Annotated in this window: 107 protein-coding genes, 2 pseudogenes and 1 riboswitch (2 of these 110 cut by a window edge); of the genes and pseudogenes, 30 read left to right on the top strand and 79 right to left on the bottom strand. The window is 71.8% G+C overall.

Going from position 1 to position 112968, the window contains the following annotated elements:
* Positions 1-571 carry the end of an ATP-dependent Clp protease ATP-binding subunit gene (locus ABH940_RS20305; RefSeq protein WP_370105900.1) on the top strand. Its footprint begins 1982 nt before the window's first position, so only the last 571 of its 2553 coding nucleotides appear in the window; its start codon lies beyond the left edge, outside the window; its stop codon occupies positions 569-571.
* 10 nt (positions 572-581) lie between these two features.
* The gene (locus tag ABH940_RS20300) at positions 582-863 is read left to right on the top strand and encodes a hypothetical protein (RefSeq protein WP_370069692.1); all 282 of its coding nucleotides are present in this window, start codon (positions 582-584) and stop codon (positions 861-863) included.
* A gap of 78 nt (positions 864-941) precedes the next feature.
* Here ABH940_RS20300 and ABH940_RS20295 read toward each other — a convergent pair whose 3' ends face one another.
* Positions 942-1739, bottom strand: a complete 798-nt coding sequence (locus tag ABH940_RS20295) for a family 1 encapsulin nanocompartment shell protein (RefSeq protein WP_370069694.1) — start codon at positions 1737-1739, stop codon at positions 942-944.
* 41 nt (positions 1740-1780) lie between these two features.
* Positions 1781-2758, bottom strand: a complete 978-nt coding sequence (locus tag ABH940_RS20290; protein ID WP_370069696.1) for a Dyp-type peroxidase — start codon at positions 2756-2758, stop codon at positions 1781-1783.
* Between the two features lie 135 nt (positions 2759-2893).
* On the opposite strand from ABH940_RS20290, the gene ABH940_RS20285 reads away from it, so the two are divergent.
* Entirely contained in the window at positions 2894-3115 is a 222-nt protein-coding gene (locus ABH940_RS20285) for a DUF1918 domain-containing protein (protein WP_370069698.1), read from the top strand.
* A 9-nt stretch (positions 3116-3124) separates the two neighbouring features.
* Here ABH940_RS20285 and ABH940_RS20280 read toward each other — a convergent pair whose 3' ends face one another.
* On the bottom strand, positions 3125-3349 hold the full coding sequence (locus tag ABH940_RS20280; protein WP_370069700.1) for an Hsp20/alpha crystallin family protein: 225 nt from the start codon (positions 3347-3349) through the stop codon (positions 3125-3127).
* Positions 3350-3473: 124 nt separating this feature from the next.
* Between ABH940_RS20280 and ABH940_RS20275 the strand changes: the two genes are divergently transcribed.
* On the top strand, positions 3474-4394 hold the full coding sequence (locus tag ABH940_RS20275; RefSeq protein ID WP_370069702.1) for an NADP-dependent oxidoreductase: 921 nt from the start codon (positions 3474-3476) through the stop codon (positions 4392-4394).
* 33 nt (positions 4395-4427) lie between these two features.
* On the opposite strand, the gene ABH940_RS20270 is transcribed toward ABH940_RS20275, so the two are convergent.
* Positions 4428-4592 carry a hypothetical protein gene (locus ABH940_RS20270; RefSeq protein WP_370069704.1) on the bottom strand — a complete coding sequence of 55 codons (165 nt, stop codon included), beginning with the start codon at positions 4590-4592 and terminating at the stop codon, positions 4428-4430.
* Between the two features lie 78 nt (positions 4593-4670).
* On the bottom strand, positions 4671-6140 hold the full coding sequence (locus tag ABH940_RS20265; RefSeq protein WP_370069706.1) for a glucose-6-phosphate dehydrogenase: 1470 nt from the start codon (positions 6138-6140) through the stop codon (positions 4671-4673).
* A 65-nt stretch (positions 6141-6205) separates the two neighbouring features.
* On the opposite strand from ABH940_RS20265, the pseudogene ABH940_RS20260 reads away from it, so the two are divergent.
* Positions 6206-6706 (top strand): annotated as a pseudogene (locus ABH940_RS20260) (YceI family protein); the annotation flags it as partial.
* Positions 6707-6845: 139 nt separating this feature from the next.
* Here the strand turns inward: ABH940_RS20260 and ABH940_RS20255 are convergent.
* Complete coding sequence (locus ABH940_RS20255; protein ID WP_370069708.1) at positions 6846-7049, bottom strand: DUF1918 domain-containing protein; 204 nt, start codon at positions 7047-7049, stop codon at positions 6846-6848.
* 818 nt (positions 7050-7867) lie between these two features.
* Between ABH940_RS20255 and ABH940_RS20250 the strand changes: the two genes are divergently transcribed.
* The gene (locus ABH940_RS20250; protein ID WP_370105905.1) at positions 7868-8395 is read left to right on the top strand and encodes a hypothetical protein; all 528 of its coding nucleotides are present in this window, start codon (positions 7868-7870) and stop codon (positions 8393-8395) included.
* 22 nt (positions 8396-8417) lie between these two features.
* Here the strand turns inward: ABH940_RS20250 and hypE are convergent, their stop codons facing one another.
* From hypE to ABH940_RS20175, 15 genes are all read right to left on the bottom strand, one after another.
* Positions 8418-9407 carry a hydrogenase expression/formation protein HypE gene (hypE, locus tag ABH940_RS20245; protein ID WP_370069908.1) on the bottom strand — a complete coding sequence of 330 codons (990 nt, stop codon included), beginning with the start codon at positions 9405-9407 and terminating at the stop codon, positions 8418-8420.
* A gap of 76 nt (positions 9408-9483) precedes the next feature.
* Positions 9484-10623: a hydrogenase formation protein HypD gene (gene hypD, locus ABH940_RS20240; protein WP_370105899.1), complete on the bottom strand. Its 1140-nt coding sequence runs from the start codon at positions 10621-10623 to the stop codon at positions 9484-9486.
* A gap of 2 nt (positions 10624-10625) precedes the next feature.
* On the bottom strand, positions 10626-10985 hold the full coding sequence (locus tag ABH940_RS20235) for a HypC/HybG/HupF family hydrogenase formation chaperone (protein WP_370069714.1): 360 nt from the start codon (positions 10983-10985) through the stop codon (positions 10626-10628).
* 38 nt (positions 10986-11023) lie between these two features.
* Positions 11024-13462, bottom strand: a complete 2439-nt coding sequence (hypF, locus tag ABH940_RS20230) for a carbamoyltransferase HypF (RefSeq protein WP_370105898.1) — start codon at positions 13460-13462, stop codon at positions 11024-11026.
* A gap of 12 nt (positions 13463-13474) precedes the next feature.
* Entirely contained in the window at positions 13475-14245 is a 771-nt protein-coding gene (gene hypB / locus ABH940_RS20225) for a hydrogenase nickel incorporation protein HypB (RefSeq protein WP_370069718.1), read from the bottom strand.
* Positions 14246-14250: 5 nt separating this feature from the next.
* Complete coding sequence (locus tag ABH940_RS20220) at positions 14251-14700, bottom strand: hydrogenase maturation nickel metallochaperone HypA (RefSeq protein WP_370069720.1); 450 nt, start codon at positions 14698-14700, stop codon at positions 14251-14253.
* A 271-nt stretch (positions 14701-14971) separates the two neighbouring features.
* Positions 14972-15514 (bottom strand): hydrogenase maturation protease, encoded by a 543-nt coding sequence (locus tag ABH940_RS20215; protein WP_370105897.1) that lies wholly within the window; start codon positions 15512-15514, stop codon positions 14972-14974.
* Complete coding sequence (locus ABH940_RS20210) at positions 15511-17001, bottom strand: hypothetical protein (protein ID WP_370069724.1); 1491 nt, start codon at positions 16999-17001, stop codon at positions 15511-15513. The genes ABH940_RS20215 and ABH940_RS20210 overlap by 4 nt, the downstream gene beginning before the upstream one ends.
* Entirely contained in the window at positions 16998-17729 is a 732-nt protein-coding gene (locus tag ABH940_RS20205) for a DUF6084 family protein (RefSeq protein WP_370069726.1), read from the bottom strand. Before ABH940_RS20205 ends, ABH940_RS20210 begins: the two co-directional genes overlap by 4 nt.
* Entirely contained in the window at positions 17726-18397 is a 672-nt protein-coding gene (locus tag ABH940_RS20200; protein WP_370069728.1) for a DUF5947 family protein, read from the bottom strand. Before ABH940_RS20200 ends, ABH940_RS20205 begins: the two co-directional genes overlap by 4 nt.
* The gene (locus ABH940_RS20195) at positions 18394-18957 is read right to left on the bottom strand and encodes a hypothetical protein (protein WP_370105896.1); all 564 of its coding nucleotides are present in this window, start codon (positions 18955-18957) and stop codon (positions 18394-18396) included. Before ABH940_RS20195 ends, ABH940_RS20200 begins: the two co-directional genes overlap by 4 nt.
* Complete coding sequence (locus ABH940_RS20190) at positions 18954-20723, bottom strand: nickel-dependent hydrogenase large subunit (protein WP_370069732.1); 1770 nt, start codon at positions 20721-20723, stop codon at positions 18954-18956. The genes ABH940_RS20195 and ABH940_RS20190 overlap by 4 nt, the downstream gene beginning before the upstream one ends.
* Positions 20724-20802: 79 nt before the next feature.
* Positions 20803-21867: a hydrogenase expression protein HypE gene (locus ABH940_RS20185; protein WP_370105904.1), complete on the bottom strand. Its 1065-nt coding sequence runs from the start codon at positions 21865-21867 to the stop codon at positions 20803-20805.
* A gap of 138 nt (positions 21868-22005) precedes the next feature.
* Positions 22006-23847, bottom strand: a complete 1842-nt coding sequence (locus ABH940_RS20180) for a hydrogenase maturation protein (RefSeq protein WP_370105895.1) — start codon at positions 23845-23847, stop codon at positions 22006-22008.
* Between the two features lie 168 nt (positions 23848-24015).
* The gene (locus ABH940_RS20175) at positions 24016-24555 is read right to left on the bottom strand and encodes an SRPBCC domain-containing protein (protein ID WP_370069736.1); all 540 of its coding nucleotides are present in this window, start codon (positions 24553-24555) and stop codon (positions 24016-24018) included.
* 104 nt (positions 24556-24659) lie between these two features.
* Here ABH940_RS20175 and ABH940_RS20170 point away from each other — a divergent pair, with 104 nt between their 5' ends.
* Positions 24660-25247 carry a hypothetical protein gene (locus tag ABH940_RS20170; protein ID WP_370069738.1) on the top strand — a complete coding sequence of 196 codons (588 nt, stop codon included), beginning with the start codon at positions 24660-24662 and terminating at the stop codon, positions 25245-25247.
* Here ABH940_RS20170 and ABH940_RS20165 read toward each other — a convergent pair.
* The 4 genes from ABH940_RS20165 to ABH940_RS20150 all read right to left on the bottom strand — a co-directional run bounded on the left by ABH940_RS20165 (position 25136) and on the right by ABH940_RS20150 (position 27052).
* Positions 25136-25477: a DUF1801 domain-containing protein gene (locus ABH940_RS20165; RefSeq protein ID WP_370069912.1), complete on the bottom strand. Its 342-nt coding sequence runs from the start codon at positions 25475-25477 to the stop codon at positions 25136-25138. The genes ABH940_RS20170 and ABH940_RS20165 overlap by 112 nt on opposite strands.
* 24 nt (positions 25478-25501) lie before the next feature.
* Entirely contained in the window at positions 25502-25711 is a 210-nt protein-coding gene (locus ABH940_RS20160; protein WP_370069740.1) for a hypothetical protein, read from the bottom strand.
* Between the two features lie 44 nt (positions 25712-25755).
* Positions 25756-26373 (bottom strand): DUF998 domain-containing protein, encoded by a 618-nt coding sequence (locus ABH940_RS20155; protein ID WP_370069742.1) that lies wholly within the window; start codon positions 26371-26373, stop codon positions 25756-25758.
* Between the two features lie 118 nt (positions 26374-26491).
* Positions 26492-27052 carry a hypothetical protein gene (locus ABH940_RS20150; protein ID WP_370105894.1) on the bottom strand — a complete coding sequence of 187 codons (561 nt, stop codon included), beginning with the start codon at positions 27050-27052 and terminating at the stop codon, positions 26492-26494.
* Between the two features lie 141 nt (positions 27053-27193).
* Between ABH940_RS20150 and ABH940_RS20145 the strand changes: the two genes are divergently transcribed.
* The gene (locus tag ABH940_RS20145; protein WP_370069746.1) at positions 27194-28156 is read left to right on the top strand and encodes an ArsR/SmtB family transcription factor; all 963 of its coding nucleotides are present in this window, start codon (positions 27194-27196) and stop codon (positions 28154-28156) included.
* 20 nt (positions 28157-28176) lie between these two features.
* Here the strand turns inward: ABH940_RS20145 and ABH940_RS20140 are convergent, their stop codons facing one another.
* Positions 28177-28941, bottom strand: coding sequence for a trans-aconitate 2-methyltransferase (locus ABH940_RS20140; RefSeq protein WP_370105893.1), 765 nt, complete (start codon positions 28939-28941; stop codon positions 28177-28179).
* Positions 28942-29039: 98 nt separating this feature from the next.
* Here ABH940_RS20140 and ABH940_RS20135 point away from each other — a divergent pair, with 98 nt between their 5' ends.
* Complete coding sequence (locus tag ABH940_RS20135) at positions 29040-29879, top strand: TIGR03560 family F420-dependent LLM class oxidoreductase (RefSeq protein WP_370069750.1); 840 nt, start codon at positions 29040-29042, stop codon at positions 29877-29879.
* Between the two features lie 19 nt (positions 29880-29898).
* On the opposite strand, the gene ABH940_RS20130 is transcribed toward ABH940_RS20135, so the two are convergent.
* The 4 genes from ABH940_RS20130 to ABH940_RS20115 all read right to left on the bottom strand — a co-directional run bounded on the left by ABH940_RS20130 (position 29899) and on the right by ABH940_RS20115 (position 33217).
* Positions 29899-30678 (bottom strand): DUF1684 domain-containing protein, encoded by a 780-nt coding sequence (locus tag ABH940_RS20130; protein ID WP_370069752.1) that lies wholly within the window; start codon positions 30676-30678, stop codon positions 29899-29901.
* A gap of 256 nt (positions 30679-30934) precedes the next feature.
* Positions 30935-31708 (bottom strand): TVP38/TMEM64 family protein, encoded by a 774-nt coding sequence (locus tag ABH940_RS20125; protein ID WP_370069754.1) that lies wholly within the window; start codon positions 31706-31708, stop codon positions 30935-30937.
* Complete coding sequence (gene tenA, locus ABH940_RS20120; protein WP_370105892.1) at positions 31696-32358, bottom strand: thiaminase II; 663 nt, start codon at positions 32356-32358, stop codon at positions 31696-31698. Before tenA ends, ABH940_RS20125 begins: the two co-directional genes overlap by 13 nt.
* A 67-nt stretch (positions 32359-32425) precedes the next feature.
* Positions 32426-33217: a DUF4389 domain-containing protein gene (locus ABH940_RS20115; RefSeq protein ID WP_370105891.1), complete on the bottom strand. Its 792-nt coding sequence runs from the start codon at positions 33215-33217 to the stop codon at positions 32426-32428.
* Between the two features lie 536 nt (positions 33218-33753).
* Between ABH940_RS20115 and ABH940_RS20110 the strand changes: the two genes are divergently transcribed.
* The 8 genes from ABH940_RS20110 to ABH940_RS20075 all read left to right on the top strand — a co-directional run bounded on the left by ABH940_RS20110 (position 33754) and on the right by ABH940_RS20075 (position 43391).
* A complete protein-coding gene (locus ABH940_RS20110) occupies positions 33754-35106 on the top strand; it encodes a hypothetical protein (protein WP_370105890.1) in 1353 nt (450 codons plus the stop codon).
* A 172-nt stretch (positions 35107-35278) separates the two neighbouring features.
* The gene (locus ABH940_RS20105) at positions 35279-36700 is read left to right on the top strand and encodes a family 2B encapsulin nanocompartment shell protein (protein ID WP_370069762.1); all 1422 of its coding nucleotides are present in this window, start codon (positions 35279-35281) and stop codon (positions 36698-36700) included.
* Between the two features lie 30 nt (positions 36701-36730).
* Positions 36731-37930 (top strand): family 2 encapsulin nanocompartment cargo protein terpene cyclase, encoded by a 1200-nt coding sequence (locus ABH940_RS20100; protein ID WP_370105889.1) that lies wholly within the window; start codon positions 36731-36733, stop codon positions 37928-37930.
* A 177-nt stretch (positions 37931-38107) separates the two neighbouring features.
* On the top strand, positions 38108-38959 hold the full coding sequence (locus ABH940_RS20095) for a geranyl diphosphate 2-C-methyltransferase (protein ID WP_370069914.1): 852 nt from the start codon (positions 38108-38110) through the stop codon (positions 38957-38959).
* Positions 38960-39120: 161 nt separating this feature from the next.
* Entirely contained in the window at positions 39121-40884 is a 1764-nt protein-coding gene (locus ABH940_RS20090) for a SpoIIE family protein phosphatase (protein WP_370069766.1), read from the top strand.
* A gap of 157 nt (positions 40885-41041) precedes the next feature.
* Positions 41042-42109, top strand: coding sequence for a DUF2332 domain-containing protein (locus ABH940_RS20085; RefSeq protein WP_370105888.1), 1068 nt, complete (start codon positions 41042-41044; stop codon positions 42107-42109).
* A 44-nt stretch (positions 42110-42153) separates the two neighbouring features.
* The gene (locus ABH940_RS20080) at positions 42154-42591 is read left to right on the top strand and encodes a GNAT family N-acetyltransferase (RefSeq protein ID WP_370105887.1); all 438 of its coding nucleotides are present in this window, start codon (positions 42154-42156) and stop codon (positions 42589-42591) included.
* 362 nt (positions 42592-42953) lie between these two features.
* Entirely contained in the window at positions 42954-43391 is a 438-nt protein-coding gene (locus ABH940_RS20075; protein ID WP_370069771.1) for a molybdopterin-binding protein, read from the top strand.
* A 32-nt stretch (positions 43392-43423) separates the two neighbouring features.
* Here the strand turns inward: ABH940_RS20075 and ABH940_RS20070 are convergent, their stop codons facing one another.
* The gene (locus ABH940_RS20070) at positions 43424-44074 is read right to left on the bottom strand and encodes a VOC family protein (RefSeq protein ID WP_370105886.1); all 651 of its coding nucleotides are present in this window, start codon (positions 44072-44074) and stop codon (positions 43424-43426) included.
* 111 nt (positions 44075-44185) lie between these two features.
* On the opposite strand from ABH940_RS20070, the gene ABH940_RS20065 reads away from it, so the two are divergent.
* Positions 44186-45106 (top strand): patatin-like phospholipase family protein, encoded by a 921-nt coding sequence (locus tag ABH940_RS20065; RefSeq protein ID WP_370105885.1) that lies wholly within the window; start codon positions 44186-44188, stop codon positions 45104-45106.
* A gap of 69 nt (positions 45107-45175) precedes the next feature.
* On the opposite strand, the gene ABH940_RS20060 is transcribed toward ABH940_RS20065, so the two are convergent.
* Together ABH940_RS20060 and ABH940_RS20055 are read right to left on the bottom strand one after the other, a co-directional pair.
* The gene (locus tag ABH940_RS20060) at positions 45176-45892 is read right to left on the bottom strand and encodes a peptidoglycan-binding protein (RefSeq protein WP_370069777.1); all 717 of its coding nucleotides are present in this window, start codon (positions 45890-45892) and stop codon (positions 45176-45178) included.
* 131 nt (positions 45893-46023) lie between these two features.
* Entirely contained in the window at positions 46024-48558 is a 2535-nt protein-coding gene (locus ABH940_RS20055) for a lysylphosphatidylglycerol synthase domain-containing protein (protein ID WP_370069779.1), read from the bottom strand.
* Between the two features lie 233 nt (positions 48559-48791).
* Here ABH940_RS20055 and ABH940_RS20050 point away from each other — a divergent pair, with 233 nt between their 5' ends.
* The gene (locus tag ABH940_RS20050; RefSeq protein WP_370105884.1) at positions 48792-49541 is read left to right on the top strand and encodes a class F sortase; all 750 of its coding nucleotides are present in this window, start codon (positions 48792-48794) and stop codon (positions 49539-49541) included.
* A 51-nt stretch (positions 49542-49592) separates the two neighbouring features.
* On the opposite strand, the gene ABH940_RS20045 is transcribed toward ABH940_RS20050, so the two are convergent.
* The 3 genes from ABH940_RS20045 to ABH940_RS20035 all read right to left on the bottom strand — a co-directional run bounded on the left by ABH940_RS20045 (position 49593) and on the right by ABH940_RS20035 (position 52697).
* Positions 49593-51353, bottom strand: coding sequence for a cholesterol oxidase substrate-binding domain-containing protein (locus ABH940_RS20045; protein ID WP_370105883.1), 1761 nt, complete (start codon positions 51351-51353; stop codon positions 49593-49595).
* A gap of 101 nt (positions 51354-51454) precedes the next feature.
* Positions 51455-52006: a GNAT family N-acetyltransferase gene (locus ABH940_RS20040; protein ID WP_370105882.1), complete on the bottom strand. Its 552-nt coding sequence runs from the start codon at positions 52004-52006 to the stop codon at positions 51455-51457.
* Positions 52007-52091: 85 nt separating this feature from the next.
* Complete coding sequence (locus tag ABH940_RS20035) at positions 52092-52697, bottom strand: pyridoxamine 5'-phosphate oxidase family protein (RefSeq protein ID WP_370069787.1); 606 nt, start codon at positions 52695-52697, stop codon at positions 52092-52094.
* An 81-nt stretch (positions 52698-52778) separates the two neighbouring features.
* Between ABH940_RS20035 and ABH940_RS20030 the strand changes: the two genes are divergently transcribed.
* Entirely contained in the window at positions 52779-53675 is an 897-nt protein-coding gene (locus ABH940_RS20030; protein ID WP_370105881.1) for an MOSC domain-containing protein, read from the top strand.
* 11 nt (positions 53676-53686) lie between these two features.
* On the opposite strand, the gene ABH940_RS20025 is transcribed toward ABH940_RS20030, so the two are convergent.
* The 3 genes from ABH940_RS20025 to ABH940_RS20015 form a co-directional block, all read right to left on the bottom strand.
* A complete protein-coding gene (locus tag ABH940_RS20025) occupies positions 53687-54232 on the bottom strand; it encodes a DUF6817 domain-containing protein (RefSeq protein ID WP_370105880.1) in 546 nt (181 codons plus the stop codon).
* A gap of 31 nt (positions 54233-54263) precedes the next feature.
* Positions 54264-55076 carry a DUF4037 domain-containing protein gene (locus tag ABH940_RS20020; RefSeq protein WP_370105903.1) on the bottom strand — a complete coding sequence of 271 codons (813 nt, stop codon included), beginning with the start codon at positions 55074-55076 and terminating at the stop codon, positions 54264-54266.
* An 85-nt stretch (positions 55077-55161) separates the two neighbouring features.
* A complete protein-coding gene (locus ABH940_RS20015; protein ID WP_370105879.1) occupies positions 55162-56046 on the bottom strand; it encodes a helix-turn-helix transcriptional regulator in 885 nt (294 codons plus the stop codon).
* Positions 56047-56199: 153 nt separating this feature from the next.
* Here ABH940_RS20015 and ABH940_RS20010 point away from each other — a divergent pair, with 153 nt between their 5' ends.
* Positions 56200-57054: an NAD-dependent epimerase/dehydratase family protein gene (locus ABH940_RS20010; RefSeq protein WP_370069795.1), complete on the top strand. Its 855-nt coding sequence runs from the start codon at positions 56200-56202 to the stop codon at positions 57052-57054.
* Positions 57055-57070: 16 nt separating this feature from the next.
* Here the strand turns inward: ABH940_RS20010 and ABH940_RS20005 are convergent, their stop codons facing one another.
* Entirely contained in the window at positions 57071-57859 is a 789-nt protein-coding gene (locus ABH940_RS20005) for a metallophosphoesterase (RefSeq protein ID WP_370105878.1), read from the bottom strand.
* 84 nt (positions 57860-57943) lie between these two features.
* Here ABH940_RS20005 and ABH940_RS20000 point away from each other — a divergent pair, with 84 nt between their 5' ends.
* Positions 57944-58690, top strand: a complete 747-nt coding sequence (locus ABH940_RS20000; RefSeq protein WP_370105877.1) for a DUF5995 family protein — start codon at positions 57944-57946, stop codon at positions 58688-58690.
* A 15-nt stretch (positions 58691-58705) separates the two neighbouring features.
* Here the strand turns inward: ABH940_RS20000 and ABH940_RS19995 are convergent, their stop codons facing one another.
* The 3 genes from ABH940_RS19995 to ABH940_RS19985 all read right to left on the bottom strand — a co-directional run bounded on the left by ABH940_RS19995 (position 58706) and on the right by ABH940_RS19985 (position 62543).
* Positions 58706-60166 carry a GuaB1 family IMP dehydrogenase-related protein gene (locus ABH940_RS19995; protein WP_370069801.1) on the bottom strand — a complete coding sequence of 487 codons (1461 nt, stop codon included), beginning with the start codon at positions 60164-60166 and terminating at the stop codon, positions 58706-58708.
* Positions 60167-60291: 125 nt separating this feature from the next.
* Positions 60292-60975, bottom strand: coding sequence for a ribulose-phosphate 3-epimerase (rpe, locus tag ABH940_RS19990; protein WP_370069803.1), 684 nt, complete (start codon positions 60973-60975; stop codon positions 60292-60294).
* A 119-nt stretch (positions 60976-61094) separates the two neighbouring features.
* Positions 61095-62543, bottom strand: coding sequence for an RsmB/NOP family class I SAM-dependent RNA methyltransferase (locus ABH940_RS19985; RefSeq protein ID WP_370069805.1), 1449 nt, complete (start codon positions 62541-62543; stop codon positions 61095-61097).
* Between the two features lie 366 nt (positions 62544-62909).
* Between ABH940_RS19985 and ABH940_RS19980 the strand changes: the two genes are divergently transcribed.
* Positions 62910-64391 (top strand): PstS family phosphate ABC transporter substrate-binding protein, encoded by a 1482-nt coding sequence (locus ABH940_RS19980; protein WP_370105876.1) that lies wholly within the window; start codon positions 62910-62912, stop codon positions 64389-64391.
* Between the two features lie 68 nt (positions 64392-64459).
* On the opposite strand, the gene fmt is transcribed toward ABH940_RS19980, so the two are convergent.
* Together fmt and def are read right to left on the bottom strand one after the other, a co-directional pair.
* Positions 64460-65386, bottom strand: a complete 927-nt coding sequence (gene fmt / locus ABH940_RS19975) for a methionyl-tRNA formyltransferase (RefSeq protein ID WP_370069809.1) — start codon at positions 65384-65386, stop codon at positions 64460-64462.
* Between the two features lie 102 nt (positions 65387-65488).
* Positions 65489-66034, bottom strand: a complete 546-nt coding sequence (gene def, locus ABH940_RS19970; protein ID WP_370069811.1) for a peptide deformylase — start codon at positions 66032-66034, stop codon at positions 65489-65491.
* Between the two features lie 285 nt (positions 66035-66319).
* On the opposite strand from def, the gene ABH940_RS19965 reads away from it, so the two are divergent.
* Positions 66320-66892: a hypothetical protein gene (locus ABH940_RS19965; RefSeq protein WP_370105875.1), complete on the top strand. Its 573-nt coding sequence runs from the start codon at positions 66320-66322 to the stop codon at positions 66890-66892.
* 362 nt (positions 66893-67254) lie between these two features.
* Here ABH940_RS19965 and ABH940_RS19960 read toward each other — a convergent pair whose 3' ends face one another.
* Together ABH940_RS19960 and ABH940_RS19955 are read right to left on the bottom strand one after the other, a co-directional pair.
* Positions 67255-69375, bottom strand: a complete 2121-nt coding sequence (locus tag ABH940_RS19960) for a primosomal protein N' (protein ID WP_370105874.1) — start codon at positions 69373-69375, stop codon at positions 67255-67257.
* Between the two features lie 70 nt (positions 69376-69445).
* The gene (locus ABH940_RS19955) at positions 69446-70108 is read right to left on the bottom strand and encodes an NAD(P)H-binding protein (protein WP_370069817.1); all 663 of its coding nucleotides are present in this window, start codon (positions 70106-70108) and stop codon (positions 69446-69448) included.
* A 209-nt stretch (positions 70109-70317) separates the two neighbouring features.
* On the opposite strand from ABH940_RS19955, the gene ABH940_RS19950 reads away from it, so the two are divergent.
* Positions 70318-71379, top strand: coding sequence for a protein kinase family protein (locus ABH940_RS19950; RefSeq protein ID WP_370105873.1), 1062 nt, complete (start codon positions 70318-70320; stop codon positions 71377-71379).
* A 32-nt stretch (positions 71380-71411) separates the two neighbouring features.
* Here ABH940_RS19950 and ABH940_RS19945 read toward each other — a convergent pair whose 3' ends face one another.
* The 4 genes from ABH940_RS19945 to ABH940_RS19930 all read right to left on the bottom strand — a co-directional run bounded on the left by ABH940_RS19945 (position 71412) and on the right by ABH940_RS19930 (position 75615).
* Positions 71412-72230, bottom strand: a complete 819-nt coding sequence (locus ABH940_RS19945) for a nitrilase-related carbon-nitrogen hydrolase (protein ID WP_370105872.1) — start codon at positions 72228-72230, stop codon at positions 71412-71414.
* An 86-nt stretch (positions 72231-72316) separates the two neighbouring features.
* The gene (gene speB / locus ABH940_RS19940) at positions 72317-73291 is read right to left on the bottom strand and encodes an agmatinase (protein ID WP_370069823.1); all 975 of its coding nucleotides are present in this window, start codon (positions 73289-73291) and stop codon (positions 72317-72319) included.
* 192 nt (positions 73292-73483) lie between these two features.
* Positions 73484-73903 (bottom strand): DUF5959 family protein, encoded by a 420-nt coding sequence (locus ABH940_RS19935; protein ID WP_370105871.1) that lies wholly within the window; start codon positions 73901-73903, stop codon positions 73484-73486.
* Positions 73904-74046: 143 nt separating this feature from the next.
* Positions 74047-75615 (bottom strand): PucR family transcriptional regulator, encoded by a 1569-nt coding sequence (locus ABH940_RS19930; RefSeq protein ID WP_370105870.1) that lies wholly within the window; start codon positions 75613-75615, stop codon positions 74047-74049.
* Between the two features lie 175 nt (positions 75616-75790).
* Between ABH940_RS19930 and ABH940_RS19925 the strand changes: the two genes are divergently transcribed.
* On the top strand, positions 75791-77254 hold the full coding sequence (locus ABH940_RS19925; protein WP_370105869.1) for a cytosine permease: 1464 nt from the start codon (positions 75791-75793) through the stop codon (positions 77252-77254).
* Positions 77255-77308: 54 nt separating this feature from the next.
* Here ABH940_RS19925 and ABH940_RS19920 read toward each other — a convergent pair whose 3' ends face one another.
* From ABH940_RS19920 to ABH940_RS19890, 7 genes and pseudogenes are all read right to left on the bottom strand, one after another.
* A complete protein-coding gene (locus tag ABH940_RS19920; protein WP_370069831.1) occupies positions 77309-77446 on the bottom strand; it encodes a hypothetical protein in 138 nt (45 codons plus the stop codon).
* Between the two features lie 96 nt (positions 77447-77542).
* A complete protein-coding gene (locus ABH940_RS19915) occupies positions 77543-78562 on the bottom strand; it encodes an NlpC/P60 family protein (protein ID WP_370069833.1) in 1020 nt (339 codons plus the stop codon).
* Between the two features lie 12 nt (positions 78563-78574).
* Positions 78575-78732, bottom strand: a riboswitch (cyclic di-AMP (ydaO/yuaA leader).
* 163 nt (positions 78733-78895) lie between these two features.
* Positions 78896-79957, bottom strand: coding sequence for a DUF4232 domain-containing protein (locus ABH940_RS19910; protein ID WP_370069835.1), 1062 nt, complete (start codon positions 79955-79957; stop codon positions 78896-78898).
* Positions 79941-80435 carry an RNA polymerase sigma factor gene (locus ABH940_RS19905; RefSeq protein ID WP_196194138.1) on the bottom strand — a complete coding sequence of 165 codons (495 nt, stop codon included), beginning with the start codon at positions 80433-80435 and terminating at the stop codon, positions 79941-79943. Before ABH940_RS19905 ends, ABH940_RS19910 begins: the two co-directional genes overlap by 17 nt.
* Positions 80436-80474: 39 nt before the next feature.
* A complete protein-coding gene (locus tag ABH940_RS19900) occupies positions 80475-81113 on the bottom strand; it encodes a class F sortase (protein WP_370105868.1) in 639 nt (212 codons plus the stop codon).
* On the bottom strand, positions 81113-81919 hold the full coding sequence (locus ABH940_RS19895; protein ID WP_370069839.1) for a DUF4232 domain-containing protein: 807 nt from the start codon (positions 81917-81919) through the stop codon (positions 81113-81115). The genes ABH940_RS19900 and ABH940_RS19895 overlap by 1 nt, the downstream gene beginning before the upstream one ends.
* A 152-nt stretch (positions 81920-82071) precedes the next feature.
* A pseudogene (locus ABH940_RS19890) lies at positions 82072-83684 on the bottom strand (APC family permease).
* 166 nt (positions 83685-83850) lie between these two features.
* On the opposite strand from ABH940_RS19890, the gene ABH940_RS19885 reads away from it, so the two are divergent.
* Together ABH940_RS19885 and ABH940_RS19880 are read left to right on the top strand one after the other, a co-directional pair.
* Positions 83851-86046, top strand: coding sequence for a PQQ-binding-like beta-propeller repeat protein (locus ABH940_RS19885; RefSeq protein ID WP_370105867.1), 2196 nt, complete (start codon positions 83851-83853; stop codon positions 86044-86046).
* 103 nt (positions 86047-86149) lie between these two features.
* Entirely contained in the window at positions 86150-86521 is a 372-nt protein-coding gene (locus tag ABH940_RS19880) for a YbjQ family protein (protein WP_370069843.1), read from the top strand.
* A gap of 19 nt (positions 86522-86540) precedes the next feature.
* Here the strand turns inward: ABH940_RS19880 and ABH940_RS19875 are convergent, their stop codons facing one another.
* From ABH940_RS19875 to ABH940_RS19840, 8 genes are all read right to left on the bottom strand, one after another.
* Positions 86541-90563, bottom strand: coding sequence for a SpoIIE family protein phosphatase (locus ABH940_RS19875; RefSeq protein WP_370105866.1), 4023 nt, complete (start codon positions 90561-90563; stop codon positions 86541-86543).
* Between the two features lie 434 nt (positions 90564-90997).
* On the bottom strand, positions 90998-91300 hold the full coding sequence (locus ABH940_RS19870) for a hypothetical protein (protein ID WP_370069847.1): 303 nt from the start codon (positions 91298-91300) through the stop codon (positions 90998-91000).
* Positions 91301-91368: 68 nt separating this feature from the next.
* Positions 91369-91944: a hypothetical protein gene (locus tag ABH940_RS19865; protein ID WP_370105865.1), complete on the bottom strand. Its 576-nt coding sequence runs from the start codon at positions 91942-91944 to the stop codon at positions 91369-91371.
* A 166-nt stretch (positions 91945-92110) separates the two neighbouring features.
* Positions 92111-93064 carry a phytoene/squalene synthase family protein gene (locus ABH940_RS19860; RefSeq protein WP_370069851.1) on the bottom strand — a complete coding sequence of 318 codons (954 nt, stop codon included), beginning with the start codon at positions 93062-93064 and terminating at the stop codon, positions 92111-92113.
* A 14-nt stretch (positions 93065-93078) separates the two neighbouring features.
* A complete protein-coding gene (locus tag ABH940_RS19855; RefSeq protein ID WP_370105864.1) occupies positions 93079-93711 on the bottom strand; it encodes a DinB family protein in 633 nt (210 codons plus the stop codon).
* 37 nt (positions 93712-93748) lie between these two features.
* Positions 93749-95425: an acyl-CoA dehydrogenase family protein gene (locus ABH940_RS19850; RefSeq protein ID WP_370105863.1), complete on the bottom strand. Its 1677-nt coding sequence runs from the start codon at positions 95423-95425 to the stop codon at positions 93749-93751.
* Entirely contained in the window at positions 95422-96084 is a 663-nt protein-coding gene (locus tag ABH940_RS19845) for a TetR family transcriptional regulator (protein ID WP_370069857.1), read from the bottom strand. Before ABH940_RS19845 ends, ABH940_RS19850 begins: the two co-directional genes overlap by 4 nt.
* Before the next feature lie 110 nt (positions 96085-96194).
* Positions 96195-96734 carry a GNAT family N-acetyltransferase gene (locus ABH940_RS19840; protein ID WP_370105862.1) on the bottom strand — a complete coding sequence of 180 codons (540 nt, stop codon included), beginning with the start codon at positions 96732-96734 and terminating at the stop codon, positions 96195-96197.
* Positions 96735-96810: 76 nt separating this feature from the next.
* Here ABH940_RS19840 and ABH940_RS19835 point away from each other — a divergent pair, with 76 nt between their 5' ends.
* Positions 96811-97239, top strand: coding sequence for a CBS domain-containing protein (locus ABH940_RS19835; protein WP_370069861.1), 429 nt, complete (start codon positions 96811-96813; stop codon positions 97237-97239).
* Between the two features lie 32 nt (positions 97240-97271).
* Here the strand turns inward: ABH940_RS19835 and ABH940_RS19830 are convergent, their stop codons facing one another.
* Together ABH940_RS19830 and ABH940_RS19825 are read right to left on the bottom strand one after the other, a co-directional pair.
* Positions 97272-97670 carry a transglycosylase SLT domain-containing protein gene (locus ABH940_RS19830; RefSeq protein ID WP_196193879.1) on the bottom strand — a complete coding sequence of 133 codons (399 nt, stop codon included), beginning with the start codon at positions 97668-97670 and terminating at the stop codon, positions 97272-97274.
* A gap of 322 nt (positions 97671-97992) precedes the next feature.
* Entirely contained in the window at positions 97993-98670 is a 678-nt protein-coding gene (locus ABH940_RS19825) for a TetR/AcrR family transcriptional regulator (RefSeq protein WP_370069864.1), read from the bottom strand.
* Positions 98671-98814: 144 nt separating this feature from the next.
* Here ABH940_RS19825 and ABH940_RS19820 point away from each other — a divergent pair, with 144 nt between their 5' ends.
* Positions 98815-100182 (top strand): serine hydrolase domain-containing protein, encoded by a 1368-nt coding sequence (locus tag ABH940_RS19820; protein ID WP_370069866.1) that lies wholly within the window; start codon positions 98815-98817, stop codon positions 100180-100182.
* 60 nt (positions 100183-100242) lie between these two features.
* Here ABH940_RS19820 and metK read toward each other — a convergent pair whose 3' ends face one another.
* The 11 genes from metK to carA form a co-directional block, all read right to left on the bottom strand.
* Positions 100243-101451 carry a methionine adenosyltransferase gene (gene metK / locus ABH940_RS19815; RefSeq protein ID WP_370069868.1) on the bottom strand — a complete coding sequence of 403 codons (1209 nt, stop codon included), beginning with the start codon at positions 101449-101451 and terminating at the stop codon, positions 100243-100245.
* A gap of 222 nt (positions 101452-101673) precedes the next feature.
* Positions 101674-102882, bottom strand: coding sequence for a bifunctional phosphopantothenoylcysteine decarboxylase/phosphopantothenate--cysteine ligase CoaBC (gene coaBC, locus ABH940_RS19810; RefSeq protein WP_370069870.1), 1209 nt, complete (start codon positions 102880-102882; stop codon positions 101674-101676).
* Between the two features lie 118 nt (positions 102883-103000).
* Positions 103001-103270 carry a DNA-directed RNA polymerase subunit omega gene (gene rpoZ, locus ABH940_RS19805; RefSeq protein ID WP_042382490.1) on the bottom strand — a complete coding sequence of 90 codons (270 nt, stop codon included), beginning with the start codon at positions 103268-103270 and terminating at the stop codon, positions 103001-103003.
* Positions 103271-103313: 43 nt separating this feature from the next.
* Positions 103314-103871 carry a guanylate kinase gene (gene gmk / locus ABH940_RS19800; protein ID WP_370069873.1) on the bottom strand — a complete coding sequence of 186 codons (558 nt, stop codon included), beginning with the start codon at positions 103869-103871 and terminating at the stop codon, positions 103314-103316.
* Between the two features lie 83 nt (positions 103872-103954).
* On the bottom strand, positions 103955-104278 hold the full coding sequence (mihF, locus tag ABH940_RS19795; protein ID WP_196193873.1) for an integration host factor, actinobacterial type: 324 nt from the start codon (positions 104276-104278) through the stop codon (positions 103955-103957).
* Between the two features lie 476 nt (positions 104279-104754).
* Entirely contained in the window at positions 104755-105588 is an 834-nt protein-coding gene (gene pyrF, locus ABH940_RS19790) for an orotidine-5'-phosphate decarboxylase (protein WP_370069875.1), read from the bottom strand.
* Between the two features lie 49 nt (positions 105589-105637).
* On the bottom strand, positions 105638-106618 hold the full coding sequence (locus tag ABH940_RS19785) for a dihydroorotate dehydrogenase (protein ID WP_370069877.1): 981 nt from the start codon (positions 106616-106618) through the stop codon (positions 105638-105640).
* A 1-nt stretch (position 106619) separates the two neighbouring features.
* Positions 106620-107501: a dihydroorotate dehydrogenase electron transfer subunit gene (locus ABH940_RS19780; RefSeq protein ID WP_370105861.1), complete on the bottom strand. Its 882-nt coding sequence runs from the start codon at positions 107499-107501 to the stop codon at positions 106620-106622.
* Positions 107502-107532: 31 nt separating this feature from the next.
* Positions 107533-108630, bottom strand: coding sequence for a quinone-dependent dihydroorotate dehydrogenase (locus tag ABH940_RS19775; RefSeq protein ID WP_370105860.1), 1098 nt, complete (start codon positions 108628-108630; stop codon positions 107533-107535).
* Between the two features lie 108 nt (positions 108631-108738).
* Positions 108739-112053 carry a carbamoyl-phosphate synthase large subunit gene (gene carB / locus ABH940_RS19770; protein ID WP_370105859.1) on the bottom strand — a complete coding sequence of 1105 codons (3315 nt, stop codon included), beginning with the start codon at positions 112051-112053 and terminating at the stop codon, positions 108739-108741.
* Positions 112046-112968 carry the 3' portion of a glutamine-hydrolyzing carbamoyl-phosphate synthase small subunit gene (carA, locus tag ABH940_RS19765; RefSeq protein WP_370069885.1) on the bottom strand. The gene runs 235 nt beyond the window's last position, so the window shows 923 of its 1158 coding nt (coding positions 236-1158); its start codon lies beyond the right edge, outside the window; the stop codon is at positions 112046-112048. The genes carB and carA overlap by 8 nt, the downstream gene beginning before the upstream one ends.

Here is a 112968-nt window from a genome sequence, read left to right as displayed (position 1 = left end):
CGACGACGGCCGCCTGACCGACGCCCAGGGCCGAACCGTCAACTTCCGGCACTGCGTGGTCATCATGACCTCCAACATCGGCGCCCACCGCATCATCGAGCACGAGGGCGACGTCTCCGAGATCAAGGACGAGCTGATGGAGGACCTACGGCGGCGGTTCCTGCCGGAGTTCCTCAACCGGATCGACGACATCATCATCTTCCACTCCCTCTCCGAGAAGGACCTCTCGCGGATCCTCGACCACCTGCTGGACGAGAGCCAACGCCGGGTCGCGGCCCAGGGCATGACGCTGGAGGTCACCGACGCCGCCAAGAAGCTGCTGCTCGCCCACGGCTACCAGCCCGAGTTCGGCGCCCGCCCGCTGCGCCGCACGATCCAGTCCGAACTCGACAACCGGATCGCGTCGCTGCTGCTCGGCGGGGTCGCGGGTCCGGGCGACACGATCGTCGCCGACGTCGTGAAGGACTCGCTGCACTGCACCATCCGCGAGGGCGAGAAGGAAGGCGACAAGGACAGCACGGCGGACGAGGCGAAGGCCGGCGCGGGCACCGCCGAGGCCGCCGGCGCGTAAGGAGGAAGACATGGCGCACCACCACAAGTCCAACAAGACCGTCGAGGGCAATCCCGACACGGGTCACGGTGGCGGCCTTCCACGCCGCCCCGACGAGGACGAACTCGAGGAGCGCACCGAGGAGGACCGCGAGGAGGTGGGCCTGGACCCCGAGGCCGAACCCAGCTCCAAGGAGCAGTACCGCGGCGAGGAGTCCGAGGTCGACCGCGAGGTCGCGGAGGGCGAACTCAACCCCGACAAGGGCGTCCACCGCAAGGACCGCGAGGACTTCCCGCCGAGCAGCTACACGTGAGCAACCAGCGGTGACAGGACCGGGCCCCTCGGGAGATGACTCCCGAGGGGCCCGGTCCTGTCACCGCAGTTCGTGGGCTCAGGGGCGCAGCACCACGACGGCCTCGTCCGTGTAGGTGAGGTAGGTCAGCGTCTCCTGGAAGTACAGCTCGATGTTCTCCCGGTCGTGCGAGCTGTAGCCGATCGACAGGTCCTGACCGAGCCGGAGTTCGAAGTCGCCCCCGCGCGTGGTCATCACGTACGCGCCGGTGAGCGCGGGTGCCCAGACCACGTCGCCGTCGATCATGTTGGCGACGTGCTTGGCGATCGGATAGCCGTGGTCGGAGGTCTCGCTGACCGCGCGGTACTCGTCCGCGCCGAGCAGCACCGAGTACGGCCCGCCGACGCCCGCCAGCCGCAGCGCGGTGAGCGCACTGCTGATCGCGTCCGGGTAGCCGTCCGGGTCGGCGGGCAGCGTCAGCACCGGGTTGGAGCTGCGGGCGCGCAGGCCCTCGATGCCGGCCGCCTGGTAGCCGTCGAAGACAGCGCGGTCCTCGGTGAACGCCATGACCCGCGCCGCGTCCTTGACGGGTTGCCAGTCGGAGTCCTGGGAGCCGCGTTCGACGTCGTCGACGGCTGCGCGGCTGACGGTGAACGGCACCCGCAGCTCGACCAACCGCCGAGCGTCACGGAGCCGGGCGCGGACGTCGGCGTCCGGCGGCTCGATGTTCGTGAGGTGACCCGTGCCGACGGCCGCCAACTCCGGCCCCTGCGGCCCCGTCACGTCCACGACGCGGCGGCCCGCAAGATGGCGCTTGAACGACCTGCGGGCCTCCTCCTCGATCTGGGACCACGCGGACGGTGTGATCGGGGCCAACTCCCGGTGCAGATTGCTCATACCGGACATCGTCCAGCTCCTTCACGCTGCTTGAGGCTGAGTCAGGCGTCCTTTAGGCTGCCGACTCCCAGGGACCCGCCGCCGTCGTCGCCACCTACGGAGACGGCGTCCAGGAAATCCGCAGTCGGCACGAAGAACAGGCAGCCGGTGACCGCCGTCGAGAAGTCGAGAATGCGGTCGGTGTTTCCCGGCGGATCCCCCAGGAACATCTTGTCCAGCATGCGCTCGGTCACCGCCGGGGTGCGCGCGTAACCGATGAAGTAGGTCCCGAACTCGCCGCTCCCGACAGCGCCGAACGGCATGTTGTCGCGCACGATCTGGCGTTGCCTGCCGTCCTCACCCACGACCTGGTTGACGGCGATGTGCGCATTCGGCGCCTTGGCGTCGTCAGGGAACTCGACGTTGCTGAACTTGTGGCGACCGATCGCCTTCTCCTGCTCCGGCGTGGGGAGTTCCAGCCAGGAGGCCAGATCGTGCAGGTACTTCTGCACGATCACGTAACTGCCGCCCCGGAACAGCGGATCCTCGTCGCCGATGTAGACGGTGGCGTCGGCGGTCGGCCCGGTCGGGTTCTCACTTCCGTCGACGAAGCCGAGCAGGTCGCGCTCGTCGAAGTACTTGAATCCGTGCACCTCGTCCACCACGGTGGCGGCGTCGCCGAGGTGCTCGGTCACCTGGCGGGCCAGCTCGAAGCAGAGGTCCATCCGCCGGGACCGGATGTGGAACAGCAGGTCGCCCGGGGTGGCCGGGGCGTGGTGCACAGGCCCGTCCAGTTGCCGGAACGGGTGCAGTTCACGCGGCCGCGGGCTGCCGGGGAACAGCCGCCCCCAGGCCTCGGAGCCGATGCCGGCGACACACACGAGACCGTCCTCCGGGGCGCGGAACGCCACCGTACGGATCACACTGGCCAGATTCTGGAGCAGGTCGCGGACGGTCCGCTCGCCGCCGTCGGCAATCGTGGCGACGAGGAAGACGGCCGCGGGGCTGGGGGGTGCGACAACGGTCTGCGGAATGGCCATGAGGCTCCCTTGGCGCCGGGATTCTTTTGCGATGCTACGTGCTGGACCACACCCTCGCCCGGCAGCGACGCGGACGGGCCGGGCCTAAACTGGTGGGGATTCACGTCCGCCCGCGCCACCTGGGAGGCGATCCCGATGCAGGCTGCCAAAGGCGACTGGCTGCTGATGCACGGCCCGGCCGGATCCAACGACCGGATCGCCAAGGTCAAGGAAGTCCTGAGCGGCGGAGCTGCCCCGCTCTACCGGGTCGAGTACGAGGACGGGCACGAAGCCGTCGTCGTCGCCAGCCCGGCCACGTACATCCGGGTCCGGAAGCCGCGCGTGGTCACGGTGGCTCCCAAGTCCTGTTATCTGTAGGCACTCGAACTACTCGCCCGCTACCTCGATCTCGATGCTGCGGCGGGCGGGCTGACCGGACTTGGGCAGAGTGACCGTCAACACGCCGTCGGCGAGCCGGGCTTGGATGCCCGCGCCGTCGACGTCGCCGGGAACACGGATGCCGTAGGCGAAGGAGCCCGGCGGGCGACGCAGCGCGGCGACGGACGCGGGCTCCGAACTGCCGGTGCGGCGGGTGGGTTCGGGACGACTCATGTCTTGATGCTGGCACGCACCGGACGGCCGGGCACGGCTCGCTGCTGCAACCGGGTTTCCTTGGCAGGTATCGGCGCGCGAGGCGTGGTCGGGGAGCAGAGGATGGCAGCAAGGAGGTCTGCTCATGCGCGCAGTGACATACGAAGCCTTTGCCGTGGACAACTCCCGGCTCCGCTTCGGCGAGGTGCCCGATCCCAAGCTCGGGCCCGGTCAGGTGCTGATCCAGGTCCGGGCGGCGGGGGTGAACCCCGTGGACTGGAAGGTCATGACGGGCGGCCTCGATCCGATGATGGACACCGTCTTCCCGGTGATCCCGGGCTGGGACGTGGCCGGGGCGGTCGTGGCCGTGGGCCCGGACACGCCCGAGTTCGCACCGGGCGACCCGGTGATGGCCTACGCCCGCAAGGACGCGATCCACGCGGGCACGTTCGCCGAACTCGTGTCGGTCTCAGCCCAGCACGTCGCCCGCAAGCCGGACGGGTTGGACTGGGCGCAGGCGGGCGGCCTGCCGCTCGCGGGCCTGACCGCGCTGCGCACCCTGGACCGGATGGGCGTCGGCCCGGACGACGTGCTGCTGGTCTACGGCGCGGCCGGCGGGGTGGGGAGCATTGCCGTGCAGCTGGGCGTCGACCGTGGGGCCAAGGTGATCGGCACCGCCTCGGAGCGGAACCACGGTTACGTGCGCAAGCTCGGCGCCGAGCCTGTGGCCTACGGCGACGGCGTGGCCGAGCGGATCCGCGCCCTGGCTCCGGACGGGGTCACCGCCGTCGCGGACTTCGTCGGCGGACAGGTGGACGTGACCCTGGCCGTGCTCGCGCCCGGCGGGCGGAACGCCTCCGTCGCCGACCCGACCGTCGAGCAGCACGGCGGCATGTGGATCTGGGTCCGCCCGGACGGGGTGAAGCTGGCCGAGCTGGCGACCGTCGTCGACCGGGGCGCACTGACCGTGGAGGTCGCGCAGACCTTCCCGCTCGACCAGGTCGCCGCCGCCTTCGACGCCAGCCGGACCGGACACACCCGGGGCAAGCTGGTGATCGTGCCCTGAGTTCCGCAGAGCGGGCTCCGGCGAGCGGTCGCGTCACTCCTCGCGGTCGTAGTCGGCCTCCGCCTGCTCCTTGTCCAGCTCGCGCTGCGCCGCGTAGAACAGGTCATGCACGAAGCGTCGGGCCCGCTCGGGCGAGAGGCCGGGCGCCTGCACGCGCAGGCGTTCCGTCCACGCGGTGATGATGTCGTCGTCGCTCATACCTCAAGCGCACGCCCATCCCGCACTGGCCGCCACTCCGGCCACTCCGGTCGCCGCCCCGGTCGTCACTGCGGCCGGTCACGTGCCCGGCAGCGCCCAGAGCGGCTGGTGCCAGCCGTCGCCCGGCACGAGTCGCCGCGCGGCCTCCGGCCCCCAGCTGCCCGGCTCGTACGGAAGCGGCCGGCTGCCGGTGTCGATCACGTCCCCGACGATCCGCCAGGCCTCCTCGATGCACGGGAACGCGGCGAAGGGGACCGGGTCGCCGACGATCGCCGCGTGCAGCACGGTCTCGTAGGGCAGCGGCTCACGACCGAGCACCGTCTCGAAGTCGACGCCGGCCGCGCCGGTCACCCGCTCGTGCGGCGGTTCCGGGCGCTCCAGGGTGACGGCGAACGTCAGACCGGGGTCCGGCTTGATCCGGAACCGGATCAGGTCGGGCGGCATGGCGTGGCTCCCACTCCCGGGCCGGTCCGGGAAGAGCGAGGGTGCGCGCAGTTGGACGACGACCTCGGTGGCCGTTGCGGCCAGGCACTTCCCGCTGCGGATGCAGAAGGGCACCCCGGCCCAGCGCTCGTTGTCGATGGACAGACGCAGCGCCACGTACGTCTCGGTGGTCGAGTCGGGGTGGACCCCGCGCACCTGCCGGTAGCCCTGGAACTGGCCCAGCACGGCGTCCTCGGGCCTGAGCGTGCGCACCGCCTGCAACAGGCGCAACGCCTCGTGCGCCCGGGCCTCTGCCTTTGCCTGCGCGTCGGGCTGCCCCCGGGTCCGCAGGGCCTCGGTGCCGATCGGCTCCATGGCCAGGTAGGCGAGGAGTTGCAGCAGGTGGTTCTGCACCACGTCACGGATGCAGCCGACCGCATCGTAGAAGGAGCCGCGGTCCGCGACGCCGAAGTCCTCGGCCAGGGTGATCTGCACGTTGTCGATCCAGTCCCGGCTCCAGACCGGGGTCAGCAGCGTGTTGGCGGTGCGCAGGCCGGGCAGGCCGCGCACGGTCTCCTCCCCGAGGAAGTGGTCGACGTGCAGCAGGTGGTCGTCGTCGAAGTACCGTGCCAGGTCGGTCTGCAACTCGCGGCAGGAGGCGAGGTCGTGGCCGAACGGCTTCTCCACGACCAGCCTCGCGCCGCGGTTGAGCCCCGCCTCGGCCAGTGCCTTGGCCAAGGGAAGGAACAGCGAGGGCGGGACAGCCAGGTAGAAGGCGGCGAATCCGTGGATCGCGTCGGCGAGGGGCCTCATGGTGTTCGGGTCGGCCTGGACCCCGCCGACGATGGACAACTGCGCGGCGAAGCGCTGGAACACGTCCTCGTCGAAGTCCTCGATGGCCGCCGTCACCGCCTCGCGGGCGTGGGCGCGCACCATTCCGTCGTCCCAGGCCCGGGTGGTGACTCCCACGACGGGGACGGTCAGCAGACCGTTCTCGGAGAGCCGGTAGAGGGCGGGCAGGATCATCTTCCTGGCCAGGTCGCCGGTGATGCCGAAGAGCACCAGCACGTCGGCGCCCTCCAGCGCGGCGGAATCGGCACCCTCCAGGGCGGCGGAAGCGGTCACCTGGGAACCCTGGGAAGCAGCTGCAGCGCACATGCGCGCAGCCGTACCCGTCCCTTGCGCAGAAGGTGCCCGGCGGCCGGAAATCCATTGCTTCGGGGACGGGGTTGGGCCGTTCGGAGGTCGGCCGGAGGTCGGGATCGCGCGACGGGAAGCGGCCCTGTGCGCGGCTGCCTAACGTGGAGCCCGCCCGAGCAGCCCGCCCGCCCCTGCCGCGTCCCTCTGGAGCCCGTGATGACGACCACCCCCACGCCGACCTGACCGGGGTCTACGCGCTGGACCCGGCGCGCAGCGAGATCGGCTTCGTCGCCCGGCACGCGATGGTCACCAAGGTCCGCGGGTTCTTCAAGGAGTTCGACGGCACCGCGCAGGTCGACGGAGCCGACCCGAGCAAGTCCTCGGTCCGCATCACGATCAAGACCGACAGCCTCGACACCCGCAACGAGCAGCGCGACGGCCACCTGCGCAGCAACGACTTCCTCGACCTGCCGAACCACCCGGAGATCACTTTCGTCTCCACGGCGGTCGAACCGGTCGACGCCACGCACTTCAACGTGGTGGGCGACCTGTCGGTCAAGGGCAGCTGGTCAGCGACAAGATCCGGCTGGAGTTCGAGATCTCGGCGATCCGGCAGCCCTGAACCGCGCAATCACCCGAATGGCGTAGCCCCGCGCAGACGCGCGGGGCTAAGCCCTTGCTCTCTGCGGTCTATGCGGCGCTGTGACGGGCACCCGCGTGTTCGAGTTCGCAGTCGGTCCCGGGGAAGACCTCAGCCCGGTGCCCGTCGTCGAACTCGACCAGGTACGGCGGATCGCCTTCCTTGCCCATCACCTCGACCACCCGACCGAAGTGGTCGGGCGCGCCCACCTGGTGCCCCAGGAAGCGCAGCCGGTCACCTACTTTCGCCTTCATCCCGTCGTCACCCGCTTCCCCACGCTGCTCTGCCGGTTCTCGGCTCCCCTCAAGCTCACCACCGCCCCGCACCACCGGCAACCGGCGTGGCCACGGCCCGGGAGATCCGACCGAGACCGACTCGGTGCCCGGCCGCCGTTCCAGGCGGATACTCCTGCTGTCGGGCGCACACGGGGAAACGGGGGGCGCGCCATGGACAGGGTGCAACGGAATGTCATGTCCGTTCTGCGGTACCGCTGCAGAGCGTTCTGGATGCGTCGGCGCAGGTATGTGCTGACCGGCGTCCCGGCGCTGGCCGGGGCTGTCTGTGTCGCCGTCGGCTTGCGGCAGGGCGCCACCACCGCGCGGGAGGTGTGGATCGAGTCGGCGCTGCCGTGCCTGCTCACGGCGTTCAGCTGGCGGGTCTGGACGGCCCCCGAGGAGGGGCTGGCGGACGCACTGCGGCTACGGCGGCTGAGTCGGCGGATCGCACTACGGGTGAGCACGGTGCTCGCCATGGCAGCGGCAGTCGGCCTGCTCCTCCGGTTCGGCACGGCGTCGGTCTGGGCCGCGCTGTTGGTACCTGTCCCGCTGCTGGTGGAGGCGGTGCTCTGGCAGTTCACCCCGCGCGCACTGCGGCGGGACGTGCGCGCCGGGCGGGTCCTGGAGGAGGCGCAGACTCTGACTGCGCGGGCGGGGCAGGATCGGCCGCTGGAGTTCGATCCGACGCGCGGACGGTCCGGCCGGCTGGTGCCGGACCGGTTCCTGCCCGCGCCCGGCGGGTTGGGCGTCATGTGCAGCGCCCACCCTTCACGGCGCCGGGGCCGGGGCCGCTGGGCGTGCGGAACCTCCCCCCCGAGGACGAGCTGTGGGTGCACAGCGCCTATCTGCACTGGACCGGCCAGGCGCTGGTGGTCTGCTACGGACCTGCCGGCAGCTTCAGGATCCAGCTCGGGCCGAACACCCCGCCGTCGGCGCTCGGCTCGCCGTTGGCCGACGTGCCGGTGGAACTGGTCTGGCTGCGCGAGAACTACGGCCAAGCCTCGGAGGTACGGCTCCTGCTGCTGGACGCCGGCAGCCGACGGCTGCTCACCATGCCGGGGCTCGGGATGAGCGACTCCAAGGTCGCGCAGGTCGCCCAGGCGGCGGGCCTGGCGTACAGCCAGTACGAGTTGCGGATGCCTGCGGTCCTGCCCGCCGTCGAGTTGCCGAGGCACAACCTGGTCTCGCTGATGTTCCCGCGCCACCTGCACCATGTGCAGCCCGAGCTGAGCCGACGGCAGCGGGCGGCACTGGAGCAGGCGATCACTATGAAGCTGCCGCCCGCTCGCTGGGCTGCGATGGTCGGGCGGGCGGGAAGGTCCTGAGTCCGCCCGACCATGGCCCTGTTCAGCAGATCCGGGGCAACTGCTCGCCGAGCGGAGTGTCCACGACGCGGGTGCCGCCCAGGCCCGTGCGGGCGACGACCATGCCCGGGTGATCGTCCGTGCACTCGCCCACGATCGCCGCCTGCGCGCCCAGCGGGTGGGCGCGCATCGCCGCGAGGACGGCGTCCGCCTCGGCACGCGGGACGAAGGCGACCAGCTTGCCCTCGTTGGCCACGTACCAGGGGTCCAGGCCGAGGATCGCGCAGGCGTTGGCCACCTCGGGCGGGACCGGGACCGCGCGCTCCTGGACGACCACGCCGACCGACGAGGCCTGGGCGATCTCGTTGAGCGCCGCGGCCAGTCCGCCCCGGGTCGGATCGCGCAGCACGTGCAGGTCGCGGCAGGCGCCCAGCATCGTCTGGACGAGGCCGCCGAGGGCCGCGCAGTCGCTCTGCACCTCGACGCCGAACTCCAGGCCCTCGCGGACGCTCATGATGGCCACGCCGTGCACGCCGATCGGCCCGCTGACGATGACCACGTCCCCCGGCACCGCACGCTGCGGCCGGATGTCGACACCGGTCGGGACCACGCCGATACCCGCCGTGTTGATGTAGAGGCCGTCGCCGTGGCCGGCCTCCACCACCTTGGTGTCGCCGGTGACGACCTCGACGCCCGCGCTGCGGGCCGCCGCGCCGAGCGCCTCGGCGACCCGGGCGACGGTGGCCGTCTCGACGCCCTCCTCCAGGATGAACCCGCAGGAGAGGTAGAGCGGCTCAGCGCCGCTCATGGCCAGGTCGTTGACGGTGCCGTTGACCGCCAGGTCGCCGATGCTGCCGCCGGGGAAGAAGAGCGGCCGGACCACGAACGAGTCGGTGGAGAAGGCGAGTCGCACGCCCCCGACGTCCAGCACGGCGGAGTCGCCGAGCGCCGCCAGGTGCTCCCCACCGAAGGCCGGGGCGAAGACGTGCTGGACCAGCTCGCCGGAGAGCGTTCCGCCACCGCCGTGGCCCATGACGATCCGGGGCAGGTCACGCAGCGGAGCGGGACAGGTCCAGCCGGAGAAGTCCGGTGCCTGAACATCCAGGGTGTCAGCCAACGGAGGTCCCCTCCAGGGTCTGCTGCGGCTGGGCCGTGGGCGTGCTGCCCAGGCGCCGGTAGAGGTAGTACGCGGCGCAGGCCCCCTCGCTGGAGACCATGGTCGCGCCGAGCGGTGTGCGCGGGGTGCAGGCGGTCCCGAAGGCCTCGCACTGGTGCGGCTTGATCAGGCCCTGGAGCACCTCACCGGCGCGGCAGGCGGCCGGCTCCTGAGTGGCGATCTCCCCTACCTGGAACCGGTGTTCGGCGTCGTACTCGCGGTATTTCTCGGCAAGTCGCCAGCCGCTGCGCGGGATCACGCCGATGCCGCGCCAGGCGCGGTCGGTGACCTCGAACAGGTCGGCCAGCATCGCCAGGGCCGCCGGGTTGCCCTCGGGTCGGACGGCGCGCTCGTAGGCGTTCTCCACCGTGTGCTCACCGCGCTCCAGTTGGCGCACCGCGCGGCGGACGCCCTCCAGGATGTCGAGCGGCTCGAACCCGGTGACCACGATCGGCACCCGGAACCGCTCGGCCAGTTCGGGGTACTCCTCGACGCCCATCACGCTGCAGACGTGCCCGGCGGCCAGGAAGGCCTGGACCCGGCACTCCGCCGAGCTCATGATGGCCTCGATCGCGGGCGGGACCCGGACGTGCGAGACCAGCAGGCTGAAGTTGCGGATGCCGAGCTTGCCCGCCTGATGCACCGTCATGGCGTTGGGTGGAGCGGTGGTCTCGAAGCCGATGCCGAAGAAGACCACCTGCTTCCCGGGGTTCTGCTGCGCGATCCGCAGCGCGTCCAGCGGCGAGTAGACGACGCGCACGTCGCCGCCCTCGCTGCGCACCTGGAACAGGTCGCGCCCGGTGCCCGGGACGCGGAGCATGTCGCCGAAGGAGCAGAAGATCACGTCCGGGCGCGAGGCGATCTCCAGTGCCTTGTCGATGACGTCCAGCGGCGTCACACACACCGGACAGCCGGGGCCGTGGATCAACTCGACCTGGTCGGGCAGGAGTTGGTCGATGCCATGGCGGATGATGGAGTGGGTCTGACCGCCGCACACCTCCATCAGCGCCCAGGGTCGGGTCACCGTGGCATGGATCTCGTCCAGCAACCGCCGGGCGAGGTCGGGATTCTGGAACTCTTCGAGGTACTTCACCGCTACGCCTCCCGCTGCACGTCTACGCCGTGCGTGCCGTCTGTGCCGCGTGTGCCGTCCGTGCCGCGCGTGGCGTCTGTGCCATCGGATCCGGCGGCCCGGGCGGCGATCTCCCACTGGTCGCCGAACTCCTCCTCCAGCAGCCCGAGCCCCTCGAAAAGGGCGAGGGTGCGGCGTGCTGACTCCTCGTCAAGTCGTTGCAGGGCAAAGCCGACATGGACGATGGTGTACTCGCCGACCTGCAGGTCGGGCAGGTACTCCAGGCACACGTCCTTGACCACACCACCGAAGTCGACGGTGGCCATCCGAGTTCCGTCCCGCTCCTCGATCTCGAGGACTCTTCCGGGTACCGCGAGGCACATGGACGCTCTTCTCCTTGTCTCGGATCAGCCTGGGAGGATCAAACCTGGGGTCGCTCAGTGGTCTGGACGCGGGCGGCGACGGCGAGTTGGCCGAGCGCGAGCCCGCCGTCGTTGGGCGGGACCAAGCGGTGGCGCAGCACGGTGAAGCCGTCGTTTCGCAATCCGCACGCGCACGCGGAGGCCAGCAGCGCGTTGGCGAAGACTCCGCCGCTCAGGGCCACGGTCCCGACGCCGGTCCGCTCCCGGACGGTCGCGCAGACCTGCCGGACCGCGTCGGCGAGGCCACTGTGGAACCGGGAGGCGATCAGGCCGGTCGGCGCACCCGCGAGCACGTCCGCCGCGACAGCGGCGAGCACCGGTCCAGGGTCGAGCCGCAGCGGCGCGTCCGCACCGCGGGTCGCATCCCCAGCCGGGGACGCGAGCGCGAAGCGGTAGCCACGGCCGGACGCGCCGCCGTCGCGCTGCCAGGCGTAGGCCGCGGCCTCCCACTCGATCGCGGCCTGCGCCTCGTAGCGCGCCTGGTGACAGACGCCCGCGAGGGACGAGACCGCGTCGAAGAGGCGGCCCGTGCTCGATGTCGGCACGCAGGCCAGACCACGCTGCAACTGCCGTTCCAGCACCGGCCGTTCGTCGTCCGGGCAGGCGGCGACGCAGGGCAGGCGGTCGTCCCACGGCAGTCCGGCGGCGAAGAGGTGGGCCAGGGCCATCCGGTAGGGGCGGCGCACCGCCGCGTCGCCACCGGGCAACGGGACGTAGGCGAGATGGGCGAGCCGTCGGTAGCCGTCGTAGTCGGCGAGGAGAAACTCGCCGCCCCACACGGCCGCGTCGTCGCCGTAGCCGGTTCCGTCGAAGGCGACGCCGAGCACCGGACCGGTGCCGTCCAGGCCGTTCTCGGCCATCACTGCGGCCACATGCGCGTGGTGGTGCTGCACCGACCGCACCGGCCGCTCCCCGGCGTTGCGGCGCGCCCAGCCCGAGGCACGGTAGCCGGGGTGCGCGTCGGCGGCGAGCAGGGTCGGCGTGACGCCGGTGATGCTCTCCAACTGCCGCTCGGCACACTTGAACGCGGTGAGCGTGGCGAGGTCGTCCATGTCGCCGACGTGCGCGGAGAGCCACGCGTGACGCTGCTGACCGAGGCAGAAGGCGTTCTTCAGGTCCCCGCCGACCGCCAACGCGGGCCGGACCGGGAAGGCCAGCGTGACCGGAAGCGGCGCGTAGCCGCGCGAACGCCGGACCAGCAGTTCCTCGCCGTCCACCACCCGCACGACGGAGTCGTCGCACGGCACCTGGATCGGCCGGTCGTGCGTCAGCCACGCGTCCACCAGCGGCGCGAGCCTGGTCAGCGCCTCCGCGTCGTCGGTGACGATCGGCTCACCGCCGAGGTTTCCGCTGGTCATCACCAGCAGACGCGGGCCGGGCCGGTCGCCGGGGAGGCCGAGCAGCAGGTGGTGCAACGGGGTGTAGGGCAGCATCACGCCCAGATCCGGACTGCCGGGTGCGACCTCGGCGGCCGGGACCGTACCGTCGAGCGTTTCTGACGCCACATCACCACGACGCCGCAGCAGCACAATCGGGCGGCGGTTTCCGGTGAGCAGTCGGCGCTCGGCGTCGTCGATACGCACCAGCGGCTCGACGTCGGCGAGTTGGGCGACCATCAGCGCGAACGGCTTGTCGCCGCGGTTCTTTCGGCGGCGCAGCAGGGCGACGCTCGCCGCATTGGTCGCGTCGCAGGCGAGGTGGTATCCGCCGAGGCCCTTCACGGCCAGGATCCGACCGTCCGCAAGGAGACGCCGGGCGGCGGCGATCGGGTCAGAGTCCGGGGCGCCCGGGGCGTCCAAGGGCGGACGGCCGTCGCCTCCCTCGTCTGCGAGCAGCAGTCGCAGCGTCGGGCCGCAGTCGTGGCAGGCCACCGGCTGGGCGTGGAAGCGGCGGTCGGCGGGGTCGGTGTACTCGCGCTCGCAGCGCGCACACATCGGGAACCGGGCCATGGTGGTGTTGGCCCGGTCGTAGGGCAGGCCGGTGACGATGGTGAAACGCGGGCCGCAGTGCGTGCAGGTGATGAAGGGGTGCCGGTAGCGGCGGTTCCGCGGATCGGCCAGCTCGGCCAGGCAGGCGGCGCAGGTGGCGGTGTCCGGCGAGACCAGCGTGCGGCGCGGGCCCTCCGACCGGGAGACCTCGATCCGGAAGCCCGTCTCACCGGCGGCGGCGACGCTCTCGTGGCTGACCGACTCGACCACGGCCAACGGCGGCGCGTCTGCGGCGATCCGGAGGCAGAACGCGGCGACGGCCTCGTGCGCGCCCTCCACCTCGGTGACCACGCCCTCACCGGTGTTGGTGACGAACCCGGCCAGCCGGAGCTCGTTGGCCAGCCCGAAGACGAACGGCCGGAAGCCCACGCCCTGGACCACGCCCCGGACCGTCACGCGGCGACGTTCCCCGCCGGCGGGGCGCTCGGGGGTGGTCGTGGGCGCGGTCATCGGTCGCGGCTCTCAGTGCGCGTGCGCGTCGTGGTCGTGACGGCTGTGCCCGTGCCCATGACTGTGCCCGTGCCCGTGCCCGTTCGCGGCCGCTTCGGCGGCCATGAGCGGCCGGTGGGCCGGTGCCCCGTCGGCGACCGCGAGGGCCCGGTCGAGCAGCAGGCCGACCCCCTCGCCGTCGCGCCGCGTCGAGGTGAAGACCACCTCCACGCCCGGGTTGACCCGCTGGATGTTGGCGAGCAGCGTTTCGCGGTCGAACTCGACGGCCTCCGCCAGGTCGTTCTTGGTCACCACGACCAGCTGGGCCAGCCCGAACGCGGTCGGGTACTTGAGCGGCTTGTCCTCCCCCTCAGTGACCGAGGCCAGCACCACGCGGAGCGACTCGCCGAGGTCGTAGGAGGCGGGACAGACCAGGTTGCCGACGTTCTCGACGAAGAGCAGCCGGGTCGGTTCCGGCAGCCAGCCGTCCAGATGCGCGTCGAGCATCTCGGACTCCAGGTGGCAGAGCCCGTCGGTCAGCACCTGCTTGACCGGCACGCCCGAACGGGCCAGCCGGGTGGCGTCGTTCTCGGTGGCCAGGTCGGCGGTGAGGGCCGCGACCGGGACGCCGCGCTGCCGCGCCAGGGTCAACTCCGCCTCCAGCAACGCGGTCTTGCCGCTGCCGGGGCTGGAGAGCAGGTTGACCAGACCGGTGCCGCGCGCAGCCAGCGCTGCGCGGAGGCCGTCGGCGTGGTGGTCGTTCTTGGCGAGGATCGCCTGTTGCAGCTGGGTCACCCGGCACACGGTCCTCAGGCCTCCTCGACTACGAAGTGGTCCGCCGGTCGGCACGGCTCGCCCGGCTTGCTCAGCTCTCCCGGCTCGCCCGGCTCGCTCCAGTGGACCTCGGCGATCTCCAGTTCCCGTCCCGCCAGCAGGCCGCTCGCGCCGGAGCCACAGCGCGGACAGCAGAGGTCCGGCGGCATTCCGGTGGACCACTGGTGGTCGCACGGCGTGCAGTGGGCGCGGCCCTCGACGCTCTCGGTGAGCAGCCGGGCGCCGTCCAGCAGGGTGCCCTCGCAGGCCAGTTGGAAACAGAAGTGCAGCGCGTCGGGCACCACTCCCGCCAACTCGCCGATCCGCAGCGTGACCCGGTCGGGAACCATGCCGACCGGAGCCATGCCGGACGCGCCCTGCCGGTCCGCGCGTGCGGCGTCCTGCACCTGGTCGACGACGGCCAGCGCGATGGACATCTCGTGCATGCGGACTCCCTGGGCATCGGGCTCGGTGCGCCTCGACGCCGCTCCATTACACGGCGGCCGAACATGCCGACGGACGCGCCACGCCGACGCGTCCGTCCCGGCTCCACCGTTCGGTCGCAGCTCACATGCTGCGGATCCGCAGATAGCGCTTGATGTCGGGCAGGTTGACGACGACCGCACCGGCCGCGGCGACCAGCACCGCTCCGAAGAGAAGCTTGAACATGGGCGAACCTCCTTCTTCTGTCTGTCGGTACACAAATATGACGAGTGGTCAGTCAGTTTCGGGCAGTTGGACGGTCGCGATCGGGAGCTGGTCGAGGACCACGGCCACGGCCCGCTCCAGGGACGCGGCCACGGCGTCGCTGAGCCCGATGCCCTCGGCGACGCTCGCCGGTTCGCATCCGACCACCACGACCCGCTGCGGCCTGCTGCCACCGGTCCCGGCGCTGAGGTGGTCGAGCAGGGCGAGCACGGCGTCCGGCGACATCCGGTGCCCGTCCAGCACCGGCCCCTCCGCCCCCGCGTCGGCCCGGGCGCTGCCGACGCGGGCGTCCTCGACCAGGTACACCGTGCCGGGGTCGCCGCCCCGGGCCATCGCGTCCAGCAGCACCACCGTGTGGTAGCCGTCCAGGAGTTGGTAGGCGAGATGGACGCCACGGACGCCGATGTCCACGGCTTCGACACCCTCCGGCAGCGGCTGCTCGGCCAGGCGACGGACCGCCTCGACGCCGAAGCCGTCGTCGCCGAGGAAGATGTTGCCGATCCCTGCGATCAGCGTGCGCGGCGGCTCCGGAGCCGGGTAGGAGTCGGTCACGACGCCTCCACCGGGGTGAGCTCGTCGGGCTGGAAGTAGCGGAAGCGGCCCTGCTCGCGCTGGATGTCCGCGCCGGGGTCGCCCTCGACCGTGACCGCGACGTGCACACCGCCGTCCACGTCGTGCAGCACCGCCTCGACCAGCGCGGTCCGGCCGTGCAGGAAGATGTCCTGTGCGTCCGTCCGCCTCCGTCCGGGACGCAGCACCACGCGACTGCCGGCCCGCACCGGGATGCCGTCGACCAGCACCTGGTCCCGGCCGGGATCGACACTGGCATCCGCCGCCGGGTCCCACCAGGGGGTCTCCGTGCGGAACGGGTCGAACTCCTGGTAGACGAGGTCGGCGTCCGGCGGCGCGTCGAACGGCGCGGCAACGCCAACCGTCGGAGCGGACGAAGCGGACGGAGCGGACGAAGCTGGGGTGCCGCCGACCTCGCGCAGCGAGCGGATCGCACCGTGGAGGCGATCGAGGATCTCCGGTGGCATGTTGTCGGCCAGCTCGATCACGGCGGCGGCACGCGCGTCCGTACCGCGTGCCTCGCGCTTCTCCTGGTCGGTCAGCGTGGCGGTGCGCAGGGCGAGGATCTCGTCGATCTCGGTGGCGTCGTACAGCGTGCCGAGGCTCTCGGGAGCGATGCGCGGATGGTCCTCCAGGATGATCGGCGAGGAGAGCAGCACGTCGGCCGCCCCGTCGACGCCCGCCAGGACCGGCCAGGTGTGCTCGTTGCGGCACTCCGCCACGGCCGACTTGGCCCACTCGGGCGGATCGGTCATGGAGACGAACGAGCCCGCCGTCAGACCGAGCAGCAGATGTGCGGAGACCAGGGCATGCGCCAACGCCGCCTCCCGGTCGGCCTCCTCGCCGGGGAGCGGACTCCACCCGCCGCCGTTCTCCACCACCGCCGTCAGCCGCAACACCGGGTAGGGGCCCGGGAGTTCGGTGGCGACGAGTCGCAGCACGCCGTCGACCCGCTCGCGGCGGCGCACCAGCCTGCCGATCCGCGCACCCGCCGCGTCGCGGAGCTCCTCGGTCTCCTCGGCCGCGGGCCGGGAGAACGGCAACTCCACGCCACCGTCGACGAGTTCGGTGACGTCGACGTCGAGGCGGAGCTCCTCCTCCACGCCCTCGTCCCAGGGCACCAGCACCCGATCCGGGAGCTCCAGGGCCGCGACCGGCCGGTGGCTGCCGTCGGGCGCGACCTCGTGGACGGTTCGGCGCTGGGTGCGCAGGAAGCGCAGCAGCACGTGCAGCCGGCCGCCCTCGCGCGGCTCCAGCAGGCACTCGGTCCGCTGGTGCGCGTGCTCGCCGCTGTCCCGACCCCAGGACGGCGGTACCAGCACGCCGAACTGCCAGCGCATCCGGTTCTTGGCCGAGGAGGCGCGGTACGGGTAGAGGACGTAGCCCTCGTAGAGGACGGCGTCGGCGACCTGGCGGGCCGTCGCGAGGAGCTCGTCTACGGGTGCCGTCCTGGCCGGGCCGGCGGTCATCGCAGGCTCCCCTCGGCGGTGTGGATGGTGGGGACGGAAGGAAAGGCGGTCACGGCACGGGCCGCAGCTGCGGCGAGAGCCGGTCCGCCCTCCGCGTCCTCATCCGCCTCACCCAGCAGCCGCTCCACGGTGGCCTCCCAGGACGGCAGCGCGTGCCGGGAGCGGTAGGCCTGGAGGGCGGCCATGGTGTCCCGCGGCAACCGGAGCCAGCCGCAGCCGGGGAAGTGTGCGTCGATCGCCTCGCGCCAGACGGCGACCGGCATCCGGCAGACCGCCTCCTTGTCCCATGGCACCGGCTCGACCTGGAACCCGCCGGAGCCGCGGAAAGCCGTGCCGGAGAAGAGCAGCAGCAACGGCACCTCGCCCTCGGCCAGCGCGTCGGGGTAGCGGGTCGCGGCGATGTCCAGGTCGTAGCTGACCGGCACCGGCAGCTCCACCTCGGTGCTGCCGGTGAACCCCGGGACCACCACGCCGACCTGGGCGAACTGGAGCGGATGCAGCGTGCTGCCCCAGCGCGAGCGCTCGCCGAAGAGGTCGCCGAGGCGCTCCGCCTCGGGCTCGGAGTAGTGACGGCGGGCCGGCTCGATCCGGAACTGGCAGCGAAGGGCGAGCGCATGGACCCGCTGCGGCTCGCCCTGGGCGGTGATCCTGACCCGGAACAGCAGGGTCGGCCCGGCCGCATACGGCTCGGCCCGGACCTCGGTGCAGGCGAAGTCGAGCCCGCTCATGGGCGTCCCTTCGATGGCTGTTGCGCACGGTGCGCCCGGCGGGTGACGTGGTCGAAGAACAGCTCCAGTTCGGCGTGCGCCTCCGCGCCGCCGTCGAAGCCCTGCCAGCGTCGCCGCATCCGGCCGACCAGCTCGTAGGCGGCGTCGACCGGGACCAGGAAGCACGCGCTGCGGTGCTGGTGGTGACGGAGCAGCAACGCCTCGACGTCCGGGGCCAGTTCGTCGGCGAGCGGAGTCGCCGCCCGGATCGCCTCCCAGGCCTGCGGCTCCAGCTCGCTCTCGGTGGCCCCGGCCGGGCTCGGATAGAAGGCGGTCACCTGGCCGCTCGCACCGTCGCGCAGGAAGAAGACCATGCCGACGGGGATCTGCAGACCCGCCCAACTCCCGTCGTCCAGCGCGGCGTCGGGGTCGGACAGGTAGCGGTCGGGGACGGTGCGGAACCGGCCCGCGCCCGTGGCTGTCTCCGCGCCCGGCCGATCGAAGAGCATGGCGCAGGCGGTGCAGGCGCAGGCCAGCACCCGGCGTTCGGTGTCGACGAGGTGCCGGTGGCCCGGGCCGACCTCCGCCGCGCACAGCTCGCAGCGTTCGACGGCGGGCGGGCGGGGGCCGGTGAAGCGCCGCAGGCCCGTCCGGAGACGGGCCGCAGGCGTGGACGGGAGCGCCGTCATCGTGCCTCCACCGGCGCGGCGGCACCGGGCCGCAGGCCGATCTGCAGCAACGGCGGCTCACGACGGGCTGGTTCGGCAGCCAGCAGGTCGACCTGCGTCACCTCGGGCGCGAACCCGGCCAGCGCCGCCCGCACCCGGACGCGTACGGTATCGGCGCTGTTGCCACAGCCGCAGCCACCGCCACCACCACTGTCGGTCGAGGCTTGACGGATCGTCAGCGCACCCGTCTCCGCGTCGAGCGAGACGAGCTCCCACTCCCCCGCGTCCGCCGCGCGCAGGGCGCGGCGGACGCGGGCGGGGACGTCGTCCGGATGCAGGTCGTGCAGGACCAGCAGTCCGGCGGTGACCTCGTCGTCGAGCAGTGCGTCGAGGGGGCTGCCGCTGCGTCCGGACAGCAGCTCCACCGCCCGGGCCAGGCCCGCTCCGTAGAAGTCCATCAGCGCGCGTACCAACTCCTCGGCGGTGGCCGCCGCGGCCGGGTCGCTGCTGGACGCAAGGCGGTCCAGCAACTCCTCGACCCGCGCCGCGGTCGCGTCGGACGGGTGCTGGTCCCCCGTCATCCTGCCATTCCGCTCAGCCCGGTGGGGACGTGCATCTTCTGGACGGTCTTGCCGCCGCCGACGTACATGTGCACGCCGCAGGGCAGACACGGGTCGAAGCTGCGGACGGCCCGCATGATGTCGATGCCCTTGAAGTTGTCCGGCGGGTTCTCCTCGAAGATCGGGGTGTTCTGCACCGCGTCCTCGTAGGGGCCGGGGGTGCCGTAGGAGTCGCGCACGCTGGCGTTCCACGGTGTCGGCGGGTAGGGGTGGTAGTTGGCGATCTTGCCGTCGCGGACCACCATGTGGTGCGAGAGCACGCCGCGCACGGCCTCGGTGAAGCCGCAGCTGATCGCCTCGTCCGGGACCTCGAACTTCTCCCAGGTCTGGGTGCGCCCGGCGCGGACCTCGGCCAGCGCCATGTCGATGCTGTGCAGCGCGACGCCGGCGGCGTAGGCCTGGAAGTAGGTGCGGGCCCGGTTGCGCTCCAGCGCGTTGCTCCACTGCGGGATCTTCCACTCGAAGGTGGTCTCCGGCTTGGTGAGCGACTTGGGCAGGTTGATGACGACGCTGTGGCCGGTGGCCTTGACGTAGCCGATGTCGACCAGCCCGGAGAGCGCGGTGGACCACAGCCGCGCGATCGGGCCGCCGCCGGTGTCCAGGGCGAGGTAGTCCTGACCGTCGAACCAGCGCGGCGACATGACCCAGCTGTACTTGTCGTCGAAGTCGCGCTTCTGCGGGGCCGGGATGGTGTGCTGGTTCCACGGGTGGCGGGCGTCGACCGGGTTGCCCAGCGGGTCGTGGGTGACGAACTTCTCCTGCCCCTCCCAGTCCTGGTAGTAGGAGCTGCCCAGCAGGATGCGGATGCCCAGGTTGATCCGGGTCAGGTCGTTGGTGACCAGCTTGCCGTCCACGACCACGCCCGGGGTGACGAACATCCGCCGGCCCCAGTCGGTCATGTTGCGGTAGGTGAAGTCGCAGAACTCCGGGTCGTTGAGGGCACCCCAGCAGCCGAGCAGGACTCGGCGACGGCCGACCTCCTCGTAGCCGGGGAGGGCCTCGTAGAAGAAGTCGAAGAGGTCGTCGTGGAGCGGGACCACCTTCTTCATGAACTCGACGTAGCGCATCAGCCGGCTGAGGTAGTCGGTGAGCAGCTGCACCGAGGCAACCGTGCCGGTGCCGCCCGGGTAGAGGGTGGAGGGGTGCACGTGGCGGCCCTCCATCAGACAGAACATCTCCCGGGTGTAGCGGCTGACCTGCAGCGCCTCCCGGTAGAACTCGCCCTCCAGCGGGTTGAGCGAGCGCATGATGTCGGCGATGGTCCGGTAGCCGTGGTCGCCGGCGTGCGGGGCCTCGGTGCGCTCGGCGAGTTCGAGCACGCCCGGGTTGGTCTCCTTGACCATCTTCTCGCAGTAGTCGACCCCGACCAGGTTCTCCTGGAAGATGTTGTGGTCGAACATGTACTCGGCGGACTCGCCGAGGTTGATCAGCCACTCGCCCAGATGCGGCGGCTTCACCCCGTACGCCATGTTCTGCGCGTACACCGAGCACGTCGCGTGGTTGTCACCGCAGATGCCGCAGATGCGGCTGGTGATGAAGTGCGCGTCACGCGGATCCTTGCCGCGCATGAAGACGCTGTAGCCGCGGAAGACGGACGAGGTGCTGTAGCACTCGGCGACCCGCTTCTGCTTGAAGTCGATCTTCGTGTGGATGCCGAGGCTGCCTACGATCCGTGTGATCGGATCCCAGGACATCTCCAACAGTCCGGTGCCGTCTCCCGCTGCCATCGTCGTGTGCCGTGCCCTTCTGCTTGCGCTGTTCGTCCGGAGCTCTGACCGACGGCTCCGACCGATCTCTGACTGATCGTCACCAGGGCTTGCGATAACCCGTGGTGAGCTCGCGGCCGGTGTGGCGCCACTTCGGCTCCTGGTCCACCGTGTGCGCCGTGATCGCGCGCAGCCTGCGGATGGCCGCGCCGTAGATCTCGCTGGCCGTGCTGGACACCTTCCCGCCGGGCGGCTCGTCCATGAACGGCATGAACTTGTCCGGGAAGCCGGGCATGGTGCAGGCGATGCAGATGCCGCCCACGTTCGGGCAGCCGCCGATGCCGTTGATCCAACCGCGCTTCGGGACGTTGCACTTGACGACCGGACCCCAACAGCCGAGCTTCACCAGGCACTTGGGCGAGTCGTAAGTGGTCGCGAACTCGCCCTGCTCGTAGTAGCCGGCGCGGTCGCAGCCCTCGTGGACGGTCGCGCCGAACAGCCAGGTCGGCCGCAGCTTGTCGTCCAGCGGGATCATCGGCGCGGACCCGGCCGCCTGGTAGAGCAGGTACGTCAGCGTCTCCGCGAAGTTGTCCGGTTGGATCGGGCAGCCGGGCACGCAGACGATCGGGATCCCGGCCTTGGACTTCCAGTTCCAGCCGAGGTAGTCCGGCACGCCCATCGCGCCGGTCGGGTTGCCCGCCATGGCGTGGATGCCGCCGTAGGTCGCGCAGGTACCGATGGCCACGACCGCCAGCGCCTTGGGGGCCAGTCGGTCCAACCACTCGCTGGTGGTGATGGGCTGACCGGTCACGGGGTCGTCGCCGAAGCCGCACCAGTAACCCTCGGGCTTGATCGACTCGTTGGGGATGGACCCCTCGATCACCAGTACGAACGGCTCGAGTTCGCCGCGATCGGCCTTGAAGAACCACTCGATGAACGCGTCCGCGCCCTGGACCGGACCGCACTCGAAGTCGATCAACGGCCAGTGCACGGCGATCTTCGGTAGACCGGGGAGCGCGCGCATGGCGATCTCCTCGATGCTCGGCTGAGTGGCGGCCGTCAGCGCCACCGAGTCGCCGTCACAGCTCAGCCCGGCGTTGATCCAGAGAACATGGATCGGCGCCTCGTCGTCCTCGGCGCTCAGAGCGGTGGCCCCTGCGGTCATGGTGGAAGACTTCGCATCCGACATGGATGCCTCCTGGGGGAAGGAATCAACGGACCCGGACGTCAATGGATCCAGACAACGGCGTCCTGGTTACTGGATACCGCGCGCCACGCCGCAGTCGCCCCCCAAGCGCGGCTGTCAGAGTGACGTGTGCACAGCCGACCGGGCGACCGACTGGCCTTGAGGCCGCGCCTGAGGCGTCCGGGGAAGCGGTGGCCGCAGGTGCTCCGGCGTGGCGAGGACGGCGTGCTTGTGCACGAAGGCCCGGCGGAGCGCGTGGTAGGGCTGCTCGGGGTCGAAGAAGATGGTGTGCATGCGCTCCAGCTCCGCGTCGCGGAAGAGGCGCAGCGGACGCTCCGCCTCCTGACGCTCCCGCGCGGCCTTCTTCCGGGCGATCCGGGCGGGCGTGCCGGGCATCCCGGCCAGGTGCTCCGCCAGATGGGCGGCGTGCGCACCGAACTCCTCGGGCGGGCAGGCGATCACCCGCTCCACCAGGCCCATCGTGGCCGCGCGCTCCGCACTGACCGGCAGTGCCTGGGTGACCAGCGCGTGCGCGGCCTGCGGGCCGACGCGTCGGGGCAGCGACAGGGTCCAGAACTCCGAGCCGGTCAGGCCCATCAGCCGGTAGTGCGGGTTGAGCACGACGCCGTCGCGGCACCAGACCTCGTCGGCCGCCAGTGCCAGCATCGCCCCGCCCGCTGCGGCGTTGCCGCCGAGCGCGGCGACGACGAGCCGGTCGGTGGTGGTGAGCACGGCCTCCACCAGGTCGTCGATGGCGTTGATGTTGGCCCAGGACTCCAACCCGGGGTCGGCCGCAGCCTCGATGACGTTGAGGTGGATGCCGTTGCTGAAGAAGTCCCGCTGCCCGCCCAGCAGCAGCACGGAGGTGGGCCGGCTGCAGGCCTCGCGGTAGGCGGCGAGGAGACGTCGGCACTGGCTCGTCCCCATCGCGCCGCCCGCGAAGGAGAACGACAGCGTGCCGACCTCGCCGTGCTCGCGGTAGCGGATGTCCGTCCAGGTCCGGCGACCGGCGGGAAGCTCCAGCTCCACCGGCTCCTCGGGCAGTCGCGGCAGCTGCGGGCCGAGCGCGAGCGTCGCGGGCAGCGCGAAGGTGCTCTGCGCGCCGGGAGTCCGACGCGGGCGCAGCTGCGGGATCCAGACCGCGCCGTCCACGGTGGCGCGGCAGACGGCGCCGTGACGGGTCGCCAGTAGCTCCCCCGGACGGCCGCGCAGCCGGTCCTCCTCGTGCCCGCCGTGCAGGAACCACTCCCCGTCCAGCAGCTCGTCCAGCACGCCCGGCTGCGAGTCCGCCGCACGGAGCTTGCGCAGCACGTCGGCCGTGGAGTCGGCGGACCAGTCGATGCGCCGCTCGGGCTGGCGCAGGAAAGGCCTGGTGACGACCCGTTGGCGGATCTCGGGGAGTTCCTGCGACAGCGGCTCGTAGGTACCGGGCTCGTGGGCACTGGGCTCATGGGCACTGGGCTCATGGGTGCCAAGCTCGTAGGCGCCAGTACCTGGCTCGTGCGCGCCGGAGGTGAAGCGTTCGACAGCGAGGAGGACCGCCTCCAGCGCGGCGTCCGCGATCTCGTTGCGGTAGAGGTCGCTCTTACCGCGCGGCGGAAGCGGGCAGTCGACGGTGGCCCAGACCGGGCCCGCGTCCATCTCCGCCTCGGCCTGAAGGACCGTCACACCCCAGGTGTCGCAACCGTCCTGGACGGCGCGGTCGAGCGAGGAGGGTCCGCGGTCACCGAGCGGCCCCGGATGGACGATCAGACAGGCGACGGTCGTCCACACCTCGTCGGGCAGGGCCGTCTTCAACATCGGTGCGATGATCAGCTCCGGCGACCGTTGCCGTACCGCCGCGACCAGCGCAGATCCGCTCGCGAGTTCCACCCCGACCGTGTGTCCCCGGTCGCGCAGCGCGGCGAAGACGCGCTGCGTCAGGCTGTTGAAGGCGGACGCAACGAGCAGAATCTCCATCACAACCTCCCGGCCCCCGCGGCGGAAGCGCGGGACTCGGCCACCACCGAGCCTCCTGCGCACCCGGAGCCCCGTGAAGACGCCGCACCGCAGGGTCACCCGATTCGCCCCACCGGCGCAATCGAAAAGTCAGAACTGCCGGCGAACGCCGATGCACCGGTCCGACACTCAGTCACGACCCGGGATCGGGGCACCGGAAGGGAACCCGGCGGTGAGGTAGGCGGCGTAGCGGTCCTCCCAGGCGGCGGAGGGACCGGCGTGGGGCCCTGCGTGCTCGCCGCCGCCGAGGTGGGCGGTGAGGGCCGCGAGACAGAGCTCCCAACCGGCGGCGTTGCGGGCGGCGGCGGCGCGGACATCGAGGACGTCGGTGAGCGCGAAGCGCGTGCCGCCGCCCGGGAGCGGCGCGAGATCGAAGTGCAACTCGTCGGCGCCCCAGGTGAAATGGAGCCGACGGGGCCGCTCGGCGACGAGGATCCGGCCGGTGGTGACGAGGTCCGGTGCGGACGGATCGCCTCCGAAGGTGATCTCGGCGTCCGGGACGAGGTCGAGGGTGACCTTGGGCGCCGGGAACCACTGGGCCAGCTCGGTCGGATCGGTGACCGCCGCCCAGACGGCGGCGACCGGGCGGGCGTAGACACGTTCGAAGCGGACGGCCGAGCGGCCCCGGTCCAGTTCGAGAAAGCGGCCCGCGTCATCGGTGGTGGTCATGACCGTTGGTTCCCTTCGTTCGTGTCGTTCGTTCCGAGAGCGACCACCCCAGTAGGTCACACGAGGGAGCGTCGCGCATCGGCCGGCTCCATCTCGCCCTCAATGTGGACATCGGTGGCGGTATCTCGAACGCCTGGTCCAAGTTCGCAGCCTTTGTCCCCAAGTTCATCGCCTTCCTGGCGATCCTGATCGTCGGCTGGATCGTGGCACGCTTCATCGCCAAGGTCCTCGACCGGTTGCTGCGGCGGGTCGGCTCGGAGCGGGTCGCCGAGCGGGCGGGTATCGGACGTCCGCTTCAGGGCTCCTCGTACGCCATGACCGGCATCCTCGCCAAGATCGTGTACTACGCGATCATGCTGATGGCCCTACAGCTCGCCTTCGGCGTCTTCGGACACAACCCGATCAGCGTGATGATCAACGCGATCGTCTCCTGGCTGCCCAAGGGCATCGTCGCCGTGGTCATCGTGGTCATCGCCAACGCGGTCAGGGACATCGTCGGCAACGCCCTCGCCAACGCCTCCTACGGCAAGGTGTCGGCACAGTCATCCGCGCTCAGTCACCCGCGCTCAGCCGCCCCCGGTCAGTCGCCCAGCGCGGCGGCCAGGAACGTGCGCAGTTCGTCGTCGGACATCCCTGCCGCGTCCTCAGGGCGCAGGCGGAGCGTCGCCTTGCCGTGGAGCAGCTCCGGGTGACCTTCGACGAAACCGGTCTGCTGCGCGCGGCGCCAGCCGTAGAGCGAGACGCCGTGCTGCCACACCCCGACGTGGATCCGGCGCTTGCCGACCTGGTAGGTCGGCATGTCGTAGGAGAGGACGACGTCGGCGTCGGGGCAGGCGGTGAGGATCAGCCCGTGGATCCGGTCGAAGAGCGGGCGTTGCTCCGCCGGGATCGCGTCGATGTAGTCGCTGACCGCCTTGTCCATCGCCACGGACACGTCCTCAGGGCTTCAGGACCAGGTCTCGCGACCGCCGCCGATCCAGGTGACGGTCTTCGGGTCGTCGAGGTTCACGTCGTGGAATCCGCGGTCGCGGCAGAGGCGCAGCACGTCCTCCTGTCGGAAGGCCGGGCCCGCGTCGTAGCCCTGGATCTCGACCCGGCGGAACGGACGCGTGCCGGGGACGACGGAGTGCACGGTGACCAGGGTGCTGGTGCTCATGTTTCCAGCGTGCCTCAGGCGGCCGCTGCAGGCATCCCGCGTCGTCACGCGCGGTCGGGGGCGACCGTTCTTCGATGGCGCACGCGTTCGAGTTCCAGGCAGGAGAAGACCACGACCAGCGGCCACAGCGCCTGCACGCCGGTCACCACCCGCTCGGCGACGCCCGCCGCGCCGTGCCCCCACAAGGCCAGCAGGAACCAGCCCGCCCCGAGCAGCGACACGAGCGTGACCGCCGCCGACAGCAGCGGACGCAGCCCCCAGGCCGGTGTGTGCGGCCGGTACGCGGCCAGCACCGGCCATACGGCGAGGAACGAGTACCCCACCACCGTGGCGGCGCTGTGTCGCAGCGACCCGCCGCTGCTCGGGACCGGCGAGAACGCGACCACGATCGACGCCACTCCCCCGGCCGCCAGCGCGACCCGCCCGGCAACCCCCGCGACGCGCAGCCCGATCGCCGTGACCAGATGGCATGCGCCCAGCCCGCCGATGGCCCCGGCCATCAGCCAGGAGTCCGCCGCGCCTCCGCCTGCCAGCGCACTGATCGTGTCGGTCACCGGGTCGTATCCCGGCCCCTGGAACGAGGCCGCGACCAACCACCCGCCGACGAGCAACAGAGGCGCGATCCCCGCCGACACCAGCGCCCACCAGGGAACAGGTCGCATCAGTCCACGGTAGGTCGCACCCGTCCGACGCGCGCTCCGAGACGGACGCGGGCAGGGGCACGCAGGCGGGTGTGGAGGCGCACGCGGCGGCACGCGCGGACGGGTGGTGGCGCCGTGCTCAGGACCGGCCGAGCTCCTGGCACAGGTCCTCGGTGGACCCGTCGTGCCCGGTCACGTACGGGTAGTGGTCGGCCGTGATCTGCACGGTCAGGCTGCCGCCGAGGATCGAGTAGCCCTGAGCCGCGTAGGGGTTGCCCGCCCGGATGCCCAGGCCGAGGTGGCCGGAGACCACCCAGGTCTGGCTGCCGTCGGCGTGGTGGTAGAGCCACGCCGTTCCCGTCAGGTTCTCGTCCGTCCAGGCCCCGGTGGCGTCGTCGGTGTAGCGGAACACGAGCTGACCGGTGATCTCCTGCTCCGTGGGCTCCCCCGAGCTGTCCACGGCCAAGGTCCGGATCTTCTCCTGGTCCGCCACCGAGTGGCCGCTGAGCGGGAACGAGCAGACCTCGCCCGCCGCGTCGGTGAACGGCCCGCTGCGGTAGCTCTGCCACGGACCGGGCGGGTCGGCCGCCGCTGTCCCGGGCAGGGCGAACGCGAGGCCGACGCCCGCGCTCAGCAGCAGGCCGACTGCGGTGCGGGTTCTTCGGGCAGGTCTCTGCTCTCGTCTCTGCTCTCGGTACACATGGCCTCCGTCAGGGCAGTTGCGGAAGGTGCGCACCAAGCCTGCTCCGCAGGTGAATTGACGTGTGATCATTTCGGGCCCGGCCGAAGCGTGGCAGGCTGGGAGCGACCGGACGGACGCGATCGGGGGCGGGGGCGGGTCATGCTGCGCGTGCGGTTCACGCCGGAGGACCTGCTCAGGGTGCGCCTCGCCGCCGCGCCCGCGCCGCTGGTCGAGGCGGGGCTGGCGCTGACGCTGCTGCGCGCGGGCAGTCCCGATCCGGTGCTGGCCCGGTGGCGACGCGCTGCGCTGCCCACGCTCACTCCGCCGGTGCAGTCCCTGCTGCAGCTGCTGCGGCCGGACACCGGGCTCGGACCGGTCTTCATCGACCCACCGTTGACCGACGCCGCCGAGGCGGTCGCCCTCGTCGCTGCGACGCCGCGCGAGGAGGCAGCACGCGAACTGCGCCGGGTCCTGGGCGACCAACCGGTCGTCCCGGCACGGGCGGTGGCGCTCTCGCGCGGTGAGCCGCGTGCCTGGCGGGAGTTGGAGACCGCACTGACCGCCGCGCACCGCGACTTCCTGCGGCCGTGGTGGCCGCAGCTGCAGGCAGGGTTCGCCGCGGACGTGACCTGGCGCAGCCAGGTACTGGCGACCGACGGGCTGCGGGCGCTGCTCTCCGGGCTTGCCCCGGGGTCGAGTTGGTCGGGCAGCGTGCTGCGGCTGCCCAGCACCCGCGAGCGCGAGGTCCGGCTCACCGGGGCGGGAGTGACCCTGCTACCGTCACTGCTCTGGCGCGGCGCGCCGCTGTCGGCCTGGGCGCCGGACGGCTCCTTGCTGCTCGTCTACCCCGCGTTGCGGGCGCTGTCACTGGTTCCGCCGCCGGACGGGTCCACGGACCCGCTGGCGGCGCTGCTCGGTCCGACGCGGGCGCAGGTACTGCAGTTGCTGGCGCGGCCCCAGACCACCGGCGGGCTGGCCGAGCAGCTCGGGATCAGCCCGGCCAGCGCCTCCGGCCATGCCAAGACGCTGCGGGCGGCCGGGCTGGTGACCACCTCCCGGGACGGCAAGTTCGTGCGGCACGCCTGCACCCCGCTGGGTGCGCGGCTGCTGGGGCGCGGGTGAAGGGCCGGTGTCCGAAGGGGTCAGTTGCGGCGGGCGAGGGTGACGATCTCCCTGCTGCGATCGTCCAACGGGCCACCGGCCCAGTCGCCGTGGCGCGCGGTGACGGTGAAGCCCGCTTCGGTGAGGAGGGCGTCAAGGGCGTCGACCGCCAGGAAGCGCAGGGCGGCCCGGCTGACCCGGAGTACCGTGCCGTCGAGGGCGGACGTGGTCTCGGTCAAGGTGACGACGCCGTCGGTCACCGACTCCACTGCGTTCGAGACGAGCAGCGTCCGCCCGGCGCCGTCGAGAACGGTCGAGGGGCTCTCCGAGGTCCACCCGTCCCACGCGCGGGCCTGCGGATGGCGCGTCTCGAAGGCGAATACTCCGTCGTCGCGGAGGGACGCCCGGATCGCGGCGAGCGAGGTGCGCACCTCCTCGTCGGTGACCAGGCACTGGAACGCGTGGCTGACCATGGTCGCCAGGGCGAACTCCTGCCGCCAGCGGGCGTCCGCCGCACGGCCCTCGACCCACTCGACGTCGTCCCGGCGGCGGGCCCGCGCGAGTGAGGGGACGTGCGGGTCCAGGCCGACGAGGCGCCCACGGTGACCCTGCGCGCGGGCATGATGCAGCATCAGGCCCGTTCCGCAGCCGACGTCGAGGACGGAGTCGGCCGCCATGACCAGGTCGTGGTAGAAGGCGTCGCCGCTCGGACGGACCTCCGGCTCCCAGGGGTTGAGCAGGTCGTAGAGGGCGGCGTCGTCCGCGTCGGAGTAACCGACCTCGATGTGCCCGGCTTCGGAGTCCATCCCGGCAGTGTCGCGCCGCCGAGTCGCGTCCGGCAAAGGGGTTTTCCGACGGCGGCTCCGGCCTGTCCGGGGCGACCGGGTGCCGGTACGGTCGCCGCATGCGCTTCGCCTTCAAGACCTCGCCGCAGGGCACCTCGTGGGACGACCTGCTCGCCGTCTGGCGGGAGGCCGACACGATCCCGCTGTACGAGTCCGGGTGGACCTCGGACCACTTCCACCCGACGCACAGCGCGGACCCGACCGTCCCCCGGTTCGAGGGGTGGATCGCCCTGGCCGCGCTGGCGCAGGCGACGACGCGGCTGCGGTTCGGCACGCTGGTCACCGGCGTCCACTACCGGCATCCGGCGGTGCTGGCCAACATGGCCGCCACGCTCGACGTCATCTCCGGTGGGAGGCTGGAGATCGGCATAGGCGCCGGCTGGAGCGCGGAGGAGTCGACCGCGTACGGGATCGAGCTGGGGACTCCGCGCGAGCGCAGCGACCGGCTCGAAGAGGCCTGTGCGGTGTTGGTCGGCCTGCTCTCGCCGCAACCGACGCTGACCTTCACCGGCCGTCACTACCGGCTGGCCGACGCCCGGTGCGAGCCCAAGCCGGTGCAGCGACCCCATCCGCCGCTCTGCATCGGCGGCAGCGGAGCGGCTCGGACCCTCCGCACCGCGGCCCGCTTCGCGCAGCACTGGAACTTCGACACCGGTCCGCTCGCCGACTTCCGCAAGGCCCGCGACATCCTGCACGGGCACTGCGCGGATCTCGGCCGGGATCCGGCCGAGATCCGCGTATCGGCCCAACTCCGTTACGCCGGGGACCCGTCGGCGACGGCGGCCGAGGCGGCGGCCTTCGCGGAGGCGGGCGCGGACCTCGGCATCGTCTACCTGCCGACGCCCTACACGCCGTCCGTGCTGGAGCCGCTCGCCTCGGCGCTGGAGCAGGTGCGCTGAGCGGCGCACCCTCGGCTGTTCAGTGCCGGAGCACGCGGCTCTCGCCCGCCGTGACGGCCACCGCGAGCCGGTTGCCGGGCGGCGGGAAGGGACAGAGGAAGTGGTCCGAGAAGGCACAGGGCGGGAGGTAGGCCCGGTTGAGATCGAGGACCGTGCTGCCGTCCTCCGCCGGGGCTGGGAGGTCGACGAAGCGGAAGCGGTGGGACTGCTCGTCCGCGTCGGCGAAGACCGCGTGCAGCGCGCCGGTGTCCGCCCGGCCGACAGCGAGGCGGAGCGCGCTGCCGCCCAGCTCGAAGGCGACCTCCCCGGCCAGGGCCAGTCCGCGCGGGCGGCCGTCGGCGTGGTCGACCTGCACCACCTGAGTGTCCGGATAGGGCGTGAACCGCGCCGGGAGCACCCAGGCCGCGTCGTAGGGGTGCGCGGCGATCCCGGCGAACGCCGCACGCGCCGGAGCGGCCGGGTCGTAGACGCGGACCGCGTACTCACCCTCGCGCAGGATCAGCAGCAACCGCCGTCCGCCGTAGGTGATCCGGGACGGCTTCGCGGCCGTGTCCGGGCAGAGCCGGACGGTGCAGTCGAGCGGTTCGTCGTCAACCGCGAGACCGTCGTGGCGGGCGGCGGTGAGGGTGACGCAGCCGCCCTCGGCGTCGAGCTCCCAGCGGCCGGGCACGCCGGGGACGCCCGGGGCGAGGTCGCGCAGCCAGTGCGTGCCGGTGAGCGCGAGCGGGCCGTGCGGCGCGCGGGCGGTGATGACGCGCTGGTCGATCCAGTGCTTCCAGTCGTCCAGGGCCGTGGACATGGGACTCCTCAAGTCGTTCGAAGATTTCGACGAGGTCGTCTGCTTCGGTGATTCTGCTCGGGTTGCGTGCGCACACTTCCGCAAGGCCGGCGACATGGGGCGGCGCGGGAGGGCAGCCTGGGGCGGCGGAGGCGGGGATCAGAGGTCAGGGCCGACACGCCGCGGACCACACTCGACCGAAGTCGATGTGGCCCCGGATCACCAAGCGCTGTCCGGTCCTCATATCGGACAGTTGACCAGCGGTCCTATGCCTTCGTCAACCACCGTCCACGCCCCGGCGGAGCCGCGGGCCGCCGCGCAGCACGACACGCAGTACGACGCGCGGGCGGGAGCCGCGGCGCAGACGCGGCAGCAGCGTTGCGCCGCCGAGCGCGGGCAGGGCCGCCAGCGAGAGCCAGGTGCCGAGCGGGCCGGGCGCCGAGGCGGTCGCACCGGCCAGGACCAGCACGGCCGTTCCCGGCAGCACGCCCACGGCCGTCGCGGCGGCGAACGGGCGCGTAGGCGTTCCACCCAGCGCCGTCGCGCAGTTGACGACGGCGAAGGGCAGCACCGGGATCAGACGCATCGTCAGCACGGACCGGAACCCGTGGCCGGTCAACTCCCGGTCCAGCGCCTGCCAGGCGCGGGCGCGCAGCCACGGACGGAGCGCCTCCCGGCCGACCCGCCGGGCGAGCGCGAAGGACGCCAGCGCGCCGAGCGTGGTCGCGACGACGGCCAGCCCGAGCCCCTCGGTCAGCCCGAACCAGGCCCCGGCCGCCAGGTTGAGCAGCGGCTTCGGCACGAACGCGACCGTCGCGGCGGCGTAGAGCACCACGAACACCGCCGCTGCCACCGGTGCGGGCAACCCACCGAACGGATCCGCTCCGGAGAGCAGGCGCTGCCCGCCGAGCAGCGCGACGGTGACGGCGACGGCCGCCAGCGCCCCGACGAGCGCCAGGGGCCCGGCCGTCCGGCGCAGCCAGGACACTGGGGCGGGCGCTGCCGTCGACGGGACGACGGCCGGCGCGTCCTGCCCGGTCAGACCGGCCAACGCTCGCCGATCCAGGCCGCGTTCCAGAACATCCACTCGTAGCGCGACGCGACGGTGAAGCGCTCGCGCATCCGCTCCCGCTCCGCCGCGGAGACCTGCTCGGCCAGCTCGTCGGTGAGGGCGACCACCCGGCGGACGATCTCCTGGAACGACTCGTCGCCGTAGACCGCGATCCAGCGGGCGTAGAGCGGGTCCGGGGACGACTTGGCGAGCAGCTGCTCACCGACCCGGGCGTAGATCCAGTAGCAGGGCAGCACCGCCGCCACGGCCTCGGCGTAGCTGCCCCCGTACGCGGCGGCCAGCAGGTAGCTGGTGTACGCGCGGGTGGTCGGCAGCACCTCCTGGCTCAGCGGCTCCTCGCCGAGCTCCGCACCGAACCCGGCCAGCATCTCCTGCTCGGCCGCGATCGCACCGGCGGCATCGCCCAGGAACGCCTGCACCGACTCGATCTCCGGGGCGCGGGCGCCGCAGAGGGCCAGCGCCCGCGCGTAGTCGCGCAGGTAGAGGGAGTCCTGCTCGACGAAGTGCCGGAAGGCCGTCCGCGGCAGGGTTCCGTCGGTGAGGCCGCGAAGGAACGGGTGCTCCAGGATCTCGGCGAAGATCGGCTCGATGTCCGACCACAGGTCGTCGGTGAAACGGCGCAGGCTCATGCCCATGACCTTGCCATACCGCGTCGGACGGCCGGGCAGGCGGTCGGTCCGCGGACGTCTGCGGACGTCAGCGTCCGACGGCGGAGCTGGGGAGGTCGCCGCTGTTCGTGCTGTTGCTGGTGCCGTTCTCGTAGGAGGTCGAGACGCTGCCGAGCAGGCCGAGCAGCAGGAAGAGGACGACCAGCGCCTTTCCGCCCCCGGAGAGCAGCAGCGGCCGGGACGCCGAGCGGCGATCGGGCGTCGCCAACGAGTCGTCGCCGAAGAGGCGCTTCGGATAGGCGGGCGTGAGCATCGACGCGTAGGCCTGGAACCGCAGCGAGAAGCGCACCGTCGCGGCGGTCGCCTCGAAGACCGGACGCGGCAGCCGACCGAGGACCAGGGCGATCAGCCAGAGGAAGAAGCCCACGGCGTACCAGCCCTGGGTCACCAGGCCTTGGACGATCGCGGCGGGGATCATCAGGATCAGCCGGAACAGCACGGCCAGTCGGTTGAGCGCGCCGGCCGGACGGAGCTCGACCTGGACGGGGTACTCGGGAGCGTCGAAGGCGAACGGCGGATACCGGTCGACCAGCAGCATCGCGTAGGACTGGACCCGCGCCTGGTAGACGAGCAGCGCGGCCAGATAGCGGTGGATCGGTTCGGGCAGCCGGCCGAGGACCAGCGCCGCGAACCAGCCGACCACGACGGCGAGGAAGCCGAGGATGCCGAGGATCGTGAACACGATCCACTGCGGGATCAGCAGCAGCCAGCGCAGCAGCACGGTCCAGCGGCGTTGCGCGCCCGGCTCCGGCAGGTCCAGCTCCGGTACGGCCTCGGTGTTGGGCAACAGTGGCGGGGTCGACCACGTCTGATACGCCATCCCGGCCTCCTGGTGTCCCGTTGTCCTCTTGTACGTCCACGTTGTCCGTCCACGTGTCCGTCCACGTGTCCGTCCACGTGTCCGTCCGCTTGTACGCGGCCTACGGCCCGAACCGTCCACGCGGCCAGGCCAGCTTCCCCGGCGCTTCGGCTGTGCGCGCGCCGGGTGGGCCATGTGGGCGGATGCCGTCCATGCCTCCCCAGGTGATCGGAAGAGGAACACACTCGATCATTTTCCGCACACTTCAAGCGATCTTGATCATATTCCGCTTCTGACTCAGAGCGACACATCTGCCCAGGTCCGTCGATACATTCTGATAAACCCTCACGTTCCACAAATCTTGTTGTCATGTGCAGCACGCGCATATGCCAGTGCGCCGGTCCATGCAACCGTGCGCCGACGCCAGCGCGCATCGGCGGGTGCCGCGCGGTCCATGACCTAAGCGGGGCGTCCGATTGCCGGACGCCGGACACCGGACAGCCGACCTGACGGCACCGAACGTCTGACGGCACCGAACGATGGAGGACCGCACGGCCATGGCGCGACGCGAACCCAACGTCCGTCTGCGAGCACTCGCCCAGGAGGCCGGCTGGACCGGCGCCGAACTGGCCCGGGCGGTGAACCGGGCCGGAGCGGAGAGCGGAGTGGAGCTGCGCTACGACCGCACCTCCGTCGCCCACTGGATGGCCGGGACCAGGCCCCCGACAGCCGTCGCGGCCCTCGTCGCCGAAGCGCTCGCCCGTGGCCTGCGCCGCCGCGTCACCCTCGCCGACACCGGCTTCGCGACGCCGGGGTCCCCCGCTCCGGGGGCGCCACCGGACCATGCCCGGGCCCCTGCAGATACGTTCAACCAGGCGGCGACGCTCACCGCGCTCGACCGGTCCCGCGCCCTGCCGTACCAGCGCGAGTTCGAGCCGGACCCGGTGCACACGAGGCCGTACAACCCGGCCGACGCCCCACCCACGCGTCGGGTCGAGGCCGCCCATGTCCGCTCGGCGCAGGCGATGTTGCGCTCCCTCGCCGCCGTCGACACCTCGTTCGGCGGCGGGCACTCCCGCAGCGCGCTGACCGGCTACCTGCGCTGCAGCGTGGCCGAGTGGCTGGAGAGCCCGGCCGCCCCCAGGGTGCGCCGCGACCTGCTGGTCGTCGCATCCCAACTCGCCTCACTCGCCGGGTTCATGTGCTTCGACGTGGAGCACCAGGGCACCGCTCAGGCGTACTACCGCACCGCCGCACGACTCGCCGTCGAGGCGGACGACGCACCCGGACAGGCCGCCGCGTTACGGGCGTTGAGCATGCAGGCGCATCATCTCGGCCACCGGCCGCAGGCGTTGGAGCTGGCCGAGGCAGCAGCCACGCACGCGCCGCGGCTGCCCGCCCTGCGCGCCGCCGCCGTGCTCGGCCAACTGGCTGTTGCCGCAGCCGGACGGGGTGACCAGCGACGCGCGCTGGACACCCTCGCCCACTCCTCCGAGCTCCTCTCCCGGGCCGGCAGCACCGAGAGCGGGGACGGAGGCGGCTACCACGAGGCGGCCCACGAGAGCCAGCAGGCCCAGGTCTTCGCCGCGTTGGGCGACGTACGGGCGGCGATCGGCGCGCTGCGACGTTCCTTGCAGCAGCGACCCCCGGGCGAGCGCCGCGCCCGCGCCGTGACCACCGACCGGCTGGGCACGCTGCTGCTGGAGGCAGGCAATCTGGAACAGGCCTGTGCCTCCTGGCACGACTTCCTCGACGACTACCCGCTGCTCCACTCCGGGCGCGCCGACCGTGCGTTGCGCTCGCTGCGCGGGCGCCTGCGGCCGTTCCGCACCAGCGTCGCCGGACGGACCGTGCTGGCGCGCAGCGAGCCGCTGATGTCGCGCTCGTCCCGCGCGGCCGTGGCGTACTGAGGCGCCCCGCCTTCCACGCCAACTCCCGTGCCGTACAGGGAATTCGAACCGCCACGCGTTCAACGCCCGCCAACTTTCAACATGCCCGGTCCCGTTCCACGCCCCACCGCATCGGCCGATCCCGCTTACTGGAAACCGTGCGCATCCACGCGCCGCAGAGGAGGAATCCACCATGTCCATCGAGGCCCCGGAGAGCTCGGCCGACGTCAACGGCAGCGCTCCCGACCAGCAGAGCCTCAGTACCAAGGCCGCGCGCAATCTCGCCACCACCACCAAGTCGACCCCGCAGATGCAGGGCATCAGCTCCCGGTGGCTGCTGCGGTCGCTGCCCTGGGTCGACGTCAAGGGTGGCACCTACCGGGTGAACCGCCGACTGAGCCTGGCGGTCGGGCGCGGTCGCGTCGGCTTCGTGCAGAACGGTGCGGACGACGTCCGGATCATCCCGGAGACGCTGCGCGAGATCCCCGCGCTGCGGGACTTCACGGACGACGCGGTGCTGGCCGAGCTCGCCTCCCGGTTCCGGCCGCGCGACTTCCGCGCCGGAGAGGTCCTGGTGGAGGAGGGGACGCCGATCGAAGAGGTCTTCATCGTCGCCCACGGCCGGATCAACCAGCTGAGCACCGGCAAGTACGGCACCACCAACGTGCTGGGCACCGTGGCCGACGGAGACCACCTCGGCGACGAGGCGGTGCTGACCAGCGACCCGCTGTGGCTGCACACCGCCCAGGCCGCCACCTCCGGCACGGTCATGGTGCTGCCCTGGTCCGGGGTGCAGGACCTGTTCGACCGGGCGCCCCAACTGGCGACTCACATCGACGGGTTCGTCTCCGAGTCGCAGCGGGCCACCAACCGGGCCGGTGAGGCCCAGATCGAGCTCAGTGCCGGGCACGAGGGCGAGCCGGTCCTGCCGGGCACCTTCGCCGACTACGAACTCGCGCCGCGCGAGTACGAGCTGAGCGTCACGCAGACCGTGCTGCGGATCCACAGCCGCGTCGCCGACCTCTACAACAGCCCGATGAACCAGACGGAGCAGCAGCTCAAGCTCACGATCGAGGAGATCCGCGAGCGGGAGGAGTGGGAGCTGCTCAACAACCGCGACTTCGGCCTGCTCCACAACACCGCGTACGACCAGCGGATCAACACCTGGTCCGGTCCGCCCACCCCGGACGACCTGGACGAGCTGCTCAGCATGCGCCGCAACACCGAGTTCTTCCTCGCGCACCCCAAGGCCATCGCCGCCTTCTTCCGCGAGTGCAACAAGCGCGGCATCTACCCGGACACGGTGACCCGGCGCGGCCACCAGGTCCCCGCCTGGCGCGGCGTGCCGCTGCTGCCGTGCGGCAAGATCCCGGTCGAGGGCCACAGCAGCTCGATCCTGGCGATGCGTGTCGGCGAGGACAACCAGGGCGTGATCGGCCTGCACCAGACCGGTCTGCCGGACGAGGTCGACCCGAGCCTGAACGTGCGGTTCATGGGCATCGACGAGAAGGCGATCCTGTCCTACCTGGTCAGCGCCTACTACTCGGTGGCCGTGCTGGTCCCGGACGCGATCGGGGTCCTGGAGAACGTCGACGTCGCCGCGCCGCGATCCTAGAAGGCACGGGAAGCCAGAAGCGAGGGAACCATGCTGCGCCTCGACGCCGACGTACTGAGCCGCCTGCTCTCCGGCCCTGAGGGGCCGGGCACCACGGCGATCCGACTCTTCCGCCCGCCCGTGCCGGACGCGTCCGTCGCAACGGACGCAGCTCCCGCGCCCGGCGTGCCCGGGCCCGCGGTGGCGCCCGGTACGGGCACGCCGGTCCGGATGGGCAACGTGACCGTTCCGCCGCTGTACTGCCCGAAGGCAAGCCGGGACAACAGGGCGCTGGGCGAGCTGGTCAACGACCGACTCGTCGCGTGGGCCGAGCAGATGGGCCTGTTCCAGGGGCGGTTGGAGCGGCTGCGGTCGCACGACTTCGGCCGGCTCTTCATGCTGGCCCACCCCGACACCGACGACCCCGACCGGCTGCTGGCCGCCGCACGCTGCGGGCTGTCGGAGTGGGCGGTCGACGACCACTGGGTGGACGAGGGCGACGACACCCGTCCCGAACTCATCGGCCCTCGCATCGCGTTGGCCCATGCCGTGATCGACCCGGTCCGGCTGCCGGGCGCGTACGGGGTGCAGTTCGAGGACGTGGTGCGGCAGGAGCCGGTGCTGCGCGCGTTCCGCTCGGCGCTCGCCGGGCTCTCCGCCATCGCCAACCCGACCCAGGTGGCGCGCCTGCGGCACGAGTTGGCGGTCATGTTCGTCGGCTACGGCCAGGAGGCCGAGTGGCGGAGCTCGGGGCGGCGTCCGGCCGTCTGGGAGTACCTGCTGCATCGCTACGAGAACGCCTTCTTCCCGTGCATGGTGCTGATCGACCCCGTCGGCGGGTACGAGCTGCCGATCCACGAGTTCGCCGACCACCGGGTGCGCCGGACCTACCTCTACGCGGGGGTGGCCAACGTCCTGCTCAACGACCTGTACTCGATGGCCAAGGAGGACCCCACCGACACCAACCTGCCCAACCTGATCGCCGCCGAGGAGGGTTGCTCCCTCCAGGAGGCGGTCGACCGCGCGGCCGCCATCCACGACGAGATCATGCACACCATCGAGGCGGAGTGCGCCGTGCTGATCGCCGCCGGCTCGCCGGAACTCAAGCGGTTCCTCGCCGGCGTCTGGGCTTGGATGGGCGGCAGCCACGAGTGGCACGCCACCAGCGCCCGCTACCACGGGACGTCCTCCACCGAGGCCGCCGCGCACGCCACCGAGGCGGCCACGCCCGATGCCGGGGCGGCGTCCTGACCGGAAGTGACGGTCCGTCACCCCACCTGCCTCAGCTCTTCTCCCTCAACGCTCGGCCGCAGCACGCGGCCGGGCAGTCTCACCGTGCCGATAATCCGGCACAGCATCTAGAGAACATCAGAGAACCGGAGTAGATCAGTGATCCTCAGCGAGAAGTCCGCCATCCCGGGCCAGTCCATGCACGGCCAGTCCTACGCCGACCGGACCAGCCCCTACCAGGACTCCGTCGCCGACTACTGGAACGCCGAGCGCAACCCGGTCAACCTGCGCCTCGGCGAGGTCGACGGCTTCTACCACCACCACTACGGCATCGGTGAGCCCGACTGGTCAGTGCTGGAAGGCCCGGACGCGACCCGCGAAGAGCGGATCGTGCAGGAGCTCCACCGGCTGGAGTCGGCACAGGCGCAGCTGCTGGCCGACCGCCTCGGGCCGATCACGGCGGACAGCCGCCTGCTGGACGCGGGCTGCGGTCGCGGCGGCGGAAGCATGGTGGCCAACGCCCGGTTCGGCTGCCGGGTGGACGGGGTGTCGATCTCCCGTACCCAGGTCGACTTCGCCAACGAGCAGGCGCAGTTGCGCGGGGTCTCCGACAAGGTCCGGTTCCACCTGCGGAACATGCTGGACACCGGCTTCGAGTCCGGTGCCTTCGACGCGAGTTGGAACAACGAGAGCACCATGTACGTCGAGCTGGGCCTGCTCTTCGCCGAGCACGCGCGGCAACTCCGGCGCGGTGGCCGGTACGTGACCATCACCGGTTGCTACAACGACACCTACGGCCTGCCCTCGCGCGCGGTCAGTGAGATCAACGCGCACTACATCTGCGACATCCACCCGCGCAGCACGTACTTCAAGGAGATGGCCGCCAATCGTCTCGTCCCGGTCAGCGTCATCGACCTGACCGCGGCGACCATCCCCTACTGGGAGCTGCGTGCCAAGTCGCACCTGGTGACCGGGATCGAGAAGAGCTTCCTCAACGCCTACAAGGACGGCAGCTTCCAGTACCTGCTGATCGCCGCCGACCGGGTCTGACCCGACACTGACCGGGCCCACGCGGCCCGGTCGAACGGCGCGCCGCGTTGCGGGCCGGGGCACAGTCGTCATAATCGTGCTGATAATCGACGGTGCCCCGGCTCCCCGGTTTCCCGGCGTGGACCGCCGGGCCGGACCGGCGGAGGAGCGGGGACGAGGACGTGGACGAGGGACCATCGCCGAGCACGGCCATGCCGGAGCCGTCTTCGCCCAGCACCCCCGAGTCACTCAAGTCCCGCAAGTCCCCTAAGAAGTCCCCGGCCGAGCCCCCGACCGAGTCCCCGTCAAAGCCGCCGACCGTGACGTTTCCCGAGGCGCTCGACGCCGCCCGCGCGGGGCTGTTCGCATGGGACGTCGCCTCCGGTGCGGTCCACTGGGACGACTTCGTCTGCGCGCTGGTCGGCGTCTCCCCCGAGGAGTTCGACGGGCGTGCCGACGCCTTCTTCGACGCCCTCCATCCCGCCGACGCGGCCCGGTTGGCGGCGGCCACCGCCAAGGCGCTGGAACGAGGCGGCCGTTACCACAACCACTACCGCATCGTGCACCCCGACGGCCGGATACGCCGGATCGAGGAGCGCGGCGAGGTACTGCTCGGCGCCGACGGACGGCCGGAACGCGTCCTCGGCCTGCTGCTCGACCGCAGTTCCGACGGCCCCGACGGGGGCTATCCGGCACTGCCGACCGCGGCCCTGGCCAGTGACCCTGACGCCGCGCCGACCTTCGACACCACCGACGCCTTCCTGCTCACCATCACCCGCGCGCTCTCCCGGGCGACCACGGCGGACGACGTGATGCAGGTGCTCACCGACATGGTCCGCCCGTCCCTCGGCGCCGAGACGCTGCTCGTCTCGCTGACGCCGACCGGCGACCCGCACGAGATCGGTACCGTCACACTGCACGAGCCGCTCCCCGAGGAGCTGCATCCGTTGCGTCCGGCGGCGGCAGCCGCCATGCGGCGGGCGCTGGTGCAGGAGAAGCCGGTCTTCGTCGAGGGCATCTCGGCTCCGCCGCCGCCCGGCCGCAGGCCCGTCGTGCGGACGTGGGCGGTGTTGCCGCTGGCCTCCTCGGACCAGCGGCACGGCAGCTGCCTCTTCGGCTATCCCGGCGCCCGCCGGTTCGACGAGGCGCAACGCTCCCTGTTCACCGCGCTGAGCGGCATCATCGCGCACGCGCTCGGCCGTGCCCTGCTCTACGACGCCGAGCACCAGCGCGCCACCGAGCTGCAGCGCGCGATGCTGCCGCGCCGCGTCCCGCAGGTCCCGCACCACACCGTGGCCGTGCGCTACCGGCCCGGCACGGCCGGGATGGAGGTCGGCGGCGACTGGTACGAGGTGCTGGAGCTGGACGAGGGCCGGGTCGGGCTGGTCATCGGCGACGTGCAGGGCCACAGCGCCCGCGCCTCGGCGGTGATGGGCCAACTGCGGATCGCCCTACGCGCGTTCGCCCGCGAGGGCCACGACCCCGCCGGGACGCTGGCGCGCACCGGCCGGCTCCTCTCGGACCTGGACACCGACCTCTTCGCCACCTGCTGCTACCTGACGCTGGAACCGGCGACCGGGCGACTGTGGGCCGCCCGCGCCGGTCACCCGCTCCCAGTTCGACTCGAAACCTCCGGCTCGGCGCGGGAGTTGGACCTGCCGGGCGGTCCGCCGCTGGGCGTCGACCCGACGGCCGAGTATCCGCTCGTCGAGCACCGACTGGGCGTCGGCGAGGGCCTGCTGCTCTACACCGACGGCCTGATCGAGGACCGCGAGGAGTCCTACGACGAGTCGGTCGACCGTCTGCTCGCCGCCTTGGTGGGCGAGGGGCGTCCGCCGGCGCAGACCGTCTGGGAGAGCCTGGCGGACCGTCTGGTCCGCCCCCGGGCCGCGGCCACCGCGCAGCGCGACGACCTGGCCCTGCTGCTGCTCCGCCGGGACGCCTAGCGCCCACGGCCCCGGGCTCGCTGGATCAAGCAGCTCAGCCGCACCCGTGCCCAGGTGAGCCCGGCCTTCAGCCGCCCCGCCGGCGTCCTCCTGGGCACCGCCTGACCGTTGCCCAAACCTCCTGCGGTGCCCGGCATCCGTGGGCTACCGTCGGCCCATGACGGACAAGATCGCGAACGATCCGCGGGCGTCCATCCGTAACGCCTTCGCGGACGCCAGGGAGTTCACCACCTCCCCGCTCTACCGCTCGCTCGCACGCGTCGTCGCCGAGGACGACGCACTGTTGGACCTGGCCTCGCGCGGGCGCGCGGGGCAGTACCCGACGTTCCTCTTCTTCGGTGCGGTGCACCACGTGCTGCTGTCCGGGGTCGACCATCCGCTCGCGGCCTTCTTCCCGTCCCGGGTCGCCGATCCGGTGCCCGCCGGCGAGGCGGTCGGCGCCGCGCTGCGGGCGTTCTGTGCCGCGTACGAGTGGGAGCTGACCTCGCTGATCAGCTCCCGGCTCGTACAGACCAACCAGGTGCAGCGCTCGCTGGCGCTGCGCTACGGCCTGGCCACACTGCTGCCCGAGACCGACGGCACCCCGGTCCACCTGATCGAGGTCGGCACCAGCGCGGGCCTCAACCTCGGCTACGACCGCTACGGCTACACCGTCGGCGCCCAGCACTTCGGCGACCCGGACTCGCCGGTCCAGCTCGCCGCCGAGCTGCTCGGCGACGGCCCGCTGCCGGACCTGGACACGCTGCCGAAGGTGGCCAGCGTCCTCGGCGTCGACCTCAACCCGATCGACATCCGCGACGCGGAGGACAGGCGCTGGCTGGAGGCGCTGATCTGGCCGGAGAACCACGACCAGCGCCGCCTGTTCAGCGCCGCGTCCGAGCTGATCGCCGCCGACGCGCCACAGATCCGGGCCGGGGACGCCGCCGTGGTCCTGCCGGAGCTGGCCGCATCCCTTCCGGCGGGCGAGCCGCGCGTGGTCTACCACTCCGGCACCCGGATGCACGTCCCGGCCGACCATCTGGACGCCTTCGACGCCGGGATCGAGTCGCTCGGCGCGGACGGGCCGTTGTGGTGGCTCTCCCTGGAGGAGGCGCCGGATCCCGCGCTGCCCCGCACCTCGGACCGCTTCGGCGCGGCGCTCAACCTCCGTGGCCCGGACGGCGAACGGCGCACCCTGGCCGTCGTCGACGGCCATCTGCGCTGGGTCGAGCCGATGCCGTGCTGAGCGCCGTCTCGCTTCGGCCTCCCAGGCCGGAGGAGGCCGGGGAGTTGACGGAACTGGTGCTCCGCTCCAAGGCGCACTGGGGTTACGACGCGGACTTCATCGAGGCCTGCCGGGAGGAACTGACGCTCCGCCCCGCTGATCTGACACCGGATCGGGTCTTCGTGGCAGAGCGCTCCGGCAACGCCGTGGGGATCGCGGCTCTGAGTCGGGACCTGCCCCCGACGGGCGCGCTCAACCTGCTGTACGTCGACCCGTCCGCGATCGGGCACGGTGTCGGCGGCCGGCTCTTCGCCCATGCCTGCGCGATCGCCCGCGCCGCCGGCTTCGCCCGGCTCACGATCGACGCGGATCCGCACGCCGAGCCGTTCTACCTGTCGCGCGGTGCGGTCCGGATCGGCGAGACCCCGTCCGGATCGATCCCGGGCCGGATGCTCCCGCTGCTCGCCGTGGACTTGGGCGATCGGGCTCCGGCGGAGCCGTAAGGCCCAGGAAGCGGAGCGGTAAGTCCAGGAAGGGGCGGCGGCCGGTGGACGGAGGCCCGCACAGGGCCGTTGAACGAGCCGACCAGCCCGATCGGCAGCCACCCCTTCGCGTCACACAGGCGTGTGCATGCCACGCCGAGCAACGACCTTGATCGTAGTACGTGAGGGACGCTCGCGCAGCGTTCGTGCGCCGCTCGCGCCGCCCGGATTCGCGCCGGACGTGTGAATCCGGACCGACATGCCAGAGCAAAAACGGCAATCGGCTCGCATCTGCAAAGGCACAGGAATTCGGATATCACGGAATGGATACGGTGAAACCGTCGTCACCTTCGTTCACTTCGAGAACACGCGAGGTTTCCGTCATGGCCCAGAGCTCCGACAGCACCCTGAGCATTCGCAACCAGATCCCCGGCACCGTCACGTCCGTCACCAAGGGCACGGCGATGGCCCAGGTCAAGGCGCGCCTCACCGGCGGCCAGGTCGTCACCGCCGCGATCACCACGGACGCCGCCGACGAGCTGAAGCTGGCCGAGGGCACCGCCGTCCAGGCCGTGATCAAGGCGACCGAGGTCTCCCTGGCGACGGGTTCGGTCTCCGGCCTCAGCATCCGCAACCAGCTGCCCGGCACCGTCACCTCCATCGCCGCGGGTGCGGCGATGGCCTCGGTCAAGGTCTCCATCGAGGGCGGCGAGCTGACCGCCGCGATCACCAAGGACGCCGTCACCGATCTCGGCCTGAAGCAGGGCAGTTCGGTGGTGGCACTGGTCAAGTCCACGGACGTGTCGCTCGCGACGGCCTGACGCCCACCCCGTCAGCCACGGCTCACCACAGCTCACCACACCTCGAATTCGTTGCCCTCCGGGTCGACGAGTTCGGCTTCCGGAGAGCCCGCCGCAGAACCCGCCGGTGAGCCCGCCGGACAGCCCGGCGGTGAGCCCGCCGCAGACACAGCGAGCCGCAGCCGGTTCGGCGCGGACTTCGGCGCGGCAGGCGGGCCTATCACCAACGTCGGCCCGGTGCCGGACGGATGACGCAGTCGGACGCCCCACGCTCCCCGGTCGACCACCTCCCAGCCGGTCCGCGGCTGCCAGAACGGGAGTTGGGCGGCCGGGTCGGCGGCGTCCAGTGCGAGCGCCGCGAGCCCGTCGTCCGCCGAGGCGTGCGGCAGCACGCAGAACTCGTTCCCCTCTGGATCGGCAAGCACCGCCCACGGCACCGCTCCCTGCCCGATGTCGACGGGCTCCGCCCCGAGGGCCCGCACCCGCGCCACCTCGTCCGCTCCGCCCGCCAGGTCGAGGTGCAGCCGGTTCTTGCCACGCTTGGGCCCGCCCGCCGCGGCGAAGCGCAGCATCGGACGGCCCGGATACGGCGAGTGCAACTCGCTGCCGTCCGCCGAGGGTTGCCAGCCCAGCGCCGCGCCCCAGAAGGCGCGCAGCGCCGACACGTCCGAGGCCTCGATCACGACGCCGAGCAACGCTGCCATGGCTCCCCCGCCTTCGGTCCGACCGGCCTCGGCAGCGTACCCGGTCACAGACAGCGGGTATGTTCTGCTGCGATCCGGTGTTCGGGTGCGCCGGGAGTCGGAGGGGGCACGGTGGATTCGCTCAACACGGTGAACACGGATGCGGTGAGCGGCAAGCGCGACAAGGCGCTGGTCCTGGGCGGCGGCGGACTGACCGGCATCGGTTGGGAGTGCGGGATCCTGCACGGCCTCGCGGAGGCGGGCATCGACCTCGCCGGGACGACGGACGTCGTCATCGGCACGTCCGCCGGAGCGGTCGTCGGCGCACAGCTCACGTCCGGCCTGCTCGGCGTCCAGGAGCTGTACGAGCGGCAGATCGCGGCCGTGGAGGCCGGTGAGGCGTCCGGCTCGCTCGGCACGTCGGCGATGCTGCGCTTCGCCTGGGAGGTCGCCCGGTCGCGCGACGCCCGGTCCTTCGGCGTCCGGATGGGCGAGTTGGCCATGGCAGGCGCCAAGGGCGACGACTCCGGAACCACCCCGTCCCCGCAGCGCGCGAGCATCGCCCGGCGGCTGCTCAGCCACGAGTGGCCGGGGCCGGAACGCCGGTTGGTGGTCACGGCCGTCGACGCGGAGACGGGCGAGTTCGCGGCCCTGGACCGCGACGGCGAGCTGGGCCTGCTCGACGCGGTGGCCGCGAGCTGCTCGGTGCCGGGCGTCTGGCCCCCGACCCGCGCGGCGGGCCGTACCTGGATCGACGGCGGCATCCGCTCCTCCGCCAACGCGGACCTCGCGGCGGGCTACCGCAGCGTCGTCGTCATCGCGCCCCTGCCCGTCGGGGCGGGGCCCATCGCCAGCCCGCGCTCCCAGGCCGCACGCCTTGCCGACTCCGGCTCCCGCGTCGTCCTGATCACCCCGGACCGCGCCGCACGCCGCGCCTTCGGCCGCAACATGCTCGACCCCTCCCGGCGCGCCTCCGCCGCCCGCGCAGGCTTCGCCCAGGCAAGGGCACATGTGGAGACCATCGCCGCCGCGTGGTGCGCGGCGGGCCACTGAAATCGCAGGTCGTCCCGCGGGCACGCGTGGTACCCGCACGGCGGCCGTAGCGCGGACGGGAGACGGAGCTCAGTCGCTGCCTTCCAACGACGCACGGGTGGCCGGACCGTAGACGCCCGGTGGGTCGCCGGTCAGGTCGCGGTCCTGCTGGAGCTGGGTGACGCCGCGTGTGGTCGCCGCATCGTAGACGCCGGTGGTCGAGACGTAGGTGAACCCCTGCTCGAAGAGCAGCTGTTGCAGGTGCGTCACGGCGGGCCCGGTGTCCCCCGGACGCAGGGTGCCGTCGGCGGACGGCGACGCCGCCCCGGACACGGACACGGACACGGCCGACGACGGCGTGGGCGAAGCCGACGGCGAGACGGGGTGCCCGAGCGCAGCCCGCGTCGTGGCACCGTCCGTCGGGGTGCGGGAGGCCAGCGGGCTTCGCTGCGGCAGGACGGTCGGGTTGACCGGCTCGGAGGTCGCGGACGCGAGAGCGGGCGCGGAGCCGTGGACCGGCGTGCCGCCGCCCAGCGTGCCGGCGAGGATCAGCGCCGCCGCGGCGGACGTCAGCAGAGCTCCGGCGAGCAGCAGAACCCTTCGCCCACGAGGGGAGGACCCCCGGTGCTCGTCCGCGCCACCACCCACGGGCCCTGTCGGGCCGGGAGCCACGCGCCTCTCCGCAGGAACAGGACCCTCCCGGGAGGGTGCCGTATCGCCCCACTCCACCGCAGGCACGGCCGTCTCAACCGTCTGCCCGCCCAGCCGGGCGACATACGGCCGGACGAGATCGGCGTCGGGTTCCATGAGCCGATGATGATACGCAGCCTCCCCCTGCCTCGCCGATTCGTGCGAAACACGGACCAGAGCCGAATCCTCGTGCTAAATCGGGCCCACAAAGCGCGACCAATCAGACACGGCTCAGTCGACGGGGAGGGTCAGACGGCGTCGAGGTGCTGCAGCCACAGGTAGGCGATCCACCCTGGGAGGGCGGGCAGCCAGAGCGTCAGCATCCGGTAGAGCAGGACCTGGAGCAGCGCGACGTCGTAGGGCATCCCGGTGGTCGTCTGCAGGGCGTAGGCCAGCACCGCCTCGACCCCGCCCACCCCGCCGGGGGTCGGGACCGCCTGGCCGAGGGTGCCGCCGATGAGGTTGGCGATGGTCACCTCGGCGAAGCCGGGGTGCTGTCCGAAGGCGAGGGCGCAGGCGTAGAGGCAGGCGGCGGAGAGCAGCGAGACCAGCAGCTGTCCGACGACGCCCACAGCCACCTTGCCCGGCTGCTGCAGCAGGTCGAGCATCCGCGGCAGAATGCCGCTGATCATGGGCCGCAGACGGGCGACCACCCAACGCCGCAGCGGCGGGACGGCGGCGGCGAGGAGCGCGAGGGCACCAGCGGCGAGCAGCGCGACCACGAGGTCCGTCGAGTCCGTGAACGGCGTCCGGTACTGGCCACTGGCCAGGAAGCCGAAGACGAAGATCAGCAGGATGTGCAGGACCAGCCCGACGGCCTGGGCGACGCCGACGCTGGCCACCGCCTGCCGCGTCGAGAGCCCCTGCTTGTGCAGGAAGCGCGTGCCCAGGGCCATCCCGCCCAGGCCGCTGGGCGCCACGATGTTGACGAACCCTCCGGCCACCTGGGCCAGCAGGCTCCGCCGCAGGTTCAGCCGCTCGGGGACGAAGCCGACGAAGCTCATGGTGGCGGCCACGAATCCGCCCGCCGAGAGGACCGCCGCGACGGCGATCCAGCCGGGACGCGCCTGCGTGAGCGCGTCGAACGGGTTGGTGTTCCTGCTGGAGAGCTGGAGCACCAACAGGTAGCCGGCGATGGCCAGTCCCAGGACGGCGATCAGGGTACGCGGGCGCAGTCGCTCCAGCCGGACGGCCTCGACCGGAGCCTCGGGGATGGCCCGCGTGATCTCGTCACGGATCCGGGCGAGCAGGGGCGTGCCCTGGTTCTGCTCAAGCTCCGGCTCCTGGTCCGGGTCTGTTTCCTTCGCCTGGTCCTTTTCCAGCGCCTTCAGCCGGGCCCTGGTGCTGCGCGGCAGTGCGAGCGGCTGCAGTACCGGCACCGCCGTCCCGAGCCGGTCCGGACCGAGGACGTCGAGCGCGGCGGCAACCGCGCGTTCGGGCCCCACCCGCAGGGACAGCGACGTGAGCAGCTGTGCGAGGTCCGTCCGCAGGACGAGGTCACCGGCCGCGATGTCACCGTCCTGCAGGTTCACCAGGCCGGCGTCGCCGTGCCCGTCCACCCACACGGAGTCGGCCGCCAAGGCGCGGTGGGCGATCCGCCGGGCGTGCAGGAGCTGGACCTGCCGCCAGATCCGGAGCAGCAGGCCATCGGTCAGTTCCGCGTCGTCGAGCTGGTCGAGCGTGCGCCCGGTGAGTTGCTCGTAGACCGCGAGCGACGCGTCCGGGCCCAGGTCGGCGGTGGCCAGCAGCCGCCTGGTCCGGACGCCGGCCGCCTCCGCTGCGTACGTGAGCAGCGCCTCCTGCCGCAAGGCGTCGCCGGGCGAGAGCAGGCTGCGCCGCTCGGGGGCGGAACGCAGGCGCAGCCGCTGCCCGAGCCGGCGCAGGAAGCCGACGGCGGACCGCCCCCGGTCCAGCACCATCACGTCCAGCAGCGGGCCCTCACTCGGGCCCTCGCTCAGGCCCTCACTCGCCTGCCGGACCAGGTAGCGCTGCGGCTCCTGCGGCGGTTGGTCCAGCCTGCGGAACGCCGCAGTGGGTGCGAACCCGACCTGACGCAGCGTCTGGAAGAGCAGCTCCACGTTCGGGCGGACGTTCGGTGAGCCCATCGCGTACGCCGTGCCGTGCGCGGTCGTCCAGCCGAGCAGCAGCGACAGCAGCACCGACAGCGCGTCCGCGTAGCCGCTCACCAGCGCGGTCAGCACGTTCAAGGCGACCACGACGTCGAGGCCGAACCGCCATTGCGGACGGTGGGCCACCCCGGCAGCCGTCATGAAGGCGATGGCCGGAACGGAGAGCGCGAGCAGCGGCCCGTCGAACGGCGAGGCCGCCTCGGGCGGGGTCAGCACGGACACGATCGCCTGCGGAAACAGCTCCGAGTACCAGAGGTTCAGCGTCATGCTGAGCCCGAACGCGATAGTGGCGGCGACCAGCCCGTCCTGGACGCGCCGACGCCCGTGCCGCAGCAGCTGAGAGACGGCGAAGGCCGTCGGCACCAGCACGACGGCGGTGCTGGCGAAGGACCCGGCCAGCGCCAGCAGCAGGCGCGGCGCCTGCCCGGCCCCGCGGGTCGCGTCCAGTTCCAGGCCGCCCATGGTGTCGTGCGCGGCCTCGGCCACCAGCAGCGTCAACGCGATGAACACCAGGCCCAGCACGAAGCGGATCAGCGTCTCCGGACGGCGGGCCCGCGCGGGCAGCAGCAGTTCGGCCCGCCCCACGCTCACCGCCTGGGGCAGCACGTCCTCGCCGCCGGACCGGGCGGGTCCGCGCAGCACCACATCGTTCACGAGGAGCGCCCCCACAGGTCACGGCCGGCTCGTCAGGCAGCACTCAGTACCTTAATCGCCCGCGTCCGCCGCCTTGCGGGCAGACGCAGGGCGGCGGAGCCGAGGTCGTGGAGTGCGCAGCCGAACGGGTGGTGTCACGTGGGGCCGTTTTCAGAACCGATAAATCTGACAATCCTTCACATGCTGGATCCGCACGATCGCTCCCGCGCGCAGCCGAAAGCGAAGCCACCCGCATGAGGTTCTACGACGACCCGCTGGACCAGGACGACGACCTTCGACCCTCCGAACCCGCCCCCGCTCCGAACGCACGGCGCAGCCGCCGGATGCTCGTCGCGCTGCTGCTCCCGTTCCTGATCAGCGCGTGGATGATGTGGGACGGCACCCGCACCGCTCATCCGCCGACGCGGGTAGCCGCGCAGGCCGCCCCCAGCACCGGGCGCGGCTCCGCGTCCCACCCGTACGCGTCCACCTCGCTCGCGCCCACCCGTCCGCCGGCGCCCATGCTGCTGCCGCTGGCCTGGAGCCCGCCGACCCGGATCACGATCCCCGCGATCGGGCTCGCCGCCCCCGTCGCGCCCCTGGGGCTGGACCGCTCCGGCGAGCTCTCCGCCCCGGCCGCCCCGGCCGCCCCGAGCGCCCCGGCTACTCCGGCTACTCCGGCTACTCCGGGCGACAGGATTCCCGAGGTCGCCGGGTGGTACAAGGACGGCGTCGCACCGGGGCAGCCCGGTAACGCCCTGATGGTCCTCTCCCAGCTGGGCTCCCTGCGCACGGGCCACCAGATCGAGGTACGTCGCCAGGACGGGCGCACCGCCGTCTTCTCCGTGGACGCCGTCGGTCCCTACGCCGGGAATGCCGGTAACGCCGGTAGCGCCAAGAACGTCACGAACAGCGCCACCGCCCCCGAGCTCCGCCTGGTCACCTCCAGCAGCTCGGACACCTCCGACATCGTCGTCGACGCCCGTCTCGTCGCCGTGCGCTGAAAGCCGTGCGCCGAGAGCCGTGCGCTGAGAGCTGAGCGTTGCCCCGCCCGTTCAGAGCGACAGCTGGTCCAGCAGCGGGCCGCCGAAGACCCCGTTCGGGTCCAGCGCGGCGAAGGTCGCCGCCGCAGCGTCCCAACCGTCCCCTGCCGCCTGGCCGTCGGTGTAGGAGGCGGGGATCGCGCCGCTCATCGCGGTCGTGTCGGTCCAGGCGCCGGAGGGGGTGTTGGCCCACTCCTTGGGCCACTCGTTGTGGACCGCCCCGTACGAGCCGGTGTAGTGGCTGCGGAACCACTGCTCCATCTCGCCCATGAACTGGTGGCAGCCGGGTGTGACCGGCACCGTTGTCATGTCGAACCAGACCGCCGTGTCCCACTCCGGGTGGTCGGGTCGGGTCCGCAGCGGCGAGAGCTGCGCGCCGAGCGCGCCCGGGACGCCGCAGTCGGCGGCCTGGTCGAGCCCGGTGACCCGGATCTCCAGCGGCGCGTTCATCGGGTAGAGGCCCTGCGCCGCGTACGACGCCAGCTTGGCGCTGTACTCGGCGTAGAAGTCGCTCACCACCTGCTGCACGTTGGCGCGCGTGGTCACCACGTTGCAGCAGGTCGAGGTGATCCGCAGCGTGGTCGGCCGGACGTAGAGCAGCACGTCGCTGGACCAGCCCCAGATGTCCCAGGTGTCGGTGGCGACCAGGCCCGCGCTGATCGCGTCCATCTGCGCCGCCGTGAAGGTCGGGGTCACCGACGCGTCGCCCGCGACGATCTCCGAGAGCAGGTCGGAGACGTTCTTCGGCACGATGTCGTTGAAGGTGAAGTCGTACGGCCCGGTCACCGCCCGGGAGACCCAGGGCTGGCTCGGCGTCGGCGTGAAGATCCGCAGCCAGGGCGAGGAGGTGAACGGGAACCAGATGCACACCACGCGCCCCGACTGCGCGACGTACGAGGCCAGTGACTGCGACCCCGCCGAGGCGGGCGGCGCGAAGAGGTCCGCGGCGGTCACGTTGAACCAGCTCTGGCAGCGCAGCCGTTGGTCCGCTCCGACGCGGAGCGTCGCCTCGGTGACGAAGATCCGTCCCAGGTTGACCAGCAGCGCCTGGATCTCCGGATCGGTGCGCTGGAAGGTCTTCAGCACGTACGCGCCCTGACCGGCGTCCCAGACCACGGCCGTCAGGCTGGTGATCAGGTTGCTGACGGAGCCGTAGGTGTGGCCGGACAGCGGAGTCTCCCCCACCGCGGGCACGCCGGTACCGCGTCCGCCGCTGGCCAGTACGCCGCCGACCGTGCACGCGCCGAGGACCGGGAAGCCGGTCAGGCCCAGGCCCGCGTTCTTGAGCGTGCCGAGGACGTTGTCCATGGTCGCGCCCGGCTGCACGGTGACGCTTGCAGGACTCCCTGCATTGACGGTGATGTTGGTCAGCGACGTCGTCGTGTCGACCATCAGCACTCTGGCGGGCGTCCCCGGCGAGGCGACCAGCGGCGACCAGCTGTAGCCGCCGCCCCGTGCGCGCAGCCGCCAGCCGTTGGCGTGCGCCCAGTTGGCCAGCGTCAGCACGTCGGCGGCGCTGCCGGGGGACGCCGTCCACAGGCCCTCGACGGTGATCTCCTCGGACCAGTTCTGGAAGGTCTGCTGGTACAGCGGGATCCCCGCCGGGAACTGCGGCGGCGCGGGGATGGTCGTGGCCGCGCTCGCCGCCGGGATCCGGCCGAACGGGGTCCACTGCACCGCCGTCGCCAACGCCGCTGCGGCGCCTGCGCCGAGCAGCATCCGGCGGCTGAAGACGGACGCGTGCGACTGTTGCTCTTCCACCGGCTTTTCCATCGGTACCCCTCCTGACGGGCCGCGCTCGGCTGTGTGCGGTCAGCGGGCAACGGGTTCTGATGGATCGTCAGGCGGTACGGTGGCGGCCGGAGATGGAGAAGTCAAGAACGAGAGGACTGCCACTCCCGAGCCAGCAGCGACCAGACCTGACTGTCCTGACGAACGCCGTTGTACAGGAACTGCTCGCGGAGCGTCCCGTCGAGGGACATGCCGACGCGCTGCGCGACCGCCTGGCTGCGGAGGTTGGCGGGGGAGGTGTACCAGGAGATGCGGTGCATCCCGCGCTCCTCGAAGGCGTAGGCGATCAGGCGGCGCACCGCGACCGTGATCAGCCCGTGGCCCTGTCCGGCGGGCTCGGCCCACACACCGATCTCGCAGTTGCCCGCCGCCGCGTCGAACTGCACGAACATCACGCCGCCGACCAGCACCCCGGCCCGCCAGATCCCGTAGAGCAGGCCGCCGTCGGCGGCCTGCTTGTCGGCGTAGCTCTGGAGCGTGGCGCGGGCGGACGCCAGGTCGGTGGTGCGGGTGGCCCAGGGGATCCACGGGTCGGTGTTGGCGCGGGCTCGGTCGATGTGCGCCAGGAACTCCTCGGCCTGCCACGGCTCCAGCGGGCGCAGCTCGGCATCGGGGGCGAGGGGCACGGCGTACACGGGCGTTCGTCCTGTCGTTCGCGGGCGGGATCGGTCGGGCTTCTCTTCGCAGGCGAGCCTATCCCGCCGCCTTCGGCCGAGCGCCCTACGCCTCCCGCGCGGGCAGCACAGGGAGCGCCGGGAGCGGCAGCGGCAGCCCCGGGAGGCCGTCGATGCTGTGCTCGATGTACTCCTTCTTGTGGAAGTACGCGTCCAGGCTCTCGTCCGTCTCGCGCTCGAAGCGCGACCCGTGCAGGGTGCGGTCCTCGTCGTAGCTCATGAACGGCACGGCGTAGCCGCAGGTGTCCCGGACCAGCTCGGCGTGGACGACGACGATCGCGCGCAGCCCGTGCCGCGTCGGGTCGATGTCCGGGAAGTGGCCCAGCAGCTCCGACCAGCGCGGGTCGTCCCGGAAGACCGGCTCCCCGCGCCCGTGGACGCGGACGATGTTCGCCGGCCCGTCGAAGGCGCACCACATCAGCGTGATCCGGCCGTTCTCGCGCAGGTGCGCGACGGTCTCGGCGTTGCTGCCCGCGAAGTCGAGGTAGGCGACCGTCCGCTCGTCGATCACGGCGAACGAGCCGGTCAGCCCCTTGGGCGACAGGTTGATGGTGCCGTCGCCGGCGAGCGGCGCGGTCGCGGTGAAGAAGATGTGCTGCGCCTCGATAAAGGTGCGCAGCCTGCCGTCGATACGCTCATAGGTCTTTCCCACAGGCCGATTCTCCCTCCGTCCTCCGCCTGCGAGCGACAATTTCGGTGGTCGAGACGCCGCTCACCCGCCAGACTGCCGCAGATGAGCCGTGATCAGCCCGACGTCCCTGCCGACGTGATCGCCACCGTGGCGCAGCTCCGGCGCCACCCGGTCAAGTCCCTGCTCGGCGAGGCCGTCCCGCAGGCACGGCTCTCGGCCTCGGGTCTGGAGGGCGACCGGCGGCTGGCCCTGCTCGACCGGGAGACCGGAAAGGTCGTCAGCGCCAAACACCCCCGGCTGTGGCGCGCGGCGCTGACACTCGCCGCGTCCACCGCCACAGACCAGGTGCACATCGCCTTTCCCGACGGCTCACACCTGCCCAGCACCGCACGGGAGTCGAGCGCCCGGCTGTCCGCCGTCGTCGGCCGCGCGGTCACGTTGACCGACACTCCTCCGACGGACGCGAGCCTGGACCGCGCCCGCCCGGACGAGGTGCTCGCCGGCGGTGTCGAGGCCGACGTCACGGTCGACCTCGGCCGCCTGGGCGCGGGCGTGCCGCCGGACGCGCCCCGCACCTTCGTGGACTTCGCACCGCTGCACCTGATCACCACCGCGACACTGGACCGGATCGCCGCGCTGAGCCCGCGCGGCAGCGTCGAGGCCGAGCGCTACCGGCCGAACCTGGTCCTCCGCACCCGCCCCGCGTCCGACGGCGGTCCGGAGGGATTCGTGGAGAACGACTGGCTCGGCCGAGGCCTGCGCATCGGCGACCGCCCGGACTCCCCGCTCCTGCGCATCGTCGCCCGCACCCCGCGCTGTGCCGTCCCCACCCTCGCCCACGGCGACCTGCCCCGCGACACCGCCGCGCTCCGCGTCCTCGCCGCGCACAACCGGGTCGTCCCCCTCGACGCGATGGGCCCCGAACCCTGCGCGGGCGTGTACGCGCAGGTCATCCGCCCAGGTCAGGTCCGCGTCGGCGACGCAGTGCGGTTCGACTGATCCTGCCTGGCCTACTCGTTCACGCCGAGCACCGTCGCGCAGTGGGCACGAGCCGCAGGCGACAGCAGCGGCACCCAGCGGGTGAGGAGGCTGCGCAGGGACGCACCGTGACGGGTGCGCATGTCGGCGCTGGCGGCGAGGACGTCCAGTTCGTTGGCGGCGGTCAGCTCGGCGAAGTCGCGGCGGGCGGAGAGGTCTGGGAAGGTCGCGCGGCCGGTGAAGCGGTCCACGAACGGCGCGGTCCCGTCCGTCAGGCCGTGGTAGGAGGCCTTGCGGTCGCAGGAGGCGTAGAAGTGGACGAGCTCCTCGGCGCCCGTGCCGATCGCCGCCACCAGCTCCGCCCTGCGGTCGAGCGGGAGCAGGGCGACCGGGAACTCGTCCGTGCCGTAGAAGGCATGACACAGACCGGCGAGAGCCAGGTCTGGACGAGCGCCCCAGGAGGTCAGCAGCGCGTCGACGCGGCCCAGGTGGGCGAGGAGCGTCCCGCCCGGGTGGTCGATCGTCTCCGCACCCGCCTGCCGCAGCAGCGTCAGCGCCCGTTCTCGTTCCTGACGCATCCTTCCCTACTCCCTCCTCATTGACTGCCCGTCAGTCCTTGCTCGCCAGGCGCTCCCGCACGTCCGCGACCAACTCCTCCGCCTCGGCGATCGTCGCCGTCAGCAGCTCCCCGGTCGTGCCCGCAGCGCCGAGCAGTCGGGCGGCGCGGCCGGTGAAGTCCGGCGGCGCGGCGGGCAGCGTCGCGGCCACGGCGAAGGCCCCTTTCTCGTTGAGGTACCAGCGCCGGGCATGGGCGAAGAGCGACTGCGTCAGCACGCCGACCGCGCGGCTCAGGCAGAGGGAGGTGTGCAGCACGTCGCCGCGCGCCGCGGACTTGCGGGCATTGGCGCAGAGGAACTCCGACTCCCACGCCGCGTCGCACAGGGCCTGCCGGAGTGGCTCCGGGTAGTCGCGGGTCTCGGCCCGCAGCGCGGCCAACTCGCCGAAGGGGTCGGCCAGTACGCGTCCCAGCGCGACCTCGCCCGGGTAGCAGGGCGACCAGAAGCCGAGCGGGTGGCCCGGCTGGATGCCCACCTCGTAGCGGCCCGCGCGGCAGTCGTCCCAGATCCGGCGGACCCGGTCGACATCGCGCAGGATCCAGTCCACCGGGACGCCGTCCACCGTCAGCCAGGCACCGCCGTTCACCCACGGCCCCCAGCCGCCCGGACCCGCCACCTCATCGCCCGGCACCTCGGCGCGCGGCTCGGCCGCAGCCGCGAGCGCGCGTAGGGCGTCCAGGTCGAGCGTGCCGCGGTAGTAGACGCCGAGATCCCAGTCCGACTCGGGCCGCGCCTCGCCACGCGCCCGGCTGCCGCCGAGCATCACCCCGACGACGCCGTGAACCCCCGTCAACTGCCGCGCCATGCGCGCGATCCGCGCCTCGATCGTGGCCTCAACCGCACCTGTCACCCCGGGAGTCTCTCATCACCCGGCTGACGCAGGCAGGTAGTTACGCGCGTCCGCCGGATGTCGGCTCCGGGCCGGTGAGGTCCTGGAGGCCGATGACGCGCAGCAGTTCCAGGCGTTCCTGCGTCACGCTGCCCGGCTTCGCCGTGTGGACGAGGAGACGCTGGTCGCCGCCGTCGTCGACGAGGATCTCGCAGTTGAGCTCCAATGCGCCGACGACCGGGTGCAGGACGGTCTTGACGTCGCTCCGGCGCACCGCCACGTCGTGGTCGGCCCAGAGCCGGGCGAACTCCGGTGAGGCCGCCAGCAGTCGCCGCACCAGCCGCTGGGCACGCGGGTCGTCCGGGCGGGCCGTGGCGACCGCGCGCAGGTGCGCGGCGTGGGCGCGGGACAGACGGTCGTGCTCGTCCTCAGGGCTCCGGTCCCGGAAACCGGGCTCGGTGAACCAGCGCCAGAACAGGTTGCGCGCCTCCGGGTCGCCCGTGTCGATGTCGCCCCACACCGCCTTGGCCATCGGGTTCTGCACGAGCACGTCGCCGAGCGCCGAGTGCACCGCCGCCGGGACGTCCCACAGCCGGTCCAGGATCAGCAGCAGCCCCGGACGGACGTGGTCGGCGACCGTCGTCGTGCGCGGCGGCGCGTGGCCGACCAGGTGGAAGAGATGGTCGCGCTCGTCCTCGCTGAGCCGCAGCGCCCTCGCCAGCGAGGCGAGCAGTTGCGGGGACGGCTGCGGACCGCGTTGCTGCTCCAGCCGCGTGTAGTAGTCGACCGACATCCCGGCCAGTGAGGCGACCTCCTCGCGCCGCAGGCCGGGCGTGCGCCGACGGGCACCGTCCGGCAGGCCGACGTCGGCCGGTGCCAGCCGGGTCCGGGCATGGCGCAGGAAGTCGGCCAGCGCGGCCCGGTCCGTGCGTTCTCTACGGTCCATGCCTCCATGGTCGTCGCTCGGGTCCGGCACAACCAGGGATCGCCGGTCCCCCGATCAGCAGGTCTCTCCCACGCCCGTTCCGCAGGTCGCAGGCTGGTACCCGGAACAAGAACGGGAACGGGAACAGGAACCGAGAGCGGGAAGGTGACGACGATGACCACGATTCTGGTGACCGGCGCGACGGGGCAGGTCGGACGGAGGTTCGTACCCCGGCTGGCGCAGTGGGCGGGCGCGGAGGAGACCGTACGGGTGCTGGTGCGGGACGAGCAGCGCGGGGCGGCCTTCGCCGGAATGGGCGCCGAGGTGGTTCTCGGGGATCTGCGCGAGGAGGCGGACCGGGCCAAGGCGCTGGCCGGGGTCGACCAGGTGGTCAATGTGGCGGCGGCGTTCCGTGGCGTGCCCGACGAGGAGGCCTGGGCGGTGAACCGGGACGCCGCGATCGCCCTCGGACGCGAAGCGCGCGACGCGGGAGTGCGGCGCTTCGTGCAGACGAGCACCAACCTCGTCTACGGCCCCGGCCACGGCCGCCCGGCGCACCCCGAGGACGTCCCCGCGCCCGACGCGGCCTGGGGCGTCTACCCGACCTCCAAGGCGGAGGCGGAGGCGGGGCTGCGCGCGCTGGACGGGCTGCCGCTGGTGACCGTCCGCCTCGCCTTCGTCTACGGCGAGGGCGACCCGCATCTGGAGCAGGTCGGTCGCTTCATCGCGGACTGGCCGGCCCACCGGCGCCTGCAGATGGTGCACCACGCCGATGTGGGCCAGGCCCTGTACCGGGCGCTGCGCACGCCGGGCATCGAGGGCCGGACCTACAACGCCGCCGACGACGCCCCGGTCACCGCCTGGGACCTGCACCGGCTCAACGGCACCACCTTCCCGTCGGCCAACGCGGACAACCCGGTCACAGACCCGTGGGACGGCATCGCCGACAACCTGTCCCTCCGCGAGGAGCTGGGCTGGCGTCCGGTCCACCCGTCCGTCTGGACCGCCCGCGACGCCGGAGCGCTGTGACCCGCTTCGAACGGGCTCAGACGACGCAGCGGTAGTGCGTCGTCAGCCGTCCGTCGTCGCCGATGACGTGGAAGAGCAGGGCGGGCGGCAGTTCCTCGTGCACGGCGCCGTCCTGGCCGGAGCCGCTCGGGCCGTGCTCCCAGGGCAGCCGGAGCGTGGAGACGACGCCGGGAGCGACCAGCAGCGGGCGTCCGGCGAAGGTGGTCGCCACCGGGGTGTGGGCGTGCCCGGCAAGGAAGGCGAGCAGGTTCGGGTGACGCTCCGCCAGCTCGGCCAGGCGCTCCTCGTCGACCTGCCGGATGTGGTCGACGTAGGAGTTGTGCACGACGACCGGCGGGTGGTGGAACCCGACCAGGACGGGGAGCTCGGGCCGGCTCCGGGTCAGCACGCCGTCGAGCCAGGCGAGGGTGGAGTCGTCGAGCCGCCCGTGATGCTCGCCCGGGACGGAGGAGTCGCAGAGCGCGAGGACGAACCGCTCGGTCTCCAGCACCCGGTTGACCGGCGCGCGGTCTGCTTCGGGATCTGTCTCCGCCCCCTGCTCCGGCTCACCCAGCAACACCCGCCGGAACGGGCCGCGCGCGTCGTGGTTGCCGGGGCAGACCAGGACCGGGTGCCGGGATGTCAGCAGCGTGCGCGCCCGCGCGTACTCGTCGGGCGCGCCGTGGTCGGCGATGTCACCGGTGACCGCCACCGCGTCGAGGTCGTAGGGCAGCCGGTCCAGGTACCGCATGACGGCGCGGGTCCGGGCCGCGCTGCGGCGTCCGGCGTCGATGTGGATGTCGCTCAGCTGCGCGATGACGATCATTCAGCCACCTTACGGGCACCCCCTGACACGGACCACCCGCCTGGCGGATCGCCCACCACCGCACCGGCTTGGCACGCTTGCGCCATGGACACCCTGGACGCCACCGACACGACGGGGCCCACGGACGCCGTCGAACCGAGCACCGCGCCCGCCGACGCCGTCACCGTCGTGGCGGCCCGGATCGGTGACGCCACCGGCGGCCTTCCGCCCGGGGACGGGGTGGGCGTCTTCGGCGAGGTGTACCTGCAGGTGACGGACGCGGTGACCGACCGCCTCGGCGACGAGGGCTGGTTCCGATCACCCGTCGACGTGGCGCGGCTCTCCACCCTCTTCGCCGACCGCTTCCTGGGCGCGCTCGCCGCCGACGCGTCCGCGCCGCCCGCCTGCTGGCGGCCACTGCTGGACCTGCGCCACCACCCGGACATCCTGCCGGTGCAGTTCGCCCTGTCGGGCATCAACAGCCATATCGAGCACGACCTGCCGCTCTCGGTCGTCGAGACGTGCGCGTCGCTGGAGTGCGCGCCCGACGACCTGGCCGTGGACTTCCACCGGATCAACGACGTGCTGGCCGCCGTCGAGGACCGGATCCGCGAGGAACTGCTGCCGCTGCCGCAGGAGTTGGACGTCACCGACCCGCTGCTGCACCTGCTCGGCTCGTGGAGTATCGACGCCGCGCGGGACGCCGCCTGGGCCTCGGCCCGGATGCTCTGGGAGCTGCGCGACCACCCCGAGGCCTTCGCCGCAGCGGCAGCCGCGCTGGACCGCTCCACCGGAATGGTGAGCCGCTGCCTGCTCACGCCCCTGGCGGGAGTCAGCAGACAGCGGCTCTGAGGAGCTGTGATCGGCCTACCAGCTGGCATGCAGCGGCTTGCCCTCGGCGTAACCGGCGGCGCTCTGGACGCCGATGATCGCCTTCTGGTGGAAGTCCTCCAGCGAGTCCGCACCGGCGTAGGTGCAGGAGGAGCGGACGCCCGCGATGATCGAGTCGATCAGGTCCTCGACGCCCGGACGCGCCGGGTCGAGGAACATCCGCGAGGTGGAGATGCCCTCCTCGAACAGCGCCTTGCGGGCCCGGTCGTAGTTGGACTCCTCGGCGGTCCGGTTGCGCACGGCGCGCGCCGAGGCCATGCCGAAGCTCTCCTTGTACTGGCGACCGTCGGCCGAGGTCTGGAGGTCGCCCGGCGACTCGTAGGTCCCGGCGAACCAGGAGCCGATCATCACGTTCGACGCACCGGCGGCCACCGCCATCGCGACGTCGCGCGGGTGGCGGACGCCCCCGTCGGCCCAGACGTGCTTGCCCAGGCGGCGCGCCTCGGCGGCGCACTCCAGCACAGCGGAGAACTGCGGGCGACCGACGCCGGTCATCATCCGGGTGGTGCACATGGCACCGGGGCCGACGCCCACCTTGAGGATGTCAGCGCCCGCCTCGACCAGGTCGCGCACGCCGACCGCGGAGACGACGTTGCCCGCGACGATCGGCACCTGCGGGTCGAGACCGCGCACCGCCTGCAGCGCATTGATCATGGACTCCTGGTGGCCGTGCGCGGTGTCGACCACCAGCACGTCGGCCCCGGCCTCCAGCAGCGACTTGGCCTTGCCGGCCACGTCGCCGTTGATGCCGACGGTCGCGGCGATCCGCAGCTTGCCGTCGGCGTCGACGGCGGGGCGGTAGAGGGTGGCCCGCAGTGCACCCTTGCGGGTGAGGATGCCGACCAGGTCACCACGGGAGTCGACGACCGGCGCCAGCTTGCGGTGGGCACCGGAGAGGCGCTCGAACGCGTCGCGCGGGTCGATGCCCTCCTCCAGGAGCAGCAGCTCCTTGGTCATCACGGCGGAGAGGCTGGTGAAGCGGTCCACGCCCTTGCAGTCGGCCTCCGTGACCACACCGACCGGCTTGCCGTCCTCGACCACGACCAGCGCGCCGTGGGCACGCTTGTGCAGCAGCGACATCGCCTCGCCGACGGTCGCGCCGGGCGCGAGCGTCACGGCGGTGTCGTGGACCAGGTGGCGCTGCTTGACCCAGGCGACGACATCGGAGACGACGTCGATCGGGATGTCCTGCGGGATCGCGACCAGGCCGCCGCGGCGGGCCACGGTCTCGGCCATCCGGCGACCGGCCACCGCGGTCATGTTGGCCACGACCAGCGGGATCGTGGTCCCGGTCCCGTCGTGGCTGGACAGGTCCACCGCCTGGCGGGAACCGACCGCCGAACGGCTGGGGACCATGAAGACGTCGTCGTACGTGAGGTCGTAAGGAACGGAGGGACGATCGTCCAGCGCACCCGTGCCGGGATTCAAGAACCGCATGACTCCAGCGTACGGATCTGTGAACTCCGGTTCATGGCACAACGCTCCAAGGCATCGGCCGAAAAACCGGCAGCGCCTTGGAGGATCATCCATATGGGATTGTAGCTAGCTACAAGCAGTTGCCGTCAGAGCGCGCGAACCCAGGGCGCGCTCTCCGTTGCGGCCTGCGCCTGCCCCCGCAGTGCGGCGACGGCCGCCGCCGGGTCGTCCGCACCGTACACGGCGGACCCGGCGACGAAGACGTCCGCGCCGGCGTCGGCGCAGCGCTCGATGGTGGACGCGGAGACGCCACCGTCCACCTGGAGCCAGAGCTGCAGGCCATGACGGTCGATCAGCTGCCGGGTCCGGCGGATCTTGGGCAGCATGATGTCGAGGAACGACTGTCCGCCGAACCCGGGCTCCACCGTCATGATCAGCAGCATGTCCAGCTCGGGCAGCAGGTCCTCGTACGGCTCGATCGGCGTCGCGGGCCGCAGCGCCATCGAGGCACGGGAACCGAGGGCACGCAGGTCGCGCGCGAGCCGGATCGGCGCGCTGGCGGCCTCGACGTGGAACGTGACCGACCCCGCGCCCGCCTCCGCGTACTGCGGGGCCCAGCGGTCCGGGTCCTCGATCATCAGGTGGCAGTCGAGCGGGATGTCCGTGGCCTTGCGCAGGGATTCCACGACGGGCAGGCCCAGGGTCAGGTTCGGCACGAAGTGGTTGTCCATCACGTCCACGTGCAGCCAGTCGGCCCCGCGTACGGCCTCCGCCTCCGCCGCAAGGCGGGCGAAGTCGGCGGACAGGATGCTGGGACAGATCTGGGGCATCTCACGCACTCTCGGGTAGACGATCTCCTGCCCATCATGCCGTACGGCTTACGACAAGGGGACGTTGCACCTCGCCAGGGCCGCACCCCTGGGAAGTTGCAACGTCCCCTTGTTGAGAACTACTTCTTCCTGAGCAACGCCAGATACATGGCATCGGTGCCATGGAGATGCGGCCAAAGCTGGATGTCCGGCCCCTCCCCCAGGTCCGGCACTCCGGGCAGCAACGGCCGCGCGTCGATCCACTCCACGTCGTCACGTCCCTTGAGGACGTCGTTCACGACGATCCGCGTCTCAGCGAGATGCGGCGAGCAGGTCGCGTAACCGACCACACCGCCGGGCCGTGTCGCGTCGATCGCGGAGCGAAGAAGCGCGCGCTGCAACGGGTTGAAGTTCGCGACGTCCGACGGGCGGCGGCGCCACCGAGCCTCGGGGCGGCGGCGGAGCGCCCCGAGGCCCGAGCAGGGGACGTCGACCAGGACGCGGTCGAAGCTGCCGGGCTGCCACGCCGGGCGCGTGCCGTCGGCGGTGATCACCGCGTACGGGCCGGGGTTGCCTTCCAAGGCGCGCGCGACCAGGCGCGCGCGATGCGGCTGGGCCTCGGAGGCGACCAGCGCGGCGCCCCGCTCCGCAGCGAGCGCGGCGAGGAGCGCGGCCTTGCCGCCGGGGCCCGCGCAGCCGTCCAGCCAGACCCGGTCCGCCCCGCCCTCCAGCGGCGCAGCGGCGAGGGCGGCGGCGACCAGCTGGCTGCCCTCGTCCTGGACACCGGCGCGGTTCTCGCGCACCGCGTTGAGGTCGGCCGGGTCGCCGCCCTCGGCCAGCCGGACCGCGTAGGGGGACCAGCGTCCGGGCTCCGTCGCGTCCTCGTCGAGCGCCTCGCGCAGCTCGGCGACGGTGGATCGGCCCGGGCGCGCGACCAGCGTGACGGCGGGGCGGTCGTTGTCGGCGGCGAGCAGTTGCTCCATCGCCGTACGCCCGGCGGATTCCGGCTGCCAGACGCCGAGCGCGTCCCACATCGCGGAGACCACCCAGCGCGGGTGCGAGTGGAGCACACCGAGGTGCTCCTCCGCGTCGTCCTCGTAGGGCGGGGCGACCTGCTCCAGCCAGGTGTCCAGATCGTGCTGGGAGATCTTGCGCAGCACCGCGTTGACGAACTTGGCCGGGCCGTCCGTCAACACGGTACGGGCCAGGTCGACGGTCGCGGAGACGGCGGCGTGGGTCGGGATGCGGGTGGCCAGCAGCTGGTGCGCGCCGAGCGAGATGACGTCGAGGACCGGCGGGTCGATCCGGCCGAGCGGGCGGTCCACGCAGGCGGCGATGATCGCATCGTAGCTGCCGCGCATCCGCAGCGTGCCGTAGACGAGCTCGGTCGCGAAGGCCGCGTCACGGCGGGTGAAGTTCACGTCCTGCTCGGCCTTGCGCAGCAGCGCGGGCATGACCAGGTTGGCGTAGGCGTCGCGCTCGTCGACGGCACGCAGGGCGTCGAAGGCCAGCCGTCGGGCCGGGTCCTGCGCGGGCTTGCGGTACGGGCGCTTCTTCGCAGGATTCGCGGGGCGGGGCGGGGTGCTCATGTGCGTCGGCCTTACGTGACGGTGCTGAAAGTGCTGCGGTCGTTATCCGGTTTCCGCGCCGACGGCCGACCGACAGCCGTTGCGGCGGGGGCGGGGGCAGACGGGCAGGAACCGGTTCCATCATGCCGCATGACGGGCCTCTCCTCCGCGCCGGGACGGCGCCGAGGGCCGGCTACGGGATCAGCTGCGGGGCCGCCTGAGGGAATGTCAGATCTGTGCCGCTCCCGCACCAGCGGTCGCATGCGCTTCACCCTGACGACACGGGACGGCTCTGTTCCGGCCGCCCGTCCTTGTCATCTTCGTGCGCACAAGACAAAAGCGGTGCCGGGACCGGGCGGGCACGTGTGGGCGGGGACGGGGGACGACATGGGATGGCTGAACTCCATCATCGACAGCAAGGCGGTGCTCGGCGCGCTCCTGGTCGCGGCGATCACCACCGTGGCGGGGCTGCTGTGGCGCAACTGGCATCCGCCCCGCGAGCTGTCCTGGTCGGTGCTGTACGACGAGGAGGTCAACAAGGGCGCCGACAAGTGGGAGATCACCTACCAGGGCACCGACATCAGCGACGGCAGCCTGGTGATCCTCGACGTGAGCAACCCGAGCCGGCAGTCGTTCCTCAAGGAGTACTGGGAGACGCCGCTCTCCTTCGCCTTCGTCAACCGGAAGATCAAGGGCTACAAGATCCGGGACCATGACCGCCTCCACGAGGACGTCAAGGCCCAGGGCGCCGACAGCACGGTGGACCCGCGGACGCAGAACCGGATCCAGCTTCCGCCGTTCTCACTCAACCCGGGCACCGGGTTCAAGCTGACCCTGCTGCTCTCCGGTGACCGCGGCCTGGACATGGAGGTCGAGCCCGCCTTCGGCATCCGCGAGGGCGGACTGGTCCGCCACGACCGACGGCCCACCCGCTTCTGGTACGTCGCGCTGCCGGTGGCGCTCGCGGTCCTGGCGGCGGGCGTGGTGATCGGCGTCCGGCTCGCCAACAGCGCACTCACGCCCAGCGCGGCCTGCGCGAGCGAGACCGTCCTGTTCCAGGGGTCCACGGCCTTCGCCCCCGTGGTCAACCAGGCGCGGAACAGCTACCGGCAGCTCTGCCCGAACGCCACCGTGCTGATCACCGCCGACGGCAGCGGCAAGGGCCTGGCCGACCTGGAGACGTCGGGCAGCGGCAGCAGCGTCGCCATGTCGGACGGCCTGCCCGGCTCGCAGCACAGCTACGCGGGCCTGACGGCGCGCCCGGTCGGGGTGGTCACCTACGCCCTGGTCGCCAACACCGCGCTGATCAGCACCTATCCCAATCTCTTCGGCCAGAACGGCATCAGCGCGGACGACCTGCGGCAGCTGTTCAGCGGCACGGGCGACCCCACACATCCCTCCCTGTTCGCGGTGGGCCGCAGCGACGTCTCCGGCACCCGGACCGCGTTCGCGCACGCGTACTTCGGCGGCGTCGACCCCGAACCCGCGGGCAACCGGCCCTGCGGCGTGCAGAACCCGAGCGGCTCCCACAGCTACTGCAGCGAGGACTCGACGATGGACCTGCTCGGATACGTCGAGTCGCACCCCTACGCGATCGGCTACGCGGAGGCGGACGCGCTGCCGTTCTTCCCCGACGTCCAGGTGATCGGGATGGACGGGCACATCCCGAGCACCGCGTCCGTCGAGGACGGCAGCTATCCGTTCGTCGCGACCGAGTACCTCTTCACCGACGGCGCGCCCACCGGGCTGACGGCGGACTTCCTCGACTTCCTCACCAGCGGCCCCGAGATCGCCGCCCTGCGTGGCCACGGCTTCATCGCCTGCCAGGACCTGACAGGCACCAGGCTGGACGGCGCCTGCAACGGCTGACGCAGCATCGTTGACGCAGGGTCGTTGACGCAGCGTCAGTCCGGTGCCTGCCTTGGCGCTCGCCCGCCTCAGCCCAGGCGCTCGCCCGCCTCGACGCGGGCACCACGCGCCCAGTCGCCCGCCGTCATCCGCTTCTTGCCCTGCGGCTGGACCTCGCCCAGCTCGATCTCGTACGAGCCCGTGCCGACCCGCACCGTGTTCTTCTGCACCAGCACCTCGCCAGGGCCCAGCTCGGAGCGCCCCGCCGCCAGCCGCACCGAGGCGACCTTGAGCCGCTCGCCCCGGAACTCCGTCCACGCGCCCGGCGCGGGCGAGCAGCCCCGCACCACCCGGTCCACCCGCAGCGCCGGCGCCCGCCAGTCGATCCTGGCGTCCTCCACACTGATCTTCGGTGCCAGGGTGACGCCGTCCGCAGGCTGCGGACGCGCCTCCAGGACACCGTCCTCGATCCCGTCCATCGTCGCGACCAACAGCTTGGCACCCGACACTGACAACCGGCCCAGCAAATCCCCACTCGTGTCACCCGAACGGATTTCCTCCGTCACCGTCCCGTAGACCGGGCCGGAGTCGAGGCCGCGCTCGATCAGGAACGTCGACGCTCCCGTCACCTCGTCGCCCGCCAGCACCGCGTGCTGCACCGGGGCCGCGCCGCGCCAGGCGGGGAGCAGCGAGAAGTGCAGGTTGACCCAGCCGCGTGCCGGGACGTCCAGGGCGACCTGCGGCAGCAGCGCGCCGTAGGCGACGACCGGGCAGCAGTCCGGGGCGATCTCGGCCAGCCGCTCCAGGAACTCCGGGTCGCGCGGCTTGGCCGGCCTGAGCACCTCGATCCCCGCCTCCTCCGCGCGCTGCGCGACCGGGCTGGCCACCAGCTTGCGCCCGCGCCCCGCAGGGGCGTCCGGCCGGGTCACCACGGCGGCGACCTCGTGCCGGGAGGCGATCAGCGCGTCCAGCGACGGGACGGCGACCTCGGGGGTGCCTGCGAAGACGAGCTTCATGGGGATGGGGGCCTTTCTCGGAGCGGGCGGGAGCGGGTGCCGGCCGGGCCGCAGCGTTGGACTGAGGGTTGGACTGAGGGCTGGACTGGGCCGGCGGTCGGGTCAGATCGCGCGGCCGAAGGTGCTGTGCGGCGATACCCGCACCTGCGGCGCGTTCTCCCCGGACCACTCGGCCTCGCGGATCGCCCGCAGTGCGGCCTTGCGCTGCTCGCGGTCCAGCCGGTCGATGAAGATGATGCCGTCGAGGTGGTCCGTCTCGTGCTGGATGCAGCGCGCCAGCATCTGGGTGCCCTCGACGGTCACCGGATCGCCGTGCATGTTGAACCCCTTGGCCACGACGCCGTAGGCACGCGGGGTGTCGAAGGTCAGTCCCGGCAGCGAGAGGCAGCCCTCGTCGCCCTCCTGCCGCTCCTCGGTCAGGTCCAGCACCGGGTTGATCAGATGGCCCAGCTCGCCGTCCACGTGGTAGGTGAACACCCGCAGCGAGACCCCGATCTGAGGGGCGGCCAGACCGGAACCCGGCGCGTCCTTCATGGTCTCGGTGAGGTCCTTGACGAGAATGCGCAGTTCCTTGTCGAAAGTGGTCACCGGCTGCGCCTTCATGCGCAACACCGGATCGCCGAAGATGCGGATCGGCTGGACGGCCACGTGCGGACTCCCGTCGTCTGGGTGGAGGCGTGCAGGGGCGACACTCGTCCCGTTCGCGTCGTGGGCGCGGCCAGGGAGCGTCGTGCACAGAAACACAAGTCTAGAGGTCGATCGTCGGGGGGCTCACGCCCGAGTTGCACGACTGCGACGCAAGCCGCGCGCGCCCTCGAACGCGCCCCCGATCGTGACCGATTCGACACTTCACCCGTTGGTCAAAGGAGATTGACCGCCAGAACCTCCCCCTCGCGGTCCGCCCACCGCCGTCCGAGAGGCCACACACACGTCATGGTCGACCACGCCACGCACGACGCCCGCGCCAGGGCCAGCCTCCATCTGCTCGTCCGGGACATCGAACGAGTCCGCCGCCAGGTCGATGCGCTGCGCACCCTCACCGCTCAGCTGGGCAACGTCTACCGGCCGCGCCGCCCCACCACCGCCGCGGGCTTCGTCGTCTACGGCCGCGCCCCCGCGCCGACCGTCCGCCTGGCGCAGGAGCTGCGCGACAGCGTGGAGGGCTTGGTCGCGGCGGCAGTCGAGTTCGACCGCTCGCTCGGTTTCTCCTGGGACGCGGTGGGCTCCGCGCTCGGGGTCACCAAGCAGGCGGTCCACCGCAGGTACGGCGTCCGCCGCGGTTCACCCGACGGCACGGCGCTCCAGCCCGGGGCGCAACGATCACCCATGGACGACGAACCATCCGGGATCGTCCCCTCCACAGTGGTGGCTGAGTCACCGTCACCGTCCCCCCTCCCGGCAGCAGCGGAGATCCCCCTCCCGCCGCAGGGCCTCTCCCGCGCGCCCATCCCCTCCGCCCGCCGCGGCCCCGCGCTCCAGTCCGGCGGCCCCCGCTACCAGGGCTGACGCCCTGGCCTTGGGCAGACGGGGAGTTGCAGTTCCCCTCGGGGTGCGACGAGATCTTTTGCGGACCGACGGGATCGTGCTACCACCCAGGGGCTCGGGGCTCTACCAATATGCGGCTCCGCCGCGGGAGCGCGACAAACAAGTGCTTTCGCGCTCCCACAGGTGGTTGCACTATCAGGGGCGCGGGGCTCTGCTTGATCAACTGCGCGCGAGTAACCACCCTGTGCGGATGGCCCTGCTCGTTCGGCGTGCCACGTGGGTGGGTGGCTTGTCGCGCCCACGCGGCGCAGCCGCGCATAAACAGAGCCCCGCGCCCCTGATGGTGCAACGTCCCGCTGCCCACGGCGCCCGCCGCGCAGGCGTCAGCCGATGTCCGGTGGGTCAACCCGGACGCGGACAGGTTCAGCACGCCCCCGGGCCAGCCTCGCTGCCTGCGCAGCCTTGAGCGCGGCTGCCAGCGCAGCGCCCTTGCCCGGGGAGACGCGGAGGAGGACGCGGTCCACCCGCTCCGGAGTCGTCGCCGCGCCGCGTCCCGCGGCGGGGGGCGGTGGGACGGCGACCGGGCCCAGCAGGTCCGTGCCTTCCGGCAGCCGGGTGAGGGCGAGCAGATCCGCGACCGCCTCCGGTGCGCCGGTGACCGAGGCCATCCGGGAGACCGGGGGAAAGCCGAGCTCCGCGCGCTCGGCGAGCTCGGTCGCGGCGTGACCCGCAGGGTCCCAGCGGACCAGCGCCTGCACCGGGCGGAGCGACGGCTCCGCGACGACCACCACCGTGCCGCCCTGCTCCGCGCCGCGGACCAGCGCGCTCGCGCCGAGCCAGCGCCGGAGCGCCTCCTCACCCGCGCGCAGGTCGGGACGGCCCAGCAGGACCCAGGCGTCGAGCAGCAGCGCTGCGGCGTAGCCGCCCTCGGCGACCGGCTCCGCGCCGGGGGTCGAGACGACGATCGCCGGCGTGCCCGGCACCGACGTCAACACACCGTCACGTCCCGACGTCCGCACGGGGACTGACGGGAAGGCACGGCCCAGCTCGTCCGCCGTGCGCCGCGCACCGAAGACCTGCGCGCGGAGCTTGAAGCCACCGCACTCGCGGCAGTGCCAGTCGGCCTCGGGACGCCCGCACCACGTGCAGCTGAGCGGGCCGCTGGCGTCGCGGGCCTCCAACGGCCCCGCGCACTGGGCGCAGCGGGCCTGCTCGCGACAGCGGGCGCAGGCGAGCTTGGGGACGTAGCCCCGACGCGGCACCTGGACCAGCACCGGCCCGTGCGTGAGCGCGTCCCGGGCGACCCGCCAGGCGAGCGTCGGAAGGCGTGCCGCGAGCGCCGCCGCGTCGCCGGCCTGGTCGTGGTCGCCGACGGTGCGGACCAGCGGGGCTGCCGCCCGCACCTCTGCGCGCGGCGCGGCCAACGGGCGGGCCCAGCCGGTACGGAGCAGCTGTGCGCCCTCGACGGTGACGGCGAAACCGCCGACCAGCACCGCCGCACCGGCCTCTGCGGCACGCAGCAGCAGTACGTCGCGGGCGTGCGGCTGGGGCGCGTGCGGCTCGCTGTGCGAACCGTCGCCGTCGTCCCAGGCGGCGACCAGGCCGAGGTCCGCGACCGGCGCGAACATCGCGGCCCGGGTACCGACGACGGCCCGCACCGCGCCCCGGCTCGCGGAGAGCCAGCGACGGTACCGCTCCTCCGCGCCCAACTCGGCGGTCAGCGCCACGTGCTGGTTCTCACCGAGCAGCTCCTGGAGCGCCACGTCGACCCGTGCGACGGCGCGCCCGTCCGGCAGCAGCACGAGTGCGCCCCGCCCGGAGGCCAGCGTCGCCGCGACGGCGCGGGCCAGCTCGTCGGGCCAGGTCGGCCCCGGCAGCGCGGACCAGACCGCCCGCGGCGACTCGCCCTCGGCCAGGGCCTGCAGGAACGTTGCGCCCTCCTGGTAGCGCGACCAGCTGCCCGGCTCCGGCGCCTCCGGCCGCTGCGGGGGCTCGGATGCGGGCTCGGCCTCGGGCCGGTTGTGCTTCGGCGGCACGGCGAGCTGGAGGACGTCGGCGAGCGTGCCGGCGTAGCGGTCGGCGACGGCGCGGCAGAGGGCGAGCAACTCGGGCGTGAGCACCCGCTCCTCCGACAGCACCTGGGCCAGCGGGGCGAGCGGCCCGGAGAAATCGCTCTCCGCGAGCCGCGCCACGATGTACCCGTCGACGAGCTTGCCGCCCTCGCGCCGGCCCTGCCCCTTGACCACCCGCCCCCCGAACCGGACCCGAACCCGGACGCCCGGCTGTGCGGTGGCGTCCAGACGGGCGGGCACGGAGTAGTCGAAGTACTGGTCGAGATGCGAGAGACCCTTGTCCACGACGACCCGCGCCACCGGCAGCGTCTCCGCCGTCGGCTTGGGCTTTGGGCGCGACTTGGCACGCCGCAGCTCAGCCCGGATCAGTTCGAGCTGCTCGCCGGGGCCCTCGGCTTCAGCCGAAGAGGGGGAAGGTTCGGAGTGGGTCATCGCTCCCCCAGTCCTACCAGATGCCAGCGACAGCTCCGAGCCGCTCGCCGGTCGGTGCCGGCGTGCGGTGTCAGCCCAGGTCGCGGACCGCTTCGGCGACCGGCGTCGGGCCGGACGTCAGCTCCAGCGTCCGCTGCGCGGCGGCGCCGGTGGTGAGGAGTTCGGCAAGGACGAGCGCGACGTCCGCGCGCGGGACGGATCCACCGGCGAGCGGCGGACCGGCCAGGGTGACGGCCCCGGTGGACGGGGTGTCGAGCAGGCGGCCGGGACGTAGGACGGTCCAGTCCAGGTCGCGGGCACGCAGGTCGTCCTCGGCCTGGGTCTTGGCCTCGATGTAGGCGGCCCAGATGTCGTCCGATCCCGCCGCCGGCGGGTGGCCCGCTCCCATGGTGGAGATCTGCAGGAAGCGACGAACGCCCGCCAGCTCCGCCGCGCTCGCCAGCAGCACCGAACCGTCCCGGTCCACCGTGTACTTCCGCTCCGCGCTGCTCCCCGGCCCCGCGCCTGCGGCGAACAGCGCGGCGTCGGCCCGCTGTTCGCGCAGCACGGCGGCGACCTGCTCGACGGTGGACCGCTCCAGGTCGAGCACGACGGGCTGCGCGCCCGCAGCCCTGAGGTCGTCCGCCTGCTCCGGCTTGCGGATCAGGCCGACCGCGGTGTCCCCACGGCGGGCCAGCTCACGGGCCAGGTGCAGGGCGATCTGGCCGTGGCCTCCGGCGATGACGACGCGCACGGGCGCTCCTCCGATCGTTGTGGGTCAGGCTCGGGTTGAGTCGGATCGAGTCGGGTCGGGCAGTTCGCACGATATCCCCGGTGCGCAGGCCCGGCCCGTCACCCGGCCGCAGGCCGCCGCAGCGTGTCGGTCGCTCAGGCTAGGGTGCGGCACAGAGGTGCGGAATCGGGGTCTGCGCCCAGGGGGAGGCTGCAGTGAAGTGTCCGGACATGTCGCGTGGTGCGCGGCTGAGCGCCCATGGTGCCGTCTCCACCTCCCTGGCTCTGCACAGTGACCGGGCGCTCCGGGAGCTCCTGGACGCGGCCACGCCGATCGGGTCCGGCCTCGGCGGGAAGTCAGCTCTGCTGGAGGTCGCCGGAACCCCGGTCTTCGTGAAGCGGATACCTCTGACCGACCTGGAGCGACAGGCCGAGCACATCCGGTCCACGGCGAACCTGTTCGACCTGCCCGTCTTCTGTCAGTACGGCGTCGGCACCATCGGCGGGCCCGGGTTCGGGGCCTGGCGAGAACTCGCGGTGCACACCATGACGACGAACTGGGTGCTTGCGGCCGAACACGAGGGCTTCCCGCTGATGTACCACTGGCGCGTGCTGCCGGACTCGACACCGCTGCCCGAGGAGCTGGCCGACATCGAACGGGCCGTCAGCTACTGGGGCGGCGGAGCGCAGGTGCGGAGCCGGATCAGGGCGCTTGAGCAGTCCTCGGCGAGCATCGCCCTGTTCCTGGAGTACCTCCCGCAGAACCTGCACCAGTGGCTGGGCACGCAGATCGAGGCGGGTGACGAGGCTGCCGACCGGGCCTGCGCCATGGTGGAGCGGGAGCTGGAAGCCGGCGTCTCGTTCATGAACAGCCGCGGGCTGCTCCACTTCGACGCGCACTTCGAGAACATCCTGACGGACGGTCAGCGTCTCTACTTCGCGGACTACGGCCTCGCCCTCTCCTCCGGGTTCGAGCTGTCGCGGGAGGAGGCCGACTTCTTCGCCCGGCACCAGACCTACGACCGCTGTTACACCGCCACCTACCTGGTGAACTGGCTGGTCACCGCGCTCCACGGGTTCCGGAGGGAGGACCGCGAGGAGCGGTACGCACTGGTGCGCGCCTTCGCGGGTGGCGAGCTCCCGACCGGGATCTCAGAGGAGGCCGCTGCGATCCTCACCCGGCACGCGCCGATCGCCGCGGTGATGTCCGAGTTCAACCTCGCCTTCCAGCGCGAGAGCCGACGGACCCCCTACCCACTGAAGGAGATCCACCGGCTCAGCGGGAAGGGGTAACGCCCGGCCGCAAGGCCTGGTGGAGCGAGGGCCTAGTACAGCCAGGGACGACGGTCGGCGTGGACGTCGTTGCGGGCGCTGATGCGCTTGTCGCGGGAGGCTGTCAGGTCGACGTCCGCGATGAGGATCTGGGTGGCGTCCGTGCCCTCCGAGACCAGGACGAGGGGCCAGCCGTCGGCGTCGACGATGACCGAGCCGCCGGTCCAGTCGACGCCGCGCTCGTGGCCCGCGCGGTCGGCGACGGCGATCGGGAGGCGGTTGACCATCGCGTCCGCCTGGACGCGGACGACCTCGCCCGGGTGCTCGCCCTCAGGGCGGGGCTCCGCGGGCCAGTTGACCGGCGCGCAGAGCAGCTCCGCGCCGGCCAGCGCGGGCTTGCGCACCCACTCGGGGAACTCGAGGTCGTAGCAGACCATCACGCCGATCCGGCCGTGCGGCGTGTCGACGACGGGCGGGGCCGCGTTGCCGGGCGTGAAGAACAGCTTCTCCGCGTCCCACAGGTGCACCTTGCGGTAGACCGCCCGGAGGCCCGAACGGTCCAGCAGGACGGCCGAGTTGCGCAGCGTTCCGTCCGGGGCCGCCTCGCAGAGGCCACCGACCACGACCACGTCGTGGCGCGCGGCGGCCTCCGCCCAGGCGGTGACGGACGGGCCGTCGACCGGCTCGGCCAGCGCGAGCGCCTCCGCCGGGTCGGCGAAGACGTATCCGCTGACCGGGAGTTCGGGCAGCACCACGATCCGCGCCCCGGCCTCGGCGGCCGACTCGATCGCCGCCAGGGTGGCGGCACGGTTGGCCGCCGACTCGCCCATCACCGGGGCGAGCTGGCAGCAGGCGACCCGCGTGGTCCTCACTGCGGTGTCCTTGGATTCCTTCACCGGTTCTGTCACCGCATCATCCTCCTCGGCCGAGCCGCCCACCGGCCAGCCCACCGACCCGCTCAGCGCGGGGCCAGCAACGAGATCAGCTCGTACGCGGTGTGCGAGGCCGCGACCGCGGTGATCTCGGCGTGGTCGTAGGCCGGGGCGACCTCGACGACGTCCGCGCCGACCAGGTTGAGACCGGCCAGGCCACGCAGGATCGCCAGCAGTTCACGGCTCGTCAGACCGCCCGCCTCCGGCGTGCCGGTGCCCGGCGCGTGCGCGGGGTCGAGCACGTCGATGTCGACGGACACGTAGAGCGGCCGGTCACCGATCCGCTCGCGGACGCCCGCGACGATCTCGGGGACGCCACGGTCGGCCACGTCGATCGTCGACACGATGCCGAAGCCCAGCCTGGCGTCGGCGATCAGGTCCTCCTCGCCGTAGAGCGGGCCGCGGATGCCGATGTGGGTGAGCGCGTCGGTGTCCAGCAGGCCCTCTTCGACGGCGCGGCGGAACGGCGTTCCGTGCGTCGTCGGGGTGCCGAAGTAGGTGTCCCAGGTGTCCAGGTGCGCGTCGAAGTGGATCAGCGCGACCGGGCCGTGCACCCGCGAGACGGCGCGGAGCAGCGGCAGGGCGATGGTGTGGTCGCCGCCGATGGTGATCGGCTTCGCACCCTCGGCCAGCAGCTCGCTGACGGCGGCGTCGACGGTGGCCAGGGCGTCGGTGATGTCGAACGGGTTGACCGCGATGTCACCGCAGTCCGCGACCTGCTGCTTGGCGAACGGCGCGACCTGCTGGGCCGGGTTGTACGGACGCAGCAGCCGGCTGGCCTCACGCACGGCGGTCGGCCCGAAGCGCGCGCCGGGCCGGTAGGACACACCGGAGTCGAACGGCACACCGACCACGGCGACGTCGACCCGCTCGACCTGGTCGCGGCGCGGCAGCCGGGCGAAGGTGGCGGGCCCGGCGTAGCGGGGGGTGGCCGAGGAGTCCACGGGGCCGATGGGCACGGGGCCGGTCGGCGGCGTTGCGGACGAGGGCGACGAGGGCATGCGCTGCACTCCTTCGGACGATCACGTTACGGCCGCACCGCACCCCGCCACGCGACGGCGGACGGGGAGCTTCGGCCTCGTGGGAACGATAGGCAGGGACCTGCTTCGATGCGCCTGTCCATTACGGACAGGGGTTCAGGAGTGGGATTCCATTTCGTACAGCGTGCGTACGGCGTCGAAGTAGAGCGGGTGTCACGTCCCGGCCCAGAACCGGCGCACCTGCTCCAGCCGGTCGAGGTGGTCCTCGACCCAGCCATCCTCGACTCGGAAGCCCAGCCCCAGGGTTATCCGCTCCGGATCGAGCAGCGACACGGTCGCCCATCCGTTGTCGTGCAGGTGCAGCGTGAAACCCAGCCCGCGACCTGTGTCGATCTGGGCTGCCCGTCCCGGGACCAGCTCGCACAGCCCTGCCTCCCACTCGTCCAATTGCCCCAGGAACAGCCAGAGGTCCAGCCGGGCGTCGACAAAGCTCGCGGAGGCGAGTGCCTCCGCGCGCACCGAGTCGTGCCTGGTCAGTGGCGACGGCTCTCCGGCGATACGGACGATGAAGTGCCCGTCCGCATCTGCGAGATGGACGAGGTCCACTGGGGCAGAGCCGGCAGGGTGCGTCATGGCGTCGCTCGCTCTCGTGCGGTGGAGAAGGCGGAAAGACGGATGGGTGCGCTGGTGGACGTCATCCTGACACTGGGGACTGACAGGCCCGATCACTCCTCCACCAGATCGCTCGAACCGGCCAGATCGCTCGACCGGCCAGCTCACTCCCCGGCCAGATCGCGGGCCAGGAAGGCCAGGGCCAGGTCCATCCGCTCGGTCGCGGACTCCAGGTCCCGGCCGCTGGCCTGGGCGATGCGGCGGATCCGGTGACGCAGCGTGTGGCGGTGGACCCCGAGGTCCGCCGCGGCGGCCTCCCAGGCGCCGTTGGCGTCGAGGAAGGCGCGCAGGGTCGGGAGGGTCTGGCCGCCGTCGAGGATGTCCTCCAGCGGGTCGAGCACCGCGGAGGCGAAACCTGCCAGCACCGTCGGGCCGCCGAGCGACAGCAGCAGACCCGAACTACCGGCGCCCGCCGCGTCCGTGACGCGGGTACCGGTACGGCGGCCGACGCCGAGCGCGTAGCGGGCCTGCCGAAGCGCGGCGGGCCCCTCCTCGGGCCGGACGGCGGCGCTGACGCCGACGCGGATGTCGCCGAGCTCGCCGAGCGGCAGCGCGCTCTCGACGTCGCCCTCCTCCGGCAGCAGCACCGCCGCGACGGGTTCGCCCGCCGAGCCGCCGCCCGATCGCGGACCCGGGTCCGCCAGGTCGAACGCGGCGATGCCGGGCGCGACCAGCGCGATCCGGTCCAGCAACGGGGCCCTGTCGCCCGTCGCGCCCTCCACGTGCAACGCCCCGATCCGCAGCCGCCGAACGGACGGACCGCCCGTCTCCGCCCCTGCCCCGCCGCGCGCCGCCCGCAGCAGGCCGTCCGCCAGTTCGGCGGAGAGCTCCTCGGTCACCAACCGCCGCAGCGCCGCGCCCCGCGCCTCCCGGGCGAGGCGTCCCGCCGCGGCCGTCCGCTCGGCGTCGAGGGAGAGCAGGCAGGCCGCCGTCGCAGCGAGCGCGCGCTCGTACGTGCCGGGCGCGCTCGGGCCGCCGACCAGCAGGAAGCCGAGCAGCCGGTCCACCCCGAGCGGCATCGCCCGCACCTCGCCCTCCGGCCCGGAGACGACCGCGCCGCCGCGCAGGCCGGCCGCGCGCAGCCGCTCCAGCTCGGGGTCGATCAGTCCGGCCCGCTCCGCCGCCGCGGCCGGCTCGGCAACCAGCGGATGGCCGAGCGGGTCGGTGACCACCACCCAGCGCTCGGTGGAGCGCGCCAGCGCGGTCAGCAACGGCGCGGGACCGCCGCCGCGCGCCGCCGCGGCCGTCAGCGCGCGCTGGGCGTCGTGCGCCTTGGCCAGCTCGGCGTACTGGTCCTCCGCGAGCCGGGCGAAGACGGCCTTGGTGACCGCGATGAACGGGGTCTGCTGCGGGACCTCCAGCAGCGGCAGGCCGCAGTGGTCGGCAGCCTCCGCCAGCCACTGCGGGGCCTGCTGGAACGCCAGTTCCGCGCCCAGTCCGAGCGCCAGCGCGCTGGCCCCGGCCTCCGCGATCCGGCCGAGGTAACCCTCCGCATGCTCCGGGCTCAGCAGCATGCCGGTGGTCATCATCAGCTCGCCGCCCTGCAGCCACGGCGCGGGGTCGGGCACCTCGCTGACGTGCGCGGACGCGAGCGGTCGGTCCAGGCCCGCCAGGCCCGCCACCGCGCGCAGTCCGAGCCCCGGTTCGGCCAGCAGGCCACGTACAGTAAGCATGGATTCATTCTTACGCGCCGCTGTCCATCATGGAACGCCACCATGGCCAGGCGCTCCCAAACGGAGCGGAACCGCGACCCGCCACGAGTGACAAGGTGTGCCAACCGGCGGATTTCCGACCGGGATGTCCATCCTGGCCGCACCCACTGGCGGCCACCGTCCCGAGGGGCTGCACATGGCCGTCTCCGATGAGACCCGAGCGCCGGGCGGACGCCCGTCCGGCACCGCCGCGCACGAGCCCCGCGCGCAGCGCGCCGCCGGCGGTGGCGGAGGCCTGATCGAGGTCCGCTCCATCGACTACGTCCCGCCGGAGGAGCGCCACGGCAAGGTGTGGCACCAGGGCCCGTTCTGGTTCACCGGCAACTTCGTGCTGACCACCATGGTCACCGGCTTCCTCGGCCCGACGCTGGGCCTGCCGGTCGCCTGGTCGATCCTCGCCGTGGTCCTCGGCGCGTGTTTCGGCACCTTCTTCATGGCCTTCCACGCCAACCAGGGCCCGCGGATGGGCCTGCCGCAGATGATCCAGTCCCGCGCGCAGTTCGGTCTGCGCGGCGCGGTGCTGCCGTTCGCCGCGGTGGTCTTCGTCTACGTCGGCTTCAACGTCTTCAACGTGGTGCTGGCGACCGAGGGACTGCGCACGGTCCTGCCGGGCGGAACCTGGCTCTGGTACCCGCTGCTGATCGCGCTGGCCGTGGTGCTGGCCGTGGTCGGGCACGACCTGATCCACCTGGTCGAGCGCTGGCTGACGTACATCCTGATCGTGGTCTTCGGCGTGCTGACCGTCTACGCGGTCTTCGGCCACTGGGCGCACGCCCACGGCGGCGGCTCGGGCGGCGGGTTCTCCTGGACGACGTTCCTGGTGGTCTTCTCCGCCGCGGCCGGCTACCAGATCAGCTATGCCGTCTACGTCTCCGACTACTCCCGCTACCTGCCGGAGGACGTCCCCGCCCGCAAGGTGATCTGGTGGACCTACCTCGGCGCGGCCGGCTCGGCGGTCTGGCTGATGTCGCTGGGCGCGCTCCTCGGCTCCCGCCTGCCCGGCGCGGACGCGGTCGCGGCCGTCCGCACCGTCGGCAACGCGCTGCTGCCCGGCTTCGGCACCTTCGCGGTGCTGGTCTCGGTCGTGGCGATCATCGGCATCATGGGCGTCAACGCCTATGGCGCGATGCTCACTTCGACGAGCGCGGTCGACGCGTTCAAGAAGGTCCGGCCGACCGTCCGTACGCGGGTCGTGGGCATCGTCGCGATCGAGCTGATCGTGCTGGTCGTCGCGCTGTCGCTGCCGTCGAACTACCTGGCGAGCTTCAACAACTTCCTGCTGCTGATGCTCTACTTCCTGGTCCCGTGGACGGCCGTCAACCTGGTCGACTTCTACGCGGTCCGGCGCGGGCACTACGACATCGCGGCCATCTTCGACCCGAACGGCGAGTACGGCCGCTGGTCCCCGGCGGGTCTCACCTCGTACGTGGTCGGCATCGTGGCGATGGTCCCGTTCATGGCGCTGTCGTTCTACACCGGCCCGATCGCCAAGGCCCTCGGCGGCGCGGACATCTCCTTCGGCGTCGGCCTGATCGTCGCCGGCGGGCTCTACTACGCCCTGACCGGCTCCGTCCGCCGAAACCTGGCCCTCGCGGCCTGACGGCCCGTCCGGGTGCGCGAGCCCGTCCCGCTCGCGCACCCGAACCGGTCGTCGTCAGACGGTGCGGCCCAGCGCGTCGGCGTCGGCCAGTATTCGGCGTCGGCTCACCGCAAGCCACCGCGCAGCTGCGGCGACGCCCCCGGCCTCGGCAAGCGCGTGAAGGACCAACAGGCGCTTGGGATCGAGTTCCATGCACGCATCACATCACGGCGCAGGCGTGAGCAGTCCGCGAGCGTACGACGGATCCGAGGACGGATCCGTCGTACCGAGCACAGTGAACGCACGTGCCTAGATGTGCCGCATCGCGTAGATCGTGCCGACCGTCGCCATGGGCTCGAAGCGGACGAAGGCGCCGGTGTGCGGGGCGTGGAGGATATAGCCGTTGCCCGCGTACATCCCGACGTGCTCGCCGCCGTTGAAGAAGACCAGGTCACCCACCCGCAGGTCGGCCACCGAGGTGACCGGGGTCCCGTAGGTGAGCTGGGAGTAGGTGTCCCGGCCCAGCTGGTAGCCGGCCTGGGCGTAGGACCACATCATCAGACCCGAGCAGTCGAACTGGTCCGGTCCGTCATAACTCCAGTGGTACGGCAGGCCGATGCGTGTCTTGGCCGCGGCGAACGCCGCCATCTCGATCGAGTCGCCGGGCGTCGCGCCGCTGAGGTTCGGGGTCGTGGTGCTGCCCTGGGAGCCGCCGCCGGTCAACGTCGCACGCTGGGCGGCGGTGACGGAGTCGAGGAGCTTCTGGGTCTGTGCGACCTTCTGCATGACCGCGGCCTTGGCCGCCGCGGCCTGCTGCAGCATGGCGTCGAGTCGGCCCAGCTCCGACTCCGCCTGGGCCTTCTCCGTGTCGAGGATCTTCTCCTCCGCCTGGAGCTGGGCCAGCTGGTCGGTCTGGCTCTGGCTCACCTCGTCCATGGTGGACGCCTTGGCGAGGAAGTCGTCCGGGCTCGCACTGAGCAGCAGCTGAACGGTCGGATCGACGCTGCCGTTCGCGTACTGCGTCGCGGCCAAGGTGCCGACGCCCTCCAGCAGGACGTTCACCTTGGCCTGCTCCCTGGCGATCTCGTCCTGGAGCACGGACACCTTCTGCTGGAGCTGTTGGGCCTGCTCCTGGACCTGGTCGTAGCTCTGGACCGCTTTGTCGGTCTCGTTGTTGAGCTGGTCGAGCTGCGCCTTGAGCTGGCCGGTGGACGGTGTGGGCGCGGCCTGGGCGGCCTGCGCGGAGAGCACGACGCCGGTGGCCGCCGCAGCGGTGACGAGGGTGACGCGGGCGCGACTGGGCGCCTTGGCACGACGGTGGGACGCCACGACGGGCGGACTCCGTTCTTCCTTGTCCGCCTACCGGGTGAGCTGACGGGTTCGGACCGGAAGAGTGGCCCTACGACGTCTCACCACCACGCGCTTCCGCCGGTGGCCCTGACGCCGATTCACCCCGGGAACGTGGTTCCCCGGCTCCGACCGCGCGGCTCGCAGGTCCCGCCTCTGGGAACCCCCGCGCCGCAGGTCGAACTCGGCGGGACCGTCACGGCCCCCCGAACGGGTGGTCGACTGCGCAACGGTTCGATCCAGAACCATAGTTGTCGGATCGTCATGAAATCAATATCGGGACGAGAGAAACAGGTGGTACTCCCGAAAGCAGTGTCAACCAGGCGGGTTGCCGGTGACGCCGGGGCCGAAGGGGGTGACCGAGAAGAGGTTGTCGCAGTTGGTCACCTGGCCCGGGAAGACCAACGAGGCGCGGCTGCCAGGCGGGTAGATCCGCATCGAGGTGGAGGTGGGGAGGCACTCGCTCGGGTTGTTGGTCTGCCGGTTGACGGTGTGGATGGTGTCGCTGGCCGACGCGCCCGGCGCGAGGACGACAGGGCTGTACCCGATGTGCTCGTACGTCGCGGGCGCGCCGATCTGGGCGCCGTGGGCGTCCAGCATGGACAGCCCGGGATAGCCGGTGACGTGACAGGGCGCCGAGCTGTGGTTGGTAACCACCAGGTAGGAGTAGATCTGACCCGCGCCCGCGTTCCCGCTGCCGAGCGCCGCGCTGAGCTGCGAGGCCGTGCAGAGCGGCGTCCCGCCTCCGGAACCGGAACCGGACCCCGTGGAGCCGGGTGCGGGTGTCGCGGAGACGCTCGCCTGCGCTGTGGGCGGCGAGGTGGGCGTGCTCGACGACGTGGGGCTGGGCGCCTGGGTCGGCACGGCGCTCGGGGACGCGCTCGGGCTGGGGCTCGTGCTGACCGGAGCGGGGGTGGGCACGGCCTGGGTCGCGGACGCCGGAGGCGTGACCACCTCTCCCGGCCCTTGCGGCGCGGGTACGCCGACGAGGTAGAGGGACACTCCCAGCACGGCGACGCACGCGGTCGCACCGGCCAGGGCACGCTTGCGCTTCCGCCGCACCGCACGCCGCCGGATCTGCGTGAACGCGCCCTCGGGGATGGGCATCGGCTCGATCGGCAGCAGCAGGTCGCCGAGGTCACCCAGATCACTCAAGTCGCCCAAGTCGCCCCGTGACTCAGGTCCGTCGGTGTCGGTCGGCTCCCCGCCGAGCGTGTCCGTCTCGGGCCCGACAGGGTCACCCGCGGGAACGTCGCGCTCGTTGGCCTGGTTGGCCTCGTTGCCCTCGTCGCGCTCGGTGGCGTCGCTGGGCTCGGTGGCGTCATTGGGCTCGTTGGGGTCGCCCGCGTGGCCGCGTGGGTCAGCGGGTCCGTTCATGGAGTCCCCCAAGGGTCGCGCGGAGCAGTTCGCGGGCGGCGTGCAGGTCGGACTTCACGGTGCCCTCGTTGCGGCCGAGTCGCACCGCGACTTCGCGCACCGGAAGGTCCGCGAAGTAGTACAGCAGCACCGGGTCGCGCAGCCGCTCGGGGAGGGACTCCACCATGATGCGGACGGAAGGGTCGTCCGCCGCGTCCGGCTGCTGCTTCACCGCTTCCTCCCTTCCCGCATGCCGAAGTGCCCGCCGTTCGCGCTCAAGTCTGCGCCAATGGTCGCGGACCAGGTTGGCCGCGGTCACGTAGAGGAAACCGGTCGGCTCCTCCACCTTGGTCCAGCGGGCCCACAGCCGGGTGAACGCCTCCGCGGCGATCTCGTGGGCGGTGCCGTCGTCGTCGACCAGGCGACGGCACCAGCCCGCGAGCCGCGGGTAGAGGCTGCGGAACAGATCGGCTGCGTCCTCCTCGGAGTGTGACGCGATGACCGCTCTCCTTACATCGAGCCGGGCGGCGGTCGGGAGTCAGGATCCGCTGAGAGAGGCGTAGACGATCACGTTGTCGGGATAGCCGCCGCCACTCAGGTGCGGTCCGCCGCACGTGATGAGACGCAGCGCAGGGTGGTCGACGTTCCCGTACACCGCGTTCGTCGGGAAGGTCGACTTCACCACGGTCTGCACGGAGTCGACCCGGAAGACGGCGGTCGCACCGTCCTGCAGCGTCACCTCCACCTGGTCGCCCGGATGCAGCCGGGACAGGTGCAGGAAGACGCCGTCCCCGTAGCTGCCGACCGTCACGTGCCCGAGGATCACTGACGGGCCGGTCTGCCCCGGTGTCGGCGAGCCGTCGTACCAGGCGGCGGGCGCGTTCGCCTCGATCGGCGGCACGCCGACCGTGCCGTCGGAGTTCAGTCCGACCTGCATGACGGACGCGTCGACTCCGATCGCGGGAATCCGCAGCCGGGCCGGGACGGACCGGGCGAGCGGAGCGGCGGCGGCAGGGGCGGTCGACGACGCCATGGTGCTGCCGCCGGGATCACTCGGCGTGCTCCCGGCAACGCTGCCGGACGAGCCCGAACCGCAGCCGGCCAGCACGAGGGCGGCCGCCGCGACCAGCGCCGCGACCGCTCCCCGCACCCCGTACTGCCGCAGCTGAGCCGCCATCAGCCCCGCGCCTGGGAGCGCGACCGGCGCCGCGCCGCCGCACCCGCGCCGCCCAGCACCAGCACGCCGGCAGCACCGGCGACGATCAGCCCGGTGTCGCCACTCCCGGACGACGTCGACGCCAAGCCGGTGTCCGGGGCGCCACTCGGCACCGCAGTGACCTCCGAACTGGGCGTGGCGGAAGGGGCCGCGGTCGGCGTGCCGCCCGTGCCACCACCGTTGCCGCCCGAGGAGCCCTGGCTCGGCGAGGCGGACGGAGTGCCCGTGGGCTGCGCGTTCGACGGGTTCCCGGAGTTGCCGGGGCCGAACGGGGTGACCGAGAACGTGTGGTCGCAGTCGGTGATCTTGCCCGGGAAGGTCAGCGCGACCTTGCTGCCCGGCGCGTACATTCGCAGGTCGGTCGAGGCCGGCAGGCACTCGCCCGGGTTGTCGGTCTGCCGGTTGGCGGTGTGGATGGTGTCGCTCGCGGACGCGCCCGGCGCGAGCACGACGGAGCTGTACGTCATGCTCTCGCGCGTCGCCGGCACGCCGATCTCGGTGCCGTGGGCATCCAGCATGGACAGCCCCGGGTACCCGGCGACCTGACAGGCCGACGAGCTGTGGTTGGTGACGACCAGGTAGGTGTAGATCTGCCCGGCCCCGGCGTCGCCGCCCCCGAGCGCGGCGGTGAGCTGCGAGGCCGAGCAGAGCGGCGTGGCCGCTGCGGTCTCCGCGGTCGCGGCGTTCGCCTGCGGCGCGAACGCCACCGCGGCGGCGGCGAGGGCTATCGCGGCGGACGCGATTCCGGCGGGTGTCCTGCTGCGCATGTCGTGCGTCTCCTTCTCGGTCGGGATGAGCGACGAGAGAGACGACGAAGTGAGAGGCGGGGTTGTAAAGAGATGTCAAAATCCGTCGGCCCAGGTCGACACCGAAGGCGACACCCAGGGCGATACCCAAGGCACGACCCCACTGCCGACGGTCAGCCCGGCTGATTTACCTCCCCAGCGGCCGCGGGCGCCGCCACGGGCAGACTGCGCCCCTCCCGCACCGCCCAGGCGAACACCGCCAGCGAGACCACGGCGACCGTGATCGAGTCGTCCGGCGCGGTGAGCCGGTCCAGCCCTTGAACGAGTCCAGCCAGGACAACAGCGTCAGTGCCAACAGGTAGAACACGAGCCAGAGGCCACGCAGCAGTTCCGCGCGCAGGGGTTCCTCGCGGTGCTCCGGCCGCAGCAGGAGGAAGATCGGCAGGCCGATGAGCACCATCGGCAACGCCAGGCGCAGATCGTGCCATCCGGACCAGTACACGAACTCGCTGGCGACGATGAAGCTGAGCGGCGCGATCAGGCGAGCCCGGGAATCCAGCCGCGCAGTCGCCCATCTGGACGACCGCGGAGACCGCAACGGCGACCGCGGAGGCGGCGTAGATCAGCAGATACATGTCGCCCATCACGCTGACGATCTGCTGCCACCCGTTGAACGGCAGCAGGAAGACGGCGATCACGGCGAGGTTGAGGAGCAGTGCCCGGTGCGTGACGCCTTCGCGTCCGCTGACGCGCATGAAGAAGCGCGGCAGGGTGCCGTTCTTCGCTAGGGCGTAGGTGTGGCGAGCGTCGATCCCGACACCTACGTAGGCCGAGCCGCCCGGCGAGACGACCGCGTCCGCGTAGAGCAGGCTGGACAGCCACTGCAGGTTGAGGATCAGCGCGAGCTGGCCGAACGGCGAGTCGAAGCTGACGCCCGACCAGCCGTGGCCCAGCAGGCGCTCGGGGACGGTGTAGAGGAACGCCAACTGCAGTGCCAGGTACAGCACCAGCGCCAGCCCGATCCCGGCGAGGACCGAACCCGGCATGGTGCGGCGGGGGTTGCGCGCCTCGCCGGAGAAGTCCAGCGGGGCCTGGAAGCCGTTGAGCGAGTAGACGATGCCGCCGGCCGCGAGCGCGCTGAGCACGGACGCGTACCCGTAGGGTGCGAACCCTCCGTGCGCCGGGGCGGTCAACCTACCGGAGTGGAAACCCGACGCGAAGAGCGCAGCCACGGTGATCACCGGCACGAGGATCTTGAAGATCGACACCAGGTTGTTGAACCGCGCGAAGAGCCGGACCGCGAACCAGTTCAGCGCGGTGAGCAGCACGCTCAGCCCCAGCGCCACGGCCAGCCCCGGCCCGGTGAGGCTGCCGTTCCTTTAGACCCAGGGCAGGTAGTGCCCGGCGTACCGCATGATCGCGCTGATCTCGGCGGCGGTCCCGCCCACCGACAGCAGCGTCGACCAGCCGATGAGCGTCCCGACCAGCCGTCCGCTGGCGATGAGCGGCCAGCGTACGGTCCCCCCGCCCTCCGGCCGGACACGCCGAGCTCCACCATCACCAGCGCGACCAGCGCGCACAGCACCCCGGCCCCGCGCCAGGCCGGAAGTGACGCCGGACCAGCCGTCTGCGCCGCATACATCGCGGCGAACAGCCACCCGGACCCGACGATGTTGGAGAACCCGATCGACGTGAGCCCCCAGAACCCCAGGTCCCGTCGGAGCCTGCGCTCCTCGGTCCTCACCTCGTCGGCGGCGGCCTCCGCCAGTTCCTGACCGTCCGACATGCAGCCCTCGTCCCCCCAACACTGTGGTCCCATCGAGGCCCAGGCCTCCCATCTCGCTCGCCCCACCGAGGCCGGTCGTTCTGTCCGTCGTGGCGCAGATCCACTGCGAATCGGGGCCTGCCCCGGAGTTGGTGGGCTGTCAGTTACTTCGGCTACGCTCGGCGCCATGGCAGCCGACGGGGAAGTCGTGACGCGCATCGGGCCGTACGAGCTGCTCGAGCTGCTCGGCGAGGGCGGCATGGGGCAGGTGTATCTGGCGCGTTCGCCTGACGCGCGGCTGGTGGCGCTGAAGGTGATCCGCCCCGAGCACACCGAGACTCCGGACTTCCGTGCCCGGTTCCAGCGCGAGATCGCGGCTGCGCAGCGCGTGAACGGGTTCCGGACTCCGCCACTTCTGGACGCCGACGCCCAGGGCGTGCCGCCCTGGCTCGCCACGGCGTACGTACCCGCGCCCACCCTGCACGAGGTGGTGCGCGATTTCGGCGTGCTCGCCGAGCCGGCACTGCGCGCGCTCGGTGCGGGCCTCGCCGAGGCGTTGGCGGCGATCCATGGCGCCGGCCTGGTGCACCGCGACCTCAAGCCGGGCAACGTGCTGATCGCGGCGGAGGGGCCGCAGGTCATCGACTTCGGGATCAGCCGGGCCGTCGACGGCTCCGGGGGCACCCAGATCACCCGTACCGGCGCGGCGGTCGGCACCCCCGGCTATCTCGCCCCCGAGCAGCTCACGGCAGGCCGCACGGCCGGGGCTCCGGCGGACGTCTTCTCGCTCGGCTGCGTGCTGGTCCACGCAGCCACCGGTGGGCACCCCTTCGGCGCGGGCCAGACCCCGGCGGTGCTCTACCGGGTCGTCCACGAGCCTCCCCAACTGGAAGGCGTACCAGCAGCTTTGGCCCCACTGCTGGCCGCCTGCCTGGACAAGGACCCGAGCCGCCGCCCAACCGTCCCGCAGCTGCTGGAGGCCCTCGGCCCCACCGACTCCGGCGCGCTTGTGGTCCCCGCCCTGCAGCGGCAACTGACCGAGCGTCGGCAGTACGCCGAGCGGATGCTGTCCGCGCCGCCGGTGCCCGTCGCCGCACTGCCCACCTCGACCCTGGCCCCGAGCTCCGTACCGGTCCCCGCCCAGGCTCACGCCCACGGTCCCGGCCCTGGCCCTGGTCCCGGCCCCGGCCCCGGCCCCGGTCCAGATCGGCGGCGCGCGCTCAGGATGGCCGCAGCCGGTGGCGGCGCGGCGCTGCTCGCGGTCGGGGGAGGAGTGGCGTACGCGCTCAACACCGGCTTGGGCGCCAGACTGCTCGGAACGCTCGGAATTCACGCCAGCTCCGGCCCCACGGTCTCGACCGGGCCCGCGCCGCTGTGGCAGCAACCCGCCTCCGTGAGCAACACCGCCACGCTGGAACTCCTCGGTGACGTGCTGGTCTGCTGGGACGCATCGAAGGCGCAGGCCTTCCACCCCGCCACCGGCACCCCCGCCTGGACCGGAAAGGTCAACCCGCCCCCGAGTTCCTTCAACCCCGCAGTGAGCTGGCTCGGCGTGACGGGCAGCCTGCTGCTCTGCACGGTCGATACGGACACCCTCCGTCTGGCGGCGCTCGACGCCGGTGGCAGGCAGCTCTACTGCAGCCCCGTCGTCACCTCGAACGGCGCCTCCATCGACCTCCTGGTGGCGAGCGCGGGAGGTGTTGCCCTGCTGTCGGGCCGGGACGACACCGACGCGTTCACCCTGGTCGCCGTGGAGTTCGCGAGCGGTCGGGTGCTGTGGTCGAGTACGACCATCTCCGAGAACGGGAAGGTGGTCTCCGACGGCACCCGGTTCCTGCTGTACGACTCCGGCACTGTCTCCAGCCTCGACGCACGCACCGGTCGTCAACTGTGGGCCGTACCGAACCTGCCGGCCGCAGGGCCCGGCCTGGCCCTCACGGCCTCCACCGGGGTGCTGCTCGTCAGCGACACCAAGGTGAACGCGCTGGACACGGCCACCGGCGCCCGGCTGTGGACCGCGTTGAACGCGCCGGACAGCCTTGACTCCACCTCGGTCGTGGGCGACAAGGTCATCGTCTCGGGCGACAACTCCCTGTTCGCGCTCGACCTGCACACCGGAAGGCAGCTGTGGCACAGCACGCCTACGGTCGACTACTTCGGCGCCGTCGGGACGACCGGCCCGTCGATGGTCGTGGACGCGGACCTGATCGCGGCACCCATGGCCTCCTCGGGCGGCGTCTCCGTCTTCAACACCTCCGACGGCAGCACTCGTTGGAGCCGCTCGTCCGGTCCCGGCACGCAGTCCTGGACTCTCGCACTCTCCGGGCCCACCCTCTATACGGCCTCGAGCACCACGATTTCCGCCTTCCGTAGCCCGAGCTGACGCGCGCTCAGTCCCCCGGCCGGCTGCCACGCCCGTAACAGTCCAGTACGGTCCCCGTCGTGCCTGCTGCCACAGCAGCGTGGACCGGGGAAGAATGCGGCACATGGCGAACATCGACGAGTACGGCGGCGGTCAGCACACCCCGGATGTCCTGGTGGTCACCACCAACGACATCCCCGGCTACACGGTGGACCGCATCATCGGCGAGGTCTTCGGACTCACCGTCCGCTCCCGCAACATCGGCACCCAGATCGGCGCCGGACTCAAGTCCCTCGCCGGCGGCGAACTTCGCGGGCTCACCAAGACCCTGGTCGAAAGCCGCAACCAAGCCATGGACCGCCTCATCGACCAAGCCCGCGCACGCGGCGGCAATGCCGTCCTGATGATGCGATTCGATGTCTCGGACGCAGCCGGGAACGGCACCGAGGTCTGCGCCTACGGGACCGCCGCCGTCATCTCCCCGATCAACGGCTGAGCCCTACCAGCCGCTGGTTCTACAAGCTGTTCGTCACCAGCCCGTCGCCGTCCCCACCGGTGGGGCCCTCCGTCGGGCCGGTGACCCAGTGGGGCAGTTCCAGTTCGAGCCAGACCACCTTGCCGTTCGGGAGCGCCCGGCTGCCCCAGCGCCGGGCCAGCTCGTTGACCAGGTGCATGCCCCGGCCGCCCTCGTCCTCCGTCGACGCGTGCCGCAGCCGCGGGGCGCGGGCATCGGTGTCCGTGACCGCGATGGTGAGCACCCGGTCGCGGATCAGGCGCAGCTCGGTCGGCTGATCCGCGTGCAGCAGCGCGTTGCTGACGAGCTCGCTGACCAGCAGCTCCGCCACGTCGCAGAGGGAGTCCAGGCCCCACCCGGCAAGGGTCTCGCGGACGAAGTGGCGGGCCTTGCCGACGACCGCGGGGTCGCCGGAGAGTTCGAGGGTGGCGATCCAGTCGGCCTGGCGGCGCAGTGCCTGGGCCATGATGACGGCGATGTCGTCCTCGCTGCTGCGCGCGGCGAGCGCGTCCAGGACGGCGTCGCAGCGCTCCTCGAGCGAGGCGCGCTTCTCGGCGACGGTCCGGCACAGCAGGTCGAGGCCGACGTCCAGGTCCCGGTCGCGTCGTTCGACCAGGCCATCGGTGTAGAGGCAGAGCACCGCGTCCCCCGGCAGGGTGAACTCGACGCTGCGGAACGGCACCCCGCCGACTCCGAGCGGAGCGCCCGTCGGCAGTTCGACCAGCGTGGCGTTGCCGTCCGGGTCGACCAGCACCGGCGGCAGGTGTCCGGCGCAGGCGATGGAGACGCTGCCGTCGACCGGGTCGAAGACCGCGACGACGCAGGTGGCGAACTGGCCCTCGCCGACCGCCGACGCGGTCTCGTCCAGACGGCGCAGCACCCGGTCCGGGGCCAGGTCCATGGCGATCAACGTGCGTGCTGCCGTGCGTAGTTGGCCCATGCTGGCGGCGGCCTGCATGCCGTGGCCCATCACGTCGCCCACGACCAGGGCGACCCGGCCGCAGCTCAGCGGGACCACGTCGAACCAGTCGCCGCCGACCTCGCTGATCACACTGGCGGGCAGGTAGCGGTAGGCGATGTCGAGGCCGGGGGTGGTCCGGATCTCCTGCGGCAACAGGGCGTGCTGGAGCATCAGCGCGGTGTTGCGCTCGCGCCGGTAGAGCCGCGCGTTGTCGATGGCGATCGCCGCCCGCGCGGCGAGCTCCTCGGCGAGCGCGACGTCCTCCGGCGAGAACGGGACGGTGTCGACCAGCCGGATGAACTCGGCCCCGCCCAGCACCGCACCACGCGCCAGCAGCGGGACCATCAGATACGAGTGGACACCCGCCTTCAGCGCGGGCTCCACCCGGTCCGGGTGGGCCGTGATCCGGTGCAGCGCGGCCTCGTCGACCTGGTCGATCAGGATGGAGCGTCCGGTGCGCAGGCTCTCGGCGTAGACGGCGGCGGACTTGGAGGCCTGGCCCACGTTGTCGGCCGCTCCGACCATGTCGATGCCGTCGACCTCACCGACGGCCACCGCGCGCAGCAGCACCCGTCCGTCTTCGGGGATGCGGGGCTCGTCGTCGCCGAAACCGTTCTCCACGACCGAGTCGAGCAGGTCGACGGTGACGAAGTCGGCGAAACGCGGGATCACCAGCTCGACCAGCTCCTCGGCGGTCCGCTGCAGGTCCAGCGTGGTGCCGATCCGGGTGGAGGCGTCGTTGAGCAGGGCCAGCCTGGCCTGTGCCTCGTGCGCCTCGACGAGCGCCTGCTCCCGCGCCAGGGACGCGTCCCGCTCGCGGGTGAAGAGCCGGGCGTTGTCGATGGAGACGGCCGCGCGGGCCGCCAACTCCCCTGCGAGCGCCAGGTCCTCGGCGTCGAAGGGGCGGTCGGTGACGGTCCGGTAGAAGGCCGCGACGCCGAGCGCCATGCCGCGCGCGATCAGCGGCACCACCATGAAGGAGCGGATGCCGTCGTCCAGGACGGCCTGCGCACGGGCCGGATCGGCGTCGAACCAGCGCAGCGCCTGCTCGTCCACCTGCGGCACCAGTACCGGACGCCGGTGGGCCAGGCACCAGGCGTAGGGGGTGGCGGGGTGGAACCGGTGCACGTCGCCGACGGGGGCGACCGGGCTCATGCCTGCGCCCGGTCGGGTATGGAAGGCCAGGCGGCGCAGCAGCGCGGAACGGTCCGCGGGTCCGCGGGGCCCGGCGGTCTCACCGGTGTCGTTGACCAGATCCTCCAGCACCTCGACGACGACCGCGTCGGCCAGGCCCTGGGTGCCGACCTCGCCCAGCTCCAGGGCGGTCCGTTGCAGGTCGAGGGTGGTGCCGATGCGCGTGGAGGCCTCGTTGACCAGGGCCAACCGCTCGCGGGCGGCGTTGGCCTGGGCAAGGGTCTGCTGCCGCTCCAGCAGAGTCTGGTGCTCGCGCAGGTAGAGCCGGGCGTTGTCGATGGCGACGGCGGCGCGGGAGGCGAGCTCGTCGCCGAGGGTCACGTCCTCGCTCTCGAACGCCTCGCGACCCGGACGGCGCAGGTAGACGACCATGCCGAGTACCGAGCCACGGGCCACCAGCGGCGTGATCCGGACCGGCCCCGGTTCGTTCCCGTCCTGCGCGGCCGACCCCGGATCGCTCTGCGGCGGGGTGTACTGGGCGAACTGACGGACCGTCTGCTCAACGGTCGGCTCAGCGGCGCCTGAACCCCCGTAGACCGGACCGACCCCGCTCGGGCCGTTCCGGCTGTTCCGCCCGTTCCGCCCGTTCACGCCGAGCAGGGTCGCCAGCAGGCTGCCCGGCTGGTCGGGCGACAGGGTGACGGTCCGTCCGGTGGTCATCGCGACGGCGTAGGCGGAGTCGGGCGGGATGTCGAAGACGGCGATGTCGGCTGTGCCCGCTGTTCCGGCCGGTCCGGTCTCCGTGGAGGCCACGGCCAGCCTGCGCACGCGGTCGATCGGTGGCGTCACGTCGCCCCGTCCGCCTCCCGCGTCGTCCCCGTCGGCGTCGGCGCCGTGGCCGTGGAGGTGGACGTGCGGGTGGGCCCGTCCGGCGCCGCCGTGCTCGTGGCCGTCCTCGCCCGCCTCGGGCTCGCCGGAGACCAGCCGCTCCAGGACGAAGACGGCGGCCAGGTCGGCGACCTTGGGCACCATCGCGTCGACCAGCTCGCGGGCCGTGCGCACCAGGTCGAGCGTGGTGCCGATCCGGGAGTTGGCGTCGAAGAGGATCTGCAGCCGCTCACGCGCCCGCGCCGCGCGCGACTCCGCGAGGTACCGCTCGGTGACGTCGACGATGGTCGAACTGACCCCGAGCACCCGGCCCGAGGTCGGCTCCTCCAGCCGGAAGTACGCGGCCGACCAGGCGTGTTCCTGCTCGGGATCACTGGGGGTGATGCCGTGCGAGCGCGCGTCGACGACGGGTTCACCGCTGGTCAGCACGCCGCGCATCACCGCCTCGATCTCCTCGCCGTTCAGGCCGGGCAGTATCTCGGAGACGGTGCGGCCCAGGTGCTGCTCGATGGTCAGGCCGTTGATCTCGGCCAGCGCGTGGTTGAGCCGGACGAAGCGCATCTGGTCGTCGTAGACGGCCATGCCGACCGGCGACTGGGTGAAGAAGCTGTCCAGCACGGCCAGGTTCGACTGGAGCCGGCGCAGCGAGCGCACGTCGGAGGCGACGGCGAGGACCAGCGGGTGCCCGTTCGGGCCGGTCAGCGGGTGGGTGCGGAACTCCAGGTTGACCAGATGCCCGTCCCGGTGCCGGACCGGGAAGACGCCGGACCAGCTCCGTCCGGCGACTATCGACTCGAAGAGCTGCACCACTTCGGGACGGTTCTCCGGCGTGGTCAGCAGGTCGGCGGCATAGCGTCCCACCGCCTCGACCGCGCTGTAGCCGAGCAGCAGCTCGGCGTCGGCGCTCCAATGCAGGATCCGGCCGTCGTCCTCGATCAGCGCGGTGGCGATGGGGATGGTCAGCAGTCCACCCGGACGCGGCTGCCCGCCCGCCGCCGCACGGCGTGCACCGGGGCCGCTGCCCTGCTCGTCTGATCCCATGGTCAGATAACCGCCCGGAGCCCGAAGGATGATCGCTCCCGCTCCCCAATCTTCCCACCTTCCCCGCACGCCGCTCGCGGAGCGCCCGCCGATCGGGGTAGCACGAAACCGGCGGGCACCAGTGCGAACAAACGTCGCACCAGCGCGGAAGAACACAGGGAATCACAGGAGGCGGCCCAAGGAAACCCGTTCCGAGAAGATCGCGTGGACAAGATCGCGCGGACGGGATCACGGCGGGCGACCACCGGCTTTCCACCCGCGGCGTCCTGGAGCGCGTCGCGGCGCCACGCAGCGCCACCCAGCACCACGGCCCGGAGACGTGCGTCGTCTCCGGGCCGAGTGTGCGCTCAGGTCCGCACGGGTGAACCGGGCCACCGGTGCGACCGGCGGCGGCCGACTGCGGCCGGCCAGGGCGGCCGGCCTCGCCAGGGGCGTCAGGCCTCGCCGGGGTGCCAGGTCGGCCACTCCCAGGGCCGGTCGGCCCAGTGGACCATCTCGGCGTCGTCGAGGTCGAGCTGCGGGTAGAGCTGCTGGATCCGCGGGACGAACTCCTCGCGGGCCAGCGGTTCGGTGTGGTCGCCCAGCCGGACCAGCCGGTAGCGCCCGTCGCTGGCGTAGGGCGCCACGTCAACCATCGGTTGCCGTGCCGCGTGGTGGAAGCCGCCGCCCTCGGAGTCGACCATGTCGTCGACGCGGGGCTTGACGGCTGTCGTCTTGTGTCGGTGAAGCAGGCTCATCGCGGGCCGCCTTCCGTGGCGCCAAGGTGGCGTACCCCCCGGGAACATCTCCACGGTACGCGCGCCGGTCAGCTCAGCACACCCAGGACGACCGCCGTCACGAACAGCAGCCCGAGCGCGCCGAACCAGCCCAGCGTGATGCGACGCCCGAGCCGCGACGGCCGCAGGCGGATCCGCTCCAGCCGCCGGGGGAAGAACATGTTCCCGGTCACCATCACGAAGCTGAACAACCCCATCGACGCGAAGAAGAGGGCCGCGGCGAGCCCGGCCAGGTCCTCGGCGAGGCCACCCATGCCGACCGCCGTGCAGTCACCCCCAGGGGTGCACCGGACGTTGAGGCGCGTGCCGAAGCCGTAGTGGGCGTCCGCGTCGTCGATCTTCCACAGGCCGGACGTGACACCGCTCCGGCCCGGATCGCCCGAGCCCTCGCAGTTGGTGACCGTCGACTTGCCGCTCGGGACGTCCACGCAGTCCAGGACGGTCATCCGCAGCACCGTACTCTCACGCAGGCCGAGCTGCGTGCCGATTCCCTCGGCGGCCGTCACCACGCCGACGCAGGCTCCGATCGTCAGTCCCAGCAGGGCGAAGAACGCGATGACTCCGGCGCAGCTGATCCCTTCACGCCGGGCGGGCCGAGTCGCCATCCTGCTCCGCACACGAACGGGACCGTCCCATTCCAGCCCGCGACGCTCGGGCTGCCCGCTTCTCCGCGTCTTCTGCGCAGGCTGCTTCCGTGCCATCACTCGTCCCCCGGTTCGTGTTCCGTTCCGTGCGCGTGACCGCTCCCCGCGACGCGCACGGTCGGACAACCTACCGTGTGCCCGACCGCCCCCTGCGGACCCGCCTGGCCTCGCGGTACTCACGCAGCAACAGCGCCAGCGCCGAGGGCACGGACGGCCGGGCCGAACCCTGAAGCAGCGCAGGCCCCTTGCGGGCGGCGGCGGCCGCGGTGAGCTCCTCCAGCCCGATCAGCGCCCGGGTCATCGGCCGGTTCTCGGGCGGGACCAGCGCGACCAAGGCGCGCCCCTGCACCAACGTCGTCCGGGCCTGGTCCAGCAGGTGCCGGATCAGCGCCGCCGTCCCGGAGGACTCTTCCCCGACCAGGTCCGCGCGCGTGACGCCGAAGGCGTCGAGCGTCTCGGTCGGAACGGTCAACCGGCCCGCGGCCAGGTCCTCGGCGAGGTCGTTGACGAAGTCGAGCCGCTGGCCGCCGTCGATGAAGGTGCGGCAGGCGGCACGGAACCGCTCGTCGGGCTGGGCACCGACAGGGCCCAACAGGCAGGCGACGACCATCAGCGCGGGCAGCGCGTAGGCGTCGAGGTAACTCTGGTAGTCGGCCTCGGTGGTGAAGCCCACGAAGTCCAGGTCGGCGAGTGCGGTCTCCAGCAACTCCTCGACGGCCTCGCGTAGTTCGGGCCGGGCGGACGCGCTGTGCGCGAGCGCGCGCAGCAGGGGTGCCTCCGGTCCGGCGGGAGTGCCGCCTGCGAGCGCGTCCCGCACGGACGCGGCGAACCTCCCGTACTCCGCGCGGCGGACGTCCCGGTCGGCCGTCCCGTCCTCCGAGTCGAGCACGTCGTCGTTGCGGTGCATGAACGCGGTCGCGGCGACGACATGCGGTACCAGCGCGGCGGGCACGAGCAGCCGAACCGCGAGATACGCCTCGGGCCGGTACCGGGCGACCACCCGGCGCTGCGCCGCGTAGTCGGAGCGGAGAACGGCATCGTGCACCCCGGCCGCGTCCAGGGTCCTGTTCCAGGTGGTCACGGGCCCACAGCCTGTCAGATGCCGCTACCTGGTCCCGTCTCCCGGTACAGGTCGCGGAGCAGCGCGATCTCGGCGCTGTGGTGGAGCACCTCCTGGTTGGCCCACCAGACCGTCTCGACGAAGGGGTCCTCGGGGTCGCTGCCGTACGGGTAGGTACTCACGCCGACCGTGTCGAGGACCGCGTCGTCCTCGACCGAGCGCAGCGCCGAGCGCCAGGCCCCGGCCGCCGCCTGGAACGCCGCGACGGCACCGACCGCGTCGCCGGGGGTGGTGAAGTCGTCCCGGCTCAGCTTGTGGTCGCCGGCGGTGTGGTCGGCCCGCAGTGTCAGCAGCTCGGAGAGGTGGCTGAGCCGCCACGCGATCGTGGTGAACGGCGGCGGGGTGGGATGCTGCGGCGCGCCGTCGCGTCCCCACTCGCCCGCGCCGATCAGCAGATCCGCGCGGCTGCCCGGCCCGTCGGCGTGGCGGCGCACGGACCAGCAGCCGGGAAACGGCTCCCAGAGGTACTCGGCGTCGGTCATCGGCGCGAGCTCCAGATCCGTCCCGTTCCCGCTGTCGAAGAACGGTCCGGCCAGCCGCTGCACCAAGCGGGTGCAGGCGAAGTCGAACTGGTCGAGCAGCGGGACGAGTCGGGCGGGCGCGGGCATCGGACCTCCGGGAACAGGCGTCACCTTGGGAGGGAACCTACCCGGCCAGGCCGACCGGCGTCCGCCCGATGACGGCGGCGAGGTCCACCCCGGTGGGCAGTGCGCCGAACACCAACGACCGGTCCGCGCCCAGGCGCGAGGCGCAGAAGGCGTCGGCGACCGCCGCGGGCGCGTGCCGGACCAGCAGCGAGGCCTGGAGCGTCAACGCCAGTCGCTCCACCAGGCGGCGGGCGCGCAGTTCGGCCTGCTCCGGGTCGGCGAGCTCCGCGCGGACGGCGTCCCAGGACGCGTCGAGGCGGGCGTCGGCGCCCTTGGCCGCCTCGATCTCGGCGGCGAAGGCGTGCAGCGACTCCGGCTCGCGGGCCAGGGCGCGGAGCACGTCGAGCGCCTGGACGTTGCCGGACCCCTCCCAGATCCCGTTGAGCGGGGCCTCGCGGTAGAGCCGGGGCATCTCTGACGCCTCGTCATAACCGTTGCCTCCCAGGCATTCCAGCGCCTCCACCACGGCCGCGGGCTGGCGCTTGCAGACCCAGAACTTGCCGACGGCGGTGGCGAGCCGCAGGAAGGCCCGCTCCCCCGCGTCGCCGCGCTGGGCCCGGTCGGCCGCACCCGCGACGCGCAGCGCGAGCGTGGTGGCGGCCTCGGACTCCAGCGCGAGGTCGGCGATGACGTTGCGCATCAGCGCCTGGTCGATCAGCCTGGCGCCGAAGACCGAGCGGTGCCGGACGTGGTGGGCCGCCTGGGCCAACGCGGCGCGGGTGCCGGAGGCGGAGCCGAGGATGCAGTCCAGCCGGGTCATGGTGACCATGTCGATGATGGTCCGCACGCCCTGCCCCTGCGCCCCGACCAGCCAGGCGACGGTGTCGTCGAACTCCGGCTCGCTGCTGGCGTTGGAGCGGTTGCCGAGCTTGTCCTTGAGCCGCTGGATCCGGAAGGTGTTACGGCTGCCGTCCGGGAGCACGCGCGGCACCAGGAAGCAGGAGAGCCCGCCGGGCGCCTGCGCCAGCACCAGGAACACGTCGTTCATCGGCGCGCTGGTGAACCACTTGTGGCCGCGCAGCCGCCAGGTGCCGTCCGGACGCTCGACGGCCGTGGTGGTGTTGGCGCGGACGTCGGTCCCGCCCTGCTTCTCGGTCATCCCCATCCCGGCCAGCAGCCCGCGCTTGCCGAGCGGCGCGCGCAGCCCGGGGTCGTAGACCCGACTGGCCAGCAACGGTTCGTACTGCGCCGCGAGTTCGGGCTGCGCGCGGAGCGCGGGGACGACGGCGTAAGTCATCGAGATCGGGCAGCCGTGCCCGGCCTCGGCGGTGCTCCAGGTCATGAAGGCTGCGGCGCGCGCGACATGGACGCCCGGACGGGCTTCCACCCAGGGTGCGCCCGCCATGCCCTCGCGCACGGCGACGTCCATCAACTGGTGGTAGGCGGGGTGGAACTCAACCTCGTCGATGCGGTTTCCGTAGCGGTCGTGGGTGCGCAGCTCGGGCTCGTGGCGGTTGGCCTGGTCGGCCCAGTGCTGGACCTCCTCGCTGCCGGCCAGCCGCCCGACGCGGTGCAGGTCCTCTTCGTACCAGCCGGCGCCCTCCCGGTGCAGGCCCTCGATCAGCACCGGGTCCGCGGCGACGTCATGGCCTACCAGCGGCGGGACCTGGTTGGTCACCTCGTGCGTACGTGCGCTCGGCTCGCTGCGCAGCGGCAGGTCAGCGGCGGTGCTCATCGGGTCCTCCGTCGGTCAGGGTCGGTCATCGTCGATGGGTGTCGATGGGCGGGACGGGCGGCTGCGCCCGCGCAGCGCAGCGACAGGGCACGCAGTTCGGCGACCAGGCGCTCGGCGGCGTCCGTCGGTTCGACAAGCGGATCGACCAGGATCTCGCCGATCGCGCCGGTGAGCGCGGCTGCGGTGATCTCGGGGTCCTGCTCCGGCAGCAGTCCGATGGCGACGCCCTCGCGGACCACCTCCGCGAAGAGCGCCCGGTAGCGGCGGCGGTACTCCAGCCGCTCCGCGCCGACGGCCGGGTCGGCGGGCGCGGCCAGCAGCGCGTACGCGAGCCCGCGACGCTCCAGCGCGCGCCGCGCGAACACCTCGACTCCGTGCGCGAGCCGTTCGACCGGGTCCCCGCTGCCTTGCCGCAGGACCTCGCCGAGCACCTCGACCTCACGCCCGGAGGCGCGCCGGAAGACCTCGACGGCGAGCGCCGCCTTGGACGCGAAGTGCTGGTAGACGGAGCCAGCCGACATCCCGGCGGCAGCGGCCACCACCGTCACCGACGCCCCGGCCCAGCCCACCTCGGCCACGACGTCCGTGGCCTTCGCGACCAGCCGGTCGCGTGCGGCGTCGAGTCGACGTCGCACGGCAGGGGTCTCGCGGTAGGCCATGAAAGAAGTGAACCATCATTCAGACCTTCGATCCACCCCGGACGCAAAGGAGCCCCGGCAGCACGCCGCCGGGGCTCCTGATCATCCGTCAGCCAAATACTGACCTACCATCACACATCAACATCTGCACCGGAGAAGCCCAAGAGGTGGACACCGCGCCCGACGGAGTCCACCTCTCCGGTGGCCTGGAGGCCGAGGCGCGCGGCCAGGCGCAGCGACGGCGTGTTGTCGTCCCGGATCAGCGCGTACACGGGCACATCCGGATGGAGCGGGCGGGCATACTCCAGCGCCGCGCCCGCCGCCTCAGCGGCGAAGCCGCGTCCCCACGCAGCGGGCCGGAAGCGGTAGTAGAGGTTGAAGGCGGTGAACTCGTCGCGTCCGGCGATCCGGATCGGCGCGAACTTCACCCCGGCGAAGCCGACGATCTCGTCGTCGAGGCCGACCGAGAAGTAGCCGACTCCCAGCCGGTCCCACTCCTCGATCCACGCGTGCAGCCAGCGCTCGCAGGCGTCCGGCGGCGTGGGGCCGTGGGGGTTGTGGCGGTTGGTCTCCGGGGCGGAGTGGACCGCGACGGCGACCGCCAGGTCGTCCGCTGTCGGGCGGAACAGCTGCAGACGTTCGGTCCGGATGACAGGCCTACGAGTGATCACCCGGCCGAGCGTAGTCAGCCTACGATGAGAAGCGAGGGGGAAGTGCTGCAGGCCACGCGACACAGGAGGCCGCATCATGACCACAGCAGAACAGATCATGCATCCGGGCGCCCAGTGCGTCACCGAGCACGAGTCGCTCGCCGTGGCGGCCAAACTCATGCGGGACCGTGGGGTGGGCGCGCTGCCCATCTGCGGCGACAACGACCGTCTCATGGGCATCATCACCGACCGCGACATCGTCGTGAGGTGCATCGCGGTCGGTCTCGACCCGGCCGTCACCACGGCCGGGGAGCTGGCCCGGGGTCGCCCGCTGACCATCGAGGGCAGCGACGACATCGAGCAGGTGCTACGAGTGATGGAGCAGCACCGGGTCCGCAGGCTTCCGGTGATCAATCACCCGGAGCACCGACTGATCGGCATGATCAGCGAGGCGGACGTGGCGCGGCATCTGCCGCAGGCGCGTGTCGCGGAGTTCGTCTCCGCCATCTGCGCCGAGGAGGAGTGAGTCCCCCAGGTGGAACTGTCGGTCAGGGCCGATCAGTACCAGTTGTGGGCCTGCCAGAAGGACCACGCGGCGTTCGGGCTGCCGTAGGTGGAGTTCATGTAGCTCAGCGCCCACTTGATCTGGGTCGCCGGGTTGGTCTGCCAGTCGGCGCCGGCGGAGGCCATCTTGGAGGCCGGCAGGGCCTGGCCCAGGCCGTAGGCACCGGAGGAGGCGTTGGTCGCGTTCACGTTCCAGCCACTCTCGTGGGAGATGATCGCGTCGAAGGAAGCGAGCTGGTCCGCGGGCACGATCGAGGCTGCGACGGACTGGGCGTCGGTCGGAGCGGCAGCGGAGGCCATGCCGGAGGCGCCGATGACGGCGACGGAGGCGAGGGCGGCGGTGCCGGCGAGGGAGACGGACAGGGTACGCAGCGACGGGATGCGGATAGCCATACTGAAGCAAATCTCCTTGCTAGGGGGTAGGTCCCTCGCGTTCCGCACCAGGCAAGGAAGTGCCACAGTCACGGTTCTGCGAGGCGGTCGGGGCCGACGTTCCCGGGGGCTGTACCCGTCCGGCGCGGCCCGACGTCCACCACTGTGCAGGGACCGCCGAGGGGTGGGCAACCCCCCTCACTACGACGCACGATCGTTGCAAATCGGACATTTCGTGATGCCAGTGCAGCAATCGGCCCATACGCTCTCCTATCGCCGGTAGTACCGCCCCTACAGCGTGTGGCGGGGCTCACCCTCCGACTTGCGCACTGTCAGCGCCGGACTACGCTCCGTCTGCCGAAATCCGGCCTTCCAGCCCGTCGAGCAGGGCGCTCAGACCGAAGGCGAAGGCGTCATCCGGCCCCGATCCGTAGTCGGCCGACGACGTACCGAGACGGGCGCGCAACCTCGGGAACCGGGCGGCGACCTCCTCCGCGTCCTTCATCGCCTCGGCCATCCGCGCCTCGCCGTCCCCCGCCTGGGCCAGCCTGCGGGCGAGCGACGCGGTGGCGGCGAGCCCGAGGGCATTGCCGAGCACGTAGGTGAAGACGGACGCGGCGGCCTGGTCGACCTCGGCGCCGGTGAACCCGGCCGCCTCGTAGATGCCCAGGTTGTGGTCGTCGTGGCGCGCCTTGCCCGGACCGAACATCGGCTGCGCCCCGAAGGCCTGCACCATCCAGCCGTGCCGGGCCAGCATGGTGTGCAGCCCGGTCGCCATCTCCTCCGCCGCCCCGCGCCAGCCGACGGCTTCGACGTCGGGCAGCGCGATCTCGTGCCAGACGTGGTCGCCGGCGAGGGCGATCAGGTTCTCCTTGCTGCCGACGTGCCAGTACACGGCGGTCGCGGCGGATCCGAGCCGCGCACCGAGGGCGCGCATGTTGAGACCCTCCAGTCCCTCGGCGTCGAGCAGTTCGACGGCGGCCAGGACGATCTGATCGCGGGTCAGTGTGTCGCGGGGCATGGGCCCATGCTACTTGCACAATGTTCAAGAAACCAGTTGCACAGCGTTCAAGAGCGGCGTAGTGTCCAACTTGAACACAGTGCAAGTCCCGAGCACGAGCACGTCCCACGGGGCACCACCGACGACCGCAAAGGGCGGATCACCATGAGCGAGCAGCAGTTGACCGCATTCGTCGAGGAGACGGCCGAGAAGTTCGCCGTTCCGGGCCTCGCCGTCGGCGTCTGGGCGGACGGTCGGGAGATCCACGCCTGCCACGGCGTGACCAGCCTGGAGAACCCGCTCCCCGTCGACGGCCACACCCTCTTCCAGATCGCCTCCATCTCCAAGAGCGTCACGGCTACCGCGCTGATGCGCCTCGCGGAGCAGGGCCGGGTCGACCTGGAGGCCCCGGTCCGCTCCTACGTCCCCGAGCTCGCCCTGGCGGACGAGGCGGCGACCGCACGGATCACCGTGATGCACCTGCTCAACCACACCTCCGGCCTGGACTGGAACCTGGTCACCGACACCGGCGAGGGTGACGACGCGCTGGCCGCCTTCGTGGCCCGGCTGGCCGAGCTGCCGATGGTCTCCGAGCCGGGCGCGCGTGCCTCCTACAGCCAGGGGGGCTACAACCTGCTCGGCCGCGTCATCGAGTGCGTCACCGGCCGGACCTACGAGCAGGCCGTCACCGAACTGGTCCTGGAACCCGTGGGCATGTCCGAGAGCTTCTTCCTGATCGGCAGCGTGATCACCCGACGCTTCGTCGTCGGCCACGAACCGGACGCGGACGGCCGGGTCGCGGTGTCCCGCATGTGGAAGGGCCCCCGCTACAACAACCCCGGCGGCGGCCTGCTCACCACGGTGGCCGACCTGCTCCGCTGGTCGCGCTTCCACCTGGGCGACGGCCGCACCGAGAGCGGCGAGCGGATCCTCAGCCCGGAGAGCCTGCGGCGGATGCAGCAGCCGACCGTCGAGCTGAAGGCCAGCTCCCTCGGCGACGCGTTCGGCATCTGCTGGTTCCTGCGCGAGGTGGGCGGCGTGCGGGCCTTCGGGCACGGCGGGTCGGCCAGTGGCCAGATGGCCGAGCTGCTGATCGTCCCGGAGCGCGACTTCGCGGTGGTCTCGCTGGCGAACGCGACGGACGGCATGAACGCCAACCAGGAGATCCTGCGCTGGACCCTGGAACACCACCTCGGCCTGGTCGACCGCGACGCCGAGCCGCTCCCCCACGACCCGGCCCGCGCCGCCGAACTGGTGGGCCGCTACGACAGCGACGCGATGACAGTGACCGTTGACTCCGACGACCAGGGCATGACGCTGGCGGCGGCCATCAAGCCGGAGCTCCGCGCCGCGCTCGGCGGCGAGGCGCCCGCGGACTACCCGCCGGAGTCGATGGGCCTGCTTCCGGGCGACGGCGACGAGTACATCGTCACCGGCGGCGGCCTCAAGGGTCAGCGGGGATGCTTCACCCGCGACGCCGACGGCAACGTCACCACGATCGACCTGGCCGGCCGGGTCTTCGCCCGGGTCTGAGCGCCAAAAGGGAGAGGGTGCGGGGCTGACGCCCCGCACCCTCTCCCTTTTGACCAGGTGTTACTCGGCCACGGCCTTCTGCAGCGCCTCGACTCGGTCGGTGCGCTCCCAGGTGAAGTCCGGCAGCTCGCGGCCGAAGTGGCCGTAGGCGGCGGTCTGGGAGTAGATCGGGCGGAGCAGGTCCAGGTCGCGGATGATCGCGGCCGGACGCAGGTCGAAGACCTTGGTGACGGCCTCCTGGATCTTCAGCACCGGGACGGTCTCGGTGCCGAAGGTCTCCACGAAGAGACCGACCGGCTCGGCCTTGCCGATCGCGTAGGCGACCTGGACCTCGGCGCGCGTGGCCAGACCGGCCGCGACGATGTTCTTGGCCACCCAGCGCATCGCGTACGCGGCGGAGCGGTCGACCTTGGACGGGTCCTTGCCGGAGAAGGCGCCGCCGCCGTGGCGGGCCATGCCGCCGTAGGTGTCGATGATGATCTTGCGGCCGGTCAGACCGGCGTCACCCATCGGGCCGCCGATCTCGAAGCGACCGGTCGGGTTGACCAGCAGCCGGTAGCCGTCGGTGGACAGCCCGATGCCGCGCTCGGCCAGCGCCTTGAGCTCCGGCTCCACGACGAACTCGCGGATGTCCGGGGTCAGCAGCGACTCCAGGTCGATGTCCGACGCGTGCTGCGAGGAGACGACCACGGTGTCGAGGCGGACCGCCTTGTCGCCGTCGTACTCGATGGTGACCTGGGTCTTGCCGTCCGGGCGCAGGTACGGGATGGTCCCGTTCTTGCGCACCTCGGACAGGCGGGCCGACAGGCGGTGGGCCAGGTAGATCGGCAGCGGCATCAGCTCGGGCGTGTCGTCGCACGCGTAGCCGAACATCAGGCCCTGGTCGCCGGCGCCCTGCTTGTCGAGCTCGTCCTCGTCGCCCTCGACCCGGTTCTCGTAGGCGGTGTCGACACCCTGGGCGATGTCCGGCGACTGGGCGCCGATGGAGACGGAGACACCACAGGAGGCTCCGTCGAAGCCCTTCTTCGAGGAGTCGTAGCCGATCTCCAGGATCTTGTCGCGCACCAGCTGTGCGATCGGGGCGTAAGCCGCGGTGGTCACCTCCCCCGCGACATGGACCTGGCCGGTGGTGATCAGCGTCTCGACAGCGACCCGCGAGGTGGGGTCGTCCTTGAGCAGGGCGTCGAGGATGGTGTCGCTGATCTGGTCAGCGATCTTGTCCGGGTGACCTTCGGTCACGGACTCGGAGGTGAACAGGCGGCGAGACACAGCGCTCCCTGGGTTGCAGCGGCTGCTGACTAAACCGCTCGGGCCGAATTGCCCGGGCGGTCCGGAAAGACTTGGAGACTACTGTCCGGAGTGTAACGAACTGAGCGCACCTTGGGTCCAACCGATCTCATTTTCTGGATCACACGCGGACACTCGGATACCCGAAACCGTACGACAAGCGGACGGTTCGCCCTCGAAAGACCTGCGAAGCTCGGGCGGAACTCAAGCGAAGCGGGCGGCGACGAGATCCCACAGCGTGTCCGCCAGCGCTGTCTTGGGGCCGTACGGCACCGGCGTCTCCGAGCCGTCCGCGCCCAGCACCACGGCCTCGTTGTTGGCGCTGCCGAACGCGCGGTCCTCGCCCACCTCGTTGACCACCAGCAGGTCGCAGCCCTTGCGGGCGAGCTTGGCGCGGCCGTGGTCGAGCGCGTCGTTGGTCTCGGCGGCGAAGCCGACGACGATCTGGCCCGGCCGGACCCGCTCGGCGGAGAGCTCGGCCAGCACGTCCGGATTGCGGACCAGAGCGACGGGGGCCGGCTCGACGCCCTCCACCTTCTTGATCTTCTGGGCGACGAACTCGGCCGGGCGGAAGTCGGCGACCGCCGCGGCCATCACCACCGCGTCCGCCGTCGCGGCGGCGGTCAGCACCGCCTGCCGCAGCTCCAGCGCCGTGCCGACGCGGACGACGTCGACGCCGGCCGGGTCGGTCAGCTCGGTGTTGGCGGCGACCAGCGTCACCTTGGCCCCGCGCGCGGCGGCGACCGCGGCGATGGCATAGCCCTGGCGGCCGGAGGAGATGTTGCCGAGGAACCGGACCGGGTCCAGCGGCTCACGGGTCCCCCCGGCGGAGACCACGACATGACGGTCCGCCAGGTCGGGCCGCACCGCGTCCGCACCACGGGCCAGCACCCGCTGACAGAGCTCGAAGATCGCCTCCGGGTCCGGGAAGCGGCCCTTGCCGGTGTCGACGCCGGTGAGACGGCCGACAGCGGGCTCGATCACCACGGCGCCGCGTCGGCGCAGCGTGGCCACGTTCTCCTGGGTGGCGGGGTGCTCCCACATCTCGGTGTGCATCGCGGGCGCGAAGACCACCGGACAGCGGGCCGTGAGCAGGGTGTTGGTCAGCAGGTCGTCGGCGATGCCGTGAGCGGCCTTGGCCAGCATGTCGGCGGTGGCGGGGGCGACCACGAGCAGGTCGGCGTGCTGGCCGATCCGCACGTGCGGGACCTCGTGGACGCTCTCCCACACCTCGGTGGAGGCGGGCTGACCGGAGAGGGCGGACCAGGTCGCCTCCCCGACGAAGTGCAGCGCCGAGGCGGTCGGCACCACCCGCACCGAGTGCCCCGACTCGGTGAAGCGCCGCAGCAGCTCGCACGCCTTGTAGGCGGCGATCCCGCCGCTGACCCCGAGGACCACGTTCTTACCGGACACCCCGAACCCACTCCGATCAACGACTTCCAGAACCGCCATCACAGCACAGAAAAACGCCGCGGAACATCGGGTTGATCCGACGTTCCGCGGCGTTCCAAGCCCATGGGCCAGGCTCCGACTACTGCGGCGCCTCGACGGCCTCGGCGGTGAGCATACCGGCGTTGATCTCGCGCAGCGCGATCGACAGCGGCTTCTCGTGCACGTGGGTGTCGACGAGCGGGCCGACGTACTCCAGCAGGCCCTCGCCGAGCTGCGAGTAGTAGGCGTTGATCTGACGGGCGCGCTTGGCCGCGTAGATCACCAGGCTGTACTTGGAGTCGGTGGCCTCGAGCAGCTCATCGATCGGCGGGTTGATGATGCCTTCGGGCGCTGTCATCGAAGAGGACACGCGGGAACCTTCCGAGCGAAAAGAAAAGGAGAGTCTCAAAAAATCAGACTACGCGCATCAAGGCTAGCAGCTCGGCCGCTACATCCTCGACGGAGGTGTTGACAAGGGTCGTGTCGAACTCGCTCCCGGCGGCGAGCTCCACCCGGGCCGCGGCAAGACGCTGCTCGACCACCTCGGGCGCCTCCGTACCGCGGCCGGTCAGCCGGCGGACCAACTCGTCCCAGGACGGCGGCGCAAGGAAGACCAGCTGCGCCTCCGGCATGGACTCCCGCACCTGGCGGGCGCCCTGCAGGTCGATCTCGAGCAGCACGGGCTCACCCGACCCCAGCCGACGAAGGACCTCCTGGCGCGGCGTACCGTAGCGGTTGCCCGCGAAGACGGCCCATTCCAGCAGCTCGCCGTTGGCGACCAGCTTGTCGAACTGGTCGTCGTCCACGAAGTGGTACTGGACGCCGTCCCTCTCTCCCGGCCGCGGCTTGCGGGTGGTGGCCGAGACGGAGAGCCAGACCTCCGGGTGTGCCTTGCGCATATGAGCGACGACCGTGCTCTTGCCGACCCCTGAGGGGCCGGAGAGCACGGTCAGCCGCGGACGTTCACTCATGCACCGATTATCCAGGAATCGAGGAGGTTCTCGAACCACTCGGACCCGACGGACCGGCGCACGGGCGTGAGACGGAAGCGCCCTCAGGCGTTGGCGCCGCCGAACTCACGCTCCAGCGACGCGATCTGGTTCGTGCCCAGACCGCGGACGCGACGCGACTCGGAGATGCCGAGACGCTCCATGATCTGCTTGGCCCGGACCTTGCCGACTCCGGGGAGCGACTCGAGCAGGGCGGAGACCTTCATCTTGCCGATGACGTCGTTCTCCTGGCCCGCCTTGATGACCTCGTGCAGGGAGGCGCCGCTGTGCTTGAGCCGGTTCTTGATCTCGGCGCGCTCCCGGCGAGCCTCAGCTGCCTTGGCGAGCGCAGCCGTGCGCTGCTCAGGGGTAAGGGGCGGAAGTGCCACGCCGTTCACCTCAGTACTTCGAATGAATGGAACAGGACTTGTGCAGGACCGACGAGGAACCTAGCGGCTCTGACCTGCGAGAGCAACGAGACCCGCGCTTGCTCCGAGTACTCCTCGACGACCTATGGCCGGACACTACCCCTGTTGCGGCCCTCCGTCAGGGAAAAGAGCAGAAAAGTCCTGCTCAGGACCGCTTCTGCGCCAAACCGGGCGGAAATTTCGCCACAAAACGGAACGAGCGGCGAACGCGCAGTTCAGCGCCCTCACCGCTCATTCACGACATCTTCACGAGCCCTGCGGCTGTCGCGACGCGATTCGCCACCATTGGGTGGTCGCGCACATACGCTCCGTCGCCGATCTACCGCCGTTTCCGCCTGTTCCACTGCCGAATACTTGTTTTCCAGCGGTGCTCACCCGACAAACGTCCGGTCCCCGAGTGATTGGACACAGCGATCCGACGCTCCGACAGAAGCCTTTCAGGCGACGGCCGTACGGACCTCGTCCACGAACCGCTGGGCCGCGTCGCGCAGGCCCTGGACCGACGGGCCGTGCTTGAGCACGTCCCGCGAGACGCTCGGCACCACGTTGCGCGCCGACCGGCCGAAGACGCGCGGGATGTCCGCCATGGTGGCGCCCTGCGCACCCACGCCGGGGGCCAGCAGGGGGCCGTTGATGGCCAGGTCGGCCTCGTCGACGTCGGTCAGCGTCGCGCCGACCACCGCGCCGAAGGAGCCGAGCGGCTGCGCTCCCGCGTTCTCGGCCGCGAGCTGGGCCAGGATCGACTGCGCGACGGTCCGCCCCTCGGCTCCGACAGCACGCTGCACGGACGCACCCTCCGGATTGGAGGTCAACGCCAGCGCGAAGAGGCCGCAGCCGCTCTTGCGGGCCAGCTCCACGGCGGGCCGCAGGGACCCGAAGCCCAGGTAGGGCGAGACCGTGAGCGCGTCGGAGAACAGTGGGCTGGACTCGGCCAGGAACGCCTCGGCGTAGGCGGCCATGGTCGAGCCGATGTCGCCACGCTTGGCGTCCATCACGACCAGCGCACCGGCGGCACGCGCGTCGGCGACGCACTGCTCCAGCACCGCGACGCCCTTGCTGCCGAACCGCTCGAAGAAGGCCGCCTGCGGCTTCAGCACCGCGACCCGGTCGGCCAGCGCCTCGACGACGGTGCGGGAGAAGCGTTCCAGACCGGCGATGTCGTCGCCCAGGCCCCAGGCGCTGAGCAGCGAGGCGTGCGGGTCGATGCCGACGCAGAGCTGTCCGCGGTCGTCCATGGCCTGGCGCAGCCGGGCGCCGAAGGGGGCGGTCACGTGGTCTCCCTGGGTGGTGTGGTGGTGCGGGTGGGTGGACGGACGGGTGCTACGGGTGCGCGTGGCCGACGGCGTCGGTCAGCTTGGCGAAGCCGCGGGCAGCGAGCGCCTCGCGCAGTTCGGCGAGGACGCGCAGCGGCGCGCCGGGGTCGTGGAAGACGGCCGTGCCGACGGCCACTCCCGAGGCCCCGGCCAGCACGAACTCCAGCGCGTCCAGGCCGGTGCGGATCCCGCCCATGCCCGTGATCGGCACGGTGGTGATCTCCCCGGCCCGCATCGCCGCGTGGACCTCGTAGACGCAGCGGACCGCGACGGGCCGGATCGCCGGGCCGGAAAGGCCCCCGGTGGTCGTGGACAGCCGCGGCCGCAGGGTGTCGGTGTCGATCACCATGCCGAGCGGGGTGTTGATCATCGACAGTCCGTCCGCCCCGGCCCGGACGCAGGCCTTGGCGATGTCGGTGATCGAGGCGACGTCCGGCGACAGCTTGGCGTAGACAGGCAACGCCGGGTCGGCGACCTCGCGCACGGCCTGGATCACGTCGTGGGCGGTGGCGGGGTTTCCGGCGAAGGCCAGGCCCTGGTTGTCGGCGTCTGGGCAGGCCAGGTTGACCTCCAAGCCGACCACGGCCGGGCTGTTGCTCAACTGCTGGGCGCACTCGGCGAACTCGTCGACCCGCTCCCCCGCGATCGAGACGACCACCCGCGCGCCGCGCTCGGCCAGCCAGGACAGCTCGTTCTCGACGAAGTGCCCGATGCCCACGCCCGGGAGCCCGATCCCGTTGAGCAGGCCGCTGGGCGTCTCGGCCATTCGTGGGGTGGCCCGGCCGGAGCGCGGCTGCGGCGTGATCGTCCTGGTGGTGATCGAGCCGAGCTCGGCGAGCGGCTGGAACTTGGCGAGCTCCCGGCCGTAGCCCGCACAGCCGGAGGCGGTGGTCACCGGATTGGGCAGCGTGCCACCGCCTCCGAACGGCGCGGTCATGTCTACCGAACCGGCGTCCAGCGGTGCCACAAAGGTGGTCGCGTCGGTCATCTCAGTAGGCTCCCGTCGCGCTGAGGTCCATCGCCGCGGCGCCCTCGACGTCCGGCGGGACGGTCCCGATGTCGTCCCAGCGGACCCGCGACCCGTCGAAGCAGGGCCCCTCGATGCAGGACCGCGCGAAGCGGCTCACCCCGTCGTCGCCAACCACCGGTAGCACGCAGGCCATACAGGTACCCACGCCGCAGATGCCGACGCCGCAGGCCATGGTCTCCTCGACCGCGGTGAACCAGCGCACGTCCAGCGACGTGGCCGTCTCCGAGACGGCCCGGAGCACGGGCAACGGCCCGGAGGCGTAGACGACACCGGCGCCGATCGCCTTCATCGCCTCGGCCAGCGGCAGCGTCACGTGACCGCGTATCCCGTAGGAGCCGTCCTCGGTGGTGACCAGCACGTCCGGGGTCAGCTCCTTGGCCCGGTCGACGCCGAAGAGCCGGCCCGCGTCGGGTGCGCCCAGGATGAAGCCGACCGAGCCGCCCTGCTCCCGGATCAGGTCCGCCAGCCCGAACAGCGGCACGCTGCCGTGACCACCGGCCACCAACAGCGCCGACACCGGCCCGTTGGGGACGGGGAAGGCGTTGCCGAGCGGCGCGACGATGTCGAGCGTCCCGCCGACCCGGACGTCGGCGAGCTCACGCGTGCCGCGTCCCTGCTCGGAGAAGACGATCTCCAGGGTCTGCTCGTCCGGGTCGGCCCGGTGGACGAAGAAGGCGCGCCGCATCAGCGTCGACGAGTCCGGCCCGCCGACCGCGACGGCGACGACGTGGCCGGGCAGCACGCGCTCCGCGATGCCCTCGGCCCGCAGCACCAGCCGGTGGTACGCACCGACCGGCGACAGTTCGACGATCTCGGCCTGTCGTTGCAACGGGTGTGCCATCGCGCCTGCTCGCTCCTCCTGTGGACGGACGTCAGCTGCGGACAGCAGCGCCGACCGCGTCACCCAGCGTCGCATAGGGGCTGGCGGCAAGCCGGGCCGAGAGTCCCTTGTGGATCCGACGGCACCAGAACGGGCCCTCGTAGATGAAGGCCGAGTAGCCCTGCACCAGGCTCGCCCCGGCCAGGATCCGCTGCCACGCGTCCTCGGCGGTCTCGATGCCGCCGACGGCGACCAGCGTGATCCGGCCCTCGGTGCGTGCGTACAGCCGCTCCAGCACCTCCAGGGACCGCGCCTTGAGCGGCGCGCCGGAGAGTCCACCGGCGCCGATGGACTCGACCTTGGCGGCGTCGGTCCGCAGACCGTCCCGGCCGATGGTGGTGTTGGTGGCGATGATCCCGTCGAGGTTCAGTTCGAGCGCGAGGTCGGCGACGGCATCGACATCGGCGTCCGCCAGGTCCGGTGCGATCTTGACCAGCAGCGGGACGTGGGCGGTGGCGGTCGCGCCGAGCGTCTCCCGGACAGCCGTCAGCAGCGGCCGCAGGTGGTCCACGGCCTGCAGGTTGCGCAGGCCGGGGGTGTTCGGGGAGCTGACGTTGACGACGAAGTAGTCGGCGTGACGCGCGAGCCGCTCGGTGCTGGTCACGTAGTCGCCGACGGCCTCGGCCTCCGGCACGACCTTGGTCTTGCCGATGTTGACGCCGACGACGGCCTTCGCGCTCTTCGGCCGGGCGGCGAGGCGCGCCGCAACGGCAGCGGAGCCCTCGTTGTTGAAGCCCATCCGGTTGATCAGCGCCCGGTCCTCGATGAGGCGGAAGAGGCGCGGGGTCGGGTTCCCGGGCTGGGCCTGCGCGGTGACGGTGCCGATCTCGACGTAGTCGAACCCGAGCATGGTCAGCCCGTCGATCCCGACGGCGTTCTTGTCGAACCCGGCGGCCAGCCCGAACGGACCGGGCAGGTCCAACCCGAGTGCCTTGGTCCGCAGCTTCGGGTCGCGCGGCGCGAGCACGGCCGCAACGAGGTTCCGGAGTCCCGGGATCGACGAGGCCAGCCGGATCCAGAAAAAGGCCAGGTGATGGGCCTTCTCCGGGTCCAGCCGCTTGAAGACGAGGTTGAAGAAGAGCTTGTACACGAGACCTTGGCCTTTTGCAGAAGGATCGGGTGGCAACTACCCAGGGGCGCGGGGAACTGCGCGCCCAGCCACCGGCCGAGCCGCACAGTCCCCCGCGCAGAAGTTGCACTACCGCGAAGCGTTCAGCTGCGCCGCGTGCTCCTGCAGCGACCGCACGCCCACATCGCCGCTCCGCAGCGCGTCGATGCCCTGGACCGCCGCGCCCATCGCCTGGACGGTGGTGAGGCACGGAACGGACCGCGACACCGCGGCCGTCCGGATCTCGTAGCCGTCGAGGCGCGAGCCCGTCCCGAACGGGGTGTTGATGATCAGGTCGATCTCCCCGTCGTGGATCATCTGGACGATCGTCTTCTCGCCCGCAGGGCCCTCGCCCTCGCTGTGCTTGCGGACGACCGTGGCGTCGATGCCGTTGCGGCGCAGCACCTCCGCCGTGCCGCTGGTGGCCAGGATCTCGAAGCCGAGGCCGACCAGCGCCCGCGCCGGGAAGACCAGGTTGCGCTTGTCGCGGTTGGCGACCGAGACGAAGACCCGGCCGCGCAGCGGCAGCGCCCCGTACGCACCCGCCTGCGACTTCGCGTACGCGGTGCCGAAGACGGAGTCGATGCCCATGACCTCACCGGTCGAGCGCATCTCCGGGCCCAGCACCGTGTCGACGCCGCGACCGTGGATGTCGCGGAAGCGGCTCCACGGCATCACGGCCTCCTTGACCGCGACCGGGGCGTCCAGCGGCAGCGTGCCGCCGTCGCCCTCCTTCGGCAGCAGGCCCTCGGCGCGCAGGTCGGCGATGGAGGTGCCGAGCGAGATCCGCGCCGCCGCCTTGGCCAGCGGCACCGCCGTCGCCTTGGAGGTGAACGGGACGGTGCGCGAGGCGCGCGGGTTGGCCTCCAGGACGTAGAGGATGTCCCCGGCCATGGCGAACTGGATGTTGATCAGGCCGCGGACGCCCACGCCGCGGGCGATGCCCTCGGTCGCGGCGCGCAGGCGCTTGATGTCGTGCCCGCCCAGCGTGATCGGCGGCAAGGCGCAGGCGCTGTCGCCGGAGTGGATCCCGGCCTCCTCGATGTGCTCCATCACGCCGCCGAGGTAGAGCTCCTCGCCGTCGTAGAGGGCGTCGACGTCGATCTCGATCGCGTCGTCGAGGAAGCGGTCGATCAGCACCGGGTGCTCGGAGATCAGACCGGCGTGGCGCTTGAGGTAGTCCGCGAGCGAGGCCTCGTCGTAGACGATCTCCATGCCACGGCCGCCCAGCACGTAGGACGGGCGGGCCAGCACCGGGTAGCCGATCTCGTCGGCGATGGCCTTGGCCTCGTCGAAGGAGAAGGCCGTGCCGTGCTTGGGCGCGGGCAGGCCGGCCTCGGCCAGCACCCGGCCGAAGGCGCCGCGCTCCTCGGCGAGGTGGATCGCCTCGGGCGAAGTGCCCACGACCGGAACGCCGTTGTCCTTGAGCGCCTGGGCGAGGCCGAGCGGGGTCTGCCCGCCCAGCTGCACCAGCACGCCCGCGACCGGACCGGCCTGCTGCTCGGCGTGGACGATCTCCAGCACGTCCTCGAGCGTCAGCGGCTCGAAGTACAGGCGGTCGGAGGTGTCGTAGTCCGTCGAGACGGTCTCCGGGTTGCAGTTGACCATCACGGTCTCGTAGCCCGCGTCGCTGAGCGCGAAGGAGGCGTGGACGCAGGAGTAGTCGAACTCGATGCCCTGGCCGATGCGGTTCGGGCCGGAGCCCAGGATGATCACCGCGGGCTTGGTGCGGCTCGCGACCTCGCTCTCCTCGTCGTAGGACGAGTAGAAGTACGGGGTCTTGGCGGCGAACTCGGCGGCGCAGGTGTCGACGGTCTTGAAGACCGGGCGGATGCCCAGCGCGTGCCGGACCTCGCGGACCACGTCCGCGTTCAGGCCGCGGATCTCACCGATCTGGTGGTCGGAGAAGCCGTGCCGCTTGGCGTGACGCAGCAGCTCCGGGTCGAGCTCGGCGGCCTCGGCCAGCTCCTCGGCGATCTCGTGGATCAGGAAGAGCTGGTCGACGAACCACGGGTCGATCTTCGTGTACTCGAAGACCTCCTCCGGGGTGGCCCCGGCGCGGATCGCGTCCATGACGGTGTTGATCCGGCCGTCGGTCGGGATCGCGGCCTTGGCCAGCAGCTCCGCCGTCTCGCCGAGCTCGCTGACGTCGCGGGCGAAGTCGAACTGCGAGCCCTTCTTCTCCAGCGAGCGCAGCGCCTTGTTGAGCGCCTCGGGGAAGTTGCGGCCCAGCGCCATGGCCTCGCCGACCGACTTCATGGTCGTGGTCAGCGTGGCGTCGGCGGACGGGAACTTCTCGAAGGCGAAGCGCGGGACCTTGACGACCACGTAGTCGAGCGTCGGCTCGAAGGAGGCCGGGGTCTGCTCGGTGATGTCGTTGGGGATCTCGTCGAGGGTGTAGCCGACGGCGAGCTTGGCCGCGATCTTGGCGATCGGGAAGCCGGTCGCCTTGGACGCCAGCGCCGAGGAGCGCGAGACGCGCGGGTTCATCTCGATGACGATGACCCGGCCGTCCTCGGGGTTGACCGCGAACTGGATGTTGCAGCCGCCGGTGTCGACGCCGACCTCGCGGATGACGGCGATACCGATGTCGCGCAGGATCTGGTACTCACGGTCGGTCAGCGTCATCGACGGGGCGACGGTGATCGAGTCACCGGTGTGCACGCCCATCGGGTCGAAGTTCTCGATGGAGCAGACGACCACGACGTTGTCGTGCTTGTCGCGCATCAGCTCCAGCTCGTACTCCTTCCAGCCGAGGATGGACTCCTCCAGGAGCACCTCGGTGGTCGGCGAGAGCGTCAGGCCCTGGCCGGCGATGCGGCGCAGGTCCTCCTCGTCGTGGGCGAAGCCGGAACCGGCGCCGCCCATGGTGAAGGAGGGGCGGACGACGACCGGGTAGCCGCCGAGCGTCTCGACGCCCGCCAGGACGTCCTCCATCGAGTGGCAGATGACCGAGCGGGCGGACTCGCCGTGGCCGATCTTGGCCTTGACGGCCTCGACGACCTGCTTGAACAGCTCGCGGTCCTCGCCCTTGTTGATCGCCTCGACGTTGGCGCCGATGAGCTCCACGCCGTACTTCTCCAGCGTGCCCGCCTGGTGCAGCGAGATCGCGGCGTTGAGCGCGGTCTGGCCGCCCAGAGTCGGCAGCAGCGCGTCGGGTCGCTCCTTGGCGATGATCTTCTCGACCATCTCCGGGGTGATCGGCTCGACGTAGGTGGCGTCGGCGATCTCCGGGTCGGTCATGATCGTGGCCGGGTTCGAGTTGACCAGGATCACCCGCAGGCCCTCGGCCTTGAGGACGCGGCAGGCCTGGGTGCCGGAGTAGTCGAACTCGGCCGCCTGGCCGATGACGATCGGGCCGGAACCGATGACCAGAACGGACTGGATGTCGGTGCGCTTAGGCACGCTGGCCCTCCATCAGGGAAAAGAAGCGGTCGAACAGGTAGGCGGCGTCGTGCGGACCGGCCGCCGCCTCCGGGTGGTACTGGACGCTGAACGCGGGCTGGTCGAGGCACTGCAGACCCTCGACCACGTCGTCGTTCAGGCAGACGTGCGAGACCTGGACGCGGCCGAAGGGCGTCTCGGAGACCTTGTCGAGCGGCGCGTCCACGGCGAAGCCGTGGTTGTGCGCGGTGACCTCGACCTTGCCGGTGGTGCGGTCCTGGACCGGCTGGTTGATGCCGCGGTGGCCGTACTTGAGCTTGTAGGTGCCGAAGCCGAGCGCGCGGCCGAGCAGCTGGTTGCCGAAGCAGATGCCGAAGAACGGCGTCTTCCGGCCCAACACCTCGCGCAGCACGGCTACCTGGCCGTCGGCGGTGGCCGGGTCACCCGGGCCGTTGGAGAAGAAGACGCCATCCGGATTCACGGCGTAGACGTCCTCGGCGGTGGCGTTGGCGGGCAGCACATGCACCTCGATGCCACGCTCGGCCATCCGGTGCGGGGTCATCCCCTTGATGCCCAGGTCCAGGGCCGCGACGGTGAACTTCTTCTCACCTATGGCCGGGACGACGTAGACCGCGTCCGTGGCGACCTCGCCGCACAGGTCCGCGCCCTCCATCTGCGGGGCCTGGCGGACGCGGTCCAACATGGTCGCGTCGTCGGCCAGCGCCTCGCCGGAGAAGATCCCGGCGCGCATCGCGCCGACCTCGCGCAGATGGCGGGTCAGTGCGCGGGTGTCGATGCCGCTGATGCCGACGATGCCCTGGGCCTTGAGCTCCTCGTCCAGCGAGCGCTTGGCCCGCCAGTTGGAGGAGACCCGGCTGGGGTCGCGCACGACGTAGCCGGCGACCCAGATCCGCGAGGACTCGGAATCCTCGTCGT

The sequence above is a fragment of the Streptacidiphilus sp. BW17 genome (assembly GCF_041262485.1).
GTDB lineage: Bacteria > Actinomycetota > Actinomycetes > Streptomycetales > Streptomycetaceae > Streptacidiphilus.
Note: the sequence above shows the minus strand (reverse complement) of the source record. Positions and strands in the feature narration are given on the sequence as shown.

Coding starts and splice junctions, on each gene's coding strand:
- ABH940_RS20205 (WP_370069726.1), bottom strand. CDS start 17,729: ATGAGCGGGCTCGACTTCGCCTGCACCGAGGTCCGGGCCGAGCCGTAT.
- ABH940_RS19785 (WP_370069877.1), bottom strand. CDS start 106,618: ATGACCGACGCGACCACCTTTGTGGCACCGCTGGACGCCGGTTCGGTA.
- ABH940_RS19880 (WP_370069843.1), top strand. CDS start 86,150: ATGGCGAACATCGACGAGTACGGCGGCGGTCAGCACACCCCGGATGTC.
- ABH940_RS20175 (WP_370069736.1), bottom strand. CDS start 24,555: ATGACCACCACCGATGACGCGGGCCGCTTTCTCGAACTGGACCGGGGC.
- ABH940_RS20075 (WP_370069771.1), top strand. CDS start 42,954: ATGGCCCAGAGCTCCGACAGCACCCTGAGCATTCGCAACCAGATCCCC.
- ABH940_RS20020 (WP_370105903.1), bottom strand. CDS start 55,076: ATGGCGCGGCAGTTGACGGGGGTTCACGGCGTCGTCGGGGTGATGCTC.
- hypE (WP_370069908.1), bottom strand. CDS start 9,407: ATGGGCCACGGCGGTGGCGGAACGCTCTCCGGCGAGCTGGTCCAGCAC.
- ABH940_RS19985 (WP_370069805.1), bottom strand. CDS start 62,543: ATGAGCACCCCGCCCCGCCCCGCGAATCCTGCGAAGAAGCGCCCGTAC.
- ABH940_RS20145 (WP_370069746.1), top strand. CDS start 27,194: ATGCTGCGCGTGCGGTTCACGCCGGAGGACCTGCTCAGGGTGCGCCTC.
- ABH940_RS20000 (WP_370105877.1), top strand. CDS start 57,944: ATGGACACCCTGGACGCCACCGACACGACGGGGCCCACGGACGCCGTC.
- ABH940_RS19855 (WP_370105864.1), bottom strand. CDS start 93,711: ATGCCCGCGCCCGCCCGACTCGTCCCGCTGCTCGACCAGTTCGACTTC.
- hypF (WP_370105898.1), bottom strand. CDS start 13,462: ATGACCGCGCCCACGACCACCCCCGAGCGCCCCGCCGGCGGGGAACGT.
- ABH940_RS20100 (WP_370105889.1), top strand. CDS start 36,731: ATGCTGCGCCTCGACGCCGACGTACTGAGCCGCCTGCTCTCCGGCCCT.
- ABH940_RS19900 (WP_370105868.1), bottom strand. CDS start 81,113: ATGGCGGCTCAGCTGCGGCAGTACGGGGTGCGGGGAGCGGTCGCGGCG.
- ABH940_RS19960 (WP_370105874.1), bottom strand. CDS start 69,375: ATGACCCACTCCGAACCTTCCCCCTCTTCGGCTGAAGCCGAGGGCCCC.
- ABH940_RS19995 (WP_370069801.1), bottom strand. CDS start 60,166: ATGCGGTTCTTGAATCCCGGCACGGGTGCGCTGGACGATCGTCCCTCC.
- ABH940_RS20235 (WP_370069714.1), bottom strand. CDS start 10,985: ATGTGCCTCGCGGTACCCGGAAGAGTCCTCGAGATCGAGGAGCGGGAC.
- ABH940_RS19835 (WP_370069861.1), top strand. CDS start 96,811: ATGACCACAGCAGAACAGATCATGCATCCGGGCGCCCAGTGCGTCACC.
- tenA (WP_370105892.1), bottom strand. CDS start 32,358: ATGAGCCTGCGCCGTTTCACCGACGACCTGTGGTCGGACATCGAGCCG.
- ABH940_RS20085 (WP_370105888.1), top strand. CDS start 41,042: ATGACGGACAAGATCGCGAACGATCCGCGGGCGTCCATCCGTAACGCC.
- rpe (WP_370069803.1), bottom strand. CDS start 60,975: ATGCCCCAGATCTGTCCCAGCATCCTGTCCGCCGACTTCGCCCGCCTT.
- fmt (WP_370069809.1), bottom strand. CDS start 65,386: ATGAAGCTCGTCTTCGCAGGCACCCCCGAGGTCGCCGTCCCGTCGCTG.
- ABH940_RS19830 (WP_196193879.1), bottom strand. CDS start 97,670: ATGGCTATCCGCATCCCGTCGCTGCGTACCCTGTCCGTCTCCCTCGCC.
- ABH940_RS20210 (WP_370069724.1), bottom strand. CDS start 17,001: ATGACCGCCGGCCCGGCCAGGACGGCACCCGTAGACGAGCTCCTCGCG.
- ABH940_RS19780 (WP_370105861.1), bottom strand. CDS start 107,501: ATGGCACACCCGTTGCAACGACAGGCCGAGATCGTCGAACTGTCGCCG.
- ABH940_RS19895 (WP_370069839.1), bottom strand. CDS start 81,919: ATGCGCAGCAGGACACCCGCCGGAATCGCGTCCGCCGCGATAGCCCTC.
- ABH940_RS19885 (WP_370105867.1), top strand. CDS start 83,851: ATGGCAGCCGACGGGGAAGTCGTGACGCGCATCGGGCCGTACGAGCTG.
- ABH940_RS19920 (WP_370069831.1), bottom strand. CDS start 77,446: ATGGAACTCGATCCCAAGCGCCTGTTGGTCCTTCACGCGCTTGCCGAG.
- ABH940_RS19925 (WP_370105869.1), top strand. CDS start 75,791: ATGGCCGTCTCCGATGAGACCCGAGCGCCGGGCGGACGCCCGTCCGGC.
- ABH940_RS20140 (WP_370105893.1), bottom strand. CDS start 28,941: ATGGACTCCGAAGCCGGGCACATCGAGGTCGGTTACTCCGACGCGGAC.
- ABH940_RS20030 (WP_370105881.1), top strand. CDS start 52,779: ATGAGCCGTGATCAGCCCGACGTCCCTGCCGACGTGATCGCCACCGTG.
- ABH940_RS20220 (WP_370069720.1), bottom strand. CDS start 14,700: ATGCACGAGATGTCCATCGCGCTGGCCGTCGTCGACCAGGTGCAGGAC.
- ABH940_RS20005 (WP_370105878.1), bottom strand. CDS start 57,859: ATGATCGTCATCGCGCAGCTGAGCGACATCCACATCGACGCCGGACGC.
- ABH940_RS19865 (WP_370105865.1), bottom strand. CDS start 91,944: ATGGCGACTCGGCCCGCCCGGCGTGAAGGGATCAGCTGCGCCGGAGTC.
- ABH940_RS19825 (WP_370069864.1), bottom strand. CDS start 98,670: ATGCCCCGCGACACACTGACCCGCGATCAGATCGTCCTGGCCGCCGTC.
- gmk (WP_370069873.1), bottom strand. CDS start 103,871: ATGAGTGAACGTCCGCGGCTGACCGTGCTCTCCGGCCCCTCAGGGGTC.
- ABH940_RS20010 (WP_370069795.1), top strand. CDS start 56,200: ATGACCACGATTCTGGTGACCGGCGCGACGGGGCAGGTCGGACGGAGG.
- ABH940_RS19820 (WP_370069866.1), top strand. CDS start 98,815: ATGAGCGAGCAGCAGTTGACCGCATTCGTCGAGGAGACGGCCGAGAAG.
- ABH940_RS20295 (WP_370069694.1), bottom strand. CDS start 1,739: ATGAGCAATCTGCACCGGGAGTTGGCCCCGATCACACCGTCCGCGTGG.
- ABH940_RS20165 (WP_370069912.1), bottom strand. CDS start 25,477: ATGGACAAGGCGGTCAGCGACTACATCGACGCGATCCCGGCGGAGCAA.
- ABH940_RS20290 (WP_370069696.1), bottom strand. CDS start 2,758: ATGGCCATTCCGCAGACCGTTGTCGCACCCCCCAGCCCCGCGGCCGTC.
- ABH940_RS20180 (WP_370105895.1), bottom strand. CDS start 23,847: ATGGAGATTCTGCTCGTTGCGTCCGCCTTCAACAGCCTGACGCAGCGC.
- ABH940_RS20280 (WP_370069700.1), bottom strand. CDS start 3,349: ATGAGTCGTCCCGAACCCACCCGCCGCACCGGCAGTTCGGAGCCCGCG.
- ABH940_RS20095 (WP_370069914.1), top strand. CDS start 38,108: ATGCACGGCCAGTCCTACGCCGACCGGACCAGCCCCTACCAGGACTCC.
- speB (WP_370069823.1), bottom strand. CDS start 73,291: ATGCCCTCGTCGCCCTCGTCCGCAACGCCGCCGACCGGCCCCGTGCCC.
- ABH940_RS19845 (WP_370069857.1), bottom strand. CDS start 96,084: ATGGCCTACCGCGAGACCCCTGCCGTGCGACGTCGACTCGACGCCGCA.
- ABH940_RS20185 (WP_370105904.1), bottom strand. CDS start 21,867: ATGACCGCAGGGGCCACCGCTCTGAGCGCCGAGGACGACGAGGCGCCG.
- ABH940_RS20285 (WP_370069698.1), top strand. CDS start 2,894: ATGCAGGCTGCCAAAGGCGACTGGCTGCTGATGCACGGCCCGGCCGGA.
- ABH940_RS19870 (WP_370069847.1), bottom strand. CDS start 91,300: ATGAGCCTGCTTCACCGACACAAGACGACAGCCGTCAAGCCCCGCGTC.
- ABH940_RS20195 (WP_370105896.1), bottom strand. CDS start 18,957: ATGACGGGGGACCAGCACCCGTCCGACGCGACCGCGGCGCGGGTCGAG.
- ABH940_RS20060 (WP_370069777.1), bottom strand. CDS start 45,892: ATGGAACCCGACGCCGATCTCGTCCGGCCGTATGTCGCCCGGCTGGGC.
- ABH940_RS20155 (WP_370069742.1), bottom strand. CDS start 26,373: ATGCGACCTGTTCCCTGGTGGGCGCTGGTGTCGGCGGGGATCGCGCCT.
- ABH940_RS19875 (WP_370105866.1), bottom strand. CDS start 90,563: ATGGGATCAGACGAGCAGGGCAGCGGCCCCGGTGCACGCCGTGCGGCG.
- ABH940_RS20190 (WP_370069732.1), bottom strand. CDS start 20,723: ATGGCAGCGGGAGACGGCACCGGACTGTTGGAGATGTCCTGGGATCCG.
- ABH940_RS20025 (WP_370105880.1), bottom strand. CDS start 54,232: ATGCGTCAGGAACGAGAACGGGCGCTGACGCTGCTGCGGCAGGCGGGT.
- ABH940_RS20270 (WP_370069704.1), bottom strand. CDS start 4,592: ATGAGCGACGACGACATCATCACCGCGTGGACGGAACGCCTGCGCGTG.
- ABH940_RS19930 (WP_370105870.1), bottom strand. CDS start 75,615: ATGCTTACTGTACGTGGCCTGCTGGCCGAACCGGGGCTCGGACTGCGC.
- ABH940_RS20110 (WP_370105890.1), top strand. CDS start 33,754: ATGGCGCGACGCGAACCCAACGTCCGTCTGCGAGCACTCGCCCAGGAG.
- ABH940_RS19850 (WP_370105863.1), bottom strand. CDS start 95,425: ATGAGCACCGCCGCTGACCTGCCGCTGCGCAGCGAGCCGAGCGCACGT.
- ABH940_RS19965 (WP_370105875.1), top strand. CDS start 66,320: ATGGTCGACCACGCCACGCACGACGCCCGCGCCAGGGCCAGCCTCCAT.
- ABH940_RS20160 (WP_370069740.1), bottom strand. CDS start 25,711: ATGAGCACCAGCACCCTGGTCACCGTGCACTCCGTCGTCCCCGGCACG.
- ABH940_RS20135 (WP_370069750.1), top strand. CDS start 29,040: ATGCGCTTCGCCTTCAAGACCTCGCCGCAGGGCACCTCGTGGGACGAC.
- ABH940_RS20045 (WP_370105883.1), bottom strand. CDS start 51,353: ATGGAAAAGCCGGTGGAAGAGCAACAGTCGCACGCGTCCGTCTTCAGC.
- ABH940_RS19950 (WP_370105873.1), top strand. CDS start 70,318: ATGTCGCGTGGTGCGCGGCTGAGCGCCCATGGTGCCGTCTCCACCTCC.
- ABH940_RS20300 (WP_370069692.1), top strand. CDS start 582: ATGGCGCACCACCACAAGTCCAACAAGACCGTCGAGGGCAATCCCGAC.
- ABH940_RS20050 (WP_370105884.1), top strand. CDS start 48,792: ATGAGGTTCTACGACGACCCGCTGGACCAGGACGACGACCTTCGACCC.
- ABH940_RS20275 (WP_370069702.1), top strand. CDS start 3,474: ATGCGCGCAGTGACATACGAAGCCTTTGCCGTGGACAACTCCCGGCTC.
- ABH940_RS20255 (WP_370069708.1), bottom strand. CDS start 7,049: ATGAAGGCGAAAGTAGGTGACCGGCTGCGCTTCCTGGGGCACCAGGTG.
- ABH940_RS20015 (WP_370105879.1), bottom strand. CDS start 56,046: ATGGACCGTAGAGAACGCACGGACCGGGCCGCGCTGGCCGACTTCCTG.
- ABH940_RS19935 (WP_370105871.1), bottom strand. CDS start 73,903: ATGACGCACCCTGCCGGCTCTGCCCCAGTGGACCTCGTCCATCTCGCA.
- ABH940_RS20130 (WP_370069752.1), bottom strand. CDS start 30,678: ATGTCCACGGCCCTGGACGACTGGAAGCACTGGATCGACCAGCGCGTC.
- ABH940_RS19980 (WP_370105876.1), top strand. CDS start 62,910: ATGGGATGGCTGAACTCCATCATCGACAGCAAGGCGGTGCTCGGCGCG.
- ABH940_RS19910 (WP_370069835.1), bottom strand. CDS start 79,957: ATGAACGGACCCGCTGACCCACGCGGCCACGCGGGCGACCCCAACGAG.
- ABH940_RS20115 (WP_370105891.1), bottom strand. CDS start 33,217: ATGGCGTATCAGACGTGGTCGACCCCGCCACTGTTGCCCAACACCGAG.
- ABH940_RS20200 (WP_370069728.1), bottom strand. CDS start 18,397: ATGACGGCGCTCCCGTCCACGCCTGCGGCCCGTCTCCGGACGGGCCTG.
- ABH940_RS20070 (WP_370105886.1), bottom strand. CDS start 44,074: ATGGCAGCGTTGCTCGGCGTCGTGATCGAGGCCTCGGACGTGTCGGCG.
- ABH940_RS20105 (WP_370069762.1), top strand. CDS start 35,279: ATGTCCATCGAGGCCCCGGAGAGCTCGGCCGACGTCAACGGCAGCGCT.